The 111,675-nt window shown below is 64.9% G+C and carries 115 protein-coding genes (2 of these 115 only partly in view); 58 read left to right on the forward strand and 57 right to left on the reverse strand.

Annotated features, from left to right (window positions below):
• The 10 genes from CIT40_RS14535 to CIT40_RS14580 all read left to right on the forward strand — a co-directional run.
• On the forward strand, positions 1-179 hold the final stretch of the coding sequence (locus CIT40_RS14535) for a VOC family protein (RefSeq protein ID WP_094896618.1). 190 nt of this gene lie to the left of the window's left edge; 179 of the gene's 369 nt are visible here — the last part of the coding sequence; the start codon falls outside the window, past its left edge; the stop codon is at positions 177-179.
• Positions 180-296: 117 nt separating this feature from the next.
• A complete protein-coding gene (locus CIT40_RS14540; protein WP_018646107.1) occupies positions 297-644 on the forward strand; it encodes a Lin0512 family protein in 348 nt (115 codons plus the stop codon).
• Positions 645-648: 4 nt separating this feature from the next.
• Positions 649-1,341 carry a GNAT family N-acetyltransferase gene (locus CIT40_RS14545; protein WP_094896619.1) on the forward strand — a complete coding sequence of 231 codons (693 nt, stop codon included), beginning with the start codon at positions 649-651 and terminating at the stop codon, positions 1,339-1,341.
• Positions 1,342-1,403: 62 nt separating this feature from the next.
• Positions 1,404-2,588: a serine hydrolase domain-containing protein gene (locus CIT40_RS14550; protein ID WP_094896620.1), complete on the forward strand. Its 1,185-nt coding sequence runs from the start codon at positions 1,404-1,406 to the stop codon at positions 2,586-2,588.
• A 94-nt stretch (positions 2,589-2,682) separates the two neighbouring features.
• The gene (locus CIT40_RS14555) at positions 2,683-2,892 is read left to right on the forward strand and encodes a YgaP family membrane protein (RefSeq protein ID WP_162307493.1); all 210 of its coding nucleotides are present in this window, start codon (positions 2,683-2,685) and stop codon (positions 2,890-2,892) included.
• Positions 2,889-3,410: an RNA polymerase sigma factor gene (locus CIT40_RS14560; RefSeq protein WP_094896621.1), complete on the forward strand. Its 522-nt coding sequence runs from the start codon at positions 2,889-2,891 to the stop codon at positions 3,408-3,410. Before CIT40_RS14555 ends, CIT40_RS14560 begins: the two co-directional genes overlap by 4 nt.
• A 3-nt stretch (positions 3,411-3,413) precedes the next feature.
• Complete coding sequence (locus tag CIT40_RS14565) at positions 3,414-3,758, forward strand: carboxymuconolactone decarboxylase family protein (protein ID WP_094896622.1); 345 nt, start codon at positions 3,414-3,416, stop codon at positions 3,756-3,758.
• Between the two features lie 40 nt (positions 3,759-3,798).
• Positions 3,799-4,464 (forward strand): DUF429 domain-containing protein, encoded by a 666-nt coding sequence (locus CIT40_RS14570; protein ID WP_094896623.1) that lies wholly within the window; start codon positions 3,799-3,801, stop codon positions 4,462-4,464.
• A gap of 113 nt (positions 4,465-4,577) precedes the next feature.
• A complete protein-coding gene (locus CIT40_RS14575; RefSeq protein ID WP_167443345.1) occupies positions 4,578-4,721 on the forward strand; it encodes a hypothetical protein in 144 nt (47 codons plus the stop codon).
• 99 nt (positions 4,722-4,820) lie between these two features.
• Positions 4,821-5,525: a glutathione S-transferase family protein gene (locus tag CIT40_RS14580; RefSeq protein WP_094896624.1), complete on the forward strand. Its 705-nt coding sequence runs from the start codon at positions 4,821-4,823 to the stop codon at positions 5,523-5,525.
• Between the two features lie 2 nt (positions 5,526-5,527).
• On the opposite strand, the gene CIT40_RS14585 is transcribed toward CIT40_RS14580, so the two are convergent.
• The 3 genes from CIT40_RS14585 to CIT40_RS14595 form a co-directional block, all read right to left on the reverse strand.
• Positions 5,528-6,310: a sulfite exporter TauE/SafE family protein gene (locus CIT40_RS14585; protein ID WP_094896625.1), complete on the reverse strand. Its 783-nt coding sequence runs from the start codon at positions 6,308-6,310 to the stop codon at positions 5,528-5,530.
• 3 nt (positions 6,311-6,313) lie between these two features.
• On the reverse strand, positions 6,314-6,946 hold the full coding sequence (locus tag CIT40_RS14590; RefSeq protein ID WP_094896626.1) for a TetR/AcrR family transcriptional regulator: 633 nt from the start codon (positions 6,944-6,946) through the stop codon (positions 6,314-6,316).
• A gap of 179 nt (positions 6,947-7,125) precedes the next feature.
• The gene (locus CIT40_RS14595; protein ID WP_094896775.1) at positions 7,126-7,497 is read right to left on the reverse strand and encodes a tRNA-binding protein; all 372 of its coding nucleotides are present in this window, start codon (positions 7,495-7,497) and stop codon (positions 7,126-7,128) included.
• 104 nt (positions 7,498-7,601) lie between these two features.
• On the opposite strand from CIT40_RS14595, the gene CIT40_RS14600 reads away from it, so the two are divergent.
• Positions 7,602-7,967 carry an ArsC family reductase gene (locus tag CIT40_RS14600; RefSeq protein ID WP_094896627.1) on the forward strand — a complete coding sequence of 122 codons (366 nt, stop codon included), beginning with the start codon at positions 7,602-7,604 and terminating at the stop codon, positions 7,965-7,967.
• Here CIT40_RS14600 and CIT40_RS14605 read toward each other — a convergent pair.
• Positions 7,964-8,644, reverse strand: a complete 681-nt coding sequence (locus tag CIT40_RS14605) for a PAS domain-containing protein (RefSeq protein ID WP_094896628.1) — start codon at positions 8,642-8,644, stop codon at positions 7,964-7,966. The two genes, CIT40_RS14600 and CIT40_RS14605, sit on opposite strands and share 4 nt — an antisense overlap.
• A 322-nt stretch (positions 8,645-8,966) precedes the next feature.
• Here CIT40_RS14605 and CIT40_RS14610 point away from each other — a divergent pair, with 322 nt between their 5' ends.
• From CIT40_RS14610 to CIT40_RS14640, 7 genes are all read left to right on the forward strand, one after another.
• The gene (locus CIT40_RS14610) at positions 8,967-9,722 is read left to right on the forward strand and encodes an ABC transporter ATP-binding protein (RefSeq protein WP_094896629.1); all 756 of its coding nucleotides are present in this window, start codon (positions 8,967-8,969) and stop codon (positions 9,720-9,722) included.
• Entirely contained in the window at positions 9,715-10,473 is a 759-nt protein-coding gene (locus CIT40_RS14615) for an ABC transporter ATP-binding protein (RefSeq protein ID WP_094896630.1), read from the forward strand. Before CIT40_RS14610 ends, CIT40_RS14615 begins: the two co-directional genes overlap by 8 nt.
• A gap of 36 nt (positions 10,474-10,509) precedes the next feature.
• Positions 10,510-11,733, forward strand: coding sequence for an ABC transporter substrate-binding protein (locus CIT40_RS14620; protein ID WP_094896631.1), 1,224 nt, complete (start codon positions 10,510-10,512; stop codon positions 11,731-11,733).
• 72 nt (positions 11,734-11,805) lie between these two features.
• A complete protein-coding gene (locus CIT40_RS14625; protein ID WP_094896632.1) occupies positions 11,806-12,669 on the forward strand; it encodes a branched-chain amino acid ABC transporter permease in 864 nt (287 codons plus the stop codon).
• Between the two features lies 1 nt (position 12,670).
• Complete coding sequence (locus CIT40_RS14630) at positions 12,671-13,639, forward strand: branched-chain amino acid ABC transporter permease (protein WP_094896633.1); 969 nt, start codon at positions 12,671-12,673, stop codon at positions 13,637-13,639.
• A 156-nt stretch (positions 13,640-13,795) separates the two neighbouring features.
• Positions 13,796-14,440 carry a DUF47 domain-containing protein gene (locus tag CIT40_RS14635; RefSeq protein WP_018317614.1) on the forward strand — a complete coding sequence of 215 codons (645 nt, stop codon included), beginning with the start codon at positions 13,796-13,798 and terminating at the stop codon, positions 14,438-14,440.
• Positions 14,441-14,451: 11 nt separating this feature from the next.
• Complete coding sequence (locus CIT40_RS14640; RefSeq protein ID WP_094896634.1) at positions 14,452-15,459, forward strand: inorganic phosphate transporter; 1,008 nt, start codon at positions 14,452-14,454, stop codon at positions 15,457-15,459.
• On the opposite strand, the gene sugE is transcribed toward CIT40_RS14640, so the two are convergent.
• Entirely contained in the window at positions 15,452-15,766 is a 315-nt protein-coding gene (gene sugE / locus CIT40_RS14645; protein WP_094896635.1) for a quaternary ammonium compound efflux SMR transporter SugE, read from the reverse strand. The genes CIT40_RS14640 and sugE overlap by 8 nt on opposite strands.
• Positions 15,767-15,940: 174 nt before the next feature.
• Here sugE and CIT40_RS14650 point away from each other — a divergent pair, with 174 nt between their 5' ends.
• The 8 genes from CIT40_RS14650 (at position 15,941) to CIT40_RS14685 (ending at position 24,793) form a co-directional block, all read left to right on the forward strand.
• Positions 15,941-17,563: a peptide chain release factor 3 gene (locus tag CIT40_RS14650; protein WP_094896636.1), complete on the forward strand. Its 1,623-nt coding sequence runs from the start codon at positions 15,941-15,943 to the stop codon at positions 17,561-17,563.
• 214 nt (positions 17,564-17,777) lie between these two features.
• On the forward strand, positions 17,778-18,353 hold the full coding sequence (locus tag CIT40_RS14655) for a hypothetical protein (protein WP_094896637.1): 576 nt from the start codon (positions 17,778-17,780) through the stop codon (positions 18,351-18,353).
• A gap of 69 nt (positions 18,354-18,422) precedes the next feature.
• Entirely contained in the window at positions 18,423-19,007 is a 585-nt protein-coding gene (locus CIT40_RS14660) for an NnrU family protein (protein ID WP_094896638.1), read from the forward strand.
• Positions 19,008-19,079: 72 nt separating this feature from the next.
• Positions 19,080-20,660, forward strand: a complete 1,581-nt coding sequence (locus tag CIT40_RS14665; protein WP_094896639.1) for a class I adenylate-forming enzyme family protein — start codon at positions 19,080-19,082, stop codon at positions 20,658-20,660.
• A gap of 166 nt (positions 20,661-20,826) precedes the next feature.
• The gene (locus CIT40_RS14670) at positions 20,827-21,480 is read left to right on the forward strand and encodes a tetratricopeptide repeat protein (protein ID WP_094896640.1); all 654 of its coding nucleotides are present in this window, start codon (positions 20,827-20,829) and stop codon (positions 21,478-21,480) included.
• Between the two features lie 73 nt (positions 21,481-21,553).
• A complete protein-coding gene (locus CIT40_RS14675) occupies positions 21,554-22,108 on the forward strand; it encodes a hypothetical protein (protein ID WP_094896641.1) in 555 nt (184 codons plus the stop codon).
• 49 nt (positions 22,109-22,157) lie between these two features.
• Entirely contained in the window at positions 22,158-23,543 is a 1,386-nt protein-coding gene (gene der, locus CIT40_RS14680; RefSeq protein WP_094896642.1) for a ribosome biogenesis GTPase Der, read from the forward strand.
• Positions 23,540-24,793: a TCR/Tet family MFS transporter gene (locus CIT40_RS14685; RefSeq protein WP_094896643.1), complete on the forward strand. Its 1,254-nt coding sequence runs from the start codon at positions 23,540-23,542 to the stop codon at positions 24,791-24,793. The genes der and CIT40_RS14685 overlap by 4 nt, the downstream gene beginning before the upstream one ends.
• Positions 24,794-24,924: 131 nt before the next feature.
• On the opposite strand, the gene CIT40_RS14690 is transcribed toward CIT40_RS14685, so the two are convergent.
• The 6 genes from CIT40_RS14690 to radA all read right to left on the reverse strand — a co-directional run bounded on the left by CIT40_RS14690 (position 24,925) and on the right by radA (position 32,264).
• Complete coding sequence (locus tag CIT40_RS14690) at positions 24,925-26,154, reverse strand: ABC transporter substrate-binding protein (protein WP_094896644.1); 1,230 nt, start codon at positions 26,152-26,154, stop codon at positions 24,925-24,927.
• Between the two features lie 167 nt (positions 26,155-26,321).
• Positions 26,322-27,464, reverse strand: coding sequence for an NHL repeat-containing protein (locus CIT40_RS14695; protein WP_094896645.1), 1,143 nt, complete (start codon positions 27,462-27,464; stop codon positions 26,322-26,324).
• An 89-nt stretch (positions 27,465-27,553) separates the two neighbouring features.
• Positions 27,554-28,294 carry an SDR family NAD(P)-dependent oxidoreductase gene (locus CIT40_RS14700; protein ID WP_094896646.1) on the reverse strand — a complete coding sequence of 247 codons (741 nt, stop codon included), beginning with the start codon at positions 28,292-28,294 and terminating at the stop codon, positions 27,554-27,556.
• Positions 28,295-28,469: 175 nt separating this feature from the next.
• On the reverse strand, positions 28,470-29,993 hold the full coding sequence (gene purF, locus CIT40_RS14705) for an amidophosphoribosyltransferase (RefSeq protein ID WP_094896647.1): 1,524 nt from the start codon (positions 29,991-29,993) through the stop codon (positions 28,470-28,472).
• 28 nt (positions 29,994-30,021) lie between these two features.
• Positions 30,022-30,651 carry a CvpA family protein gene (locus CIT40_RS14710; protein ID WP_094896648.1) on the reverse strand — a complete coding sequence of 210 codons (630 nt, stop codon included), beginning with the start codon at positions 30,649-30,651 and terminating at the stop codon, positions 30,022-30,024.
• A 167-nt stretch (positions 30,652-30,818) separates the two neighbouring features.
• Positions 30,819-32,264, reverse strand: coding sequence for a DNA repair protein RadA (radA, locus tag CIT40_RS14715; protein WP_094896649.1), 1,446 nt, complete (start codon positions 32,262-32,264; stop codon positions 30,819-30,821).
• A gap of 178 nt (positions 32,265-32,442) precedes the next feature.
• Between radA and CIT40_RS14720 the strand changes: the two genes are divergently transcribed.
• On the forward strand, positions 32,443-33,591 hold the full coding sequence (locus CIT40_RS14720) for an ABC transporter substrate-binding protein (RefSeq protein ID WP_094896650.1): 1,149 nt from the start codon (positions 32,443-32,445) through the stop codon (positions 33,589-33,591).
• A 17-nt stretch (positions 33,592-33,608) separates the two neighbouring features.
• A complete protein-coding gene (locus tag CIT40_RS14725) occupies positions 33,609-35,657 on the forward strand; it encodes a putative bifunctional diguanylate cyclase/phosphodiesterase (RefSeq protein WP_414645420.1) in 2,049 nt (682 codons plus the stop codon).
• A gap of 10 nt (positions 35,658-35,667) precedes the next feature.
• Here CIT40_RS14725 and CIT40_RS14730 read toward each other — a convergent pair whose 3' ends face one another.
• The 13 genes from CIT40_RS14730 to glgA all read right to left on the reverse strand — a co-directional run bounded on the left by CIT40_RS14730 (position 35,668) and on the right by glgA (position 47,985).
• A complete protein-coding gene (locus tag CIT40_RS14730) occupies positions 35,668-36,393 on the reverse strand; it encodes a sulfite exporter TauE/SafE family protein (RefSeq protein ID WP_094896652.1) in 726 nt (241 codons plus the stop codon).
• A 43-nt stretch (positions 36,394-36,436) separates the two neighbouring features.
• Entirely contained in the window at positions 36,437-37,354 is a 918-nt protein-coding gene (locus CIT40_RS14735; RefSeq protein WP_094896653.1) for a ribokinase, read from the reverse strand.
• Between the two features lie 12 nt (positions 37,355-37,366).
• Complete coding sequence (gene rpiB, locus CIT40_RS14740; RefSeq protein WP_094896654.1) at positions 37,367-37,813, reverse strand: ribose 5-phosphate isomerase B; 447 nt, start codon at positions 37,811-37,813, stop codon at positions 37,367-37,369.
• 67 nt (positions 37,814-37,880) lie between these two features.
• Positions 37,881-38,675 (reverse strand): transporter substrate-binding domain-containing protein, encoded by a 795-nt coding sequence (locus CIT40_RS14745; RefSeq protein WP_094896655.1) that lies wholly within the window; start codon positions 38,673-38,675, stop codon positions 37,881-37,883.
• 20 nt (positions 38,676-38,695) lie between these two features.
• Positions 38,696-39,454 carry an amino acid ABC transporter ATP-binding protein gene (locus CIT40_RS14750; RefSeq protein ID WP_094896656.1) on the reverse strand — a complete coding sequence of 253 codons (759 nt, stop codon included), beginning with the start codon at positions 39,452-39,454 and terminating at the stop codon, positions 38,696-38,698.
• A 1-nt stretch (position 39,455) separates the two neighbouring features.
• The gene (locus CIT40_RS14755; protein WP_094896776.1) at positions 39,456-40,124 is read right to left on the reverse strand and encodes an amino acid ABC transporter permease; all 669 of its coding nucleotides are present in this window, start codon (positions 40,122-40,124) and stop codon (positions 39,456-39,458) included.
• 7 nt (positions 40,125-40,131) lie between these two features.
• Complete coding sequence (locus CIT40_RS14760; protein WP_094896657.1) at positions 40,132-40,815, reverse strand: amino acid ABC transporter permease; 684 nt, start codon at positions 40,813-40,815, stop codon at positions 40,132-40,134.
• A gap of 10 nt (positions 40,816-40,825) precedes the next feature.
• The gene (locus tag CIT40_RS14765) at positions 40,826-41,725 is read right to left on the reverse strand and encodes an NAD(P)-dependent oxidoreductase (protein ID WP_094896658.1); all 900 of its coding nucleotides are present in this window, start codon (positions 41,723-41,725) and stop codon (positions 40,826-40,828) included.
• Between the two features lie 55 nt (positions 41,726-41,780).
• Entirely contained in the window at positions 41,781-42,521 is a 741-nt protein-coding gene (locus CIT40_RS14770; protein WP_094896659.1) for a FadR/GntR family transcriptional regulator, read from the reverse strand.
• Positions 42,522-42,806: 285 nt separating this feature from the next.
• Positions 42,807-45,044: a glycogen debranching protein GlgX gene (gene glgX, locus CIT40_RS14775; RefSeq protein WP_094896660.1), complete on the reverse strand. Its 2,238-nt coding sequence runs from the start codon at positions 45,042-45,044 to the stop codon at positions 42,807-42,809.
• 24 nt (positions 45,045-45,068) lie between these two features.
• Entirely contained in the window at positions 45,069-45,350 is a 282-nt protein-coding gene (locus CIT40_RS14780) for a DUF3606 domain-containing protein (RefSeq protein WP_094896661.1), read from the reverse strand.
• Between the two features lie 68 nt (positions 45,351-45,418).
• Complete coding sequence (locus tag CIT40_RS14785) at positions 45,419-46,555, reverse strand: glycosyltransferase family 4 protein (RefSeq protein ID WP_094896662.1); 1,137 nt, start codon at positions 46,553-46,555, stop codon at positions 45,419-45,421.
• 20 nt (positions 46,556-46,575) lie between these two features.
• Complete coding sequence (gene glgA / locus CIT40_RS14790) at positions 46,576-47,985, reverse strand: glycogen synthase GlgA (RefSeq protein WP_094896663.1); 1,410 nt, start codon at positions 47,983-47,985, stop codon at positions 46,576-46,578.
• A gap of 334 nt (positions 47,986-48,319) precedes the next feature.
• Here glgA and treZ point away from each other — a divergent pair, with 334 nt between their 5' ends.
• Positions 48,320-50,125 (forward strand): malto-oligosyltrehalose trehalohydrolase, encoded by a 1,806-nt coding sequence (gene treZ, locus CIT40_RS14795; protein ID WP_094896777.1) that lies wholly within the window; start codon positions 48,320-48,322, stop codon positions 50,123-50,125.
• A gap of 64 nt (positions 50,126-50,189) precedes the next feature.
• Positions 50,190-50,966, forward strand: a complete 777-nt coding sequence (locus tag CIT40_RS14800; RefSeq protein WP_094896664.1) for a potassium channel family protein — start codon at positions 50,190-50,192, stop codon at positions 50,964-50,966.
• 156 nt (positions 50,967-51,122) lie between these two features.
• Here the strand turns inward: CIT40_RS14800 and CIT40_RS14805 are convergent, their stop codons facing one another.
• Positions 51,123-51,893 (reverse strand): exodeoxyribonuclease III, encoded by a 771-nt coding sequence (locus CIT40_RS14805; RefSeq protein WP_094896665.1) that lies wholly within the window; start codon positions 51,891-51,893, stop codon positions 51,123-51,125.
• Positions 51,894-51,932: 39 nt separating this feature from the next.
• On the opposite strand from CIT40_RS14805, the gene CIT40_RS14810 reads away from it, so the two are divergent.
• Entirely contained in the window at positions 51,933-52,154 is a 222-nt protein-coding gene (locus CIT40_RS14810; RefSeq protein WP_094896666.1) for a cysteine rich repeat-containing protein, read from the forward strand.
• Between the two features lie 11 nt (positions 52,155-52,165).
• Here the strand turns inward: CIT40_RS14810 and alr are convergent, their stop codons facing one another.
• Positions 52,166-53,449, reverse strand: coding sequence for an alanine racemase (gene alr, locus CIT40_RS14815; protein ID WP_094896667.1), 1,284 nt, complete (start codon positions 53,447-53,449; stop codon positions 52,166-52,168).
• A 40-nt stretch (positions 53,450-53,489) separates the two neighbouring features.
• Positions 53,490-54,998: a replicative DNA helicase gene (locus CIT40_RS14820; RefSeq protein WP_094896668.1), complete on the reverse strand. Its 1,509-nt coding sequence runs from the start codon at positions 54,996-54,998 to the stop codon at positions 53,490-53,492.
• A gap of 1,018 nt (positions 54,999-56,016) precedes the next feature.
• Here CIT40_RS14820 and CIT40_RS14825 point away from each other — a divergent pair.
• From CIT40_RS14825 to CIT40_RS14835, 3 genes are all read left to right on the forward strand, one after another.
• Positions 56,017-56,964, forward strand: a complete 948-nt coding sequence (locus CIT40_RS14825; protein ID WP_162307494.1) for a hypothetical protein — start codon at positions 56,017-56,019, stop codon at positions 56,962-56,964.
• A 108-nt stretch (positions 56,965-57,072) separates the two neighbouring features.
• Positions 57,073-57,666: a TetR/AcrR family transcriptional regulator gene (locus CIT40_RS14830; protein WP_094896669.1), complete on the forward strand. Its 594-nt coding sequence runs from the start codon at positions 57,073-57,075 to the stop codon at positions 57,664-57,666.
• An 11-nt stretch (positions 57,667-57,677) separates the two neighbouring features.
• Positions 57,678-58,145: a PaaI family thioesterase gene (locus tag CIT40_RS14835; protein WP_094896670.1), complete on the forward strand. Its 468-nt coding sequence runs from the start codon at positions 57,678-57,680 to the stop codon at positions 58,143-58,145.
• Between the two features lie 36 nt (positions 58,146-58,181).
• Here the strand turns inward: CIT40_RS14835 and rplI are convergent, their stop codons facing one another.
• From rplI to rpsF, 4 genes are all read right to left on the reverse strand, one after another.
• Positions 58,182-58,781 carry a 50S ribosomal protein L9 gene (rplI, locus tag CIT40_RS14840; protein ID WP_094896671.1) on the reverse strand — a complete coding sequence of 200 codons (600 nt, stop codon included), beginning with the start codon at positions 58,779-58,781 and terminating at the stop codon, positions 58,182-58,184.
• Positions 58,782-58,837: 56 nt separating this feature from the next.
• Positions 58,838-59,809, reverse strand: coding sequence for a hypothetical protein (locus tag CIT40_RS14845; RefSeq protein WP_094896672.1), 972 nt, complete (start codon positions 59,807-59,809; stop codon positions 58,838-58,840).
• Positions 59,810-59,936: 127 nt separating this feature from the next.
• A complete protein-coding gene (gene rpsR, locus CIT40_RS14850; RefSeq protein WP_007592020.1) occupies positions 59,937-60,176 on the reverse strand; it encodes a 30S ribosomal protein S18 in 240 nt (79 codons plus the stop codon).
• Between the two features lie 5 nt (positions 60,177-60,181).
• On the reverse strand, positions 60,182-60,691 hold the full coding sequence (gene rpsF / locus CIT40_RS14855; RefSeq protein ID WP_028145028.1) for a 30S ribosomal protein S6: 510 nt from the start codon (positions 60,689-60,691) through the stop codon (positions 60,182-60,184).
• Between the two features lie 331 nt (positions 60,692-61,022).
• On the opposite strand from rpsF, the gene CIT40_RS14860 reads away from it, so the two are divergent.
• From CIT40_RS14860 to gmk, 9 genes are all read left to right on the forward strand, one after another.
• Positions 61,023-61,721, forward strand: a complete 699-nt coding sequence (locus tag CIT40_RS14860; protein ID WP_094896673.1) for a TetR/AcrR family transcriptional regulator C-terminal domain-containing protein — start codon at positions 61,023-61,025, stop codon at positions 61,719-61,721.
• A 3-nt stretch (positions 61,722-61,724) separates the two neighbouring features.
• Entirely contained in the window at positions 61,725-62,750 is a 1,026-nt protein-coding gene (locus tag CIT40_RS14865) for a fatty acid desaturase family protein (protein WP_094896674.1), read from the forward strand.
• Positions 62,751-62,937: 187 nt separating this feature from the next.
• Complete coding sequence (fabD, locus tag CIT40_RS14870; protein ID WP_094896675.1) at positions 62,938-63,897, forward strand: ACP S-malonyltransferase; 960 nt, start codon at positions 62,938-62,940, stop codon at positions 63,895-63,897.
• Between the two features lie 11 nt (positions 63,898-63,908).
• Positions 63,909-64,646, forward strand: a complete 738-nt coding sequence (gene fabG / locus CIT40_RS14875) for a 3-oxoacyl-[acyl-carrier-protein] reductase (protein ID WP_094896676.1) — start codon at positions 63,909-63,911, stop codon at positions 64,644-64,646.
• Between the two features lie 312 nt (positions 64,647-64,958).
• Complete coding sequence (locus tag CIT40_RS14880) at positions 64,959-65,198, forward strand: acyl carrier protein (protein ID WP_008551805.1); 240 nt, start codon at positions 64,959-64,961, stop codon at positions 65,196-65,198.
• Between the two features lie 108 nt (positions 65,199-65,306).
• Positions 65,307-66,572 carry a beta-ketoacyl-ACP synthase II gene (gene fabF, locus CIT40_RS14885; RefSeq protein WP_094896677.1) on the forward strand — a complete coding sequence of 422 codons (1,266 nt, stop codon included), beginning with the start codon at positions 65,307-65,309 and terminating at the stop codon, positions 66,570-66,572.
• A gap of 126 nt (positions 66,573-66,698) precedes the next feature.
• On the forward strand, positions 66,699-67,967 hold the full coding sequence (gene mltG / locus CIT40_RS14890) for an endolytic transglycosylase MltG (protein ID WP_094896678.1): 1,269 nt from the start codon (positions 66,699-66,701) through the stop codon (positions 67,965-67,967).
• 115 nt (positions 67,968-68,082) lie between these two features.
• Positions 68,083-68,970: a YicC/YloC family endoribonuclease gene (locus CIT40_RS14895; protein ID WP_094896679.1), complete on the forward strand. Its 888-nt coding sequence runs from the start codon at positions 68,083-68,085 to the stop codon at positions 68,968-68,970.
• A 3-nt stretch (positions 68,971-68,973) separates the two neighbouring features.
• Positions 68,974-69,633, forward strand: coding sequence for a guanylate kinase (gene gmk, locus CIT40_RS14900; protein WP_094896680.1), 660 nt, complete (start codon positions 68,974-68,976; stop codon positions 69,631-69,633).
• On the opposite strand, the gene CIT40_RS14905 is transcribed toward gmk, so the two are convergent.
• From CIT40_RS14905 to CIT40_RS14915, 3 genes are all read right to left on the reverse strand, one after another.
• Entirely contained in the window at positions 69,566-70,756 is a 1,191-nt protein-coding gene (locus tag CIT40_RS14905) for a hypothetical protein (RefSeq protein ID WP_162307495.1), read from the reverse strand. The two genes, gmk and CIT40_RS14905, sit on opposite strands and share 68 nt — an antisense overlap.
• Positions 70,757-70,908: 152 nt before the next feature.
• Positions 70,909-71,415, reverse strand: coding sequence for a hypothetical protein (locus tag CIT40_RS14910; protein WP_094896682.1), 507 nt, complete (start codon positions 71,413-71,415; stop codon positions 70,909-70,911).
• 28 nt (positions 71,416-71,443) lie between these two features.
• Positions 71,444-72,784 carry a caspase family protein gene (locus CIT40_RS14915; protein ID WP_094896683.1) on the reverse strand — a complete coding sequence of 447 codons (1,341 nt, stop codon included), beginning with the start codon at positions 72,782-72,784 and terminating at the stop codon, positions 71,444-71,446.
• Between the two features lie 1,250 nt (positions 72,785-74,034).
• Here CIT40_RS14915 and CIT40_RS14920 point away from each other — a divergent pair.
• Positions 74,035-75,315, forward strand: coding sequence for an amidohydrolase family protein (locus tag CIT40_RS14920; protein WP_094896780.1), 1,281 nt, complete (start codon positions 74,035-74,037; stop codon positions 75,313-75,315).
• A 171-nt stretch (positions 75,316-75,486) separates the two neighbouring features.
• On the opposite strand, the gene CIT40_RS14925 is transcribed toward CIT40_RS14920, so the two are convergent.
• Positions 75,487-76,188, reverse strand: a complete 702-nt coding sequence (locus CIT40_RS14925) for a Crp/Fnr family transcriptional regulator (protein WP_094896684.1) — start codon at positions 76,186-76,188, stop codon at positions 75,487-75,489.
• 17 nt (positions 76,189-76,205) lie between these two features.
• Complete coding sequence (locus tag CIT40_RS14930) at positions 76,206-76,445, reverse strand: hypothetical protein (RefSeq protein ID WP_094896685.1); 240 nt, start codon at positions 76,443-76,445, stop codon at positions 76,206-76,208.
• A 155-nt stretch (positions 76,446-76,600) separates the two neighbouring features.
• On the opposite strand from CIT40_RS14930, the gene CIT40_RS14935 reads away from it, so the two are divergent.
• On the forward strand, positions 76,601-77,338 hold the full coding sequence (locus CIT40_RS14935; RefSeq protein WP_094896686.1) for a Crp/Fnr family transcriptional regulator: 738 nt from the start codon (positions 76,601-76,603) through the stop codon (positions 77,336-77,338).
• Between the two features lie 12 nt (positions 77,339-77,350).
• Here the strand turns inward: CIT40_RS14935 and CIT40_RS14940 are convergent, their stop codons facing one another.
• From CIT40_RS14940 to lptF, 9 genes are all read right to left on the reverse strand, one after another.
• Positions 77,351-78,067 carry a Crp/Fnr family transcriptional regulator gene (locus CIT40_RS14940; RefSeq protein WP_094896687.1) on the reverse strand — a complete coding sequence of 239 codons (717 nt, stop codon included), beginning with the start codon at positions 78,065-78,067 and terminating at the stop codon, positions 77,351-77,353.
• Positions 78,068-78,254: 187 nt separating this feature from the next.
• Positions 78,255-78,491, reverse strand: a complete 237-nt coding sequence (locus CIT40_RS14945) for a hypothetical protein (RefSeq protein WP_094896781.1) — start codon at positions 78,489-78,491, stop codon at positions 78,255-78,257.
• A 76-nt stretch (positions 78,492-78,567) separates the two neighbouring features.
• A complete protein-coding gene (locus tag CIT40_RS14950) occupies positions 78,568-79,626 on the reverse strand; it encodes an alcohol dehydrogenase (protein ID WP_094896688.1) in 1,059 nt (352 codons plus the stop codon).
• A 93-nt stretch (positions 79,627-79,719) separates the two neighbouring features.
• Positions 79,720-80,577 (reverse strand): 16S rRNA (adenine(1518)-N(6)/adenine(1519)-N(6))-dimethyltransferase RsmA, encoded by an 858-nt coding sequence (gene rsmA / locus CIT40_RS14955; RefSeq protein ID WP_094896689.1) that lies wholly within the window; start codon positions 80,575-80,577, stop codon positions 79,720-79,722.
• Complete coding sequence (gene pdxA, locus CIT40_RS14960) at positions 80,577-81,596, reverse strand: 4-hydroxythreonine-4-phosphate dehydrogenase PdxA (RefSeq protein ID WP_094896690.1); 1,020 nt, start codon at positions 81,594-81,596, stop codon at positions 80,577-80,579. The genes rsmA and pdxA overlap by 1 nt, the downstream gene beginning before the upstream one ends.
• The gene (locus CIT40_RS14965; protein WP_162307496.1) at positions 81,596-82,531 is read right to left on the reverse strand and encodes a SurA N-terminal domain-containing protein; all 936 of its coding nucleotides are present in this window, start codon (positions 82,529-82,531) and stop codon (positions 81,596-81,598) included. Before CIT40_RS14965 ends, pdxA begins: the two co-directional genes overlap by 1 nt.
• Before the next feature lie 66 nt (positions 82,532-82,597).
• On the reverse strand, positions 82,598-85,036 hold the full coding sequence (locus tag CIT40_RS14970) for an LPS-assembly protein LptD (RefSeq protein ID WP_414645426.1): 2,439 nt from the start codon (positions 85,034-85,036) through the stop codon (positions 82,598-82,600).
• A 50-nt stretch (positions 85,037-85,086) separates the two neighbouring features.
• Positions 85,087-86,184 (reverse strand): LPS export ABC transporter permease LptG, encoded by a 1,098-nt coding sequence (gene lptG / locus CIT40_RS14975; RefSeq protein ID WP_094896693.1) that lies wholly within the window; start codon positions 86,182-86,184, stop codon positions 85,087-85,089.
• Positions 86,181-87,350 (reverse strand): LPS export ABC transporter permease LptF, encoded by a 1,170-nt coding sequence (gene lptF, locus CIT40_RS14980; protein WP_094896694.1) that lies wholly within the window; start codon positions 87,348-87,350, stop codon positions 86,181-86,183. Before lptF ends, lptG begins: the two co-directional genes overlap by 4 nt.
• Positions 87,351-87,688: 338 nt before the next feature.
• Between lptF and CIT40_RS14985 the strand changes: the two genes are divergently transcribed.
• The 3 genes from CIT40_RS14985 to CIT40_RS14995 all read left to right on the forward strand — a co-directional run bounded on the left by CIT40_RS14985 (position 87,689) and on the right by CIT40_RS14995 (position 90,333).
• Complete coding sequence (locus CIT40_RS14985; protein WP_094896695.1) at positions 87,689-89,188, forward strand: leucyl aminopeptidase; 1,500 nt, start codon at positions 87,689-87,691, stop codon at positions 89,186-89,188.
• Positions 89,189-89,194: 6 nt separating this feature from the next.
• Positions 89,195-89,647 (forward strand): DNA polymerase III subunit chi, encoded by a 453-nt coding sequence (locus CIT40_RS14990; protein WP_094896696.1) that lies wholly within the window; start codon positions 89,195-89,197, stop codon positions 89,645-89,647.
• A gap of 191 nt (positions 89,648-89,838) precedes the next feature.
• Positions 89,839-90,333 (forward strand): hypothetical protein, encoded by a 495-nt coding sequence (locus tag CIT40_RS14995; protein ID WP_193550932.1) that lies wholly within the window; start codon positions 89,839-89,841, stop codon positions 90,331-90,333.
• An 11-nt stretch (positions 90,334-90,344) separates the two neighbouring features.
• Here the strand turns inward: CIT40_RS14995 and CIT40_RS15000 are convergent, their stop codons facing one another.
• The 5 genes from CIT40_RS15000 to CIT40_RS15020 form a co-directional block, all read right to left on the reverse strand.
• Complete coding sequence (locus tag CIT40_RS15000) at positions 90,345-91,079, reverse strand: class I SAM-dependent methyltransferase (RefSeq protein ID WP_244611976.1); 735 nt, start codon at positions 91,077-91,079, stop codon at positions 90,345-90,347.
• Between the two features lie 124 nt (positions 91,080-91,203).
• Complete coding sequence (locus CIT40_RS15005; RefSeq protein WP_094896783.1) at positions 91,204-92,547, reverse strand: PAS domain S-box protein; 1,344 nt, start codon at positions 92,545-92,547, stop codon at positions 91,204-91,206.
• Between the two features lie 125 nt (positions 92,548-92,672).
• Positions 92,673-94,538: an ABC-F family ATP-binding cassette domain-containing protein gene (locus CIT40_RS15010; protein WP_094896698.1), complete on the reverse strand. Its 1,866-nt coding sequence runs from the start codon at positions 94,536-94,538 to the stop codon at positions 92,673-92,675.
• A 52-nt stretch (positions 94,539-94,590) separates the two neighbouring features.
• Positions 94,591-94,764: a hypothetical protein gene (locus CIT40_RS15015; RefSeq protein WP_167443346.1), complete on the reverse strand. Its 174-nt coding sequence runs from the start codon at positions 94,762-94,764 to the stop codon at positions 94,591-94,593.
• A 226-nt stretch (positions 94,765-94,990) separates the two neighbouring features.
• Positions 94,991-95,245, reverse strand: coding sequence for a sulfur globule protein precursor (locus CIT40_RS15020; protein ID WP_094896699.1), 255 nt, complete (start codon positions 95,243-95,245; stop codon positions 94,991-94,993).
• A 314-nt stretch (positions 95,246-95,559) separates the two neighbouring features.
• On the opposite strand from CIT40_RS15020, the gene ndk reads away from it, so the two are divergent.
• Entirely contained in the window at positions 95,560-95,982 is a 423-nt protein-coding gene (gene ndk, locus CIT40_RS15025; protein WP_094896700.1) for a nucleoside-diphosphate kinase, read from the forward strand.
• A 41-nt stretch (positions 95,983-96,023) separates the two neighbouring features.
• On the forward strand, positions 96,024-96,884 hold the full coding sequence (locus CIT40_RS15030) for a TerC family protein (protein ID WP_094896701.1): 861 nt from the start codon (positions 96,024-96,026) through the stop codon (positions 96,882-96,884).
• Positions 96,885-96,888: 4 nt separating this feature from the next.
• Here CIT40_RS15030 and ppx read toward each other — a convergent pair whose 3' ends face one another.
• From ppx to CIT40_RS15050, 4 genes are all read right to left on the reverse strand, one after another.
• On the reverse strand, positions 96,889-98,391 hold the full coding sequence (gene ppx, locus CIT40_RS15035; protein ID WP_094896702.1) for an exopolyphosphatase: 1,503 nt from the start codon (positions 98,389-98,391) through the stop codon (positions 96,889-96,891).
• 15 nt (positions 98,392-98,406) lie between these two features.
• Complete coding sequence (locus tag CIT40_RS15040) at positions 98,407-100,599, reverse strand: RNA degradosome polyphosphate kinase (protein ID WP_162307860.1); 2,193 nt, start codon at positions 100,597-100,599, stop codon at positions 98,407-98,409.
• A 148-nt stretch (positions 100,600-100,747) separates the two neighbouring features.
• Positions 100,748-101,425, reverse strand: a complete 678-nt coding sequence (locus CIT40_RS15045; protein ID WP_094896703.1) for a P-loop NTPase family protein — start codon at positions 101,423-101,425, stop codon at positions 100,748-100,750.
• A 105-nt stretch (positions 101,426-101,530) separates the two neighbouring features.
• Positions 101,531-102,073 (reverse strand): CDP-alcohol phosphatidyltransferase family protein, encoded by a 543-nt coding sequence (locus CIT40_RS15050; RefSeq protein ID WP_094896704.1) that lies wholly within the window; start codon positions 102,071-102,073, stop codon positions 101,531-101,533.
• Between the two features lie 155 nt (positions 102,074-102,228).
• Between CIT40_RS15050 and purM the strand changes: the two genes are divergently transcribed.
• Positions 102,229-103,302, forward strand: coding sequence for a phosphoribosylformylglycinamidine cyclo-ligase (gene purM / locus CIT40_RS15055; RefSeq protein WP_094896705.1), 1,074 nt, complete (start codon positions 102,229-102,231; stop codon positions 103,300-103,302).
• The gene (gene purN, locus CIT40_RS15060; protein WP_193550918.1) at positions 103,302-103,970 is read left to right on the forward strand and encodes a phosphoribosylglycinamide formyltransferase; all 669 of its coding nucleotides are present in this window, start codon (positions 103,302-103,304) and stop codon (positions 103,968-103,970) included. The genes purM and purN overlap by 1 nt, the downstream gene beginning before the upstream one ends.
• 193 nt (positions 103,971-104,163) lie before the next feature.
• Here the strand turns inward: purN and CIT40_RS15065 are convergent, their stop codons facing one another.
• Complete coding sequence (locus tag CIT40_RS15065) at positions 104,164-104,370, reverse strand: cold-shock protein (protein ID WP_007591938.1); 207 nt, start codon at positions 104,368-104,370, stop codon at positions 104,164-104,166.
• Positions 104,371-104,741: 371 nt separating this feature from the next.
• On the opposite strand from CIT40_RS15065, the gene CIT40_RS15070 reads away from it, so the two are divergent.
• The gene (locus tag CIT40_RS15070) at positions 104,742-105,878 is read left to right on the forward strand and encodes an autotransporter outer membrane beta-barrel domain-containing protein (protein WP_094896706.1); all 1,137 of its coding nucleotides are present in this window, start codon (positions 104,742-104,744) and stop codon (positions 105,876-105,878) included.
• A gap of 11 nt (positions 105,879-105,889) precedes the next feature.
• Here the strand turns inward: CIT40_RS15070 and CIT40_RS15075 are convergent, their stop codons facing one another.
• A complete protein-coding gene (locus tag CIT40_RS15075; protein ID WP_094896707.1) occupies positions 105,890-106,930 on the reverse strand; it encodes a LysR family transcriptional regulator in 1,041 nt (346 codons plus the stop codon).
• Positions 106,931-107,001: 71 nt separating this feature from the next.
• Here CIT40_RS15075 and CIT40_RS15080 point away from each other — a divergent pair, with 71 nt between their 5' ends.
• The 5 genes from CIT40_RS15080 to CIT40_RS15100 all read left to right on the forward strand — a co-directional run bounded on the left by CIT40_RS15080 (position 107,002) and on the right by CIT40_RS15100 (position 110,630).
• Positions 107,002-107,619, forward strand: a complete 618-nt coding sequence (locus CIT40_RS15080) for a hypothetical protein (RefSeq protein WP_162307498.1) — start codon at positions 107,002-107,004, stop codon at positions 107,617-107,619.
• Entirely contained in the window at positions 107,606-108,226 is a 621-nt protein-coding gene (locus CIT40_RS15085; RefSeq protein ID WP_094896709.1) for a GNAT family N-acetyltransferase, read from the forward strand. Before CIT40_RS15080 ends, CIT40_RS15085 begins: the two co-directional genes overlap by 14 nt.
• A 25-nt stretch (positions 108,227-108,251) precedes the next feature.
• Positions 108,252-108,815 carry an isochorismatase family protein gene (locus CIT40_RS15090; RefSeq protein WP_094896710.1) on the forward strand — a complete coding sequence of 188 codons (564 nt, stop codon included), beginning with the start codon at positions 108,252-108,254 and terminating at the stop codon, positions 108,813-108,815.
• A gap of 29 nt (positions 108,816-108,844) precedes the next feature.
• A complete protein-coding gene (locus CIT40_RS15095) occupies positions 108,845-109,015 on the forward strand; it encodes a hypothetical protein (RefSeq protein WP_167443347.1) in 171 nt (56 codons plus the stop codon).
• A 232-nt stretch (positions 109,016-109,247) separates the two neighbouring features.
• Entirely contained in the window at positions 109,248-110,630 is a 1,383-nt protein-coding gene (locus tag CIT40_RS15100; protein WP_094896712.1) for an aspartate aminotransferase family protein, read from the forward strand.
• A 303-nt stretch (positions 110,631-110,933) separates the two neighbouring features.
• Here the strand turns inward: CIT40_RS15100 and rnd are convergent, their stop codons facing one another.
• Positions 110,934-111,675 carry the 3' portion of a ribonuclease D gene (gene rnd, locus CIT40_RS15105; RefSeq protein WP_094896713.1) on the reverse strand. Its footprint extends 407 nt past the window's final position, so only the last 742 of its 1,149 coding nucleotides appear in the window; the start codon falls outside the window, past its right edge; its stop codon occupies positions 110,934-110,936.

The following is a 111,675-nucleotide window of genomic DNA, read 5'->3' on the forward strand; positions in this document are numbered from 1 at the left end:
GGCTATACCTCTACCGCGAAGATGTCGATCAGCTTGCGAAGGCCTTTGCGGGGGAGATCATCGAACCCGAAGGGCCGACAGATAAACCTTGGGGCATGTACGAGTTCGCGCTCAACGGGCCGGACGAGACACTTGTCAGGATCGGTTGGCCGACGCGGCTCAGACCCGCGTTGGGGTGATCTTCATGTGGGTCATGGGTAGCCCGTGCTCCGTCCTCGTCACATCACGACAACAACTTGTGCCGCGCTCTCCGATCGCCGACACTCTCTCACCTAACCAACCACAGGAATGAAAATATGACCCGGGTTCGTTGTGTCACCGAGATGGGCATGGGCGTCGACGTCCACGGCAGGGACGCCACCAAGGCGGCGAAGCGCGCGGTGTCAGATGCCATCCGGCATTCGAGCCTCGGATTCTTCCGGATGATCGGCAAGACGGCGAACGACATGTTCGTCGATGTCACGATCGGCGTGCCCAATCCGGAAGCCGTCGACAAGGAGGCGGTCGCCAAGGAGCTGCCTTACGGCACGGTGACCGTCACCGCGGTCAAGGGCGGCCTGGAGATTCCCTCGGCCACGGAGGTGGCCAACGACCCCATCCTCATCGCCAACGCCGCCGTCATCGTCAGCTTCGACAAGGACTAGGCCGGTGTCCGACAGCGATGAGACGCTGCTGGATCGTCCGATCTGGAGCGCGCTGACGACCAGCCACAGGCATCTGGCCGAAGGTGGTCCGCTCGCCCGGCGCTATCCCGTCGACATGACGCCGTTCGCCGACATGGTCGACATGTCCGTGGCAAGTTTTGCAGCGCTCGGCGATCTCATGTCGGGCTCGCAGGTCGCTGCTCTGTTCACGCCGGAGCCGGTCGAAATTCCCCCCGGCTTCAAGGTCGTGCTGGCCGAGACCGGCGAGCAGATGATCGGCTCGCCCGCCGACAGTCCGTTGCGCGATGCCGAGATCGTCACGCTGGGAGCGGCCGACGTGCCTGCGATGACGGCACTGGTGGAGCTGACCAAGCCCGGGCCGTTCGCGCCGCGCACCCACGAACTCGGCACGTTCCTGGGCATCCGCGTCGGAGGCGAATTGGTCGCGATGACGGGCGAGCGCATGAAGCCGGGAAAGTTCGTCGAGATGACGGCGGTTTGCGTGCATCCCGACTATCGCGGGCGCGGCTATGCGCAGGCGCTGCTCGCGGCTGTGGCGCGACGGATCGAGGCGCGCGGCGAAATTCCGTTCCTGCACGTGTTTTCGAACAACAATTCGGCGATTGCGCTCTACCAGCGGCAGGGCATGCGGATCCGGCGTCGGCTGTACGTGACGGCGTTCATGAGGGCAGGATAGGCGGCCTTCATTTCCCGCGAAAATTCGCTATATCCGTCCCAACCAGAATTTGGGGGAAACACATGGACGCCAGAACGACCGATTTTTCCGCCGTGCGGACAGCAATGCAGCGCTACGTCGATCAGGAGATCATTCCGGGCGTATCCTGGGCGGTGCTGCGCGGGCGCGAATTGGTCGATCAGCAATGCGTCGGCTTTGCCGATCGCGAGGCGAACACTGCTCTGCGGCCCGACCATATCTTCCGCGCCTTCTCCAACACCAAGATCTTCGTCACCTGCGCCATCATGCTGCTGGTCGAGGAAGGCCGCATCGGGCTCGACGACCGGATCGAGACATTTCTGCCGCAACTCGGCAATCGCACAGTGCTTAAGCAGGGTGCGACTAGCCTCGCAGATGTCGAGCCGGCGAAGAGCCCGATCACGATCCGGCAGCTCCTGACCCACACCTCCGGCCTCAGCTACGGCATCTTCGATCCCGGCACGGTGCTGTTCAAAGGCTACAATGAAGCGCGCGTGCTCAATCCGCTGACGCCGCTCGCCGACATGATCGACAAGCTGGCCGATCTGCCGCTGTCCTATCATCCCGGCACGGCCTGGGAATATTCGGTTGCCACCGACATGCTTGGCCGTATTGTGGAGGTCGTCTCGGGTCAGTCGCTCGATGCCTTCCTCAAGGCGCGCATCTTCGATGTCCTGGGCATGACCGACACCGGCTTCTACGTTCCCGAGGCGCAGCAGGGCAGGCTGGTCGCGCTCTACACCGGGGCCGACGTGCTCGATCCCATGAAGCCGGGCCTCACGCGGGCCGACGATCTGCCGTTTCCGCAAGCCTACCGGCGGCCGTTCCCGCGGCTCTCGGGCGGCGGCGGTCTGGTCTCGACCTTGCCCGACATGCTCGCGCTCGCCCGCGCGCTGCAACCCGGTTCGGATGCGCTGCTGAAGCCGGAGACGCTGCGGCAGATGATGACAAACCAGCTCCCGGCAGGGCAGACCATCCGCTTTGCCAATCTCGGCCCGATCCCCGGCAAGGGTTTTGGGCTCGGCGGCGCGGTCACCTTCGCGCCGACGCCGTTTGATCCGCCGAACTCCACCGGTGAATTCCAGTGGGGCGGCCTGGCCGGCACCCATTGGTGGATCTGCCCGCAGGCCAATACCGCGGGCGTCCTGATGACCCAGCGTTACATGGGCTTCTGGAATCCGTTCTTCTTCGAATTCAAGCGCCTGGCCTATCAGGCCGTCGGAGGCTGATCCGAAAAAATTGCACGCGCCCGCGAATCCTTTTCGGCCGGCGTGCCCTCTTGATGGTCGAGGCATTGGGCCTCGGCTCATCTCGGAGGATACAATGGCGTTTTACAGGAAGAACATCGGCGGCCTGCACCAGGCGGTGCGGATCGCCTTGGGCGCAGCGGTGGTGGCAGCGGCGTTCATTTATCTGGCCGGGGCGACCGCGTGGCTGGTCGCGCTCGGCGGCGCCGGCTTCGCGCTGACCGGCCTCGTCGGTTATTGCCCGATGTGCGCGATGTCAGGAATCGGGCGAGGGGGCGTGTCGTGAGTGCGGCTGCGATCTCACCAAAGCTGTTCGAGTCCGCACGGCTCGGCGATCCCGATGCGATCGTGGCGCTGCTCGAAACCGCGCAGCCCGACATCCGCCGCTATGCGCGCGCGACCTGCCGCAGCTCGGCGGATGCCGAGGATGCGGCGCAGGAAGCGTTGTGGATCCTGTTCCGTCACGTCGGCACCATCCGCTCGTGGCTGGCGTTTTCGGCGTGGCTGTTCAGCGTCGTTCGCCGCGAATGCCTGCGGCTGGCGCGCAGGGCAGGCCTCGCGCCTGATATTGATAACGATGCGGCCGAAGCGCTGCTGTTGACGCGTCCTGAAAACGATCTGCGGCTCGATCTGGCCGCGGCTTTCGAGGCGCTGCCGCCGCACTATCGCGATGTCGCGCTGATGCGCGACGTCAAGGAGATGACCATCGATGAAATAGCCGACGCAATCGGTGCGACCCGGCAAACCGTAAAAGCGCGCCTGCATCGCGCCCGCACCCTGATGCGCGAATATCTGACGAGGTGAGCCATGACCGATTATCAAAGCCCTGACGATCTCAAATCGATCCCGGCGTTCGTAGCCCTTGCGCCGGTCGAGGCCAAGGCGTTCCTGGCCTTCAACCATGCGGTCGAGCGCAAGGACGGATTGATTCCGCCGAAATACCGCGAGTTGATCTCGCTCGCGGTCGCCCTCACCACGCAGTGCGCCTATTGCCTGGACGTGCATATGGCGGCGGCCGCCAACGTCGGCGTGTCGCAGGAAGAAGTTGCAGAAGCTGCAATGATCGCGGCGGCCGTCCGGGCTGGCGGCACGCTCGGCCATGCGTTGCTGGCGCAGCGCCTGTTTGAACGCCATCGCGACAAGACGTCATAGGTATCGGGCGCGAGGACATCGACCATGGCGGACGCCTAACTTGCCAAACTATCTCGGCCTCGACGGATTTCGCCTTGGCTGGGTTGCGGCCTGGATCGACGAGCGCGGCGATCATGGCTTCGACTATTCGCCGGGCCTGACGCGCCTGCTCGCAATGCCGCATGCGCGCGCGATGATCGACATGCCGATCGGATTGAATCCGGCCGGCTATCGCCTGTGCGATCTGCGTGCGCGCGAGCTGATTGGTCCCGCCGTGTTTCTCGGTGCGCGCCGCGATCTCTGGACGTTCCCCGACATGGCCGAGGCCAATTGTTACTACTGGACGCATGAAGGCAAGGGCAGGGGTGTGTCGGCGCAGCTGTGGAATATCAGGGACAAGATCAGGGAAGTCGACGATGTCATGACACCGGCGCGGCAGGCGACGATCGGAGAAGCGCATCCGGAGTTGATTTTCTGGAATCTCGCAGGACGAATACGGCTCGCGAAAAAGACATCGATGCAAGGCCGCGAGCAGCGCGTCGCGCTGCTGAGGGCTCGGGGTTTCACTGAGGTCGAGAGATGGCTGACGCTTCGCCACGGCACCGGTATCGGTCGCGACGATCTCATCGACGCCTGTGCCTGCGCGGTGGCGGCGCGCGACAGCATACAGCGTGTCGGCGGCGAGGAGCTCGATCCGCGCGGGTTGCGGATGGAGATTAATTATTGAGAGCGGCTGGCCGGTTTCGTTCGGGAAAAAGCGGCAATTTATTTGAAGCATGCAGGAACTGGCGCCAGTCGATCCGCGTTCCCGTCCGAACAGATGCCGGAGAAGCTCTTGCGATGAATGATGCCAGTCAGTTCGCGACCGCGATGCTCGCCCTCGTTTTCACCGGAGCCCTGCTCGTCACCGGCCAGCTCTTCATCGAGCAGCGCGCAAAGCGCGACGTCGCCTACGTCAGCGGGCACGTGTTGCGGCCGTTGTGACCGGCTGGCGACGTCGGCGTTGAGCTGACGACCCCGGCCTTGCGCCTCCGGCCGGCTGGCCTAGATTAGGCGGCGTCTCACAACGCAGCCGGAGTGCCGATGTCTGATCTGTCCGCCTTTCCCGTCACCAAGCGCTGGCCGGCCAAACATCCCGAGTTGCTCCAGCTCTATTCGCTGCCGACGCCGAACGGCGTCAAGGTCTCGATCATGCTGGAGGAGATCGGGCTGCCCTACGAAGTCCATCTCGTCGATTTCGGCAAGGACGACCAGAAGACGGCGGAATTCCTCTCGCTCAATCCGAACGGCAAGATCCCGGCGATCCTCGACCCCAACGGTCCCGGCGGCAGGCCGCTGCCGCTGTTCGAGTCCGGGGCGATCCTGCAATACCTCGCGGAAAAGACCGGCAAGCTTCTGCCCGAGGACGCTGCGCGCCGCTACCAGACCATCCAGTGGGTGCACTTTCAGATGGGCGGCATCGGGCCGATGTTCGGCCAGGTCGGCTTCTTCCACAAGTTCGCCGGCAAGGATTTCGAGGACAAACGTCCGCGCGACCGCTACGTCGCCGAAGCCAGGCGCCTGCTCGGTGTAATGGAAGCGCATCTTTCGGGACGGCAATGGTTCATGGATGACGACTACACCATCGCCGACGTCTCGATGCTTGGCTGGGTGCGCAATTTGATCGGCTTCTATGGCGCCGGCGATCTGGTCGAGTTCAACCAGTTCAAATCGGTCGGGGCCTGGCTCGAGCGGGGGCTGGCGCGTCCGGCGGTGCAGCGGGGGCTGAACATTCCGCAGCGGCCGTAGGATCAGGTCAGCGCCTTGTAGGTCATGTAGACCGCCATCAGCGAGACGAGGGTGATCATCGCCCGGCGGAGCACCGATCTGCTCACGCCGTTGGCCATGCGTGCGCCGAGGTCGGTGCCAATCCAGAGGCCGGCGAGAATGCCGATGATGGCCGGCCAGCCGACCACGAGCCCCTTGCTCCAGTAGATCCAGGCCGGCGGAAGATTGGTTGGGATCACCGAGAAGACGAGGCTGACGAGCTGCGCCTGATGTTGCGGCACGCGCAGCGCGGCGGCGAGGCCGACGGTGATCGCAAGGCCGCCGCCGATCCCCATGAAGCCGGAGGAAAATCCGGCAATTGTGCCGATCAGGAGCAGGGGCAGCCGGTGAAGATCTTCACCGGCGCCGGCTTCGTGGCTGCCGTCCTTGCGGTCGCGGCGCAGGATCAACAGCGCGATCAGCGCGACCAGATAGGCGACATAGGTCCATTGCAGAACGGAGTCCGACACCGCTGTTGCGGCATAACCGCCGCCGGCGCCGCCGATCAGGAATCCGAGGCCGATCCAGATGATCCACGGCAGCGGGCTGCGGTTGCCGCTTTGCCAATAGCGGCGGATGCCGGCGAGACCCGTCGGCGGAATTTGAGCGATCAGCGAAGTGCCTTGAGCAACGTGTTGCCCGGCCCCGAGCATCAGCACCGAGAAGATGACGAGGCCACCGCCCGGGCTCGTGCCCGTGAAGCCCGATGCCAGTCCTGCGACCAGGCCGACGCCGCCACCGGCGAGGAGATCGTGAATCCCGGACATCGCCTACGTCCTGGCTCGGCGCCTGACGTCGGACTTCGGCGTGCGAAAGCCCTCGATCACGACGGATACGGTCGCCATGCAAGCCCCGACGTCGATGTCCTCGCCCCAGCATTTTTGCAGCACGAAGCCCTGGAAAATCGCGATCAGCACCCGCGCGACGGCGTCCGCGCCGAGGTCGCGCTTGATGAGGCCGTCATGCTGGCCGCGCTCGACCAGCGCCACGATCAAGGCGCGCGGCATGTCGATGCCCTCGAGCACGCTGTTGCGGATGCGGCGGTTGCGCAAGGCCTCGGCCCAGCCGTGGATGCCGACACGGCGCCGCGCTTCGCCGGCGGGGTCGGTGAGCCATTGGGCGTAGACGCGCACCAGCGCGTGAAGTCCTTCGATCGGGTCGCCCGACCCTTGCGCGACCGAGTTGAGCACGGATTCGCGCCGATGCCGGTCGTCGGCGAGCGCCGCGATCAGATCGTCCTTGCTCTGGAAGTAGAGATAGACCGCGCCGTGGCTGAGGCCGGATCGCTTGACGATGTCGGCCATGCCGGTCTGGTGAAAACCGTCCGCGGCGAAACAGGCGAGGGCGGCCTCGAGGATCTGCTGGCGCCGGCTTTCGCGCTGCTTGTCGCTGATCTTGGGCATCCGTGGCCATCCCAAATAACTGACTGGTCTGTCGTTTTAGAGTTGGAGCATCCAAACGGTATTGTTAGTCAAGACACATAAAAAACGATCAGTCAGTCTTTTTATTCCGGGGCACGACTTTGGTCAAGCCGGCGAGTTCGCCCGCGCCGACGATCGAATGGACCCAAGACCAGGGTGTTTTAGAACAGCCGCCCGCCGTTCGGCACCGGCCTGCTCGGCTGCACCAGCACGACCTTGCCGTCGGCATCAGGGAAGCCGAGCGTCAGCACCTCCGAGATGACGGGTCCGATCTGGCGCGGCGGGAAGTTGACCACGGCGGCGACCTGTTGTCCCACCAGCGTATCGAGCGGATGGTTCTCGGTGATCTGGGCCGAACTCTTGCGCACGCCGATCACCGGACCGAAGTCGATCCACAGCCGAAAGGCCGGCTTGCGCGCCTCCGGGAACGGCTTTGCATCGACGATGGTGCCGACGCGGATATCGACCGCGAGGAAGCTGTTGAAGTCGATGGTCGGCGTGGCGGCGGCTGCGGGATCGTGCTTGACGTGCATGGAATGTCCGTTCGGCGAGCTGGTGTCGTTCGTAATATTGTCGCGCGAGGCGGAGTTTCGTACAACGCTTGCGAACATCACGTACGCCATGCGCGAGGAACATCTTGTCCACCACCATCTACGGCATCAAGAACTGCGACACCATGAAGAAGGCGCGCGCCTGGCTCGACAGCCATGGCGTCGCGTATGAATTCCACGACTACAAGACGGCAGGCGTGGACAAGGACAAGCTCAAGCGGTGGAGCGACAAGGTCGGCTGGGAGACGCTGCTCAACCGCGCCGGCACGACCTTCAAGAAGCTGCCCGATTCCGACAAGGAAGGCGTCACTGAAAAAAAGGCGCTGGCGCTGATGCTAGCGCAACCATCGATGATCAAGCGGCCGGTGCTGGAGATCGGCGGCAAGCTGCTGGTCGGCTTCAAGCCGGACATCTATGTCAGGGAAGTCTGCGCCAAGACACGTCAAGACTAGTTCAGCTCGACGATCTCGGTGGTGATTCCTGGATCCGGCTGGTCCGCGAACTCGACGATTTCGGCCGTCGCGATGCGGCCAGGTGTGCGATGGAAGAGATCGCGATCGATCACGGCACGCAGTTTCGGGCGCGGCAGCGCGTCATTTCCGCGCATCAGATTCTTGATCTCGAAGCCGCCGTCCTCGCAGAAGGTCTTGACCGATGCGATGACGTGGCAGACATGGCCGCCGGTCTGGAAAGGCAGCAGCAGGCGTTCATATGCGACGATGCGCCCGTAGATGTCGTCGACGTCGGCAACGCTGTAGACGGGCAGTCCGCGGGCCACGCATTCCTGATAAACCGGCATCACGAAGGGAGCGAGTCGCGGCCCGAGATAATCGTCGAGCAGAACGCCCTTGCCGGTATGTCCATAGGCGCTGGAGATGCGCGTGCCTTCGCTCTGGATAGTCAGGCGCGGCACCGGCGTCGAAGCGTCAACCGTGTAATAGATGAGATCGGACAGCTCTTCCTCGAGCCGCGCGGGCTGATATTCCCAGACGGCCGGCGCGATCTGCTGGCGCGCATAAAGTCGCAGCCACGTGTTGAGGAGATCACGCTGCCTGATCGACTTGACGACGGAGGGAGCGGCGCTTGCGAAATTCAAAACAATATTCCCGGCAATTCGAAACCCGCGCATGATCCTCCCCGCGGGAAAATTTTCTATGAAGGCTGGCGCGCGGGCCGAAAGACCGTTAACGACGACTTGATGACCGGTGCCTTGCGAACCGGGAGGCCGGGCAGGCGACATCAAAACGGGTCCGACTAAGGGAGCATAAGTCTTCCGGCCGGAGACCTGATCTGCTCAGCTTTCCGCCTTGCCTAACCCCCGTCACCTCCGGCATATTCCGCGCCCGGAGGCGACGTTTCGGGACAGGCTCCAAGGAAAAGCTCCAAGGCCCCCGGAAAGCCGAAGCAACCAAGGGAAGCCACGCGGCTTGCGCGGGCAGGGGGAAATCTGTTTGGCCGATGAGTTTATTCTCGAAACGGAAGGCTTGTCCAAGGAGTTCGCGGGCTTCTTCGCCGTCCGCGACGTTGCGCTCAAGGTTCGCCGTGGCAGCATTCATGCGTTGATCGGTCCGAACGGGGCCGGCAAGACGACCTGTTTCAATCTTCTAACCAAGTTCCTGAAACCGTCTGCCGGAAAAATCCTCTACAAGGGGCAGGACATTACCGCCATGGCGCCCGCCGACGTGGCGCGGCTGGGGCTTGTTCGCTCCTTCCAGATCTCGGCGGTGTTCCCGCATCTGACCGCGCTGGAAAACGTCCGTGTCGCGCTTCAGCGCCAGCACGGCTCTTCGTTCGATTTCTGGCGCTCCAAGTCGGTGCTCAACCGCTTCAACGATCGCGCACGCGATTTGTTGAACGATGTCGGCCTCAGCGAATTCGCCAACACGCCCGCGGTCGAGATGCCCTATGGCCGCAAGCGTGCACTGGAGATCGCAACCACGCTGGCGCTCGACCCGGAGATGATGCTGCTGGACGAGCCGATGGCCGGCATGGGCCACGAGGACATCGACAAGATCGCGGCGCTGATCAAGCGGATCTCGGCGAAATACACCATCCTGATGGTCGAGCATAATCTCAGCGTCGTGGCCAACCTCTCCGACATCATCACCGTGCTGACGCGCGGGCAGGTGCTGGCGCAAGGCCATTACTCGGAGCTCACCAAGGACGAGCGCGTCAAGGAAGCTTATCTGGGAGCCGGTCATGCCTGACACTGCAATCGCCGAGGCCCCAGCCAATTCTCCGGCCAAGGCTGCGACCGGCGGAAATCTCCTCCAAATCCGCAACCTGGAAGCCTGGTACGGCGAATCCCACATCCTGCACGGGATCAATTTCGACGTGAACGCGGGCGAGGTCGTCACCCTGCTCGGGCGCAACGGCGCCGGCAAGACGACCACGCTGAAGTCGATCATGGGCATCATCGGCAAGCGCACCGGCTCGGTGAAGTTCAACAACCAGGAAATCATCCGCGCGACCTCCGACAAGATCGCGCGCATGGGCATCGCATTCTGCCCGGAAGAGCGGGGCATATTCTCCAGTCTCGACGTGCGGGAGAATTTGACGCTGCCGCCGGTGATCCGTGCAGGCGGATTGTCCTTGGAGCAGATCTTCGAGTTGTTCCCGAACCTGAAGGAGCGGCTCAACAGCCAGGGCACCAAGCTGTCCGGCGGCGAGCAGCAGATGTTGGCGATCGCGCGCATCCTGCGTACCGGCGCGAGCTTCCTGATGCTGGACGAGCCGACCGAGGGCCTGGCGCCCGTCATCATCCAGCAGATCGGCCACACCATCGCGCGGCTCAAGAAGGAGGGTTTCACGATCCTCCTGGTCGAGCAGAATTTCCGCTTCGCATCCACCGTCGCCGACCGCTATTACGTCGTCGAGCACGGCAAGATCATTGACGGATTTTCCAATGCGGAGCTTGCCGCCAACATGGACAAGCTCCACACCTATCTTGGTGTCTGATACCGCCAACTAGAAAAATTCAAAAAGGAAAGTTGCATGAAGACGACGTCGATTGCATCGTTGCTGCTGACCACCGCGCTCACCTTCGCTGCGACAGCCGTCGCATCCGCGCAGGACAAGACCGTCAAGATCGGCGCGCTGTCCGATCAGTCCGGCCTCTACGCCGACCTCGGCGGCCCCGGCTCGACGCTGGCCGCACAGATGGCGGTTGAGGATTCCGGCCTGGCGGCGAAGGGCTGGAAGATCGACATCATCTCAGGCGATCACCAGAACAAGCCCGACATCGGCACCGCGATCGCGCGGCAGTGGTTCGACGTCGACAAGGTCGACATCATCGTCGACGTGCCGAATTCCGGCGTGGCACTTGCCGTCAACAACGTCGTCAAGGAAAAGAACGGCGTCTACATCAATTCGGGCGCGGCGACCTCCGACCTCACCAATGCGCAGTGCTCGCCCAACACCGTGCACTGGACCTACGACACCTACATGCTGGCCCACACCACCGGCCAGGCACTGGTGAAGGCCGGCGGCGACAGCTGGTTCTTCCTGACCGCGGACTACGCCTTCGGTGCTGCGCTGGAGCGCGATACCAGTGCGGTCGTGACCGCCAATGGCGGCAAGGTGATCGGCGGCGTCAAGCATCCGCTGAACACGCCGGACTTCTCGTCCTTCCTGCTCCAGGCGCAGTCATCCAAGGCAAAGATCATCGGTCTTGCCAATGCCGGCGGCGACACCACCAACACGATCAAGCAGGCAGCCGAATTCGGCATCGGCAAGGGCGGCCAGAAGCTGGCGGCGCTCTTGCTCTTCCTCACCGACGTCAAGGCGATCGGCCTCGAGACGGCGCAGGGCCTCAACTTCACCGAGACGTTCTACTGGGACATGAACGACCAAACCCGGGCGTTCTCGAAGCGCTTCGGCGAAAAGATGAAGAACGGTGCGATGCCGACCATGGTGCAGGCCGGCGTCTATGCAGGCGTGCGTCACTATCTCAAGGCGCTCGAAGCGCTCGGCGGCAATCCCCATGACGGCGTCAAGATCGTCGAGAAGATGAAGTCGATGCCGACGGAGGACGAGCTGTTCGGCAAGGGCGAGATCCAGCCCAACGGCCGCACCATCCACAACGCCTACCTGTTCGAGGTGAAGAAGCCCTCCGAATCCAAGGGGCCGTGGGACTTCTATAAGCTGGTCGGCACGGTGCCGGGCGACCAGGCTTTCACGCCGCTGTCCGAGAGCAAGTGCGCGCTCTTGAAGAAGTAAGGTAACAGCCCGCGGCGCCGTCGGGCCCGCGGGCGACTTTCAGGGAACGCCGAAGGACCGGGTGCGGGATCGATGCAGGCTCTATACGCTCAGCTACTGGTGGGACTGATCAACGGCTCGTTCTACGCGCTGCTCAGTCTCGGGCTCGCCGTGATCTTCGGCATGCTCAACATCATCAATTTCGCCCATGGCGCGCTCTACATGATGGGCGCCTTCGTTGCCTATTTCCTGTTGAGCCTCGGCGGCATCAACTACTGGTGGGCGCTGCTGATCGCCCCCGTGATCGTCGGCATCTTCGGCATGATCCTGGAGCGGACCATGCTGCAATGGCTGACCGGGCTCGACCATCTCTACGGCCTGCTCCTGACCTTCGGCATCGCACTGATCGTGCAGGGCGTGTTCCAGAACTATTTCGGCTCCTCCGGCCTGCCTTACGCCATTCCGGACCAGCTCAAGGGCGGCATGAATCTCGGCTTCATGTTCCTGCCCGTCTACCGCGGCTGGGTCGTCATCTTCTCGCTGGTGGTGTGCATCGCGACCTGGTTCCTGATCGAGAAGACGCGGCTCGGTGCTTACCTGCGCGCCGCCACTGAAAATCCGACGCTGGTCCGCGCTTTCGGCGTCAACGTGCCGCGCATGATCACGCTCACTTACGGCCTTGGCGTCGGCCTTGCCGCGCTCGCGGGCGTGCTCTCGGCGCCGATCAACCAGGTGCGGCCGCTGATGGGCGCCGACCTCATCATCGTGGTGTTCGCGGTGGTCGTGATCGGCGGCATGGGATCGATCATGGGCTCCATCATCACCGGCTTCGCGCTGGGGGTGATCGAGGGACTGACCAAGTACTTCTACCCCGAGGCCTCCAACACCGTCGTGTTCGTGCTGATGGTGCTGGTGCTCTTGGTGAAGCCAACGGGATTGACGGGAAGGGCAGCCTGATATGACAACCCTGACGGACGACACGCTGCCGGTGACCCCTCGCGCGATGCGCGACGAGATGATCGCTTTCGTACTGATGGCGCTGCTGCTGGCGTCGGTGCCATTCACGGGCGTCTACCCGTTCTTCGTGATGCAGGCGCTGTGCTTTGCGCTGCTCGCCTGCGCCTTCAATCTGCTGATCGGCTATGGCGGCCTGTTGTCGTTCGGGCACGCGATGTTCCTGGGAACCGCGGGCTATTGCTGCGCGCATGCGCTGAAAGTGTGGGCGTTGCCGCCCGAGCTCGGCATCCTCGTCGGCATCGCCGCGGCTTTCGTGCTCTCGCTGATCACCGGCTACATCTCGATCCGCCGTCAGGGCATCTATTTCTCGATGATCACGCTGGCGCTGTCGCAGCTGCTGTACTTCATCTACCTCCAGGCTCCATTCACTCACGGTGAGGACGGCATCCAGGGCATCCCGCAGGGACACATGTTCGGCGTCTTCGATCTGTCCAAGCCCACGGTGCTCTATTACGTCGTGCTGGTCGGGTTCCTCGCCGGCTTCCTGCTGATCTTCCGCATCATCAATTCGCCGTTCGGCGAGGTGCTGAAGGCGATCCGCGAGAACGAGCCGCGCGCGATTTCGCTCGGCTACCGGACCGACCAGTACAAGTTCCTGGCCTTCGTGCTGTCAGGGACGCTGGCCGGTTTTGCCGGTGCGCTGAAGGTGTTCGTGGCGCAGAACGCCTCGCTCACCGACGTGCATTGGTCGATGTCGGGCGAGGTCGTGCTGATGACGCTGGTCGGCGGCCTCGGAACCATCTTCGGCCCCGTGGTCGGTGCCTTCGCGATCATCGCCATGCAGCAATATCTCGCGGGCTTCGGCCAGTGGGTGACGGTGATCCAGGGCTCGATCTTCGTGATCTGCGTGCTCACGTTCCGCCGCGGCGTCATCGGCGAAATCGCGCATTACTTCCGGCGATCGCTCTAACTGGTTGATTCAAGAACGGTTTCCCGGCCATCTGAAAGCGGTGGATGATCCGGCTCCGCGGGCGTGAGATGACACGCGCGCGGATCGAAAATGGTCTATGACAGTTTCATGACGGTCCCACAGGGCCGGGCCATTTCCAACCGGTAGCCTACCCCCATGATGCGATGGTTTCGTGCTTTCCTGCCCAAGGAAGAGCGGTTCTTCGACCTGTTCGACCGGCATGCCCAGACGGTGATCCAGGGCTCCATCGCGCTCCAGGGCATGCTGAACGGAGGCGAGGAGACGCCGGTCTATTGCCAGCGCGTCAACCAGTTCGAGAATGATGCCGACAACATCACCCGAGAGGTGCTGACGGCGGTGCGCCGCACCTTCATCACCCCGTTCGACCGTGGCGACATCAAGAACCTGATCACGTCGATGGACGACGCCATCGACCAGATGCAGCAGACGGCCAAGGCGGTGATGCTGTTCGAGGTTCGCACCTTCGAGCCGCCGATGCGCGAGATCGGCGGGCTTCTGATCGAATGCGCCAATCTGGTCGGCCGCGCGCTGCCGCTGATGCAGTCGATCGGCCCGAACGTCGCCATGCTGACCGCGATCACGGAGGAACTGGGCAAGCTCGAGGGCCGCGTCGACGATCTCCACGACATCGGCCTGAAGGAGCTGTTTCTCAAGCACCGCGACGGCAATGCGATGGACTTCATCGTCGGCGTCGAGATTTACGACCACCTCGAAAAGGTGGCGGATCGCTTCGACGACGTCGCGAACGAGATCAACAGCATCGTCATCGAGCAAGTTTAGGACAGGCCGCTGTGGATGCCGCGTTGGGTCTTCCCGTCCTGGTCGGCTTGATCGCCGTCGCGCTGTTGTTCGACTTCCTGAACGGCCTGCACGACGCCGCCAATTCGATCGCGACCATCGTCTCGACCCGCGTGCTGCGGCCGCAATACGCCGTGTTCTGGGCCGCGTTCTTCAATTTCGTCGCCTTCATGGTGTTCGGCCTCCACGTCGCCCAGACCATTGGCACCGGCATCATCGATCCCGCGATCGTCGATGCCCAGGTGATCTTCGCCGCCCTGGTTGGTGCCATCGTCTGGAACCTCGTCACCTGGGCGCTTGGCATCCCGTCTTCCTCGTCCCACGCGTTGATCGGCGGGCTGTTCGGTGCGGGTGTGGCGAAAGCCGGGCTCTCCGCGGCGGTCTGGAGCGGATTGTCCAAGACCGTGATCGCAATCGTGCTGTCGCCGCTCGTCGGCTTCCTGCTCGCGATGGTGTTGGTTGCGATCGTGTCCTGGGCCTCGGTGCGCTCCACACCCTTTGCGGTCGATCGCGCCTTCCGCATCCTGCAATTCGCCTCCGCCTCGCTCTATTCGCTCGGTCATGGCGGCAATGATGCGCAGAAGACCATGGGCATCATCGCGGTGCTGCTCTATTCGCAGGGCCATCTCGGCGGCGAATTCTTCGTACCATTCTGGGTGGTGCTGTCCTGCCAGGCGGCGATGGCGATGGGCACGCTGATGGGGGGCTGGCGCATCGTCCGCACCATGGGCCTGCGCATCACCAAACTGACCCCGATGCAGGGCTTTTGCGCCGAGACCGGCGGGGCCGCGACCTTGTTCATGGCGACCTATCTCGGGGTTCCCGTCTCCACCACGCACACCATCACCGGCGCCATCGTCGGCGTCGGCGCCGCTCGTCGTCTCTCGGCGGTCCGTTGGAACGTCGCCAGCTCGATCGTCTACGCCTGGGTGATCACGATGCCGGCCTCGGCCATCGTGGCGGCGCTGACCTGGTGGGCGGTCAAGCTCTTCGTCAAGTAACCAGCTTCAGCCCGACAATCCCGGCGACGATCAGCCCGATGCTGGCGAGACGGAGGGCGGTGGCCGGCTCGCCGAACAGGATGATGCCCAGCGTTGCGGTGCCGACCGCGCCGATGCCGGTCCACGCCGCATAGGCGGTTCCAACGGGCAGCGATTTGAGGGCGAAGCCGAGCAGAATGACGCTGCCGGCCATGGCCGCGAGCGTGACGACGGACGGAACGAGCCTGGTAAAGCCCTCGGTGTATTTCAGGCCGATCGCCCAGGTGATCTCGAGAAGGCCCGCGACGAACAGGATGCTCCAGGCCATGGGTGACCCTCCATTCAAGGCAGGGTCGTCCCCGCGGCTGACATGCTGATGGGCGGGGAGGTCGTCCTCCCCCAAGGCCAGTATGGCCAAGGCCGATATGGGGCTGGCCGGAAGGCTCCGCAATCACCAAATGAGGCTTGATCAGGCCCGTTTTCCCTGCCACACGCTGCCGCCATGTCCGACATCGCCACCACCACAGCCGAATCGCCGGCCCGTTCGCCGCTTGCCGCCGAAGTGGCGCGGCGGCGCACCTTTGCGATCATCTCCCATCCCGACGCCGGCAAGACCACGCTGACCGAAAAGCTGCTGCTGTTCGGCGGCGCCATCAATCTGGCCGGCCAGGTCAAGGCCAAGGGTGAGCGGCGCAACACGCGGTCGGACTGGATGAAGATCGAGCGCGAGCGCGGCATCTCGGTCGTGACCTCGGTGATGACCTTCGAGTTCGAGGGCCTCGTCTTCAACCTGCTGGACACGCCGGGCCACGAGGACTTTTCGGAAGATACTTATCGCACGCTCACGGCAGTCGATTCCGCCGTGATGGTCATCGACGCCGCCAAGGGCATCGAGGCGCGCACACGCAAGCTGTTCGAGGTGTGCCGCCTGCGCGACATCCCGATCATCACCTTCATCAACAAGATGGACCGCGAGAGCCGCGACGTGTTCGAGCTGCTCGACGAGATCGAGAAGACGCTGGCGCTCGATACCACGCCGATGACATGGCCGGTCGGCCGTGGCCGCGACTTCCTCGGCACCTATGACGTCGTCAATGGCGGCGTGCGCCTGCTCGAAGGCGGCGGCGCCAAGACCGGCGCGGCCCAGCAGATCAAGATTGAGGAGCTGGCCAAGCTCAACGCCAATCTCGACGTCTCCGCCGTGAAGGAAGAGCTCGAACTCGTCACGGAAGCCTCCAAGCCGTTCGAGCTCGATGCGTTCCGCGAGGGCCATCTGACGCCGGTCTATTTCGGCAGCGCGCTGCGCAATTTCGGCGTCGGCGACCTGCTGGAAGGCCTCGGCAAGTTCGCGCCGGAGCCGCGCGCGCAGGACAGCGACCAGCGCAGGGTCGAGGCCACCGATCCGCGCATGAGCGCCTTCGTTTTCAAGATCCAGGCCAACATGGATCCGAACCACCGCGACCGCATCGCGTTCGCGCGCCTGTGCTCCGGCAAGCTCAGCCGCGGCATGAAGGCCAAGCTGGTGCGCACCGGCAAGAGCATGCCGCTGTCGAGCCCGCAATTCTTCTTCGCGCAGGACCGTTCGGTCGCCGACGAAGCCTTCGCCGGCGACGTCGTCGGCATCCCCAATCACGGCACGTTGCGGATCGGGGATACGCTGACCGAGGGCGAGGATTTCAACTTCGTCGGCGTGCCGAGCTTTGCGCCGGAAATCGTCCGCCGCGTTCGCCTCACCGACGCGATGAAGGCCAAGAAGCTGAAGGAAGCGCTGCAGCAGATGTCGGAAGAGGGCGTGGTGCAGGTGTTTCGCCCGCGCGACGGTGCGCCTGCGCTGGTCGGCGTGGTCGGTGCGCTGCAGCTCGACGTGCTGAAGGCGCGGCTGGAGGCGGAGTATTCTCTGCCGGTCGAGTTCGAGGTCAGCGAATTCCAGCTCGCGCGCTGGGTCTCCTCGGAGGACCGCAAGAAGCTCGACACCTTCATCGCCGCCAACACCTCCAGCATCGCCGACGACGTCGACGGCGATCCCGTCTATCTGGCGCGGAACGAATTCTATCTCGGCTACACCAAGGAGCGCGCCGAGGGCATCGAGTTCACCAACGTCAAGGACGTCAAGAAGAAGGGGTAGGGCGCGCTGTATCCTCCGCTGTCATTCCCCGCGAAGGCGGGGAATCCAGTATTCCAGAGATGCCGAGACTCATCTCAACGGCCGCGGCGTACTGGATCGCCCGGTCGAGCCGGGCGATGACACCGTGCTTGAACGCAAGCAGTGAACGGCCGCTGGCTTGACGCGTTCATGGACGATGCCACGTTTCACCCACGTTATTTGGTGAGCGCAAAACATGTGGCGCGGCATTCTTGTATTTCTTCTGCTGGCAGTCCCGGCGACCGCCCACGCGCGCCCGCGCCAGATCAATCCGATCCCGTTCGCGCACGAGCCCTGCAGCGTGCTCGACGGCCGTCCCTGCACGCCCTCCTATTGCAGCCCGCTCGAACCCGGTCCCTGCATTCCCGAGATCGACTATCCCACCGGCCAGAACCTCCAGCTCACCATCGAGAGCGTGCCGGCGGAAGCCGACCGCGCCAGATATCAAAAGCCTGATCACGATCTCGACACGATCGGCGACCTTTTCGCCGAGCTGCGCAGCTGCTGGTCGCCGCCATCGGACAATGCGCGCGCGGGCATGCAGATGTCGGTGCGTTTCAGCTTCAACAGGGCCGGTGGCCTGATCGGCCCGCCGCGCTTCACCTTCGCGACCCCAGGCGTTCCGGCCGACACCCGCACGACCTATCTGAAGGCGATCAATTCATCGCTGAACGCCTGCCTGCCGCTGAAATTCACCGGCGGACTCGCCGGCGCCCTGGCCGGGCGGCCGATCGCGATCCGCTATGTCGATAATCGCGAGTTGGGCCGGTAGCGCATCAGTTGCGACCTGCGCCCAATCGATGATACGCCATTGGCGGGGGCTGCTTGAGGGGAGGATGTCGTGGGTCTGCTGGTCATGATCCTGGGGCTGGTGCTGTTCTTCGCCGCCCATGTGTTCACCACGAAACGAGAGGCGCGCGCGCAGGCGATCGCAAGGCTGGGTGAGGGGACCTACAAGATCCTCTATGCATTGGTCTCGCTCGCGGGTCTCGCGCTGATCATCTGGGGCTTCGCGCATTATCGTGCGACGGGATGGATCGACGTCTGGTATCCGCCGAAGGCGATGAAGCACATCACGGTCGCGCTGATGCTGCCTGCGGTCATTTTGGTGGTCGCCTCTTATCTGCGCGGCCGGATCTACGCGACGCTGAAGCATCCGATGCTGGCCGGTATCAAGCTGTGGGCTGCGGCGCATCTTCTGGCCAACGGCGATCTCGGCTCCATCATCCTGTTCGGCTCGTTCCTGGGCTGGGCGGTGTTCGACCGCATCTCGCTGAAGCATCGCACCGACGCCGGAGGTCCGCCGATCCCGGTCGGCGGCGTCAGCAACGATCTGATCGCAGTGGCGGTCGGTGTCGTCGCCTATCTCGCGCTGGCCTTCGCGTTTCATCCGGTCGTCATCGGCGTTCCCGTGATTGGGGCTTAACCGGTCGGCATAAGACGTGATCCGGCTATCCATGGGCGGAAGGTGACAAAACAACAAGCCGAGGGCATTCCGATGGACTGGTCGCAATCTCAGATCCCGCCGATGCGGTTCGTGGCGCGTTTTGGCGATCGGGTGGTGCCGGCGTTCGCGGAGCGCCCTAAAAACATATGGGAGATGGTCACGAGCGCTGCGGCGCGAAATCCTGACGGTGATGCACTCATCTGCGGTGAGCGGCGTCTTCGCTGGCGTGATGTTGTGCCCCAGGCGGCGCAAATGTCTGCGGGTTTCCGCGAGAAGGGCCTGCGGCGTGGCGACCGTATCGCGCTCTTGCTCGGCAATCGCATTGAGTTCGTGTTGTCAATGCTCGCTGCGGCTCAGCTTGGGCTCGTGACTGTGCTGCTATCGACGAGACAACAGAAGCCGGAAATCGCCTATGTACTGGCCGATTGTGGCGCGAAGCTCTTGCTTTTCGAAGCGGCACTTGCCGATCGGCTGCCCGATGCCGGCGAGGTGCCAGATCTGAAACATCGGATCGCCGTGGACGACGATATTGCGCTTTCGGACCTTGCCATTCTTGCGGATTTGCCGCCGCTGGAAGAGGCATGCGACGTGGATGAAGAGGACATCGCGATGATCCTCTATACTTCGGGCACCACTGGCAAGCCGAAGGGCGCGATGCTCGCCCATTGCAACATCGTCCATTCATCGATGGTGTTCGTGTCCTGCCTGCAATTGACGGAGGCGGATCGATCGATCGCGGCGGTGCCGCTTGGCCATGTCACCGGTGTGGTCGCCAACATCACGACGATGATCCGCTGCGCCGGCGCGCTGATCATCATGCCCGAGTTCAAGGCGGCCGAGTACCTCAAGCTCGCCGCGCGCGAGCGCGTCACCTACACGGTGATGGTGCCGGCGATGTACAATCTCTGCCTGCTGCAGCCCGATTTCGACAGCTACGACCTGTCGAGCTGGCGCATCGGCGGCTTCGGCGGCGCGCCGATGCCGGTCGCGACCATCGAGAAGCTCAAGGCGACCATTCCCGGCCTGAAGCTGATGAACTGCTACGGCGCGACCGAGACGACGTCGCCCTCGACGATCATGCCGGGCGAGCTGACCGAGAGCCATATCGACAGCGTCGGCCTCCCGTGCCCAGGCGCGCGCATCGTGGCGATGGACCCTGATGGCCGCGAGCTGCCTCCTGGCGGGATCGGCGAGCTCTGGATCCAGAGCGCTTCCGTCATCAAGGGCTATTGGAATAATCCGAAGGCCACCGCCGAGAGCTTCACCAGCGGTTTCTGGCACTCGGGCGATCTCGGCTCGGTCGATGCGGACGGCTTCGTGCGCGTGTTCGACCGGCAGAAGGACATGATCAATCGCGGCGGTCTGAAGATCTATTCGGCCGAGGTGGAATCCGTGCTGGCCGGGCATCCCGCCGCGATCATCGCCAAGGCCTGCCCAGTCCTCGGCGAGCGCGTCCACGCCGTGGTGGTGACGCGTGCGCCGGTCGCCGGCGAGATCTTGCGCGCCTGGTGCGCCGAGCGCCTGTCCGACTACAAGGTTCCCGAGACCATGGCGATCACACCCGAGCCGCTGCCGCGCAACGCCAACGGCAAGGTGCTGAAGCGGCAGCTCCGGGAGCTCTTGGGCGCTTGAGCCCGGCAGGCGCCTGCGGGCTGTCCCGGGTGGTTAACGCCTTGATCGGGCTCGCTTTGCCTTGCCAGCGCCATATCGTTAGGGTACCTCGCCGCCACGTGGGGGACGGGATTCCTGACGCGAACGCTTCGGCGCGCGCACCCGGACGGGCATGGGATTAGCATAAGTGTCTGAATTATTTGACGAAGTCGACGAGGAAGTCCGTCGCGAACAGCTCAAGAAGCTGTGGGATAGATACTCGGTCCACTTCATCGCCCTGATGGTGCTGGTCGTGGCGGCCGTGGGCGGCTGGCGCGGCTATCAGTATCTGGAGGCCAAGAAGGCCGCCGAGGCTGGCGCCGCCTTCGAGAAGGCGGCCGAACTGTCCGACCAGGACAAGCATGCCGAGGCGGAGGCCGCCTTCACCGAGCTCGCCGCCAAGGCGCCGTCGGGCTATCGCACCCTGGCGCGGCTGCGCGCCGCGGCCGAGGCGGCGCCCCGCGACGCCAAGGCTGCCGCCAAGATGTATGACGACATCGCTGCCGACCGCAGCGTCGGTGGTGAGTGGCAGGATCTGGCCAGGATCCGCGCCGCCGGTCTGCTGCTGGACAGCGCGCCCTATGCCGAGATGCAGCAGCGGCTGGAGCCTTCCGCGGCACCCAAATCGACCTTCCGCCACAGCGCCCGCGAGATGCTGGCGCTGTCGGCGTGGCGCAACAACGACATGACCGCGGCCCGCAAATGGCTCGACGCGATCGGTGAAGACGGCGAAACGCCGCCCGGCCTGCGCTCGCGGGCCGAGGCGCTCCAGGCCCTGCTTCCGCCCGTCGCCAAGAGCTGAGCAAGAAGAGCTGAGTACAGAGAGCTGAGCAAGAAGAGCTGAATACGGCTCTCTGACCTAGACGAGATACGATATGCGCCGCACGCCACGCTTGATCGCAGCCGCCGTCCTGATCGCCTTCACGGGCGTCCTGGGCGGCTGCTCCAGCTTCGATCCAAGCGACATGCTCGACTTCCTCGACACCAAGAAGAAGCTGCCGGGCGACCGCAAGCCGGTCTTCCCGGAGGGCGTGCCGGGCCTCGAGCAGGGCGTCCCGAAGGAAATGTACAAGGGCGCGCAGCAGCAACAGCCGGATCCGAACGCGCCTGCCGTCGCGGCTTTGCCTGCGGAGCCGCAGCCCGAGCCCGCCAAGCCGGCGAAGGGAGCCAAGGCGAAGCACACGAGGCAGCCCGCCGCCGCAGCCGTCGCGCCCGCGGAGCCGCCCGCCGGCGAAGTCGACGGCGAGGCCCAGCCGGAGGCGGCGCCGGCCACGGCCGCTCCGCCGCCCAAGCACAAGATCGTCCGCAAGCGCACCACTGCGCCGCCGCCGGACCAGCCGGTCCAGCAGGCGCAGCCGACCCAGACCACGCAGCAGCAATCGCAGGGAGCCTTCCCGGCGCCGCTGCCGAGCGGCAGCTTCTCGCGCTAATTTTTTCCTTTCATTGACAGGCGCGGCTCCGGCAGCGCACGAATGACCGATGTCCTTCACGATCGCCATCATCGGCCGACCCAATGTCGGCAAATCGACGCTGTTCAACCGCCTGGTTGGGCAGAAGCTCGCGCTCGTCGATGACCTGCCCGGGGTCACCCGCGACCGCCGCGAGGGTGAGGCCAGGCTCGGCGATCTCGAATTCACCATCATTGATACCGCCGGCCTCGACGAGGGCGCCAAGGGCTCGCTGACCGCGCGCATGCAGGAGCAGACCGAGACCGCGATCGCGCAGGCCGACGCACTGTTCTTCGTCATCGATGCCCGCGTCGGCCTCACGCCCACCGACCGCGCCTTCGCCGATTTCGCCCGCAAGGCCAACAAGCCGGTGCTGCTGGTCGCCAACAAGAGCGAGGGCAAGCACGGCGATGCCGGCGCGATGGAGTCCTTCGCGCTCGGCCTGGGCGATCCCATCCAGATCTCGGCCGAGCATGGCGAGGGCATGGGCGAGCTCTACGATGCGCTCGCCAAGCTGATGCCGGAGCCTGTCGAAGACGATGAGGCCGAGGACGACGACGCGCCGCTCACCGAGGAAGAGGCCGCGACCCGCCCGATCCGGGTCGCCATCGTCGGCCGGCCCAATGCCGGCAAATCGACGCTGATCAACCATCTGCTCGGCGAGGAACGTCTGCTGACGAGCCCCGAGGCCGGCACCACGCGCGACTCCATCGCGGTCGAGATCAACTGGAAGGGCCGCGAGTTTCGCGTGTTCGATACCGCTGGTCTCCGCCGGCGCTCCCGCATCGAGGAGAAGCTGGAAAAGCTCTCGGTCGCCGACGCCCTGCGCGCGGTCCGTTTTGCCGAAGTCGTCGTGATGATGATGGATTCGCAGAACCGGTTCGAGGAGCAGGATTTGCGCATCGCCGACCTGATCGAGCGCGAGGGCCGCGCGGTCGTGCTCGCCGTCAACAAATGGGATCTGATGGAGAGCAAGGGGGGCGGCGCGATCTCGAACCTGCGCCGCGATGCCGATCATCTGCTGCCGCAGATCAAGGGCGTGCCGATCGTCGCCGTCTCGGGCCTGATGGGCGAGGGCATCGATCGGCTGATGCAGGCGATCCAGGACGCCTATGCGCTCTGGAACAAGCGCGTGTCGACGTCGGCATTGAACCGCTGGTTCGAGCAGGCAGTCCAGGCCAATCCGCCGCCGGCCGTGTCCGGCCGCAGGCTCAAGCTGAATTACATCACCCAGACCAAGGCGCGCCCGCCGAGCTTCGTGTTGTTCTGCTCGCGCGCCGACGCAGTGCCGCAGTCCTATCTGCGCTATCTCATCAATTCCATGCGCGAGACTTTCGAGCTGCCGGGTACGCCGGTGCGTATCACCTTGCGCGAGAAGGCCAATCCCTTCGCCCACAAGCGAAAGCGGCCGTCGTGAGTGACGGCGCCGGCGAGGCGACGGCGCAGGGCGCTGCGCCGGTCCGGCGCGGTGCCGTCGCCTTCATCTTCGTCACCATCCTCCTGGACATGCTCGCGCTCGGCGTGATCATGCCGATCCTGCCGAAGCTGATCGAGAGCTTCGTCGACAACGACACCGCGCACGCAGCCCGCATCTTTGGCCTGTTCGGCACCGCCTGGGCGCTGATGCAGTTCGTGTTCTCGCCGCTGTTAGGGGCGCTGTCGGATCGTTTCGGGCGGCGGCCGGTGGTGCTGCTGTCGAATTTCGGCCTCGCCGCCGATTACGTGCTGATGGCGTTGGCGCCGTCCCTGCTGTGGTTGTTCGTCGGCCGCGTGATCTCCGGCATCACCTCGGCCAGCATCTCGACGGCGTTTGCCTATATCGCCGACATCACGCCGCCGGAGCGGCGCGCGGCGGTGTTCGGCAGGATTGGCGCGGCCTTCGGCGCCGGCTTCATCCTGGGGCCGGCGCTGGGCGGCCTGCTCGGCGATATCGATCCGCGCCTGCCGTTCTGGGCGTCGGCCGCCCTCAGCTTCGCCAATGCGCTCTACGGGCTGTTCGTGCTGCCGGAATCGCTCGCGCCGGACAAGCGCGCGCCGTTCCGCTGGAGGAGCGCCAGTCCGGTCGGTGCGCTCCGCCTGCTGCGCTCCAATGCGATGCTTGCCGCGTTGTCCGTCGTCAATTTCATCGCGCAGGTCGCGCATGTCGTGCTGCCCTCGACCTTCGTGCTCTATGCGACCTATCGCTACGGCTGGGATTCCAAGACCGTGGGATTGACGCTGGCGATGGTCGGCATCTGCGCCATGGTGGTGCAGGGGCTCGCAATCGGCGCCATCGTGCGGGTGCTCGGCGAGCGGAATGCGCTCCTGTTCGGCCTGTGTTGTGGCGCACTCGGCTTTTTGGTGCTCGGCAGTGCACCGACCGGGCCGCTGTCCTGGATCGGGATTCCCATTCTGGCGCTGTGGGGCATCTCGGGTGCAGCCTCGCAAGCGCTGATGACGCGGCTGGTCGCGCCCGATCAGCAGGGCCAGCTCCAGGGCGCGACCGCGAGCGTGCAGAGCGTATCGCAGCTCGTCGGCCCGTTCCTGTTCACGCTCACATTTTCTTATTTCATCGGCGCCAGCGCGCCGCTGCATCTGCCCGGCGCGCCGTTCCTGCTCGCGGCGATGCTGATGGTGGTCTGCGTGGCGATCGCGGTGCGGACGCTGGTTACGAGGACGGTCTCGTAGGATGGGCAAAGGGCCCCAGGCCAGTAGGGCGGATCAGCGAAGCGTAATCCGCCACCGCCCCCTGCGTAAGAAAAGAGGCGGGTTACGCCTTGCGGCTAACCCGCCCTACGATGTGTGCTACGCGTTGCCGCTCACTTCTTCACCAGCGGGCACTCGCTGTCCTTGAGCGGCTTGGCGGCGTCTTCCGCCGAGATCGTGGCGATCTGCTTGTAGTAGTCCCACGGGCCTTTGGACTCCTCGGGCTTCTTCACCTCGAACAGATACGCCGGGATGATGCGACGGCCATCCTCGCGCAGCGGGCCCTTGCCGAACAGCGGATCGTCGGTCGGGATTTCCTTCATCTTGGCGACGACCTTGGCGCCGTCATGCGGGTTGCCGCCGAGGGCTTCGAGAGCCTTCAGGTAGTGCAACACGCCGGCATAGTTGCCGGCCTGTGTCATCGAAGGCATGGCCTTGTTGGCCGTCTTTTCCTGGAAGCGCTTCGACCAGGCGCGCGTCTTGTCGTTGAGATCCCAGTAGAAGGATTCCGTGAAGGTCAGGCCGTGCGCGGTTTTCAGGCCGAGCGAGTGAACGTCGTTGATGAAAAGGAGAAGCGCGGCGAGCTTCTGGCCGCCCTCGACGATGCCGAATTCGGCCGCCTGCTTGATCGAGTTGGTGGTGTCGCCGCCGGCGTTGGCGAGGCCGATGATCTTGGCCTTGGAGTTCTGCGCCTGCAGCAGGAAGGAGGAGAAATCCGAGGTGTTGAGCGGATGCTTGACGCCACCGATGACCTTGCCGCCGTTGGCGGTGACGACCGCGCTGGTGTCACGCTCGAGCGCCGCGCCGAAGGCGTAGTCCGCGGTCAGGAAGAACCAGCTGTCGCCACCGGCCTTGGTCAGCGCCTTGCCGGTGCCGTTGGCGAGCATATAGGTGTCGTAGGTGTAGGAGATGGTGTTGGCGTTGCAGGCCTTGCCCGTGAGGTCGGCGCTGGCGCCGCCATTGTTGACCAGGACGACGTTCTTTTCCTTGGCGATGTTGCTGACGGCCAGTGCCACGCCGGAATTGGGCGTGTCGGTGATCATGTCGACCTTCTGGGTGTCGACCCATTGCCGCGCGATGTTGACGCCGACGTCAGGCTTGTTCTGGTGGTCGCCGCTGACGACCTCGATGGTCCAGCCCTTCGCAGCCAGACCCGAATCTTCCACGGCCATCTTCACGGCAACCACGGAATTGGGGCCGCCGATGTCGGCATAGAGGCTCGACATGTCGTTGAGCACGCCGATCTTGACGGTCTTGTCCTGCGCGTAGGCGGATGTTGCAAAACCGAAGGCGGCACAGGCCAGAAGGGCCGCGGAGCGGCGCGCGAACGTCGTCGTCGTCATAAAAGGTTTCCTCCATTGTCAAATATGCGGACGGCTCTCTTGCGGAGCCCGGTTCCGGCTGATGGCTCTAGCCTGTCCCAGGGCCGGCGGCAATGCGCCTAAAGCCGGATGACGCTGCTTCGCAGCGTCATCCGTCGGTTAACTTTTGGGCAAAATGCGTTGAGACGCTACTTGAGCGCGTCCGACGTCAGCTTGAATTTCTGGATGCGCTTTCCGGTGTCGACCTCGGCGGTATAGACGTTACCCCCGGCGTCGATCGCCATGGCATGGACCCAGTGGAATTGACCGGCGTTGCGGCCGTTGTGCCCGAAGCTGCCGACGACGCTGCCGTCGTCGCGCTTGATCACCCGGATCTCGTTGTTCTCGCCGTCGGCGCTGAGCAAATAGGTCTGCTTCGGATCGGGCCAGATCGCGATGTCCCACACCGCGCCGTTGCCGAGCGTGTTCTTCTCGAAGAAGAACTCCTTTACGAAGCTGCCGTCCTTCTTGAACACCTGGATGCGGTTGTTGATGCGGTCGCAGACGTAGACGAGACCGTCATTGGCGAGCTTCACGCAGTGCACGGGATTGCCGAATTGTTGCGACACTGGGGCCTTGGGATCGTACGGCCCTTGCTTGGTGTCGTCGGGCTTGTTGCCATAGGCGCCCCAATGCCGCTTGTAGGCGAGCGTCGTCGCATCGAACACGATGACGCGGCGATTGCCGTAGCCGTCGGCGACGTAGATCTCGTTGGCCTCCTTGTCGATCGCGGTCTCGGCGGGCTTGCCGAGCTGGGTCGTGTCGTTGCTGCCGAGGCTCGGCGCGATCTTGCCGATCTGGGCGACGAACTTGCCGTCGAGCGTGAACTTCAAAATAGCGTTGTCGTTGTCGGCATTGCCACCGACCCAGACGAAGCCGCGTTCGTCGACCTCGATGCCGTGCTCGCGGCCGACCCATTCGTAGCCCTGGCCGGGACCACCCCATGAGCGCAGCAGATTGCCCTCGGCATCAAACTCGAGCACGGGCGGCGCCGACACGCAGCATTTCGAGCGCGGCGGGCTGAGGCTCGCTCCCTTCTCGTCATCCGTGAGCGAGCGCGGGCGATGGATCACCCAGATATGCCCCTGCTTATCGACGGTGATGCCGCCGACCTGGCCGAGGATCCAGTTGTTGGGCAGCTGCTTCGGCCAGGAGGCATCGACCGCGAAGGTCGGGACGTCGCCGGCGGTCGCCGCACATGGGAGCGCGAAGACGACGGCTGCGATCAGAATGGAGAGAGCGTGACGTACGGGCGCAGACGCAGAGCCTGCGCGATCATGCCATGGCGCCATGGCAACCTCCCTTTTTGGCGTGCGGCTTGCTGCCGCTTGCGCGCGGGCAGTCAATCGCGGGGAGGCAGTCGAGTCAATCAGGCAAGGGACTACGCGGGCGAGCGGAAGCTCATCAGGCTTCGGGTCTTGTAGTCGTAGAACTTGCCGGTCTCGGTCCAGTCGGGCGCGCACATCGGCACGATGAATTCGGAGACCTGCTCTGCGGTGTCGAGCGTCGCCGGGTCTTCGCCCGGCATCAGCGTGGCGCGCATGCGGGTGCGGACCGGGCCGGGGTTGAACAGGTTGACGCGCAGCTTGGTGTTCGCCGTCTCCTGCGCCCAGGCGCGGGCCAGCGTCTCCAGCGCGGCCTTCGACGCCGCGTAGGGGCTGACATAGGCTGTCGCCTTGTTGGCAGCACCCGACGTGACGAACACGGCGCGGCCGGCGTCGGACTGCTTCAGCAGCGGCTCCATGCAGCGGATCAGCTGGAAGTTGGCGGAGACGTTGACGGCCATCACGTCGGTAAAGGTCTTCAGCTCGATATGGCCGATTGGCGAGGAGGGGCCGAGCACGCCGGCATTGCCGACGAGGATGTCGAGCTTGCCGTAGCGCTCGTGCAGCCCGGCGCCGAGCCGCGCGATGCCGTCGGAATCGGTGAGGTTGAGCGGCACCAGCGTGGCGCTACCGCCCAGTTTCCGGATCTCGTCGTCAAGCTCCTCCAGCCCGCCCTGCGTGCGCGCTGTCGCAACGATATGCGCGCCGGCCTTGGCCAGTGCAATTGCAGTGGCATAGCCGATGCCGCGCGAGGCGCCGGTGACGAGAGCGATGCGGTCGGCGAGGGGTTTGGTCATCGTCGAATACTTCCGTCATGCCCGGGCGTAGCCGTCTGAAGGACGGCGTCGCTTCCGCTCGCCTACGTCCCGGCCATCCACGTTCTTTGCGGCGGGTATTACAGACGTGGATGGCCGGGACAAGCCCGGCCATGACGAAAAAGGGCCTCTGTTGAGCCCCCGGGACGATCCTTCGTCAGCTCGCCTCCGCCAGCAGCGACAGCTGCCGGGGCTGCTGCTCGGTCTGGGTCTGGTCGGTGAGGTGGGTCGGATACGCCCCCGTGAAGCAGTGGTCCGAGAACTTCGGATTGGCGGGGTCGCGGCCGGGCTCGCCCATGGCGCGGTACATGCCGTCGATCGACAGGAAGGCGAGCGAGTCGGCGCCGATGATCTCGCGCATCTCTTCCAGCGAATGCGTCGCCGCCAGAAGACCGCCGCGGTCGGGCAGGTCGATGCCGTAATAATCGGGATAGAGGATCGGGGGCGAAGCGAGCCGGAAGTGCACTTCCTTGGCGCCGGCATCGCGCATCATGCGCACGATCTTCTTCGAGGTGGTGCCGCGCACCAGCGAGTCGTCGATCAGGATGATGCGCTTGCCTTCGATCGCGGCGCGGTTGGCCGAATGCTTCATGCGCACGCCGGATTCGCGGATCGCCTGGGTCGGCTGGATGAAGGTGCGGCCGACATAGTGGTTGCGGATGATGCCGAGCTCGAACGGCACGCCGGAATGCTGGCTGTAGCCGATCGCGGCGGGCACGCCGGAATCCGGCACCGGAACGACGACGTCGATCGGCACATGGCTCTCGCGCGCGAGCTGCGCACCGAAGGCCTTGCGCACCTCGTAGACCGAGCGGCCGTGGACGATGGAATCCGGCCGGGAGAAGTAGATGTATTCGAAGATGCAGGGACGCGGCGCCATCGGCGGGAACGGCTTGTGGATGTCCTGGCCCTTCTCGTCGAACACGATGACTTCGCCGGGGTCGATGTCGCGGACGAAGCGCGCGCCGATGATGTCGAGCGCGCAGGTCTCCGACGTCAGGATCGGGCAGCCGTCGAGCTCGCCGAGCACAAGGGGACGGATGCCGCGCGGATCGCGCGCGCCGACCAGCTTCTTGTTGGTCAGCGAGACCAGCGCATAGGCGCCCTCGATCTCGCGCAGCGCGTCGATATAGCGCTCGATGAAGCGGCTGCGCCTGGAGCGCGCGACCAGATGCAGGATCACCTCGGTGTCGGTGGTCGACTGCATCATCGCGCCGCTCTTCACGAGCTCGCGGCGCAGCGTCAGGCCGTTGGTGAGGTTGCCGTTGTGGGCGACCGCGAGACCGCCGGCATTGAGCTCGGCAAACAGCGGCTGCACGTTGCGCAGGATGGTGGCGCCGGTGGTGGAGTAGCGGACATGGCCCACGGCCATATTGCCGGGGAGGCGGTCGATCACCTCGCGGCGGGAGAAGGTGTCGCCGACGAGGCCGAGCCGGCGTTCACTGTGGAAGCGGCTGCCGTCGTAGGAGACGATGCCGGCGGCCTCCTGGCCGCGGTGCTGAAGGGCGTGCAGGCCGAGCGCGGTGATGGCGGCGGCGTCCGGGTGGCCGTAGATGCCGAAGACGCCGCATTCCTCGCGCAGCGTATCTCCTTCCAGATCGTCCTGAACCTCTAGCGCGGCCGGACCCGGGCCGGCGTTTGGATCGAGATCAGATTGGGCGTCCTGGTCAGGGTGTCGCATCTCGTCCGCGCCTCTCTTTGGGGCTAAATCAACGCGCCGCAGGTTTCTCGATCAGCTTTTTCAGGCCGTCACGAGCAGGTTTACTGTATCCGTCGCCACTGCCCGAAGGCTGCTGCTCGGATTCAGCTTGATCATCATCTGGTTTGTTTTTCTTGAATCTCTTCAAGATGGTGTTCTCGGGGTCGTCAGGCAAGAGCGCCATCAGCCAATCCCCGGTTCCCTGCAGCACCACGCGGGATTTGGCCCCCGTGACCCAGTCCGGGCGCTGCTTGTCCGGAACCAGCCAGGTGAAGAACAGGAAGGCGACCACGACGATCAAAAGCCCGCGAGCCAGCCCAAACAGGAAGCCGAGGGTGCGGTCCAGGGCGCCGATCCTGGAATCCAGGATCATGTCGGAGATCCGGACCGTGATCACGGAGACCACGACCAGGGTGCCCACGAACACACCGGCGACGACGACCACGCTCGCGACGGTGTCGTTGTTGAAATAGCTCTTGGCGGTCGGGAGCAGCTTCGAAAAGGAGTACAGCGTCACGATCGCCGCCGCGCCCCAGGCTGCGATCGACAGGATTTCGCGCATGAAGCCGCGGACCATGGCAAGCAGGCCCGAGATCAGCATCACACCGAGCAGGATCAGGTCGAGGAGTGTTACTGGCATCGGCTGGTCTGGTCCGCTCGTACGTCGAAGGTGCTCTCACGAATCGGTGTTTGGCCGCTGCCTTAAAAGAGGGGCAGACGGCGTTCCCGGCAAGGCCGCAACCACGCAATCCCATGCTGCTTTTGTGACGGCTGTATAGCGGCGGGGGCCTCCGGCGTCACCTCCACCTAACCCTCTCCGCGGCGGAATCTTGCCGGTGTGGCATTTTTCTCCGCCGGCGCGTTCGATTCGCCCCGGCGGGAGCCGCGGGCGGCGATCTCGGCCACCAATGTCGTCAGGCTGTTGACCGCATTCATCGTCAATCCGGCGTCGCCGCTGCTCTCGCCCCGGGCCGATTCGGGCAGCACGGCGCGCTGGAAGCCGAGTTTCGCGGCTTCCTTCAGCCGGGCCGGGGTCTGCGCCACCGGGCGCACCACGCCCGACAGCGAGATCTCGCCGAAATAGACCGCATCCGTCGGCAACTGCGCATTAACCAGGGATGACACCAATGCCGCGGCGGCGGCGAGGTCGGCCGCCGGCTCATGGATGCGCAGGCCGCCGGCGACGTTCAGATAGACGTCATGGCCGGACAGCTTGACCCCGCAATGAGCTTCCAGCACCGCCAGCACCATCGACAGCCGGCTCGGGTCCCAGCCGACCACGGCGCGGCGCGGTGTCCCGAGCGAGGTCGGCGCCACCAGCGCCTGCAATTCGACCAGAACGGGCCTTGTGCCCTCGATGCCCGCGAACACGGCGGTGCCTGGCGTGCCGAGGTCGCGCTCGGACAGGAACAGCTCGGAGGGGTTGGTGACTTCGCGCAAGCCCAGGCCCGTCATCTCGAACACGCCGATCTCGTCGGTCGGGCCGAAACGGTTTTTCACGGCGCGCAGGATGCGGAATTGCTGCGAGCCTTCGCCCTCGAACGACAGCACCGCGTCGACCATATGCTCGACCACGCGGGGGCCTGCGATCTGGCCGTCCTTGGTGACGTGACCGACCAGGATGATGGCAGCGCCCGTCTTCTTGGCGAAACGGATCAGCGCCTGCGCCGAGGCCCGTACCTGGGTCACGGTGCCGGGGGCGGATTCCACCGTGTCGGTCCACATGGTCTGGATCGAATCGATCACGATCAGCCGCGGCACCGCGCCTTCCGACAGCGTCGAGACGATGTCCTCGACGGAAGTTTCGGCGGCGAGCTGCACCGGTGCATCCGAGAGCCCAAGCCGTTCGGCGCGCAGCCGCACCTGCGCGACCGCCTCTTCGCCGGAGATGTAGACGATGCGGTGGCCGGCGCGCGCCATCATGCTGGTGGCCTGCGTCAGCAGCGTCGATTTGCCGATGCCGGGATCGCCGCCGACCAGCAGCACCGAGCCGCGGACGAAGCCGCCGCCGGTGACGCGGTCGAGCTCGGTCATGCCCGAGGACAGGCGAGGCGCATCCTGGGTTTTCCCCGACAGGCTCTCCAGCGCGAACGTCCGTCCCTTGCGCTTGGAGCGGATCGAGACGGGGACGCTGCCGGCGACATCCTCCTCGGCGAGCGTATTCCACTCGCCGCAGGATTCGCACTTGCCCTGCCAGCGGTTATAGGCCGCGCCGCAGTTCTGGCAGACGAAGGAAAGCGTGTTCTTGGCCATGGGGAACGGGTGAGTCGCGGTTTTCAGCTTGCTGATAGCACGGAATGACGGGGCGATATCCCGGTCGGGCGCGCCGGATATACCTTTCGTTAGCCTTATGCTGCCGTTAGGGAACCGATTTTGCGAAGTGTTAGCGGACGCGGGTCCAATCTCGGAACCATCGGGGGCGGCAAAGAAAATGACGGGCTTCTTGCGAATATTGCTGGTTGTGGGCACGGCCTGCGGCCTCGTCGCGTCCGCCGGCCACAGCCTTGCCAAGCCGCTCGACATCGTCTTCGTCAATCCCGGCAAGACCGGCGAGGTCTACTGGGACATGGTCGCGCAGACCATGCAGGCCGCCGGCCGCAAGCTCGACGCGCATGTCGAGGTGCTGACCAGCGAGCGCAATTATCGCACCATGCAGGAGCTCGGCTTCGGCGTGCTGGCGCGCCGCGACAAACCCGATTTCCTCATCCTGTCGAACGAGGAGTCCGCGGCCGTCCCGATCATGGAAGCGGCCGAGGCCGCCGGCGTCAGGACGTTGCTGCTCTCGAACACGCTGATCGGCGAGGATGCGGTGCGTCTTGGACCGCCCAGGCAGAAGCTCAAGACCTGGCTCGGCGACATCACGACCGATCTTCAGACCGCGGGCGCACGGATGGCCGATGCCCTGATCCGGACCGCGCGTGACGAGAAATGGCAGAGCCCGGACGGCAAGATTCATTTGCTCGGCATCGGCGGTGACGAGATCACGCCTGCTTCCATCGCGCGCAACGCCGGTCTCAAGCTCGCGGTGGACGCCGCGCCTGATGTGGTGGTGGACCGGCTGCTGTTCGCCAACTGGACGCAGTCGGAGGCCGAGAACGTCACCGCGAATTATCTCAGCTGGGCCTCGCGCAAGCAGATCCGCCCCGCCGGCATCTGGGCCGGCAACGATCCCATGGCGCTCGGTGCGATGCGCGCGGTGATTGCCGCCGGCCTCGTGCCCGGCCGCGACATCCAGCTCGTTGGCCTCAACTGGTCGGAGGAAGCTCTGCGCGAGATCAGGGCAGGCCGCCTGCTGCTGACCGACGGCGGGCATTTCCTGCTCGGCGGCTGGTCGATCGTCCTGTTGCGCGACTATGCCGACGGCTGCGATTTCGCGGCTGTGTCGCCTCGGGTCGAGGTCAAGACGTCCGCGATCACCCGCCAAAATCTCGGATCGGTCGGCGACCTCATCAAGACGCGAGCGTTCGACCGGATCGATTTTGCCCGCTTCAGGGCGAAGGCTGGTCGCTGCGGCCATTATGACTTTTCCCTCGACGCGCTCATTTCGTCCCTGCCGGTTCCCGAAGGCGTTGCCGACTGATGGGCAAGGATGAGGCGATGACCGACCCTGCAAGCAACGAGCCGGCCGCGCCGCGCTTGCGCCCGGTCGTTCGCGCCATGATCTGGGCGACGGTACCCGTGCTGCTGCTGGTGCAATTGCTCGCCTCAACCGGCATCGAGGCTTCGAGCTTCTGGTCCCAGATCAGTCAGCTCGACGCCCACATGGCCCGCGTCGCCGAGAGCCGGGCCGAGCTGATCGCCGAGCCGCTCTGGAAGATGCGCTACGACCAGGTGACGGGCGTGCTCAACGAGATCATGAACGACGAGACCATCGCGGGAGCGACCGTCTATGACGATACGGGCGCAGCGATCGCCCGCGTGGTGGCGCGCTCCGAAGACCATTCGATCGCAGAAATCTCGCGCCCGGTCCATTACAGCAACGGCAACATAGCGGTTCAGGCCGGCCGTATCGTGATCGCCTATTCCCATGCGGGGCTCTACGCGGACGCGGGCAGCCGGATGGTGCGCCTGCTGGTCGTCGGCCTGCTCGCGACGTTCGCGACCCTGATCGCGATGCGGATCTCTGCCAACGTCTTCATCGGCAGGCCGCTGGCGGCCATGATGTCGGCGATCCAGCGCAGCAAGCAGGACGGCCGGGCCTATCCGGCGGACGTCACATCCTCCAACGAGTTCGGCCAGCTCGCGCGCGCCTTCAACGCCATGCAGCACACGACGTCGGGCGCGCTCGACCGGCTCGGGCACATGGCCGGTCACGATCCGCTCACGGGACTGCCCAACCGGCGCTCCCTGACCGAGCGGCTGGCCGTGGCGAGCCGCGATGGAGGCAGGCCGGACGCGTTGGTCGCGTTCTGCTTCATCGATCTCGACGACTTCAAGGGCATCAACGATACCTTCGGCCACGAGGCCGGCGACCAGTTCCTGGTCCATATCGCCGAGCGCCTTCGCGGCGCGGTCGAAGCGGAGGACTGGGTGGCCCGGCTCGGCGGCGACGAATTCGTCGTCATCCGTCCCGAGGTCGATCACGAAAAGGCGGCGCACGCATTCGCCCAGCAGGTGCTGGACGCCATTTCCGAACCGATCCGGCTCCACGACAAGCAGGTCGTGCCGCGCGCCAGCATCGGCCTTGCCGTTCGCCGCGCCGACGATCCGGAGCTGTCGCATCTGCCGACGCTAGCCGACATCGCGCTCTATCACGCCAAGAGCAAGGCGCCCGGCACGGTCGCCGTGCTCGACGAAGCGCTCCAGCGCGACTACCGCCGCCGCAGGGAGCTCGAGCTCGCCATTCCCACCGGCTTTGCCGAGGGACAGTTCGAGGTCTGGTACCAGAGCCAGGTCGACCTCGAAAGCCACGACGTCGTCGGCCTGGAGGCGCTGATCCGCTGGCGCCATCCCGAACATGGCGTGATCGGTCCCGGCGAATTCCTGCCGCTGATCGAACGCAGCGGCAACAATGCGCGGCTGACCCGCTACGTGCTTACCGATGCCTGCTGGGCCTTGCAACGCCTGGCCGCCGCCGCCAGGCCGCAGATCCGGATCGCGATCAATCTGCCGCCATCCGAGCTTGCCGACCACTCGCTCGCCGCCGAGCTGCGCGCGACCTGCGCGCGCTTCGACGTTGCGGCCAGTTCGCTCGAGCTCGAGATCACCGAGGGATCGCTGATCAACAACATTGCCAGCGCCACCGAGACGCTGCATCGCCTGCGCCGCCTGGGTGCCACCATCGCGCTCGACGATTTCGGCACCGGCTACAGCTCGCTTGCTCATCTCAGGCGCTTCCCGCTCGACAAGGTCAAGATCGACAAGGCCTTCATCAGCGAGATTCCCAATAGCGCCGAAGACAAGGCGATCGTCGGCGTGATCGCATCGCTCGCCGGCACGCTGGGGCTCACTCTGGTCGCCGAAGGCATCGAGCGGCCGGAGCAGGCGGCGGCCATGCGCGAGATGGGCGTGAGGTTCGGGCAGGGCTATCTCTACCAGCGGCCGCAGCCGCTCGACGCCGTGCTGGAATGGCTCGAGAAGCGGCCGATGGCCGAGAGCCGCATCGTCGCCGACAGCCCCTCGATCGCGCCCGAATTCGCCGGCTGAGCGCAGGCGATTACGGCTGCGTCGCGTTCCAGAGCATCGAGAGCCCGGCTGCGATCATGATGGCATCCATCACCAGGCGGAACATGTCCGGCTTCAGGTGCAGCACGAAGCGTTTTGCGATGAAGGCGCCCGACATCAGCGAGGAGCCCGCGATCAGGCCCTTCATGAAGACATCGCCGGTCAGCGCGCCGAAGCGCTCGAAGGTCACCGATTTCGCGAAGTAGAGGCCGAGCGAGCTCGCGGCCTCGGTCGCAAGGAAAGCGCCTCTGGACAGGCCATAGAACAGGAATAGCGGCACGCTGAGCGGGCCGGTCGAGACCACGATGCCGGTGAGATAGCCGATCACGGCGCCGCCGATCGCCAGATGCCAGAGATTGGCCTTGAGGTCGTGCCGCGCCAGCCAATGTCGCACCGGCACCATCGCGATCAGGAAGATGCCGATGGCGAGATCGACGGCATGCGAGGGCAGCGCCAGCAGCGTCCTTGCGCCGAGCACGGCGGCCGGAATGCCCGTGACCGAATAGGCCGCGCAGGCCCGCCAGTCGACCTCGCGCCACCAGGCCAGAATCCGCGAAAAATTCGCCATCACGGACGCGACCGCCATGATCGGCACGGCCTCCTTCGGTCCATAGGCATAGACCAGCACCGGCATCAGCATGATCGACGAGCCGGTGCCGACGATGCCCGAGATGGTGCCGGCGACGAGGCCGACAATGAGGACGAAGAGAAAGGCCAAGGGTAGCGCTCCGGGAATCGGAGCACTGTAGCCGCGGACAGCGCTAAGCGAGAGATGGAATCTGTGCCCGCATCGGCATGCCGGCCTGCGCACCCGGTGTGAGGCACTTCCGGGCCGCAGCTTCGCATCCGACCTTGAGGGCGGTTTGCAGCGGAACCCTCTCGTGGATCATCGCCGCAAACGCGCCGGCGAAGGTGTCGCCGGCCCCGGTCGTGTCCACCGGCGTGACGCGCGGGGCGGGGGCGCGTAGGCGGGTCCCGTCGGACGTCACCGCCAGCGCGCCTTGCGCACCGGCGGTGACGATGCAGGTGAGGTTGCCGGTCTTGGCGAGTTCGGCGGCTGCGGTTTCGTAGTCGGACGCGTTGACGCCGATGGCGGCAGCGCCGTCGAGCGCCTCGTGCTCGTTGACGATGAGATAGTCGGTGGCGGCGAGAAGCTCCGTCACCATCTCCCGCGTCATCTTCTCCGGAACCGGCGCGAGATTCCAGATGACGGTGCCGGAGGCGGAACGGGTCCGGCGTGCGGCTGCCAGCGCCTGCGCAAAGGGCACTTCCATCTGAAGCACCAGCACGGTGTCGGCGCCGAAAAGCACAGCGGGCAGGTCGCCCGCATTCGCCGTCATGTTGGCGCCGCTGGCCACTGTGATCGCGTTCTCCCCGGCTTCATCGACGGTGATGAAGGCGCAGCCGGTCGGTTCGTCCGCGCGGACGACGAGTGCGGTGTCGACGTCGTTCGACCGGAGGTTCGCGATCGCGCCGTCGCCAAATGCGTCGCGGCCGACGCGGCCTGCCATTTGGACTTGTCTCGGTCCTGCGATCCGCGCTGCGGCAACAGCCTGGTTGGCGCCCTTGCCGCCGAAATGCGTCTGGTAGGACGGCGCGAGCACCGTCCGGCCGGAGCCGGGAATGATCGGGACCTTTGCGACGAGATCGATGTTGAGCGATCCGAACACCAGGATCATGGCGGAGAGGCCTCAGCCTTGCTCGTCCATGACGCGCAGTTTCTCGACCCGACGGCGGAAATCCTCGTCGGTCGAGAATTCCGCGGAGAGGTAGGACGAGACGAGATCCACGGCGAGCCAGGCGCCGACGATCTGCGCACCGATGCACATGACGTTGACGTCGTCGTGCTCGACGCTCTGATGTGCGGAATGAATGTCGTGGCAGACCGCGGCGCGGATGCCCTTCATCTTGTTGGCTGCGATCGATGCGCCGACGCCGGTGCCGCAGACCATGATGCCCCGCGTGGCTTCGCCCGACGTCACCTTCTGCGCCACGGCCCGCGCGATGTCGGGGAAATCCACCGGCTTGTCGTCATACGAGCCGACATCGACGACGTCGTGGCCGAGCTTGCGGATGTGATCGATGACGGTCTGCTTGAGCGGCCAGCCGGCGTGGTCGGATCCGATGACGAGACGCATATGATGTCCTTCTTGATTTTACATTGACCGTGACAGCCGGAAAGCGGCTGTCACGGCTTCTCTTCGTTCAGCTGCGCATGTCGGGCGGCAGCTCGACCCCGTGGAATTTCTTGTAGATCGCGTTGAGCTTGCCGTTCTTGACGTTGTCGTTGATCCAGCCGTTGAGCTTGTCCATCAGGCGCGGCTCGCCCTTCTTCAGGCCGATGGCGAGGTCGAAGGTTGCGAGCGGAATTCTGGACTCGAACACGCGCGAGGGGTTCTTCACGCCGATCTGGTTGATGATCGTCGCGGAGGAGGCGACGCAATCCACCTGGCCGGAGACGGCCGCCGTCACCATGGTGGCGTCGTCGTCGTAGCGCGCGATCTTGAGGTCCTTGTCCTTCATGTTGGACAAGGTCGTGTCCTGCGTGGTGCCGCGCGAGACGCCGATCGACTTGTCCTTCAGGTCCGGCCAGTCCTTGACGGTCGACGATTTCAGGCAACCGACGTCCGACTGCAGCGTGGCGTAACGCTTGGTGAAATCGATCACCTTGGCGCGATCGGGCGTCACCGACAGGGTCGAGATGATGATGTCGGCCTTGCCGGTCAGGACGTTCGGGATGCGGGTCGCGCCGGTGGTCTGGATCAATTCGAGCTCGAGCCCCCAATCCTTGGCGAGCAGCTGCGCGACTTCAACGTCGGAGCCGGTCGGCTTCATGCTGGAATCCATCATGCCTGAAGGCGGGATGGCGACGTCGGTCGAAATCCGGATCTTCTTGGCCTGCATGATGTCGTCGAGCAAATCGGCCGATGCCGGCGTCGCGGCCATCATGACGAAGCCGACAAGCGCGGCGGCAGTGCCCAGCAGTGTTCTGTTGATCATCTTTGGTTTTCCTCTCCCGGTTATGATTTTAGGTTTCCCGTGCCCACGAATTGCGTGAGTTCGGGCGTGGTCGGCGACATCAGGATCGAGGCGGGTCCGGTTTCGTGGACCTTGCCGCGATGCATGAAGACGATCCGGTCGGCGATGCCTTTCGCAAAGCCCATCTCGTGTGTGACCATCACCATGGTCATGCCGTCCGCCGCCAGTTGCTCGATCACCTTCAGCACTTCGGCGGTCAGTTCGGGGTCGAGCGCCGAGGTGACTTCGTCGAACAGCATGACCTTCGGCTGCATGGCGAGCGAGCGGGCGATTGCGGCGCGCTGCTGCTGGCCGCCCGACAATTGTTCGGGATAGGCGTGGACCTTCTCTTCGAGCCCGACTTGCGCCAGAACTTTTCGCGCGAGGTCCTTTGCCTGCGAACTTGCAAGGCCCTTCACGGCGCGAGGCGCCAGCGTGATGTTCTGTTCGATCGTCAGGTGTGGAAACAGATTATAGCTCTGGAACACGATGCCGACGTCCTGGCGCAGCGCGCGCAGGTCGACGTCGGGACGGTCGACCCGATGCCCGCACACGACGATCTCGCCGCCGTCGACCTTCTCGAAACGGTCGATGCAGCGCAGCGCCGTGCTCTTGCCGGAGCCTGAACGGCCGATCAGTGCCAGCACCTCGCCGCGCTCGACCGCGAAGCTGACGCCGTCGAGGACCCGGAGCGGGCCAAAGCTCTTTTGCACGTCGCGAAGCGACACGACCGGTTCCGGGGAGGGGGCGTTTTGTTGCATGTCAGGCCGGTGCAAGGTTGGATCTGCCACGTCCCATCCGCCGTTCCAGCCTCTGGCTGAACAGCGACAGCGGATAGCACATGGCGAAATAGGTGACGGCGATGATGGCGTAGATTGCAAACGGTTCGAACAGCGAATTGTTGACGATCTGGCCGGAGCGCATCAATTCGACGAAGCCGACGACGGAGGCGAGCGAGGTGTTCTTGACGATCTGCACCATGAAGCCGACGGTGGGCGGCGTCGCGATGCGAACGGCCTGCGGCAGGATGACCTTGGTCATGCGCTGGGTCCGGCTCAGCGCCAGCCCTTCGGCGGCCTCCCATTGTGGTTTCGGTACGGACTGGATGCAGCCGCGCCAGATCTCGCCGAGATAGGCGGCGACATAGAGCGTCAGCGAGGCGCCGGCGGCCACGAGCGGCGAGACCTTGAGGCCGATCGCGGCGAGGCCGAAATAACCGAGGAACAGGATCACGAGCAGGGGCGTGCCCTGGACGAGCTGGACGTAGACGGCGCTGGCGAACCGCACCGATTTCAACGGCGAGATCCGTGCGAGCGCGATCACGAAACCGACGATGCCGCCGCCGATCAGCGCGATCACCGACAAGCCGATGGTCCACAGCGCGCCCTGGCCGAGGAATATCAGATGATTGACGTTGAGATGTCCGGACATGATCATCTCACAACGGCGTGCCGAGCCGGCGACGGCGCGGAAACAGCACGAGGCCAAGGCCCCAGAAGCCCGCGCGCATCACCAGCGACAGGATGACGTAGAGCACGGCGACGATGATGTAGGTCTCGAAGGCGCGATAGGTGTCCGACTGGATGTAGTTTGCGACGGCGGTGAGTTCCTCGGCCGAGATCTGCGAGCAGACGGAAGAGGCCAGCATCAGCAGCACGAACTGGCTGGTCAGCGCCGGATAGACCTTCTCGATCGCCGGCAGCAGGATGATGTGCCAGTAGATCTGCAGGCGCGAGAGCGCCAGGCCCTCGGCCGCCTCGATCTGTCCGCGCGGGATCGCCTCGAAGCCGGCGCGCATGATCTCGGCGGTGTAGGCGCCGACATTGATCGTCAGCGCGGCCACGGCCACGGTGAAGGCGGAGAGTTTCAGGCCGAGGCTGGCAAGGCCGAAATAGACCAGGAAGATCTGCACCAGCAGCGGTGTATTGCGGATCGCCTCGACATAGACTTTGCAAGCGCCTGCGATCAGCGCGCTCCGTGAGCCGCGACCGACGGCTGCGAGTGTGCCGATCAGGGCGCCAAGCACGGTCGCGAAAAACGCCAACTCGAGCGTCAGCGCCGCGCCGGCCAAAAAGCTAGGCCAACGCTCCAGCACTGCGGGAAAGTCGAGTTGAAGGCTCATCGTATCAGGTTCAGCCGGTGGTCTGGTTGGTCATGCGGTCATAGACGCGGAACAGGGCCTGGTTGCCGTTGCTTCCTTCGCCATGCGCGCGCGCATCGACATACTGGCTGGTGACGAGCGCAGTGCCGGGGAGCGGCACGCTAAGCGCCTGCGCATGCTCCTGGACCAGACGAAGGTCCTTGAGCTGGAGATCGATCCGGAAGCCGGCGGAGACGTCGCCCGCGATCATGGCGGGGCCGAGCTTGTCGAGCATCCAGGAGGCGGCGGAGCCACCGAGCAGCACCCGGCGCAGCAGGTTGAGGTCAAGGCCCGAAGCGCGGCCAAGCGCCAGCGCTTCGCAGATCGCCTGGATGTTGATTCCGCAGATCAGCTGGTTGCAGAGCTTGACGGTCTGGCCGGCGCCGGCCGCGCCGACATGCGTGATGGTGGTGCCCATGGCACGAAAGAACGGCTCGGCCTTGGCAAAGTCGCCTTCATCGCCGCCGGCCATGATCGAGAGCGCGGCGTTCTTGGCGCCCACGGGTCCCCCCGAAACCGGCGCGTCGAGAAAGCCGACGCCGATCTTATGCAAATCGGCATGAATGCGGCGGACGGCGACCGGAGAGATCGTGCTCATGTCGACAATGAGCTTGCCTGAAGGCGGCGACTTCAGCAGGCCGTGCTCGCCGTAAATGGTTGCCTCGACATGGGGCGTGTCGGGCAGCATGGTGATGACGATGTCGGCGCCTTGCGCGGCCTCGGCCGGGCTCCTGGCGCGAGCCGCGCCGTCGCTGGCGCTGTCGGCCAGTGCGGCCTCGTTGAGATCGAACACGCGAACTGCGTGGCCGGCCTTCAGCAAGTTGCGCACCATCTCCCGGCCCATCGTGCCGATGCCGATGAAGCCGACATTGCCCTTGTCGTTCCGTCCCATGTCAATCAATCCGTTTCTTGGTTGATAGGCTTCCCGGTCGACCGCGCTGCCGCGATCATCCCGAGGCACTCGTCTTGTCGATGTCGCCGACGATGGCGCGCCGCCGGTACTCGTCGCCGATGGCAAAGTGCTTGCGCAGCGTCGCGTCCGCGCGCTCCGGGTCGCGTGCAATCACGGCCTCGAAGATGCGGCGGTGGTCGTCGATCAGATAGGTCTTCATCGACGGAAAGGCCTGCACCAGCTCACGGCGGCTGCGGTGCGAATGCGTGAGCAGGCCGGCCAGCGAACCATGCAGCACCGTCAGCGTTTCCGAATGCGAGGCGACGACGATGGCGCGGTGGAAGTCGAAGTCGGCCATGCCGCCGGCATCGGCTTCGTCGATCGTCTCCCCGATCCTCGCCAGGGCGCGCTGCAGGCGCTCGAAATCGGCAATGTTGGCGCGCTCGCAGGCGAGGCGGATCGCCTGGCATTCGATCGCGACGCGCGCCTGCATGACGTCGTCGAGCATGTCCGCCTGCTGGGCGAGCGCGAAGGTGAAGAAGTCGTTCAGCACCGACACGTCCGGCCGGGTCACCACGGTGCCGATGCGATCGCGGATCTCGACGATGCCGAGCACGGTCAGGGCACGCAGCGCCTCGCGCACGATCGGCCGGCTGACACCGAGAAGAGTTGCCAGCTCGCGCTCCGAAATCAGGCGGTCGCCGGGCTTGAGCGAGCCCGCGAGCAGGCGTTCGCGCAGGAAGGCAAATACCTTCTCGAACCCCTTTTCGCCTTCGGCGGTCCGCTTGAGCTCCATCTCCGTCCCTGTTGGTCTGATCTTGGTCAGACCAGTATGCTAACCAGAGCGCGAAGGTCAAGAGGGTCAGATCGCCGTCGGGATAGCGCCGCGGCGGCTCTTTCGATGCCTGGCTAAGGCATTGAAACAACTAGGGTCGGCTACTGTGCATGGGGTTGTTTTCGGATTTCAGGTCGTCCATCGCTGAAATGGCCAACCTCTGCGCTCCCCGAGAGGGGACCGGATTCATCCTGACGACATGAGCGGGGCCGCGTGCCCCGCTGTGCTTGTGCGGGAGGCTGGCCGCTAGCTCGGCAGCGGCGCTTCCACGATATCCAGCAGGGCGCCGAGACCTTGTCGCAGGCGACGGGTGGCCGCGTTCTCGGTGGCAAGGCCGAAGACAACGAGCGATCGTCCCGTCACCGCGTAAGCGTGTCCGAGCTCGAATGCAGGCATCTGGATCTCCGGCTGATTGGTATCGATCAGCCCCTGCCAGCGGCTGCCGTCGATGACGGGCGGAAGCGTGAAGTTCACGACGTCGTAATGGGCGTTGTAGACCAGCAGCATCGTCGCGTCCGAGCCGCGCCGCTTGATGCCGGTCTCCTGGGCGCGTCCGTCGAGCAGCATGCCGAAGCATTTGGCGTTGCCGTCCTGCCATTGCGCGTTGGTCATTTCCTCGCCGGAAGGCGACAGCCAGGTAACGTCCTTGACGTCGAGCTCTTCATTGTGGGAGCCGACCAGAAACCGGCTGCGATAGAGGATCGGGAAGGCCTTGCGCGTCGCGATCAGCTTGCGCGTGAATTCACGAAGGCCGCGGCCGTTGGCCGTGATGCCCATCCAATTGAGCCAGGTGGTCTCGTTGTCCTGGGCATAGGCATTGTTGTTGCCGTTCTGGGTATGCCCGAACTCGTCGCCGGCGAGCAGCATCGGCGTGCCGTGAGACAGCAGCATCGTCGCCAGCAAGTTGCGCTTCTGGCGTTCGCGCAGCGCGATGATCTCGGGATCGTCCGTCGGTCCTTCGGCTCCGCAATTCCAGGAATGGTTGTTGCTGTGACCGTCGCGATTGTCCTCGCCGTTGGCCTCGTTGTGCTTGTCGTTGTACGAGACGAGATCGTTGAGGTTGAAGCCGTCATGCGCCGTGACGAAGTTGACGCTGGCCCAGGGCCGCCGTCCGCGCTTGTTGAAGAGATCGCCGGACCCCGACACCCGCTTGGCGAAGTCCGCGAGCGTGCCTGCGTCGCCTTTCCAGAACGCGCGCGCGGTGTCCCTGAACTTGTCGTTCCACTCGGCCCAGCCCGGCGGAAACTGGCCGACCTGGTACCCGCCGGGGCCTATGTCCCAGGGCTCTGCGAACAGCTTGACGCTGGACAGCACGGGATCCTGACGGCAGGCGTCGAGGAAGCCGCCGCCTTCGTCGAAGCCGTAGGGCTCGCGCGCCAGAATCGTGGCGAGGTCGAAGCGGAAGCCGTCGACCCGCATGTCGGTTGCCCAATAGCGCAGGGAATCCGCCACCAGCTGCAGCACCCGCGGGTGCGACAGGTTCACGGTGTTGCCGGTGCCGGTATCGTTGATGTAGTAGCGCTTCTGGTCCGGCAGCAAACGGTAATAGCTGGCGTTGTCGATGCCCTTGAACGACAGCGTCGGTCCGAGCTCGTTGCCTTCGGCCGTGTGATTGTAGACGACGTCCAGGATGATCTCGATGCCATGGGCGTGGAACTGGTTGACCATTTCCTTGAATTCGTTCGCGAACGGCGTCTTCAGGTAGCGCGGCTCCGGCGCGAAGAAGGCGAGGGAGTTGTAGCCCCAGTAATTGCGCAGGCCCTTCTCGACCAGATAGCTGTCGTCGACGAAGGCATGGATCGGCAGCAGCTCGGCGCTCGTGATGCCGAGCGAGCGCAGATAGGCGGGGACTTCCGAATGCGCGAGGCCCGAAAAGGTGCCGCGGTCCGCCTCCGGCACCAGCGGATGCAGCTGCGTAAAACCCTTGACGTGCATCTCGTAGACGATCGTGCGCTCCCACGGCACTTCGGGCTTGCGGGCCGCGCCCCAGGTGAAGGCGGGGTCGATGACGCGGCACTTCTGCACGAGCCTTGCGCTGTCCCGCTCGTCGAAGGAGAGGTCCTTGTCGGCGTGATCGAGCTGGTACCCGAACAGCTCGGGTCCCCAGCGCAACTGTCCGATGAGCTGCTTGGCATAGGGGTCGAGCAGGAGCTTGTTGGGATTGAAGCGGTGTCCGACGTCAGGCTCATAGGGCCCATGGACGCGATAGCCGTAGACGGTGCCGGGCCGCGCAGCGGGCAGATAGCCGTGCCAGACTTCATCGGTGTATTCCGGAAGCTCGATCCGCTCGAGTTCGGTCTCACCGTCGTCGTCGAACAGGCAGAGCTCGACCTTGGTGGCATGGGCCGAGAACAATGCGAAATTGACGCCAAGGCCGTCCCAGGTGGCGCCGAGCGGGAACGGCTTGCCCTCGGTGATCCGTGATCGGCGCAGGCTCGATGCCGCCCGCGTCAGGGCGTCGTCCGGATGCGTCTTTTGGTCCATGTCTGCCCCCCAATGACAATCCGGTCAGGATGTCGGCGCTGTTACAGGTATGTCAGTTGCGGCCTGTTCGGTGGCCGTGACCGAGGCGATCACTGCCGCGGGCGGCACGTCGGCCGGCTTTGGCAGCGCGGTGGCACGCTGCTTGGCGGCTTCCTTGCTGATCGCAGAGATCGAATTGCCGGTCCGCTCGACGATTGCGGCCAGCTCGGCGTCGGACAGGCTCAACCGTTTTCTGACGAGGCGCGTCTGAGCGCGGTCGGTCAGGTCGAGCTTGTTGCGGATGGGTTTCGGTATCGAGCGGCGCATGGCGGCAACTCCTGTGTGTGGTCGTAACCGTTGCCCGATGATTCCGTTCCTGCACCCGGCCAACGGCGTCAGCCTGGGCTTACTCCGCCCAACTCCAGGCCGACGGAAGGTATCGGCATCCGGATCGTATCTTCGATTGCAGGCATTGCGCGCACATCGAGCTGGGATGACTGCCGGAGCGCCGGTAAGCGGCGATAGGCGGCGAGATAGTCCTTCGCCATCCGCTCGGCGGTAAAGCGTTGCTCGAACTGCGCGCGGATCGCATGGCGGTTCAGCGTGCCAACCGCATTCGCTGCCGCGACGGCCTCGTCCACGGAGTTGACGACGAATCCGCTGATGCCATGGTCGATGACCTCCGGGACCGAGCCATGGGCGAAAGCGATCACAGGCGTCCCGCAAGCCATCGCTTCGATCATGACCAGGCCGAACGGCTCCGGCCAGCAGATCGGAAACAGCAGCGCACGGGCATTGCCGAGGAAATCGGCCTTCTGGACTTCGTTGATTTCGCCGATGAACTCGACATTTGGATGAGCCGCGACCATCGGTCCGATGACTTGATCCCAATAGCGTTGATCGGCAGCGTCGATCTTGGCCGCCATCTTGAGCGGGACGCCGGCCCTGGCCGCGATCTCGATCGCTTTGTCCGGGCCCTTTTCCGGCGAGATCCGTCCCAGGAACGCAAGATAGTCGCCGGAAGGCACTTGCCGATAGGGCAGGACGTTCTCGGGCAGTCCATGAAGCACGGTGTCCAGCCAGTTAACCGGCGGCATTGGCCGACGCTGCGCATTCGAGATCGAGACCAGCGCAGGCTCGGGGAAGGCGGAGTAGAACGGCAAAAGATCGGGAAGGTCGAGCCGCCCATGCAACGTCGTGAGAATCCGATCGCGGTGGGGCCGCATCAGCGGATAGTGCAGGTGGTCGATGTGAAAATGAAGGACGTCGAACTCGTCCGCACGCCGCGCGACCTGATCGAGCATCATGACGTGATGCGGCGTCATGTCCCTGACTCCGGGATCGAGACGCAGGGCCATCTTCGAGCACGGCACCAACTTGGCGGACGTGATCGAATCTCCGCTCGCGAACAGCGTGACCTCGTGCCCCTGCCGCACCAGTTCTTCGGTCAGATGGGAGACGATCCGTTCGGTCCCGCCGTAAAGCCGCGGAGGGCAGCTTTCCGCCAGCGGAGCGATTTGTGCGATCTTCATTGTCGTCCCCCAATGCGGGCTTAGATCGATGATCTGTAGAGCGCGGCGTAGGATTTTGCCGACTGGTTCCAGCTGAAGGCCTGGGCCATGGCGGCTCTGCGCATGTGATCGAGGCGATCCTTCATGCCGAACGTCGAGAAGGCCCGGCAGAGGCTGCCCAGGAATCCCGGCGCCGAGACATGATCGAACAGGAAGCCGGTCTCGCCGTCGACGATGGTCTCGGCGAGGCCGCCGGTGCGGTGGCCGATCGGCAGCGACCCGAAACGCTGGGCATACATCTGGCTCAGTCCGCACGGCTCGAAGCGCGAGGGCATCAAGGTAAAATCGCTGCCCGCGAAGATCTTCCGCGCCTCGACGTCGTCGAAGCCGATCTTGACGGCAATGGATCGCGGCGATCGTGTCTGCGCCTCGAGCAGGGCCTCTTCGAACCGCGGCTCGCCCTTGCCGGTGACGACGATCTGGCCGCCGGCATCGACGATGGCCTGTGCGCTTTCGATCACGAGATCGACGCCCTTTTGGTGAACAAGGCGCGCCACGAGCGCGAACAGAGGGCCGCGCGAAACCGCCAGCCCGAACTGGTCCCTGACATCGTCCGCGTTCAGCGCGCGCTCGGCCCAGTCGCCCGCCCCGAACGGCTGGAGCAGCGACGAGCAGGTCCTCGGGTCCCAGGTTTCGTCGATGCCGTTGAGAATGCCGGAAAGCTGGTTGCGGTTGGCCCTTTGCTGCAGGACACCTTCGAGGCCACAGCCGAACTCGGCAGTCGTGATCTCCCGTGCATAGGTCTGGCTGACCGTCGTCAGGTGCGAGGCATAAACGAGCCCTGCCTTGATGAAGGACAGCCGGTTGTAGAATTCGACACCGTCGATGTTGAAGCTCGCCTCGGGGATACCGAGCGGGGCCAGCGAGCTGCGGTCGAACACGCCCTGATAGGCCAGGTTGTGGATCGTGAAGACGGTCGGGATGTGCGCGTAATGCCATTCCAGATAGCCGGGGATCAGCGCGCATTGCCAGTCGTTGGCATGGACGAGATCGGCCGCCCATTCTTTGTCGACCAATCCCATGGCGAGCTGAGCGGCGGCATAGGAGAAGGTCGCGAACCTGACATTGTTGTCGGACCAGTCCGCCCCGCGGCTGTCGCCATAGGGCGTGCCGTCTCGCTCGTAGAGTTCCGGGCAGCGGACGACATAGTAGGTCAGGCCGTCCACGGTATGGCCGAGATTGATCTCGAATGCCGGCAGGGCAGCAAAGGGCTGGCATCGACCCACGGTCTTGAGATCGCTCAAGCCGCGCAGGACCGCCGGATAGCCTGGGATGATGACGCGTACGTCAGCAAAATCACGCAAAGCGCGCGGCAGGGCCGCTGAGACGGCGGCAAGGCCGCCCACTTGAATAAAGTCTGAGACTTCGGGTGTCGCGAACAGTATCCGCATTCGCTAGGCTCGCCCGGCGAAGGGACAATAGTGGTCTTTGCCAACCATCTTTGCATTCCAAACGCGCTTCATCAGCGAAACGCTGCTGCTCAAATTCTGCGGCGCAGCAAAAGTTCCTAAGCTCTGTTCGATGCTGAGCTTTTTGATGGGTTGGTACAAAACTGTACACAAGCGAGCCTTGGCGGCGCGTGTCCTGGTTCTTGAGCTGATCCGATAGGGACGCCGTGACGCAATCCCGCCCGCTGCAAGGAACGAATGCAGGCACGCCCGCTTACTCGTCCGCGGGCGTCCTAAACGCGAACCAAGGCGGACGGATTTGATACAGAGACTGGGAATAGCCGGCCAGGTGCGGCGCCACGGTGCTCACATCGCCGACCATGGGGTCAGCTTCAATTTGTGGGCACCGACGGCTCGCTCGGTGGAACTGCTCGAGGCCAACCGACCGCCGCAGCGTATGCCGCGCGATGATGATGGCTGGTACCAACTCCTCAGCCCGACCGCGCATGCCGGCACGCGCTATCAGTTCAGGATCAACGAGGACCTGGTCGTCCCCGATCCCGCCTCGTTCTTCCAGCCTGATGATGTCGGTGAGCCGAGCGAGGTGATCAACACGGCGGCGCTACGCGATGCCGCGCTTTATCCGGGTCGCCCGTGGGCGGACGCGGTGATCTACGAGTTGCATGTCGGCGCCTTCAGCGAAGACGGGACGTATGAGGGTGTCGAGAAGCGCTTGCCCTATCTGCGCGATCTCGGCATCACCGCCATTGAGTTGATGCCGATCAACGATGTCCCCGGCCGACATAATTGGGGCTATGACGGCGTGCTGCTGAATGCGCCGAATGCGCGCTACGGCCGGCCGCAGGATCTGAAGAGGCTGTTGCGGGCAGCTCACGCCCTGGACATCATGGTCTATCTCGACGTGGTCTATAACCACTTCGGGCCGCAGTTGAATTATCTGCACAGCTATGCCGAGAGCTTTTTCACCAAGCGCCATACCACCGGCTGGGGGCCTGCCGTCAATCTTGAGGGACGCGACGGTGCCTTCGTGCGCCAATTCCTGATCGAGAACGCGCTGATGTGGCTGCGCGACTACGGCTTCGACGGGTTGCGCTTCGATGCCGTTCACGCGCTGAAGGACGATTCCGATCAGCATTTTCTCGCCGAGCTCGCCGAGACCATCCGCCACAAATTGCCTGATCGTCGCGTGCATCTGATGCTGGAGAATGAGGCCAATCAGGCGGACCTACTGGATCGTACGAAGGGACGCTCGAGACATTACGACGCCCAGTGGGGTGACGACTTCCACAATGCGCTTCATGTCCTGCTGACGGGCGAAGACGAAGGATATTACCACGCGTTTGCGGACAAGCCGCTCGAGCATCTTGCGCGATCGCTCACCGAAGGATTTGCTTATCAAGGGGAGGTCTTCGCGCTTCACAACGGGCCTCGCGGCGAGCCGAGCGCCCATCTGCCGCCGGAAGCCACCATCTTCTTCGCACAGAACCACGACCAGATCGGCAACCGGGCCTTGGGTGAGCGACTTTCGAAACTGGTCAGCCCGGAGAAGCTTCGCCAGGCGATGGCGCTGGTCCTGCTCAATCCGCACATTCCCATGCTGTTCATGGGCGAGGAAGCGGCTGTCGAATCGCCGTTCCTGTTCTTCGCAGACTGGACGGGAGAAGCGGCCGAGTCGACCCGGGAGGGCCGGCGCAAGGAGTTTTCGCACTTCAAGGCATTCTCGACACCTGAAACGCGCAGCAGCATTCCGGATCCGTGCGACGAGAGGACTTTTCAGGCATCGAAGCTTGACTGGAACGAGATCGATCGTTCTCCCGTCTGCGCGCAGTTTCGAGATTTGACGTCGCGGTTGCTGACGATCCGGCGCGAGAAGATCGTGCCGCTGATCGAACAGGGTTTCGTTTCGGCGCAGCGTGAGTTGCTCGGCGGTGATCCGCGTCAGGGCGGACTCAATGTTCGCTGGCAGACAAAGAGGGGACAAACGTTGCAGATTGTCGCCAATTTTGCCGATCACGCGCTGCCGCTGCCTGAGCTGGTGGCAGGCGAATGCCTTTGGCGGGCAGGGCCGGTGGAAGCAGGAGACCTTTCCCCGGGTAACATCATCGTCCGGCTCGGTCGATAGCGGCGCCGAGCGAGGTACGCGCTCCGCAGTTGCAATCGCCCGTGCAAACCGCGATCATGATGCCGTGACCCTCACGTCTCTGAGAAGCGATGTCCGCAGCCTGTACGAGGGCGCAACGCCGAGCGGCGTGCGCTTCCGCTATGCGTTGCTCGCCTTCGATATCGTGACGGTGCTGTTCATCATCGCCACCTCCTTCCTGCACCCTAGCGAGATCATCGAGACGCTCGACGTTTTGTTCGGCATGATTCTGCTTGCCGACTTCTCGGCGCGACTGCTGGTCGGCCGGCATCCCTTTCGGAAGTTCCGTCAGGTCGCGACCTGGGCTGACATGGTGGCGATCGTATCTTTCCTGGCACCGCTTGCCGGCGAGGCGGGCGGCTTTCTCCGGATCCTGCGGACGTTGGGGTTGCTTCGCGACTATCAGATGCTGGCGAGGCTCCGCCTCGATTCTTCGTTCTTTCGTCGCAACGAAGAGGTCATCTTCGCCGTCACCAACCTTGCGGTTTTCATCTTCGTCATGACCGGTATCGTCTACGAGACGCAGAAGTTTCGGAACGATCAGATTCATAATTATGCAGATGCGCTGTACTTCACGGTCACGGCGCTGACGACCACCGGCTTCGGCGACATCACCCTGCCAGGCACGCTTGGCCGTCTCATCACCGTCGTGATCATGATCTTCGGCGTCACCCTGTTCTTCAATCTTGCCCGCGCCCTCCTCAGCCCCAACAAGGTGCGATTTCCGTGTCCGGCTTGCGGGCTGCAGAGGCACGATGCCGACGCCGTGCATTGCAAGGCGTGTGGCACCCTTCTCAATATTCCCGACGAAGGATCGGCCTGAAGGGCTCGCCCGCGACCATCGCACCTGGAGGCCAGATTCGATGGGGGCTAAGTCATTGAATCGATTGAGGGCGGCTACTGTGCATGGGGTTGTTTTTCACGTTTCTCTTCCGCAAGCAGGCGCACGACAAAGGCTGGATGCCGGTCGGCACCTGGCTTATTTCAACACGACCCAGGCCGGCGCATGATCGCTCGCGCCTTCTTCGCCGCGGACCTTCTTGTCCACCCCCGCCTTCGTCAGCCGTGAGACCAGGGCAGGGCTCAGCAGGAGATGATCGAGCCGCAGTCCCGCATCGCGCGGCCAGCGGTTCCGCTTGTAGTCCCAGAATGTGTAGATGCGCTGCTCCGGATGCAGTTCGCGGATCGCATCGCACCAGCCTTGCTCGACCAGCGAGGCATAGGCCGCGCGGCTCTTCGGCTGGACCAGCGCGTCCTTGTCCCATGAGCGCGTCGGATAGATGTCGATCCCGGTTGGCGCGACGTTGTAGTCGCCGGCGAGCACCACGGGCAGATCTTGCTTGATGAAGCTCTTGGCGTGGCGCTTCAGTCGCGCGAACCAGTCGAGCTTGTAGTCGAATTTCGGTCCCGGCTGCGGATTGCCGTTCGGCAGATAGATGCTGGTGACGATGATTCCGCGCACGGCGGCCTCGATGTAACGGGCTTCAAGATCGCCGGGCTTTCCAGGCAAGCGGTCGTGGGTGAGAATGGGCTCCGCATTGCGGGCGAGGATGGCGACGCCGTTCCATGTCCTCTGTCCGCGCCACACTGCGCCATAACCGGCCTTTTCGATCGCGGCCGCCGGAAATTCGCCATCACTTGCCTTCAATTCCTGAAGCGCGACGACATCGGGCTTCGCCGTGCGCAGCCATGCCAACAGATTGGGCAGGCGGCGGTTGACGTTGTTGATGTTGAATGTCGCGATCTTCATGTAGAGCTAGCGCTTCTGCCTTCCGACACCGGAGATACAATGTCCAAGTTGAACTTTGCTGCTTTCGTCGTCGTTGCCGCGATCTCCGGAGCGGCTTCGGCACAATCCTCCGATCCGCGCGGTGCGTGCAAGGCGGACTATGACAAATTCTGCGCCGGCATCGCGCCGGGCGGCGGCAAGGTCATCGCCTGCCTCGACGCCAAGCGCGACCAGCTCAGCGTGTCCTGCAAGACGGCGCTCGACGGCCGGAAGAAGAAGTAAGCGGCTGACGACTAGGTGGGCAGCGGCGGCGGCGCCGCGGGCTGCTCGATCGGTGGCGGCGAGGGCGGTGGCTCCGCCGTGCTCGCCGGAACCGGCTTCGTCAGCGGCTCCTCCACATTGCCGCCCTTGTAGAGGCGGGCGTAGCGGTGGCCGAGGCTGGTCAGCACCTCATAGCCGATCGTGCCGAAATGATGCGCGAGCTCGTCGACGGTGATGCCCTCGCCGAGCAGCGTCACCATATGACCGCGCCGCGCCGCGTTCGGCGGCAGATCGGTGATGTCGATCGCGATCAGATCCATCGAGACGCGGCCGGCGACCGGGCAGCGCTTGCCGGCGACGATGACTTCGGCACCGCGGGTGCCGTCATTGGAGCTGGCGGCGCGGAAATAGCCGTCGGCATAACCGACCGCGATGATCGCGAGCTTGGTCGGCCGCCGCGCGGTCCAGGTGCCGCCATAGCCGACGCTCTCGCCGCGCTCGATGGTGCGGATCTGGACGATGCGCGCCTTCAGGTCGACCACCGGCTGCATCGGATTGTCGGCCTCCGGCGTCGGGTTGACGCCGTAGAGCGCCGCGCCCGGCCGCACCAGGTCGAACTGGAAGGGCGCGCCGAGGAAGATGCCGGAGGAGTTGGCGAGCGCCGCCGGCACGCCGGAGAATTCGCTGGCGATGCCGCGGAAGGCAGCGAGCTGCCTGGCGTTCACCGGGTTGTTGAGCTGCTCGGCCGAGACCAGATGGCTCATCACCAGCGTGATGCCGTGATCGCCGGCATTGATGCGGGGGATGATGGCCTGCGCTTCCGATAAGGTCAGGCCGAGCCGGTTCATGCCGGTGTCGATATGGATCGCCGCGCCCCCGGTCCAGCCGGTGCGGCGGCAGAACACGTCCCATTCGGCGAGCTCGTTGAGGTCGCCGATGACGGGACGGCAATTGATCTTGGCGTAGTGCTCGCCGGTGTTCTGGAAATAGCCGCCGAGCACGTAGATCGTGGGTTCCGGGACGGCCGCGCGCACCTTGCGCGCTTCCTCGATGGTGGCGACGAAAAAGGTCTTGCAGCCGGCCTTGCTCAGCGCACGCGCAACCTCGGCGGCGCCGCAGCCATAGGCGTCGGCCTTGATCACCGCCGAGCATTCGGCCGGCACCGCGGTCTTCTCGAGCTTGCGCCAATTGGCGATGATGGCGTCGAGATCGACGGTCAGCACGCCACCATAGGCAGCGAGCGCGGCAGCCTGATTGGCCTCCGCGGAGAGAAGGCCGGATTGCGGGATGGTTTTCGGATCGGACGCCAGTGTCATGGCGTCGTTTTACGCAAGAGGCAGGCCCTGTTCAAGGAACTCAGTAGTCGTTGCCGCTGCGAACCGGGAGCTGACTGTCAGGGGCGAGGTCGCCGAACCGCGTGACCGAGGCTTCGAAGGCCAGGTCGACGGTGCCCGTCGGGCCGTGACGCTGCTTGCCGATGATGACCTCGGCCTTTCCGTGCGCAAGACTCATGTCGAGCTGCCACTTCTCGTGTTCAGGCGTGCCCGGGCGCGGCTCCTTCATGGCGAGGTAATATTCCTCGCGATACACGAACAGCACGACGTCGGCGTCCTGCTCGATCGAGCCGGATTCACGCAAGTCGGAGAGCTGCGGCCGCTTGTCGTCGCGGGATTCGACCTGTCGTGACAGCTGCGACAACGCGATCACGGGAACGTTGAGTTCCTTCGCCAGCGCCTTCAGGCTGGTCGTGATCTCGGTGATTTCCTGGACGCGGTTGTCGCTCCGCTTGCCCGAGCCCGACAGCAGCTGGATGTAGTCGATCACCAGCAGGTCGAGGCCCTTCTGCCGCTTCAGCCGGCGCGCGCGCGCCATCAGCTGCGCGATCGACAAGCCGCCGGTCGCGTCGACATAGAACGGCAGCGATTGCAACTCGATCGAGACCTCGCGGATCTTTTCGAAATCGGCTTCCGAGATGCCGCCGCGGCGGATGTGGGAGGAGGGCACGCCGGTGCGTTCGGCCACGATACGCGTGGCGAGCTGGTCGGCCGACATTTCGCAGGAGAAGAAGCCGATCACGCCGCCATTGGCGGCCTTCGTGGTGCCGTCGGCCTGGAGTTCCGGAACATAGGCTTGCGCGACGTTGTAGGCGATGTTGGTCGCCAGCGACGTCTTGCCCATGCCGGGACGGCCCGCGACGATGATGAGATCGGAGTGTTGCAGGCCACCCATCTTGGTGTCGAGGTCGCGCATGCCCGTCGAGATGCCGGACAGCTTGCCGTCGCGCTGGAACGCCTTTGCGGCGAGATCGACCGCGACCGCCAGCGCCTGCGAGAATTTCTGGAAGCCGCCGTCATAGCGGCCGGATTCGGCGAGTTCGTAGAGGCGGCGCTCGGCGTCCTCGATCTGCGCCCGCGGCGCGAAATCGACCGGGGCGTCATAGGCGACATTGACCATGTCCTCACCGATGCCGATCAGGTCGCGGCGCAGCGCCAGGTCGTAGATGGTGCGACCGTAGTCCTGGGCGTTGATGATGGTGGTCGCTTCGGCGGCGAGGCGCGCAAGATATTGCCCGATGGTCATGCCGCCGACGTCGGTGTCGGCGGGCAGGAACGTCTTCAGCGTCACGGGCGTGGCGATCTTGCCCATCCGGATCAGGCTGGAGGCCGTCTCGTAGATGGTCTGGTGCAGCGGCTCGAAATAATGCTTCGGCTCGAGGAAGTCGGAGACACGGTAGAACGCATCATTGTTGACCAGGATCGCGCCCAGAAGGCTCTGTTCCGCCTCGATATTGTGCGGCGCGCTCCGATAGGCGGGCGTGCCGGGCTCGGGCGCGAGTTTGAGGACGTTCGAATCAGTCAGGGCCATGGTCGGACGTGCTTAGCAATTTTGTTGGGCGGATGCGGGGCCGGGATAAAGCGCCGCCCGGGTGCAAAGCGGAAGCGAAAGCTGACCGCTATCAACCGCTCAGTTAAAATGGTGGATGATTAACGCCCGCAGCACGCGCCGCGCTTGACGGACTTTTGCGGAACTCGCCCGGGCCAGGAAGCGGCCGCGACCGCGCCATGGAAAAATCTGAAACCCTGGGCCTTATGGCCTGAGCCCTCATGGCATGAACCTTATGGATCGGCGCGCAGACGAATCCAGAAGTGCGCGAAATGACGCACGCTGGCGGCTTTGGGCTCGCCTTCAGACCAGCAGGAGGTAGACCAGCGCAACCAGGGCCGCCCCGACGCCGGTAACGATCAGGGCGTAATCGGTGCGGAGGTCGTCCTGCACGTCGAATGAGGTTTGGGTCTCTTTGCTCATGGCGACGGTCTAAGCTAGGCCCGACCAGACTTATGTGAATTGGATCACATCTCCCCGGATTCTTTCGGGGGGTATGAACGGAACAGGCAGGCGGAGAAGGGAATTGTCCCCCGCGATCCGCCAACAGGGAACGAGGCAGGCGATGCGGCCAGAACCGCGGCACCAGATATGGCGGAGCGAAGCAGGCAGCCGGCTTTGGCTGTCGGGGCTGATTGCGGCCATGGAGCACGCGGAACGGCCCGAAATCCGTCGCCAGCCTGTCGCCCCCGAAATCCTGGTCGAGCTGAGGGCGCAACTGGCGTTAACGGCCCTTTTCCGCTCCTGCCGGATTTCGACCCTGCGGCACTAGAATCCATTCACCAGCCAATTTGAGCCTCGGCCCGGCCGCGCCTTCAAATCTGTGGAGGGGGGATCGGCTACGCTAATGAGCTGAGTTCACAGCCGATATTCGCAAACCGCTTAATCACATCCTTGCGCGTGGTGCCTGCTTCCATTCGTGGCTCAATCGGATAAAAGGTGACCCGCCGCCGCGCCCGAGGCCGGCTGCACCTCTCGGAATTCAATGGAGATGATGGGAATGTCGAGCCGAGCGCTCAGCCTCGCGACGGTGTTGCTTCTGATCGGCTTCGGCGCGGCCGATACCGTTTTTGCGCAGGCGACCAACCTCGAGGCCGGCAAAACCCCGTCCCAGATTTTTGCGCAGACCTGCAATGCCTGTCACAAGAGCCCGCGCGGACTTCTGAAGTCCGTTGCGCCGGGCTCGCTGCCGGGCTTCCTGCGCCAGCACTACACCACGAGCTCGGACATGGCGGGCGTCCTTGCCTCCTATCTCGTCTCCAACGGCGCGGCCGACACGCGCTATCAGGCCAAGGACGGCAAGGACAAGAAGGACGGCGCCAAGGACAAGGACGCCAGCTCCAACCCCGAGCATCAGGGCCGCCGCCCGCGCGCCCAGGACGCCGCCAAGCCGGACGGCGAGGCTGCTCCCGCTGCGGAAGGTGCGCGCCAGAAGCGCGCCGCACGTCCGGCCGAGGAGGGCACGAAGCCCGAGGGTCAGGTTGCGCCCGAAGGACGCAAGGGCAAGCGCCGCGCGAAGCACGGCACCGAAGAAGCCCCGAAGGTCGATGCCGCCACGTCGGCCACTGAAGAGAAGAAGAGCGAGCCCAAGCTGGAGTCCAAGCCCGAGCCGAAGCCCGACGAGGCCAAGCCCGACAGCAGCAAGGCATCGGAGAAGCCCGCCGAGACCAAGCCCGAGAGCGCCAAGGTCGAGCCCCGCAGCAGCGAGGCTCCGGCGCTGCGGCCCGATCCGGTCCCGGCGGTGACGCCGGCTGCACCGGCCGCCGCGAAGCCTGCCGAGCCGGCCGCACCCAAACCGGCGGAAGAGGCTGCTCCCAAGCCGGCCGCGCCTGCGGCCAGCTCCGAACCGGCGGCCAAGCCGCAGCCGGCTCCGCCCGCGACCGCCGCAGCCCCGCCTGCCGCGCCGGCCGAGTCCTCCGGTCCGCCGGCGCCGCCGATCTCGCGCTAAGCCAGCTGGTTTTCTGATCGACATTCGGAGGCCGCGTTCATCGCGGCCTCCGCATCATGTTGACCACCACTGGAGCAGTACTCTAGAGTAGCGCTCCAGGAGGCGTCGATGACGGTGAGCGTGCGGGACGACCTGTTGGCAGCCGGGCTGATCGTGTTCGACCGCGTCGGCTTCGAAGCGGCGACGGTGGCCGCGATCCGCACGCGGGCGCGCGCCTCCAATGGCAGCTTCTTCCACGTCTTCGGCTCGAAGAAGGAGCTCGCCGGTGCGTTGTTCCTGGAGGTGTTGCGGCACTATCACGCCGCGGTGCTGGCCGCGCTCGATCCCGTGCCCGATGCGGAGCAGGGCATCGATCGGCTGATCCGGGCGCATCTCGACTGGGTCGTGACCAGCCGGCGCGAGGCGCGCTATTTGTTCGAGATTTCGCGGAGCGAGTGGGGCGAGGACGTTCGCGAGGCCCAGCGCGCACAGAATGCACGGCTCGCCGAGGGCATCGAGCGCTGGCGCGCGCCGCTGGTTGCAAACGGCGAGCTGTTGCCGATGACGCCGGTGATGTTCATGAGCCAGCTCATCGGTCCCGCGCAGATCTTCTGCCGCGCTTTCCTGTCGGGACGCGACCGCGCCGATCCACGCGCCGAAGCCGACACGCTGATCGCCTGCGCCGGCCGTGCGTTGCGGCCGCAACGCATCAACAAGACATAAGGAGAGGCCTCATGCATGCCGCAACAGATCCCGAATTCGCCGTCGTCGCCGAACGCATCCACGCCAATGTCGGCCGGCAGGGCTTCATGAGCCTGGTCGGCGCCGAGCTTTCGGATTTGTCGCGCGGCACCTGCACGATTGCCGTGGATCGCCGCCCGGAGCTGCTGCAGCAGCACGGCTTCTTCCACGGCGGCGTCACCGCCTTCCTGGTCGACAACGCCACGACGATCGCGGCCGCGACCTCGCGGGGCCAGCCGGCGCTGACGGCGGAATACAAGCTCAATCTGCTGTCGCCCGCGGTCGGCGAGAGGCTGATCTGCCGCGCGAGGGTGATCAAGCCGGGCCGCCAGGTGTCGGTGGTTGCGGCCGACGTGTTCTGCGTCAGCGGCGGTGTCGAGAAGCACACGGCAACGGCGCTGGCCTCGATCGCGATGTTGAGCGAGGACGTCGCCGGGAAAACGAAAAACCCGGCCGCCTGAGGCGACCGGGTTTCGCTTCGCATACGAATGCGAGGCTTACTTCTCTTCCGCAGCCGGCGCCGGCTCGGCTTCGTCCTGCTGGGCTTCCGGATCGAAGAACTCGCCGGCGGCGGCGATCGCCTCGGCGGCCGCGTCGCGGTCCTCGTTGCGGGTCGAGATGTCCTCGCCGCGGTTGATGCGCTCAGCCTCGTCCTGGCTGCGCGCGACCGTGACGGTGATCTCGATCTCGACCTCGGGGTGGATGGCGACGGTGATGGAGCGCTTGCCGATGGTCTTGATCGGCGCGTCGAGCTGGACCTGCGGGCGAGCCAGCGAGATGCCGTCGGCTTCGAACGCGACCACGATGTCACGCACGTTGACCGAACCGAACAGCTGGCCGGCTTCGGAGGCCTGGCGGATCACGATGATGTTCTTGCCCGCGATCTTCTCGGCGACCTTGGATGCTTCGCCCTTCGAGGCGAGGTTGCGGGCCTCGAGATCGGCCTTCATGCCGTCGTACTTGGCCTTGTTGTCGGCGGTGGCGCGCAGCGCCTTGCCGCGCTTGAGCAGGAAATTGCGGGCATAGCCGTCGCGAACCTTCACGACTTCGCCCATATGGCCGAGCTTGTTGACGCGTTCCAGCAAAATGACTTCCATATTCGTTCTCCTTTTGAAGTGCTCTATCGGGTTTCAGTTTCGGTTTCGGGTTGAACTCAGGGGGTCGGCAGCGGCGGCGGTTGCCGGCTGCGCAGGAAGCGTTCGCGGAAGCCGAACATTGCATCCGCAAGGCCGAGGATCACCATCGCGATCACGGGCCATCCGAACACGACCACCACGGCATAGGTCGAGCCGAGCCAGAACGTGCGGCTCTTCAGCGCCAGCGTGAGCGTATGCAGCACGGCAAAGCCGGTCAGCGCGTAGCTCATCATCAGCGCGGCCGCGGCGATCTGTGCGGCGATCGCGAGCAATCCGCCCGTGAAGCAGAAGGCAAGCGCGACGCATAGCGCCACCAGCGTCATCGGCGGCAGCTCCGCCGTCTTCATGTCCGGCCACGGGCGCCGCAGCCGGCCCGAGGTCGCCGTGATCTTGGCGCTGAGCCAGAGGTTGAGGGTCAGCGTCATCATCGCGATGATGGTGGCCCCGGCCGGTGCGATCCGCACCAGCGCATCGACGAACTGACCGGCCTCGCCGGAGCTTTGCGGGTCGGCGGCCCGGAGCATGCGCATCAAGCCACGCCGCAGCGTGCCGATGATGGTATCGGCGTCGGTCCCGAGCGTGAGCAGGGCGGCCATCGTGGTCAGCGTGGCGAAGCCCGCGAGCCACAGCAGGATGCGACCGACCGGATACCATTCGAGCTCGGGCTCGGCGGGCGCGACGGCGTCCGGCGCGGCCTGTCCCACCGGTCGGCTGAGCAGGACGAGATGGCCGAGCCACCATGCCGGCAGCGCGACGGTGACGGCGAAGGCGATGCAATAGGGCAGGCCGAACAGCGCACCGAGGCCGATCGCGGCAGCGATGCCGCCGAGGCTCGCGCAAAGCGGTCCCCAGCCGATCGCGGCGACCATCAGCGGCAGTGGCGCGAGATAGAACAGGACGAGCGAGATCAGCGCGCCCGAAATGATCGAGGCGAACATCAGGGCCGACGCAGCGCCGGCGATCAGGGCTATCAGCACAAAGGCCATCATCAGCTGTCCCGCTCCCTTCGAGCGGTTAGAGGCGTCTTGCCCCAACCATCGGCGACCGGACGACCCGGAAGCCTTATGAGATCAAAGAGTGCAGCCGGCGGCGATGACGCCGCCGGCTGAATTCGTCTTAGCGAATGACGTAGGGCAGCAGGCCCAGGAACCGCGCGCGCTTGATGGCGCGGGCGAGCTCACGCTGCTTCTTCGCGGACACCGCGGTGATGCGGCTCGGCACGATCTTGCCGCGCTCGGAGACGTAGCGCATCAAGAGCTTGGAGTCCTTGTAGTCGATCTTGGGAGCATTGGCGCCCGTGAACGGGCAGCTCTTGCGACGACGGAAAAACGGGCGGCGTGCACCAGCTTCAGCCATTGTTCTTACTCCCCATCCGTCGTGGTGGTGGTTTCAGCTTCTTCGCGCGGACGGCGCGGGCCGCGGTCACCGCGGAATCCTCCACCGTCACGATCGCCGCCACGGAAACCACCCTCGCGGTCGCCACGGAAGCCACCGCCTTCACGGTCGCCACGGAAGCCGCCGCCACGGTCGTCGCGCTCGCGGTCACGGTCGGCCTTGCGCATCATCGCGGACGGGCCTTCCTCGAGTTCCTCGACGCGGACGCTGAGATAGCGGATCACGTCTTCGCTGATGCGCTCCTGGCGCTCGATCTCGGCGATCGCCGCGGACGGCGCGTCGATGTTGAGCAGCACGAAGTGCGCCTTGCGGTTCTTGTTCATGCGGTAGGTGAGGGAGCGTACGCCCCAATTCTCGGTCTTGGTGACCTTGCCGCCGAGACCTTCGACGATACCGGTCATCTGTGCAGTCAGTTCTTCGACCTGCTGCGTGCTCGCGTCCTGACGCGCGAGAAAGACATGCTCATAAAGAGCCATGGTGGTCCTTTCCTCATGTTGGCATCGCCCGGCGTCAAGCCCTTAAGAGACCTTCGGAAAGGACTCTGGGATGAAGCTCAGAAGGCGGAAACACGGGACGACGGGCCGACTGGCCCTGCCACACCAAAATCACGAATGATTTGCTGAGACCGTCCGTTCAGCTCCCGGCCGGGGTCTGCGGATGCGCGCCTTATACGGATTTTGGCTGACTTGGCAAGGTTTGAACGCCTCGTTTTCGGTCGGACGGTGCCGCGAGGTCGCCAAACCCACCCCCATACCGGCTTGATTTATTTGTTTGTATATCATACAAATAATTGATCGGGAGGTTCTGATGGCGGGTGAATCGGTCCAGGCTCCGTTCGAGGCGTCGGCGGGCGATCCCAAGCACGCTGCGCGGGCCACACGGTCGGCCGGCCGCAAGATGCGCTCGCTGCTGCTGGATGCGGCGCGTCCGCTGTTCCGGGAGCGCGGCCTTTCGGGCACGGCGATCGCCGACATCGCGGCCGCGGCGGACGCATTCCCGAGCCAGATCACCTACTATTTCCGCACCAAGGAGGCGTTGTTCGTGGAATGCGCCTGCCGCGAGCTGTTGTATCTGGCGCGTGCGACGGAGCAGGCGGCGCTGAAGGCGCGCACCCCACGGGACTACACGCATGCGCTGGCGCAGACCGTGACGGCGAGCGATTCCGTGGCGTTCTTCGCCGAAGCGCTGACATTGACGCGGCGCCGGCAGGACCTCGCACCGCTGGTCGAGCGTACGATCGAGCGTCTGCACGGCGAAGGCGCGCGCGCCTATGCGAGCCAGGTGGCGCGGCACGGCTGGCGCTCGCTGCGTGCGCCCGACGAAAGCTCGCGGCGGTTCTGGGCCGTTGCGATCGGAATCATTCTCGAAGGCTATGCAATGGGCCGCTCGCCCGAGGCGCTCTGCGCCGAGATGCTGCGCGTGCTCGGCGAGCAGGCGAAATCCACCGGCGACGCTGCCCGCCTGCGTCTCGTCGAAGACGCATCAAATTCGGATGAGGAGAGCTAGGCCATGACCGCGCTTCGCATGCGTGCCCGCGATTTCCTGACCGACGACCAGCTTGCCGACGTGCGCCAGCGTGTAACCTGGAAAGGCATTGCGCTGATCGCGCACGCCTGGGCGCTGATCATCGGCGCAATTGCCCTGGTCGCGTGGTGGCCGAATCCCATCACTTATGTTCTCGCGGTCGCGATCATCGGCTCGCGCCAGCTCGGCCTTGCGATCCTGATGCACGACGGCGCGCATGGCTGTCTATCCAGTGACGAGAAAGCCAATCTGGCCCTGAGCCAGTGGTTCTGCGCCTATCCGTTGTTTGCGGAGACGCGTAGTTACCGGCGTTACCACCTTCAACATCATGCGCGCACCCAGCAGGAGGATGATCCCGATCTCGTGCTGTCGGCGCCGTTCCCGATTACGAAGCTGAGCTATCGCCGCAAGTTCATTCGCGACATCACCGGACAGACCGGTTACCAGCAGCGCAAGGCGCAATTGCTCAACGCGCTCGGTCCGACGGACTGGCCGTGGCGCCAGCGCGCGGCGCATTTTTGGGAGAAGCTCGGCCCGCAATGCATCGTCAACGCCGCGATGTTCGCAGCACTCGCGGTGGCAGGCGTGTGGTGGGCCTATCCGCTGCTGTGGCTGGTGCCGCTCCTGACCTGGATGATGGTCATCACTCGCATCCGCAACATCGCCGAGCACGCCGTCGTCCCCGACAGCGGCGATCCCCTGCGAAACACCCGCACCACGCATGCCAATTTTCTCGAGCGCCTGTTCATCGCGCCTTACTACGTGAACTATCACCTCGAGCATCATCTGCTGTTCTACGTGCCCTGCTATAATCTGCCGAAGGTCCATTGCCTGTTGAGCGAGAGCCGGCACGCCGGCCGCATGGAGGTGCAGCCGAACTACGCAGCGGTGCTGCGGCTCGCGACGGCAAAGCCTGACAGGGAGGATCGGCCGGGCCAGCTGGCGAGCAGCGCGCGCCGGGCGCAGGCTGGAGCGGAGGTCGATGCCAACCAGACCGCCGGTGGATTTTGACGGGGCGTATCCCCAGTTGAATGCCAGCCAGGATTTCCATCGCGGCTTGACAGTCCGGCCTCTGACAGTGTCTACGGCCCCCTTTGGAGCATGATCCGGAACCATGGCCCAGGGCCGTGCGTAAAGGCCGCGTGCAATCGGCTGCCGGTTCCCAAGAGGGATCGTGCCCGACAAGCAGGGAGCGCCGATGACGGCTGCATTCACATTTCCTGGGCAGGGTTCCCAGGCGGTCGGCATGGGCAAGGCCCTGGCCGACGCCTTTCCGGCGGCGCGCGCCGTGTTCGACGAGGTCGATGCCGCGCTCGGAGAGAAGCTGACGGCGATCATCTGGGATGGTCCGGCCGAAACCCTTCAGCTCACCCAGAACGCCCAGCCGGCGCTGATGGCGGTTTCGATCGCCACCTTGCGAGTGTTGGAAGCTGAAGCGGGTTTTTCCGTGGGGCGGGATGCCGCCTTCGTCGCCGGCCACTCGCTCGGTGAATATTCGGCGCTGGCTGCGGCCGGCAGCCTGACGATTTCGGATACCGCCCGTCTGCTTCGCACCCGCGGTCTCGCAATGCAAAAGGCCGTCCCGGTCGGCGCCGGCGCGATGGCTGCGCTGCTCGGCCTCGATTACGAGGCTGCCATCGCGGTCGCGGACGAGGCGGCGCAGGGGCAGGTCTGCCAGGCCGCCAACGACAATGGCGGCGGGCAGGTGGTCGTCTCCGGCGACAAGGCTGCGGTCGATCGCGCCGTCGAGATTGCCAAGACCAAGGGCGCCAAGCGCGCGATGTTGCTGCCGGTCTCCGCCCCGTTCCACTGCAAGCTGATGCAGCCCGCCGCCGACGCCATGGCGGAAGCGCTCTCGAAGGTCACGATCAAGGCGCCGGCTGCGCCGCTGGTGTCGAACGTGCTGGCGAGCGCCATCACCGATCCCGACGAGATCCGCCGCCGCCTGGTCGAGCAGGTCACCGGCACCGTGCGCTGGCGCGAGTCGGTTGCCTATATGGCAGGGCAGGGCGTTACGCGTTTCTTCGAGATCGGCGCCGGCAAGGTGCTGACGGGACTCGTCAAGCGTATTGCCGACGGCGCTGTCGGCGTTGCCGTGGGCGGCCCCAACGACATTGCTGCCGCCAAGGATGCATTGGCCGCTGCGAAGCAGGGCTAGAGGAGTTATCGATGTTCGATCTGACTGGCAAAAAGGCGCTCGTCACCGGCGCGACCGGCGGCATCGGCGGCGCGATCGCGCAGGCGCTGCATGCGCAGGGCGCGACCGTTGCGATCTCGGGAACGCGCAAGGAAGTGCTGGATGAGCTGGCCGGCAAGCTCGGCGAGCGCACCTTTGTCCTGCCTTGCAATCTCTCCAAGGCCGACGAGGTCGAGGCGCTGGTGCCCGCTGCGGAAGCGGCCATGGGCCAGGTCGACATCCTCGTCGCCAATGCCGGCATCACCCGCGACAATCTCTTCGTGCAGCTCCGTGACGAGGATTGGGAGGAGGTCATCAACATCAACCTGACCTCGACTTTCCGCCTGGCGCGTGCCGCCACCAAGCTGATGATGCGCAAGCGCTTCGGCCGCATCATCGCCATCACGTCGGTGGTCGGCGTCACCGGCAATCCCGGGCAGGGCAATTATACTGCATCGAAGGCGGGCCTGATCGGCATGATCAAGACGCTGGGGGCCGAATACGCCAAGCGCGGCGTCACCGCCAACTGCATCGCGCCGGGCTTCATCAAGACGCCAATGACCGATGCGCTGAACGACAAGCAGCGCGAAACGATTCTGACCAGGGTTCCGGCCGCCCGCCTGGGGACGCCCGAGGACATCGCCGCGGCTGCCGTCTACCTGAGTTCAAACGAAGCAGCCTACGTGACCGGGCAGACGATCCACGTCAACGGCGGTATGGCCATGATCTGACGTCTCGCTCCGCACTGCCCCTCGGGGCGGCCGGGATGCGGCAAACGGCCGTTTCCGGAGCGAAATGAGGCTTGTAGTCAAGGCAATTGAAGTATGATAACCGGACCTTCAACGGATGGGCAAAGAACGCCATTGCAGGTTTTTGAAACCCTGTATATTGGCGATGCGGAGCCTTGGCCGACGTTCGCCGGGTCCTGTATCGGTTAGCATGGGGCCAAATCAAAGTTCGTAAGCGAAGGCAAGTAACGCGACCACGACGGCTCGTATCGTCCCGGGGGGTCGGGTCTACAGGGAACAACACGAGGTTATGCAATGAGTGACATTGGCGAACGGGTTAAGAAGATCGTGGTCGAACACCTTGGTGTTGAACCCGAGAAGGTTGTCGACAACGCGAGCTTCATCGACGACCTCGGCGCCGACAGTCTGGACACCGTCGAGCTGGTGATGGCGTTCGAAGAAGAATTCGGTTGCGAGATTCCGGACGACGCCGCGGAAACGATTCTCACCGTCGGCGACGCCACGAAATTTCTCGAGAAGAACGCGAAGAGCTAAGGCTCTTCATTTTCGCGGGGACAACATTGAAACCGGACGGGCCGCTTCCCAGCGGTCAGCCGGTTTCTTGCTATTGGCCGTGAATCTTTCGATGCGGAGTTTTCGGATATGAGGCGGGTCGTCGTCACGGGTCTCGGCATGGTCTCGCCACTCGGCTGTGGCGTCGAGCCGACCTGGAAGCGCATCCTCAACGGCGAAAGCGGTGCACGCAGGATCGAGAGCTTCGACACCTCCGATCTGCAGACCAGATACGCCTGCACCGTCGTGCGCGGCGACGGCACCAACGACAGCTTCAATCCCGATATCTGGATGGAGCCGAAAGACCAGCGCAAGGTCGACGACTTCATCATCTTCGGCATGGCGGCTGCGGGCCAGGCGCTCGACGATGCCAATTGGCATCCCGAATCCGAAGAGGACAAATGCGCGACCGGAACCATGATCGGGTCCGGCATCGGTGGCCTCAGCGGTATCGCCGAGACCGCGATCCTCCTGAAGGAACGCGGGCCTCGCCGGGTGTCGCCGTTCTTCATTCCGGGCCGCCTGATCAATCTCGCCTCCGGCTACGTCTCGATCAAGCACGGGCTGAAGGGACCGAACCATTCGGTGGTCACGGCCTGTTCGACCGGCGCACATGCCGTCGGCGATGCCGCCCGCCTGATCGCGTTGGGCGATGCCGACGTGATGGTCGCAGGCGGCGCCGAATCGCCCATCAGCCGCATCGGCATTGCCGGCTTCAACGCTGCGCGTGCGCTCTCGACCGGATTCAACGACACACCCGAGAACGCCTCGCGACCCTACGACAAGGACCGCGACGGTTTCGTGATGGGCGAGGGCGCTGGCGTCCTCGTGCTGGAAGAGCTCGAGCACGCCCGGCGCCGCGGCGCCAGGATCTATGCCGAGGTGATTGGCTATGGCCTGTCGGGTGATGCCTATCACATCACGTCGCCGTCGCCCGACGGCGATGGCGGATTCCGCAGCATGTCAGCCGCGCTCAAGCGCGCCGGCCTGACCGCCTCCGATCTCGACTATATCAACGCGCACGGCACCTCGACGCCGCTCGGCGACGAAATCGAGCTCGGTGCCGTCGAGCGCCTGCTCGGCAATGCCGCCTCCAAGGTTGCGATGTCCTCGACCAAATCGTCGACGGGGCATCTGCTCGGCGCGGCCGGTGCGATCGAAGCAATCTTCGCCATTCTCGCGATTCGCGATAATGTCGTGCCGCCGACCATCAATCTCGACAATCCGTCGGTGGAGACCGCGATCGATCTCGTGCCGCACACGGCGAAGCAGCGAGAGGTCAACGTCGCCTTGTCGAACTCGTTTGGTTTTGGCGGTACCAATGCGTCGGTGATCCTCCGGCGCTTGGTCAGTTAGATTGAGTTTGAGACGAATCCACCGTTTTGCCGTATTCGGCGATAGTCATGGAAGTGGGCGCGTGCATTTGTCAGGGCAAGCGATTGTCGGGCCGCGGTTTGAACCGGCAGGATTCAGGTTGTTTCGATGAGTGAAAGGCCGCCCATTTCGCCCCGGAGTCCGCGGGCAGCGCTCGAGCCCGAGCAGCTCCCGCCGCCGCCGAAGCGGTCGGAGCGTGCGCGCAATCCTTTCGTGGTCGTCGGCAACGCCATCATCACCCTTCTGCTGGTCGCCATGCTCGGCGCCGGCGGTCTCTATTATTACGGCCGGCAGGTGCTCGAGGCGCCCGGGCCGCTGAAGGACGACAAGATCGTCAACATCCCGCAGCGCGCGGGCAAGCGCGACATCGCCGAGACGCTGAACCGCGAAGGCGTCACGGACGTCAATCCGTGGGTGTTCATCGCCAGCGTCGCCGCATTGAAGGCGAGTTCGGACCTCAAGCCGGGCGAGTATTCGTTCCAGAAGAACGCTTCGCTCCGCGACGTCATCGCCACCATCGTCGAGGGCAAGGTGGTGCAGCATGCCGTCACGATTCCGGAAGGGCTCACCTCCGAGCAGATCGTGGCACGTCTGTCCGACAACGACATCTTCACCGGCAGCGTGCGCGAGCTGCCGCGCGAAGGTACGCTGCTGCCGGAGACGTACAAGTTCCCGCGCGGCACTCCGCGCGAGCAGGTGATCCAGCGCATGCAGCAGGCGCACAAGCGTGTGCTCGCCGAGATCTGGGAACGTCGCAATCAGGACATTCCGGTCAAGACGCCGGAGCAGCTGGTGACGCTGGCCTCGATCGTCGAGAAGGAAACCGGCAAGCCCGACGAGCGCAGCCGGGTCGCCGCGGTGTTCACCAACCGGCTGAAGCAGCGCATCAAGCTGCAGTCCGATCCGACCATCATCTACGGCATCGTCGGCGGCAAGGGCACCCTGGGCCGGCCGATCAAGCGCAGCGAGATCACGCAGCCGTCGCCCTACAACACCTATGTGATCGAGGGCCTGCCGCCGGGTCCGATCGCCAATCCCGGCCGCGCCTCGCTTGAGGCCGCCGCCAATCCGGCGCGCACCCGCGACCTCTTCTTCGTCGCCGACGGCACTGGCGGGCACGCCTTTACCGAGACCTACGACGCGCACCAGAAGAACGTCGCCAAGCTCCGCGCGATGGAGAAGCAGATCCAGAACGACACGGTGGAGCCGGCCGAGGATGCGCCGCCGCCCGCCGTCGCCGCGCCCGGAGCTGCCGATACGCCGACGGCGACCACGCCGGTGCGCCCCAATCAGCAGAAGAGGCCGCCGGCGGCGCGCCCCGCGGCGCCGGCGCGGCAGGGCGCGGTGCAACCCTCGCCACCGGTGGTCCAGCGCTAGGCGCGCTGCAGACCTGCCGGCGGACTTTGCGGATTCCCCTTTCCTGCAAAATAGTCTTAAGTTTCGCGTGGCTTGATGCCCCGCGAATCCCGCGTTTTTTGGAGAATTTGACCTGATGGCGCTGTCGTCCATGACCGGCTTTGCCCGAAGCCACGGCGCAAGCGGGCCGTACACGTTCGAATGGGAATTGAAGTCGGTCAACGCCAAGGGCTTTGACCTCCGGGTGCGGCTGCCGCAGGGGTTCGACGAGCTCGAGGCGCACGCCAAGAAGCGCGCCGGCGAGCTTCTGTCGCGCGGCACCGTCTACGCCAATCTCACCGTCAAGCGCGCCAACGCCGCTGCGAGCGTCCGCGTCAACGAGGACGTGCTCAATGCCGTCCTGAAGGCCGCCTCCGCCATCGCCGGCAAGGTCGATGCGGTGGCGCCGAGCGTCGATGGCCTGCTGGCCATCAAGGGCGTGATCGAGGTCGCCGAGCCCGAGGGTGACGAGGAGGAGGACAAGGCCGCGCGCGCGGCTGCCGCCGAAGCCTTCGACAAGGCGCTGGCCGAACTCGTCGAGATGCGCAAGCGCGAGGGCACCTCGCTCGGGCAGATCCTGACCCAGCGGGTCGACGAGGTCGAGCAACTCGCGAAGAAGGCGGAAAGCTCGCCCGGCCGCAAGCCGGAGGCGATCAAGGCGAGGCTCGCCGAGCAGATCGCAAGCCTGCTCGACACCTCCGACCGTTTCGATTCCGACCGCCTGATGCAGGAGGCGATCCTGATCGCCACCAGGGCCGACATCCGCGAGGAACTCGACCGCATCGCCTCCCACATCGCGCAGGCGCGCGAGCTGATCGGCAAGGGCGGCCCGATCGGCCGCAAGCTCGACTTCCTGGCGCAGGAGTTTCATCGCGAGGTCAACACCTGCTGCTCGAAGTCGAACGACATCGAGCTGACCAATACGGGGCTCGCCATGAAGAACGTGGTCGAGCAGTTCCGCGAGCAGGTCCAGAATCTGGAGTGATCGATGACGAGCGGGGCTCACGGAACTGACGGTGTCGAGCGGCGCGGCTTGATGTTCGTGCTGTCCTCGCCCTCGGGCGCGGGCAAGACGACGCTGTCGCGTCTCCTGATGGACCGGATGTCCGGCCTGAGAATGTCGGTCTCCGCCACCACGCGCGCGAAGCGGCCGGGCGAGGTCGACGGCAAGGACTATCTGTTCGTCGACAAGCCGCGCTTCGAGGCGATGGTGAAGGGCGACGAACTGCTGGAATGGGCCACCGTGTTCGACAACAGCTACGGCACGCCGCGTGGCCCGGTCGAAGCCGCGCTGTCCGCCGGGCAGGACGTGCTGTTCGACATCGACTGGCAGGGCACGCAGCAGCTGCGCGAAAAGGCGCGCGCCGACGTCGTCAGCGTCTTCATCCTGCCGCCGTCGGCGGCCGATCTGGAGAAGCGGCTGCATTCGCGTGCGCAAGATTCCGACGAGGTGATCCGCAAGCGGATGAGCCGCGCCAGCCACGAGATGAGCCACTGGGCCGAGTACGACTACATCGTCATCAACCACGACGTCGACGAGGCCTTCGCCGAGGTGCAGTCGATCCTGAAGGCCGAACGGCTCAAGCGCGAGCGGCGGACTGGCCTCGTTGGTTTCGTGCGAGGTTTGCAAGGGCAGCTTCAGGCCTAGGCTGCGGCCGCTGCGGCCCTTGCGTCGCCAGGCGTTCCAGCATCGCGGTGATCACGTCGACGTCGACGGCATCCTCGATCTGCACATCTTCGTCGCGATGGTCTTCGTCGCGAGCGACCGGCTTTTCGGCGTCGGTCTTCCGGGCTGCCAGCCGAGGCGCGGCTTCGATCTCGAAGACGCCGTTGAAGATGTCGGCCTCGTCGAGTTCGGCGGCCTCGCTGCGCACGGCGGCGGATTGCGCCGCGATCCTGCCGATCTCCCGGGTGAAGGCCGCGAGTTGCGCGGTCTGCTGCGGCCGCGCTTCATCGAAGTCGACCGGGCGCGGTCGCGCGTCCGGCGTCGCAGCGAGCCAGGGTGCGTGGCTTACGTCCTGGTCCTGCGTGCCCCAATCGTCCCAATGCCCGCGGCGCTCGGCGGCCTGGACGCGAATGCGACCGCCGGCGAAGCGGTAGATGACGCTGGCGAGCAGGCCGGCGAGCGCCAGCGCGCCGCCGATCACCAGCAGCAGCATCTGCAGCGAGCCGGCCGGTCTTTCGATGGTGCTGTCTGCAGCGGCCTGGGCCAACGGCGCGGGAGGCTTTGCCGGCTTCGCGCTCGGCGGCGCAGCGGTTGCGACGGGAGCAGGCTGCGGCGTCGGCGGTGCGACTGCGGTCGAGACATCGGGCCAGGGCGTGGCGACGGCAGGTTGCTGCGGGCCGCTGTCGGTGGCCTGGTCCGGCGTCTGTTGCGCCGGCGTCGAGGCTGCGGCTTGCGCGACGGCATTCGACGTCTTGGAGGTGACACCGCTCCGCGGCGTCAGATATTCGGCTCGCGCGTCCTGCACCATATGCTGCTGCGGCGGCGCTGGATCCGTCGCGGGTGTGTCGGTCGTCGCCTGCGCGGCCTGCGTGACCTTGCCGCCTTCGGCGCGCAGATACCAGCATTGCCGCTTGGTCGTGCGCTCGAGACGATAGTGCCAGTGTTGCCCCTGCGGTGCTGTGCCCTTCGGCGAGGCAAGGCAGTCGGCGGCTGCATTCGCCGTGGCGGGCGCGCTCGGCGCGGTCTGCGACACGGCGGCCAGTGGCGCGCCGGCAACGATACTGCCGATCAGCGCGGAAACGAATTTTGCGGTGCGGTTGCCCATCCTGGTCTCCCGGTTACGCATGACGCAACTCTCAACCAGCCCGTTGTCATCAAAGACTTGGGTGGCAATGAGCCGCAAATCCGGAGAGGATGTGGCTTGAATTGGGCCTGAGGGGCGTCCGTTCTGCTGCGAAATCGGACGTCTTTCCGGCGTTACTGCTTCGCCGAGCTCCAGGTTCCGCCGCAGCCATCGGAGCGGCGCCAGGTTCCGGACCCGCTGCGCGCGCCGAGGCGTCCGGAGCCGGTGAAGGTCACGCCGTCGCCTTGGCCTACCGTGCTGACCGAACCGCTGGGGCTGACGGTGCCAGTGACACCTTGGCCGATCACCTTGCCCGACGAGACCACGACCGCGCCCGACGTGGTGCCGCCGCAGCCGACGCTGGTCACAATCCAGGCGCCGTCGAAGCCGCCGCCACCTCCGCCACTTCCGCCGCCGCCGCTTCGCCGTGACGACGAGCGCGGCTCGTCAGCCGCCGGCTTGCTCCGCCGCGCGGGTGCGGCTGGCTCCGCCGAGCGATCCTGACGCGAGCCGGACATCGACTTCTCGTCGTTGCCGATCGAGCCGCCGGCGCTGCCGGACTGGGCGACGACCGGTGATGAGGCGATGGCGGCGGTGAGGAGGACGGCGAAGGCAATCGTACGGATCACGACAACAGGCATGAGCAAACATCCAAATTCAAAAATGGTATCAGCGGCCGGAGCCGTCGGCGCAGACGGATCCGATAATGCGGCAAGCTTTGCCAGCCTTGCCGCATTCGTCAAGCGCGGCGTCCCTGGCGCGCTGCACGCCCTCGCGCTGGACCAGCGACCAGGACTTGTCGGAGATCGCAAACGCACCGCAGCTTCTGCCGTAGAAGGACAGCTCGATCGGGCATTTGGCGCCGGCGCAATTGCCGCGCGCATCCGCCACCGCCGCGCGCCGCGAGGCGTGGTTCCACGAGATGCCCCATTTGCTGTTGTCCGGACCGTAAACGATCGAGCCCCAGGGCTTGAGATCCTCCATCTTGCGCATGCGCAGCAGCAAGCCTTCGGTAGCTTCACCCGTCGGCGTCATCGAGATCCGCTGTTGCAGCTTGGTGACGGCGCGCGTCAGGCCGTCGGGCGTATCAGGGTCGAAATTGAGCTCGTAGAGCCGCTCGCTGAGCTCACTGAGCAGGGCGGCATCGCGCAAGGGGACGCGATCGGGATCGGCACGCAGGCGCTCCGCCGGCAGGGGATCGGGCTGCATCGCCGCGATTTTGGGCGGGCCGGTTTCGGTCGGAGCGACGAAATAGAAGGTGCCGTCGATCGGCGAGGACGACACCCAGGGCTGCTGCGCGCCCGCGGTGGCGCGCTTCACGGCGAGGCCGACCTGGTTGAAGGTCTGGAACACGTCGAGGCCAGCGGTCCGGATCGTCGTCGCCAGCGCCTTCGTATAAGGGCTGTGACCGTCGGCGCCGTCCTGCGCGACATTGCCGGGCTGCGTCGCGTAGGAGATCAGCGTGCCCTCGGGCGCGCGCATCTGCGCAAGGCCGCCGTCCGTGGCGCGCAAGCCGCGCGAGCCGAACGGATTGTTGCGGCAGGCGTCCAGGATCACGAGGTTGAGCCGCGTGCCCGAGCCCTGCATCTGGCGCAGCACGAGGTTGACGTCGGTCATCTGGAAATCGACGTCCGCCTCGCGCGTCGGATTGGCGCCGACGGGCACGAGAAAGTTGGAGCCGGCGATCTGCACGCCGTGGCCGGCGTAGTAGAACAGCGCGACGTCGGCGCCCTGGACCTGGCGGCCGAAGTTCTGCACCGCGATGTCCATCGCGCCCTTGTCGAGATCGAGCTGGGCGCGGCCACCGACCAGCGTGAAGCCGAGCAGGCCCAGCGTCTCCGCCATCAGGCTCGCATCCTTGGAGGGATTGTCCAGCGGCGTGATGTTCTTGTAGGCGGAGTTGCCGACCACCAGCGCGATGCGCTTCTCGGCCGATGCCGGGTGTGCGGTGACGACCAGCAAGGCCAGCGCTGCCAGCCCTAAGACGCGATTTAAAATCCTCGCGCGCATCGAAATTCCCCAAAATAATGGCGCCAGTCTAGCAGCCCGCCGCGCGGGCGAAAAGTGGTGTGAGAGAGGGGAGCGGGCTCGTGTCCCGGACAAGCTGCAACGCGCATGCGTTGCGGCGCAGAGCCGGGACCCAGCGCTTAGGATTTCGCTGCGACATGGGCCCCGGCTCAGCAGCGCACCGCACCGGACGATGCTTCGCATCGCCGGGGGCGTTGCGCTGCGTCCGGGGCACGAGAGCGGAGTGTGACGCTCGCTCGGAGCAAAGTTCACTGTCCGCGTCCTCCAATGTTCAGCTCAACTTGCAGACACGTCATCGCGATCTCGCGGCGCATTCGCCCGAGGCCTGCTGTCGTTTCGCGCTCTTTGAAAGGCCAAAGGGCGCAGGGAAGGCCGGGCGCCGGCGGCACCCGCAATCCGTGCGCAACAAAAATGCACACGGGGTGGACCACAGGTGTTGCCGGTCGCCCGGCCTTCCCTGCGCGGATGGTTTTAACGGTGTCCTTCGCGCTCTCCTCGGGGAGCGATGCACTATTGCCCCCGTCGCCTTGCGGATGGCTGATGCGCGTGCCCGGTCGGGCCGCCGCATCACCGCTAAGGCTTGACGCCAGAACCTCGGGCGTCAGGACCACACGACTTCTCCGTCCGCGGACGATCCCATCGACAGATCCGGAGGCTTGCGTGTGCTCACCCTCGGGCATCAACGAGGTCGCTGTGACCGCGCCGTGTCGTATGCGCGTTGTGTCGGGACTCAACGGTCGCCCGTCCCCGTCCCCACGCAATCGCGCCGGCGCTACCGCGTCCACCGCACCCCGGCCCGCATCTCGTGACGATCGCGAAGCGCCCCTCTGGCAGGGGCCGGGATGGCGCCTCTATGCCACAAATCCGAAATTCGGGAAAGTGGAATATTTTTGACGCAAGGGCTTGACCGGGTGTTTTGCCCGACGCCTCTCCGGGCCGCCGTCAGTTCTGTTTGCGTTGCTGCATGGCGGAAACGCGCCCCATCGACGCGAATGACCCGGCGCCCCGGCGAGCGTGCTCGCTTAGTCAGTGCTCGTCCGGGAAGGTTCACGCGATTCCGGAAAATTTCGCGGCTCCTCAGGGCCCGTATACGGTCATAGGATCGGATCATCCGCGCGAAGATGCGTCAATTCCAATCCCGTTCATTCCGATCTCGGACGTTGGCGGCGGAAGCGCATCTGCTCGTCGAAGCGGGGCTTGGCCAAGAACAAAAAGCGCAAGGGGGGACCATCATGTCCGTGTTGTCACGCCGCGATTTCCTGGCACTTTCGACGTCCGCCGCGATTGCCGGCCTCGCCGCGCCCGCGCGCGCCGCGATGGGACCGAACGACAAGTACGATCTGGTAATCCGGGGCGGCGAGGTGCTCGACCCCAGCCAGTCGCTGCGAGCCAGACGCGATATCGGCATCCGCTGGGGCATGATCGAAACGGTGCAGGAGGCGATCCCCGCCGAGCGCGCGCTGAAGAGCATCGACGCGTCGGGCAAGCTGGTGATGCCCGGTCTGATCGATCTGCATTCTCACGTCTATCCCTACGGCTCCGCCATCGGCATTCCCGCCGACGAGCTGGTGCAATTCCAGGGCACGACGACCGTCGTCTCCGCGGGCGACGCCGGGGTCAACAATCTGGCGGCGTTGCGTCGCTTCATCGTCGCCCAGACGCGGGCGCGAATTTACGCCTTCGTCCATATCGCCAATAACGGCCTGTCGGCGTTTCCGGTCGCCGAGCTTTACAACATCGACAATGCGCAGACCGAAGCCTGCGCCATGGCGCTGGCCGAGAACCCGGACTTCCTTCTCGGCGTCAAAGTGCGGATGTCGGAGAACGTGATCTACAAGCACGGGCTCGAGCCACTGAAGCGCGGCATCCAAGCTTGCGAGATGTGCGGCTGGCCGGCCAAGATGATGGTGCATATCGGCGGCGTCGAATCCAAGGAGCTGATGTCGCAGATTCTCGACCTGCTGCGCCCGGGCGACGTGCTGACCCATGCCTATTCGGGCGCGCCCAACATGTCCAACGCCTTCACCAATATCGTCCAGGAGGGCAAGCTGCTGCCTGCAGCCCTGGCGGCCAAGCAGCGTGGCGTCATCTTCGACGTCGGTCATGGCGGCGGCAGCTTCGATTTCACCGTGGCGGAAGTCGCGATCCCCGGGGGATGCACACCGGACACGATCTCCTCCGATATCCACGTCTTCTCCGGCAATTCGCCGGGCATTCCGTTCCTGCCGAATGTGATGAGCAAGTTCATGACGCTGGGCTTCACGCTGGAGCAGGTGGTTGCGATGGCCACCACGGCGCCGGCGAGGATCATCAACCGCGCGCCGAATATCGGCACGCTGCAAGTCGGCGCGCCCGGCGACGTCGCCATCATGGAACTGGTGGAGGGGCCGGTCAGCTTCGTCGACACCCGCAACAACAAGAGGGACGGCAAGGCCCAGCTCAAGCCGATCCAGACCGTCATCAACGGTGTGCCGTTCGGCCGGCCCTATCAGGCGCCGTTCGCAGTGAGATAGAGAACACTCCCGCTCCCGCTTGAACAAGCGGGAGAGGCGGAGCGTGATGCAGTTGCTAGGCATCGCCCGAGAGGTGGTCCGCTGCTCACGGCATGGCGGACGGCGCGGCTGCGATCGCGGCCCGACGGGTAGCGCTTCCGCTCGCCCATCCTCCGCGCTCATGCATCGCGCTCAGGTCAGATAGTCGGGCGTGAAATCGGCGAGCCTGCGCAACTCGTCAGGCTGCAGCAGCTCGATCTCGCTGCCCTCCCATGCGATCAATCGGCGATGCCGCAATTCCTGGATGGTGCGGTTGACGTGCACGATCGACAGGCCGCAGGCATCGGCGACGTGGCGCTGCGTCATCGGCATCTGGAAGCAGCCGTCCTTGAGAAGGCCGACGATCTCCAGCCGTGCTGCGAGCTCGCAGATCAGATGCGCGACCTTCGGCAGGGCCGGCTGCGCGCCGAGGCGGGCGATCCATTGCCGCGAGATCGCCGCGTCGATCAGGGTCTCGCGCCAGAACGCGCGGGTCAGATGGATCGAGCCGTCGAGCAGCTGGCGGAGCTGGCTGTGTCCGACGTAGCCGACGACGGTCGGGCCGAGGCCGACGAGGTCGGCATCCATCGGCGAGACCAACAGCGTGTGCAGGCAGGGCATGTCGCCGGGAACGTGGAACGCCAGGATCTGGCTGCGGTCGCCGACGATGCGGGCCTGGTAGAGGAAGCCGCTGACGACGAAGACGCTGCGCGAGGCGGCCTCGCCTTGGCGCAGCACGATCTCGCCGTCCGCGACCTGACGCAGCGTGGAGGGGAGGTCCGCGATCTGCCGGCGTTCGTCCTCGGACAGGCCTTCGACGGCCTGAAGACGCGCGATGAACTTCGGATGCGGCATGGGCCTCGGGTCGTGCTTCAGCCGTCTCGCGGCGTTGATTCTTCGACGAAGCGCCGCGAGAGCTTTGCAAGGCTCCCGTCGGAGACCGGCGCAGAGCGGAACTCGCGGATGGCGCGGGCGAGTTCCTGATCGGACATCGGCCAAGCCGGATCCTTCAGCGTGCCGTTCTCGAAGGCATCGTTGATGCAGTCGAGGTGCGCGCTCGGATCCGATGCGAACAGATCGCGGATGCGGTCCAAAATCGTTGCAGGGCTCATGCCGGGCTCGGTTCGCAGTCAAGGGTGACGGGTTGGACGCGACGAGGTCAGGCCGTAAGCCGGTTAGCAACCTGTGGCTCCGTCTCGCGTTCTAGTCCGCTGAACCCAAGCCCGGCGTATCATTTGATAGAGCCGGTGCGATTTTTGGTGGTGCCATGGACAAAGCTCACGACGTGCTGATCCGGAACCTTTCCGAGCACACCGCGCTGGACGCGGAGGATCTTGCCGAGATCCGCGCGCTCACCTTCACGCAGCGCGATTTCGAGCCGAATGAGGATTTCATCCGTCAGGGCGAAGAGCCGGAACATTCGGCGCTGGTCGTTTCAGGCATGGTCGCGCGCTACCACCTGCTCGGCACCGGGGGGCGGCAATATCTGTCCTTCCACCTGACAGGCGACCTGCCGGATTCCCAGGCGCTGTTCATCGACCAGATGGATCACGGTCTGAGCGCTCTGGGACCGGCTACGGTGGCCTTCATCCCGCATCGCGAATTGTTCAGGGCTTTCCGGCGCCGCCCCACATTCGCGCACTCGGTCTGGCGCGAGACGCTGCGCGACGCCGCGATCTTTCGCGAGGCCATCACCAACAACAGCGCCCGGCCGATGCAGGCCCGCATGGCGCATCTGTTCTGCGAGCTGTTCTACCGCGCCCGCGCCGCGCAGCTCGTCCGCGGCAATCGCTTTCGCGTGCCGATCAGCCTGGCGCAGCTCGGCGAGACGCTGGGCATGGCGATCGCGACCGTGAACCGGACGCTCGCTGACCTCAGGCGGAGCGGCACGATGGATCTGCGCGACGGGGAGCTCATCGTCCTGAAATGGCGCGAGCTGCAGCGGCTCGGCGATTTCAACCCGGCCTATCTGCATCTGAAGCGCCAGTCGGCGCCCCAGGCCTGAGGCGATCGGGCGCTAGCCGCCGGCCGTTGCCGCGCCAAGCACCTCGTCGAAATGCTTCCTCACCCAATCGTTGCAGCAGCAGGCTCTGGCTTCGAGCGCGGTGCCGTCGAGGATCAGGATCGCGCCGCGGCGGGTCGCGAGGATGCGCCTGGCCTTGAACATCTGGATGACGCGGCTGGCATAGCTGCGGGAGACGCCGAGCATGCCGGCGAGCTGCTCGTGCGTGAGGGGGATCTCGGCCCCGCCGACACTCGCTTTCGCCGAGATGATCCACTTGGCGGCGCGCTGCTCGATCGAGTGGGCGGCGTTGCAGGCCGCGGTCTGCAGCAGCTGCGCGAACTGGCAGTCGGCGTAGCGTGAGAAGACCTCCTGGAGCGTCGCCGATCTCTGCTGCGCCTGCTCCAGCGCGCGCAGCGGCAGCCTGACCAGGGTGCCGCCCAGCTTCACGACGATGCGCGAATAAGCGAGCGAAGGGCTGCGGCCGGCGGCAAGGCCGACCGCACCCTCACGTCCCACCAGCAGGCTTTCGACCTCGCGATCGTCCTCGACCGGCACGGCGAACGATACCAGCGCGGGACCGCAGGGAAAATGCACCGCCGCAACCTCGTCGCCGGCGTGATGAAGGACGTGGCTCGCCGCGAGTTCGACCGGCTGGAGGTGAGGCGCGAGCAGTTCGAAATCCTGGGGGGTGAGCTGCCGGAGCAGATCGTTCGGGGGCCGACCGGTCACAGTTTCTTCTCTTGGCTGGCCGGGAATCGGCGCCAGCCAGAACCCTACGTTTCCGTGGCGGGACCGACGGTTCCAAAGTGCACACAAGGGCTCTTCAGCGGTCGAGAAGTTGGCGCGCGGGCGGTGCGAAGTCCGTCAGTTCGGCCGGCGGCCGCCGGGGGCAGTGACGATCATCACCCGAAGCGCATCATCCGAAGCGTGTTTGGCGATCCCACGCGGAGCGGTGCAGCACCGCGTGCGCGCGATAGGCGTCAATCGCCTTGTTGGCGAGCATCAGCTGCCGGCGTTCGCCGATCTTGAGCTGGGCTTCGATGGCGTCGAGAAGGACGTTGGCGCTCTCGTCGGGCGGGCCGAGCTCGCCGCTCTGCTCGAGGCAGCTCCAGGCGATGAAGAATGCGCTTTCGACGGTGCAACGAATGGTCATGCGCTGCCAACGCGGCGGGGCCGCAGGCGTTCCGCGCGGCAAGCGCGACTTGCGCCGGGCCCGCCGCAGCGACAAGTCAGTTCTTCAGGACGATGCGGCCGACGACCTTGCCGGCGCGCAGCTCGTCGATCCATTTCTGGACGTCGCCCATCGGCTCCTCGCGCATCGGCGTCGGCTTGATCTTGCCGGCGCGCGCCAGTGCCATCAGCTCCTGGGCCTCGGCGAGCGTGCCGACCATGAAGCCTTCGATGGTCATGCGCTTGTAGACCCATTGCACCATCGGCAGCGTGAATTGGCCGCCCATCAGGCCGGAGACCACGATCTTGCCGCCGCGCGCGGCGACCGCGACCGCAAAGGCCATCGACTTCTCGTTGCCGGCGAAATCGACGATCTCGTCGAAGCCGCCTTCGGTCTCCTTCAGGATGCGCTTGATCACGTCGGGCTCGGACGGGTCGTAGGCGACGGCGGCACCGTTGTTCAGCGCGGTATCGCGCGCGGCCGGCGAGAGGTCGGCGACCGTGATCGGCTGCTTGAACATCGCCTGCGCGAACGACAGGCCCATCATGCCGACGCCGCCGAGACCGATCAGCAAGAGGTTGCGCTGGCGGGGACGGTCGACCAGGCGCTTGAGCGCGCCATAGGCGGTGACGCCCGAGCACATCAAGGTCGCGGCCTGGTTGACGGGCAGGGGATCGTAGTCGAGCAGGTATTTCGCGTCGGGCACCAGCACGTGGGTGGCGAAGCCGCCGTCGATGGAGACGCCGAGGAAGCGCTGCTTGACGCAGAGATTCTCGTCGCCATTGGCGCAGTCGCGGCACTGGCCGCAGCCGATCCAGGGGAAGACGGCCTTCTTGGTGCCGACGAGGCCGGCCGGAACGTCCGGGCCGACTTCGTCGACGACACCTGCGATCTCGTGGCCGAGGGTAAAGGGCAGCGTCATGCCGCGCGTGGTGTCGAGCTTCTTGCCGCCGCCGAGATCGGCGTAGCCGTCCTGGATGTGCAGGTCGGAATGGCAGAGGCCGCAGCGCTCGATGCGCACCAGCACTTCGGCGCCTTTCGGCTTCGGCGTGTCGACGATGGTCTCGCACAAGGGCGCATCGAACTTGACCAGGGACTGCCGACGCATCAACGCCATATTTCTTCCTCCGAAATTATCTCATGGTTTGAGCATGATCACGTCCGGAAAACCGCTTCACACTTTGCGCTCGCGCGGCCCTTCGGGTCCGGATCATGCCTCTTCGGTTCTTATATTGGCCAATTCACGGGCCATGGCAACAAAGCCTGAAATGGGAATCGTCTCGGCGCGCCGCGTCGCATCGACACCGGCGGCAGCAGCGAGCCGCGCCGGATCGACGCCGAGCGATTTCAGGCTCTGGCGCAGCATCTTGCGGCGCTGGCCGAAGGCGGCGGCTGCGACCTGTTCGAGCATCCTGCGATCGCAGGCAAGCGGCTCAGCGCGCGGCACCAGGCGCACGACGGAGGAGGTGACCTTCGGCGGCGGCACGAAGGCGGACGGCGCAATGTCGAACAGGATCTTGGTCTCGCAGCGCCAATTGGCGAGCACGCCGAGCCGGCCATAGGCCTCCTCGTCCTCGCGCGCGACGATGCGTTCGCCGACCTCGCGCTGGAACATCAACACCATCATGTCGTACCAGGGCGGCCAGGGCTCGGTGGTGAGCCAGCCGATCAGGAGCGGGGTCGCGATGTTGTAGGGCAGGTTGGCGACGATCTTCGCGCGTTCGCCATCGAGCAGCGGGCGGGGATCGAAGGTCATGGCATCGCCATGCACGATTTCGAGCCTGCCGGGATAACGCGCGGAAATATCCTGCAAGGCCGGGATCGCGCGCTCGTCATGCTCGATGGCGATGACGCGCCGCGCGCCGAGCGCGAGCAGCGCACGTGTCAGCCCACCCGGGCCGGGGCCGATCTCGACGATCGTGGACTCTTCGAGCGGCACTGCTGCGCGCGCGATGCGGGCGGTGAGATTGAGGTCGAGCAAAAAATTCTGGCCGAGCGATTTGCGCGCCGACAGCGCATGCTGGCGAATGACCTCGCGGAGCGGCGGGAGGTCGTCGATCGCGCTCATCAGCTTTGCGAAGCCGCCATGCGGCTTGCCAGCCTCAAGGCCGCGATCAGGCTGGCCGGATTGGCTCTGCCGGTGCCGGCGATGTCGAAGGCGGTGCCGTGATCGGGCGAGGTGCGGATGAAGGGCAGGCCGAGCGTGACGTTGACGGCGTCGTCGAAGGCGACGGTCTTGATCGGGATCAACGCCTGGTCGTGATACATGCAGATCGCGCAATCATAGGTGCTGCGCGCGGCCTCGTGGAACATGGTGTCGGCGGGCAGCGGGCCCCTGGTTTCGATGCCCTCGCTGCGCAATATCCTCAGCGCGGGGGCGATGATGGTCTGCTCCTCGTGACCGAGCGAGCCCTCCTCGCCGGCATGCGGATTGAGACCGGAGACCGCGATGCGCGGCTGCGCGATGCCGAAGCGCGATGTCAGCTCGGCTGCGACGATGCGCACGGTCGAGACGATGAGCTCACTCGTGAGCTCCGCCAGCGCATCGCGGATCGAGACGTGGATGGTCACGGGCACCACGGCGAGCCGCGGCGACCACAGCATCATCACCGGCTGCGGCACGCGTCCGCCGTCCGCGGCGAGCTCGGCGAGGAATTCGGTGTGGCCGGGATGACGGAAGCCGGCGCGGTAGAGCACGCTCTTGGCGATCGGATTGGTGACGACGGCGCCGGCGCGGCCCTCGCGAACGTCTGCGACCGCCTGCCGGATCGAGGCGAGCGCGGCCGGCGCGCTCGATGCGTCGGGCTTGCCCGGCTCGGCGGTCGCGCGCTCGCCGGTGGAGACCACGGGGAGGGCTTCAGTGAAGGCGACCGCGGCCTCGCCGGGGCTCACCGGAGCGATCTCGATGTCGGCACCGAGCGCCTTGGCGCGCCGCGCGATCAGCGCCTCGTCGCCGAGCAGATAGAAGGCCGGCAGGTTCAGCTCTCGGCGCCGGAGCCAGGCTGCGATCGTGATGTCGGGGCCGATACCGGCGGGCTCTCCCAGGGTCAGGGCAAGGGGAAGCGGTTTGGCTGCGCGGTCGGCCATCAGCGGTTGCGATATTCGATCATCGCCGCCTTGCGGAGCTCGTCGAGATAGGCCTTTTGGGTCTTCTCGTACTTCTCCTGATACATCTTCTCGCGGACCTCGCGCTTCTTCGGCGTGTCGATCATGGTCGGCTTGCGCGAGCACAGCACCACCATCTCGATGCCGTTCTTGGTCATCTCGGGCGCGGTCAAATGGCCGATCGGGGTGTCGTCGAGCACCTTGCGCAGCGCCTCCGGCAGCTCCGCGGTGGTCTTGGTGACGCTGTCGCGGATGGTGGCGTTCGGCGTCGAGCGGAACAGCGAGTTGGCTTCCTCGCAGCTGCCGACGCGCGCGCGATAGTTCTCGGCTTCCTTCTTGCGCGTCTCCAGGAACGCCGCGGACGAGCCGCGCGGCACGATCAGCACGATCGGCTGCATCTTGTATTCGGTGCCCTCGATCTGCAGCTTGTCGCCGGTCTGGGCCTGCACGGCCTGCGCGACGTCGCGCTCGCCGACGAGCAGCTTCTCCTTGAAGCGGCCGCGCACCAGGCTGGTCCAGACCATCTCAGCCTTCATGCGGCCCTTCAGCGTCTCGGGGCGCACGCCCTTGGATTCGAGCGACTTGGTCAGCTGGTCCGGCGTGATGCGCATGCGCTGCGCCATGCCGTCGTAGGACTGGTTGATGTCGGAGATACCAGGGTCGACCCCGTACTTCTTGCCCTCCTTCATCTTCACCTTGTCGTCGATCAGCTCGTTGATGACCTCCTGCCGGGGCGGGGTCTTCTGCGTCGTCAGCTGGTCGAGCTTGGAGCGCTGCTCGATGTCGAAATCGGTGATCGGGTCGCCGTTGACCATCACGACGATGTTCTGCGCGCGCGACGGCGAGGGCAGGCCGGTCAGGATCAGTCCGGCAGCGATGGCGATGAGGAGGCGGAAGATAGGCAATGGGGTCGTCATGATTGTCGCTCGCATGTCAGCCGCGTCGAGCCTGTGATGGGGCAACGCGCCGGCACTTCAAACCGTTCACTGGAGGCCGGCGGAACTGCTGGTCGTCGACGAGGTCGCCAGCGTGCGCAGGCCGATCTGGAACATGAACGCATGGCTCAGCACGGGCGGCGCGGTGCCCGCCGAATAGCTATACGAAGTTACGTAGTTCGCCGCCAGCACGAAGCAATCGTCGACATAGCCGGCACCGAGCACATACTGGTTGATCTTGTTGGCTTCGAGGTCCCACCGCGCCGAGCCCGACACCACCCAGTTGGTCGCGATCTTCAGCGAGCCCGAGGTCAGGATGCCCTCGCGGCGGGTCAGATAACCGAGTTCCGGCTGCGGCGCGTAATTGCCGTACAGCACGCTGACCGCCCAGCGGTTGAAGTTGGCGCGGCCCTCCGCCTCGAAGCGCTGCACGTTCCAGGTCTGCTCGTCCATGCGGGAGCGGACGCTGAACGTGTAGGTGCTGTTGGGCGAATAGCTGGCGCTCGCGACGTAATCGGAGCGCGGCTTGTCCAGGCCGGAATCGAGGCCGGTATTGATGGAGTCCTGGACCGCGAAGGAGTTCATGCCGAACAGCTGGTAGGACTGGCCGAACAGCACCTTGACGGCGCCGCCCTTGTCGAACTGCGTGGTGGACTGCACGCCGACATTGGCGCGGCCGCCGCCCTCGACGCGGTCGTAGCCGGAGAACTTGTCGACGCTGAACAGGTTCGAGGCGTCGAACACCATGCTCTGGGCGTCCTCGTTCGGGAGCTTGCCGGCATAGGTCTCGTTCGGCCGGATGACGATCTGGGCGATCGGCTCGACGGTGGTCGAACCCCAGGGCTGAACGCTGATGAAGGGATAGCGGTATTCCAGGCCCACGGTCGGCATCAGGCGGAACGCCTGGGTGTCGCCGACGGGAAGATAGTTCGATACGCCCGGCTGGTTGGAGACCGAGGAGTTGATCGCGTCGGCGCGCAGGCTGGCGAACGGCGTCCAGATCTGGCCGAACGGATCGGTGAAGGATTTGCGCCACTGCGCCTCGGCCGTGAGGCGGGTGTAGGTGCCGGGGAAGCCGCGCAGCAGGCACTGCGACGGCGTGCGGGCCAGCGGATCGGCCGACGCCGTCGTGCACAGGCTGTTGGTGTTGGCGATCGTGGTGATCGGATCGAACACAGCCTGGTCGCGCGACAGGTTCACGAAATTGGTCTTGTAGCTGAACTCGCCGCCGAAGACCGGATAGTTGAGCACGTTGTTGTAGTCGATCACCGGATAGACGATCGGCACCTGGCTCTGGTTACCCGAATAGCTCAGCCAGTACATCGTGCGCGCGTCGAAGAAGCTGCGGTTGCCGACGCCGGTCAGATAGAGCTGCGACAGCGCTTCCGTCGGCAGCAGCAGGAACGAGCCGAGCGGATCGCGGTACTGGTAGAGCCGGTAGTCCGAGAAGAAATAGTAGTCGGACATCAGGACGCCGTCCCAACCCCAGACCCATTTGTCGTTCAGCGCGAACTGACCCTTGGTGTCGACGGCACCGCGGAACTGCTTGTCGCCGGGCTGCCCGGAAAACGCGCCGGGATCGAGCTGGTCGATGCCATAGGCGCGGATCTGGTAGGCGCCGTCGATCAGGCGCTGGCGGAATTCACCCTGCAGCAGCACGCCCTGCCGCGACATGAAGCGGGGGGTGATGGTTGCGTCCATGTCGGGCGCGATCGCCCAATAATACGGAACCTCGGCGCCGAAGCCGGTGTTCGTCGTGCCCGGGAAATAGCCCGGCATCAGGAAGCCGCTCTTGCGCTTCACGGTCGGGTCGGGCGTCGAGAAATAGGGCATGTAGGCGATCGGCACGCCGAAGAATTCGAGCGACGCCGTTTCGAAATACAGCATCTTCTCCTGCTGGTCGTGGATGATGCGCGCACCCTTGACCTGCCAGAGCGGCGGCTTCTTCGGATCGTCCTTACACGGCGCGCAGGCCGTGTAGACGCCGTTCTCGAACACCGTGTAATTGCCGTCGGAGCGGTCGGAGCGGCTCGCAGCCATGCGGGTCTGGTCGGCGGTGTCCACACGCAGCGAATCGACGAAACCGTCGCGGTAATCGTCGGAGAGATCCAGGATCTCGGCATAGGTGATCTTGCCGTCGGCATCCGTCATGCGGATGTTGCCTTCGGCATGCAGCCGCTTGGTCTTCTGGTCGTAGATGACCTTGTCGGCCTCGACGCTGGTGCCGTTGTAGAACAACTGGACGTTACCGACCGCGGAGACGCGCGAATTGTTGTAGTCGTAATCGACCTCGGTCGCCTGAACCAGCATCTGGTTGTCGTTGGCGGCCTTCGGCGGCTTCGGGCGCGGCGGCAGCGGATTGTAGGTGAAGCTCTGGGCCGAGGCGGGGGCCATTGCGGCAACATCGATCAGCGCGCCGAGCGATGCCACGGCAGCGACAGCCATCACGAGCCTGCGAAGAGACAAGCCAAACCCGTTCGCGCGCATCACGATGCGGCGCGTCAAACCAGACACGGGTCCTCGATGGACGGCAGTCACTAACCGTCCTCCTGGTACAACAAGGCCAAAAAGCCGGTGAGGCCGCCCACCACCGCGGGCAACCACGCCGCAGCGATCGGATGCATCAACTCAGCCTTGCTCAAGTCTTCAGTCACTTTCGACAGAACGTAGAGCAGAAAGCCTGCGCCCACGCCACTCAAAACCATCTTCTGCACGCCGCCCATCCGGAAGAAGCGCAACGACACCGAGGCCGCGAGCATCACCATGGCGGCCAGCAAAAACGGCTGTGCCAGAAGCTTCTGATACTGGAGTCGGTATCCGGCTGTCGCGAAGCCCGAGCTTTCGGAGGAGCGGATGTAGCTCGGTAGTTGCCAAAAGGACACAGTCTCGGGGGTGGAAAAACTGTTGCGGACCTGCGCCTCGGTCAGCGTCGTCGGAATCTCCAGGGTGGCCTGGTCGATCGGCGGGGAATCCAGCGAGAAGCGGCGAACGGATTTGAACAGCCAACGGCCCGCCTCCAATGTCGCCTCGCGCGCCTCGACCCGCTCCTTGAAATGGCTGTCTGTGTCAAAGCGGAACAGCGTCAGGCCGGTGAGTCGGACGCCCTGCTGCTCGCTGCGCGCGGCGTTGATGATGGTCTGGCCGTCGCTGGTCAGCTGATTGAGCCAGAAACCGGAGGCGTCCTGGACGCCGCCGCCGGGCGCCGAGCCGAACAGCTCGGCTTCCATGCGCTTGGAGAGTTCGCGCAGATTCGCCGACATCGGATTGTAGGCGATCGTCGCGATCACCCCGATCAGGAGCGCGCTGCCGAGCGCCGGCGAAATGAATTGCCATGCGGAGATGCCGGCGGCGCGCGCAACCACGAGCTCGAGGCGGCGTGAGAGGGCGAGATAGCAGGTCATGGCGCCGATCAGCATGCAGAACGGCGTCAGCTTCTCCAGCAGCTGCGGCACCCGGAACAGCGACGTCTCGGCCACCATCAGCGCCGAGGCGGATGCCAGCCCCGAGGTCTTGCGCACCATCTCGATGTAGTCGACCAGCACGAGCAGCAGGAAAATGCCCAGGAACACGCCTAGCGCCGCGACCACGAAGCGGCCGGCGAAATAGCGTCCGAGCGTGTTGGTGAGCATGCTCATGCGGTGGCCGGCCGTCCGAACAGCCGCGCGATGCGCGCGTTCGACCTGTTGATGGCTTCCATGAGGCCAGGGGGCGGCTCGACCACGACGCCGCCGATGATCATCCAAAGCCCGACGCCGATGGCGCCAAAGACCATCGCGTATTGGACCAGCACCGGGCTCGGTGACTTCACCGCCATCACCGAGCAGGCGAAGCCGGCCATGCGCAGGCCGAACACCGCGACGACCGAACCGCCGATCGAGAAATTGCGGCTCTGGCGGGTGGTGCGGGGCGCACCGAGGAAGGCGAAGGTCAGCACGGCGAAGGCGAAGGGATAGATCGGCGCGAGCAGGCTGTCATGCAGGGCCGAGCGGAACTGGCCGGGAATCTGCTTGTAGACGGGGTCGTTGTCGGCCGGCGAGAGCAGCTCCCAGAGATAGCGTTCGCGGATGCCGAGGGTGACGTCGCGGCCCTGATTGGAGAATTTCGACATGTCGAAGCCGTAGCGGCCGAAGGCCACCAGCGCGGGATCGCGCTTGCCCGCCTCGAAGCGCTGGAGATTGCCGGTCTCCAGCACCAGGAACGAGCCGGTCTCGTTCTTCACGACTTCGCCGTGCTCGGCGACGATCGAGACGCGCTCGTTCGGATCGCGGCGGTCGTCGATGAAGATGCCGGCAAGGATGCCGCCGGGCTGGCGTTCGCGAATCCGGATCGTGAGATTCTGGTCGAGCTGGGCGAAGCGGCCGGGTTGCAGGATGTTGGTGAGCACGTCCGCGGTGATCTCGGCATCCCACTGCTTGATCCGCCGCATGCCGTCGGGGGCGAGATAGGCGGCGATGAAGGCCACCAGCAGCGCCACCACGCAGGTGGCGTAGAAGAACGGAAGGAACAGCCGGATCGGCGACAGGCCGGCGGCATTCATCACGATGATCTCGGAATCGGTCGCGAGCTTGTTCAGCGTGTGCGAGATCGCGATCATCAGCGCGATCGGCGAGATGATCAGGACAAGCGCCGGCACGACGAGGCTGGTGATGCCGAGGAAGGTGAGGATGGTCTGACCCTGGCTCGTCATCAGGTCGATGCCGCGCAACGCCTGCGTAATCCAGATCACGCCGGTGAGGCTGACCAGGATCAGCGCAAACGACGCCAGCGTCGTGCGGAAGATATACCTATCGATCGACCCCATGCGCTACCGCACGAATCCCACCAAGTCCCCAATGTCGGCCGAAATTCCGCTGCCCAACCAATCCCCGATCAGGGGATCCCCAAGGTTGGCCAGCGCCTCTTCCGCCAGCTCACTCTCTCACTACCATCCCTTTGATCCGTCAACAAAATGGCTGCCCCGTGGCACCCTCATTATATGGTTAATATTTCCCTCGTTGTGGCCTTGCGGCCACGGGGGTGCTTGGCATCTGCCCGGGCGCTGGCCCATAGTACGCGCGGCTCAATGAATCGCCGTTCAGATCCGGCTCTCGCCTGGGACTCTGAACAGCAAAAAGACCAAGATTTTTGAAGGAGTTACCCATGTCCGATGCCATCAAGGTCGGCTTCGTCCCGCTGTCTGCTGCCGCCCGTGGCATTCTGGTCGTGTTCTGCGACGACAATCTGAAGGTCGGTCCGGCGACGGCCAAGGCGCTGGGCGGCGCTGTCGAACTCGTGAAGCGTGCGGCCGCCGCCGCAGCCTTCAAGGGCAAGACCGGGGCCGCGCTCGATATCCTGGCGCCGGAAGGGGTGAAGGCCACCCGTTTGCTCGTGATCGGCGCCGGCAAGGCGGCCGGACTGAAGGCGAACGATTTCCTCAAATTCGGCGGCGTGGCGGCGGGCAAGCTTGCCGCGGGGGCGGCCGCCATGACCGTCATGGCGGAACTGCCTGATGGTGCGATGACGAGTGAGCAGGCGGTTGCGGTCGCCTCGGGCCTGCGCCTGCGCGCCTACAAATTCGACCGCTACAAGACCAAGAAGAAGGACGGCGAGGAGGGCGGCTCGCGCGCCGAGATCGCGCTTGCGGTCGGTGATCCCGCTGCCGCGAAAAAGGCGTTTGCCGCGGCCGGTCACGTCGTCGACGGCGTGATCATCGCGCGCGACCTCGTCAACGAGCCGCCGAACGTGCTTTTTCCCGAGGAATTCGCGCGCCGCGCCAGTCAGCTCCGCAAGCTCGGCGTCAAGGTCGAGGTGCTCGACGTCAAGGCGATGCAGAAGCTCGGCATGGGCGCGCTGCTCGGCGTCGGCCAGGGCTCGGCGCGGCCGAGCCGCACCGTGATCATGCGCTGGGACGGCGGCAAGAAGGGCGAGGCGCCGGTGAGTTTCATCGGCAAGGGCGTCTGCTTCGACACCGGCGGCATTTCGATCAAGCCGGCCGGCAGCATGGAGGACATGAAGGGCGACATGGGGGGCGCGGCCTGCGTCGTCGGCCTGATGCACGCGCTTGCGGCGCGTAAAGCGCGGGCCAACGTGGTCGGCGCCATCGGTCTCGTCGAGAACATGCCCGACGGCAATGCGCAGCGGCCGGGCGACATCGTCACCTCGATGTCGGGCCAGACCATCGAGATCATCAACACCGACGCGGAGGGCCGGCTCGTGCTGGCCGACGTGCTCTGGTACGTCGCCAAGAAGGTGAAGCCGAAATTCATGGTGGATCTGGCGACGCTGACCGGTGCGATCGTGGTTGCGCTCGGCACCGAGCATGCCGGCATGTTCGCCAACAATGACGAGCTTGCCGCACGCCTGCTGGCGGCCGGCATCGAGACCGGGGACAAGGTCTGGCGCATGCCGCTCGGTCCCGAATACGACAAGCTGATCGATTCCCAGTTCGCCGACATGAAGAACACCGGCGGCCGCCACGGCGGCTCGATCACCGCGGCGCAGTTCCTGCAGCGCTTCGTCGATGGCACGCCCTGGGCCCATCTCGACATCGCCGGCACCGCCATGGGGGCGCCGAAGACCGACATCAACCAGAGCTGGGCAAGCGGCTATGGCGTCCGCCTGCTCGACCGGCTGGTCGCCGACCATTACGAGCGCAAATGACCTGAGATGACGGAAGTCCTGTTCTATCATCTGCAAAACATGACGGTGGAGAGCGTGTTGCCGCCGCTTCTCGAGAAATCGCTCGAGCGCGGCTGGCGCGTCGTGGTGCAGTCCACCTCGGAAGAACGCGCCGACGCGCTCGACGCGCATTTGTGGACCTATCGCGACGATTCTTTCCTGCCGCACGCGACATGGCGTGTGAACGATGCCGCCGATCAGCCGATCGTGCTGGCGATCGAGGAGGGCAATCCCAACGGCGCCCATGTCCGATTCCTGGTCGACAACGCCGCCCTGCCGCAGGACGCGCAGGGCTATGCGCGCATGGTGCTGCTGTTCAACGGCGACGATCCGGATGCCCTCGCGCTCGCCCGCAGCGCCTGGACGGATTGCAAGGAACGGGGATTTGATGTCACCTATTGGCAGGCCGACGAGCGGGGCCGATGGCAGCGTCGGAATTAGCGGGCCTTGGCAATGATCCTTGGCAACGATCCTTGGCAATTAATGATAATTTGGACTTTTCGGGCGATGCTGGCTTTTGTCACCTTCGTGCCGCAAAGTGATGTTGGGACAATCGCTTAGGGCTGGTCCTTCACACGGGGAATTTGGTTATCGTGCGACATCAAAAGCTTCCCAGGTCGCTCATGATTGCTTTGGCTGCCGCAGCGCCGCTGCTCGCCGGCTGCTCGGGCGCGTCCGACCTGCTGTCCAAGGACACACAATGGTTCAGCACGCCGAGCCGTCTCTTCATCAAGAACATCTCGATCGAATCCCCGCCGCTGACCCCGGACAAGCCGGTGGCAGCCGAGGATCTCGTCAGCGCCGACGGCGCATGTCCCGGCATGGCGCCACCTCCCGGGCCGGCGGATGCCAACGCCTCGACGACGGCGCCGACCTCGTATGGCGGCACGGTCGCGCTTGGCCACACCGAATGCGACGTGGTGCGCGGCATCGGCGCGCCCTCGAACGTCAACCTCTCCAATGACGCAGCCGGCCGTCGCGTCGCCGTGGTGACGTGGTCCACGGGCCCACGCGCCGGCATCTATACTTTCACGGCGGGTCGCCTGTCGTCGATCGAGGGCAATCCCGATCCGCAGCCGGTGCCGAAGGCGGTGAAGCCGAGGGCCAAGAAGAAGGCGGCGACGTAGCGGCCGCAGTATCAAGCGGCCTTGTGTCCCTTGATAGCCGTCGACCATGCGTGAACCGTAATCGCTCCGCTCGCACTGGCCGGCAATCTGGCCTGGAGCCGGCGTTTCAGCTCCGCACTTTCCGCATCCGACAGTTTACCGATCACCCCGCTCGGACTGCTCACGACCATGGACAGCCAATAATCGTCGAAGTCCGCGAAGGTGCGTTCGACGACGAGTTCGCGGGTCTCGACATCGCAAATGCCGAGTTCCTCCCAAAGCGATTTCAGCGCGGCGAAACGCGAGATCTCCGCGCTCGGCGGACGCGCGGCCGGCTTGCCCATGGCGTCCAATTCCTCCCAGACATGTTGGGTCGGTGTGCCGCCTCGCATGACGTCCCAGGTGTAGGATGCGACGATGCCGCCAGGCTTGGTGACACGGAGCATTTCCGAGGCGCCCTTGCGCGGATCGGGAACGAAGAACAGCACCAGAGCCATGACCGCGACATCGAAACGGTTGGCGTCGTAGGGGAGGACCATCGCATCGCCAATCGACAGCTCGACCTGTTTTGCCGGAAGCTTCTGGCGTGCCACCTCGATTTGTGCGTCGGAGGGATCGATCGCGCAGATGGATGAGGGCGCGGACTTCGCCAGAATGAGCTCTGTGAACGCCCCGTTGCCGGCACCGATATCAACCCAGGACTGTCCGGCCTCCGGTGCCAGCCAGTCGAGAAAAAGAGCCCCGGCCGATCGGCTCCAGGGCGCCATGAAGCGCTCATACGCCGCGCCGTCGGTGAATTTGATCGGCTCAGGTGACGCCAATTGAGACCTCCCTCGGACATTCCAGATTCGAAAAATCGTCTGGGTCGCGATCTGCTTTCGCGATGCGCGTTCACTGAGCAGGACGGACAGTTTCGACCGGCGCGACCAGCTTCCAGAAGAATCCGCTCTGTGGAAAACCAATTTGTACGTCCGCTCCAAGGGCGGCGCGCGGGTTGCGATCGATCATCACCGTTCCGAAGCCGGTTCGTGCGGGTGGGGAAACGGCGGGCCCGTCCAGTTCGTCCCAGTCGATACGAAGCATCTTCCTGCCGGCTTCATCGACGACCGAACACGAGATGGAGATCCTGCCCGTCGGCTGAGAAAGGGCGCCGTATTTGGTCGCATTGGTCGCCAGTTCGTGAATGGCAAGGCCGATCGCCTCGCTGGCCGAGGGTGAGAGGGTGAACTCCAGTTCGCCTTTCAAAACGATCCGATCCCCTATCAGGTCTGCGGCGACCGCGAGCTGGGAGCGGATCAGTTCACCGATCGGCGCTCCGCGCCATTCCCGCTTCGTCAGGATATCCTGATTGCGGCTCAAGGCCAGCAAACGACCGGTCAGCGCGGTTGAGAATGGCCGGTCGGCCGTGCGGGCCACCATGGCCTGAACCACGGTGACCATGTTCTTTGCGCGATGGTTGACCTCGTCCATCAACAGTCGGATCGTCTCTTCGTTCTGGCGCTGCTCCGTGATGTCGGTATTGGTGCCGAACCATCTCCAGATCTTGCCATTGTCGTCGAGGAAAGGCTTGGCGCGGGACAGGAACCAGCGGTAGCTGCCATCCCGGCCCCTCAGTGGGAACGTATCCTCCCATTCGATGCCGGTGTCCCAGCTCTGCTGAATGCGGTTCTTTACGCGCTCGACATGGTCCGGATGATGAACCTTGGTCCAGCCCCAGCCGAACATTTGATCGAGCGTCGTGCCCGTGTATTCGTACCAGCGATCATTGTACCAGAAGATCGTGCCATCGGGCTGTGCGATCCATGCCAATTGGGCGATGTTGTTGGCGAGCATTCGAAACTGAAGCTCGCTGTCCGCGATCCTGGTCCTCAGCTCGACGGTTTCGCTGATGTCACCCGCGATCTTCGAGGCCCCCACCACATTGCCGAGACTGTCGCGGATCGGGGATAGCGTGATCTCGATCGGAACGAGCCGTCCGTCTTTGTGCAGGCGTTTGGTCTCGAAGCGGGATACGATGGCGCCCGACTTGATCCGCTCCAGGATCTGGTCCTCTTCGTGATGAAGCTCGGCCGGAATGATCCTGCGGATCGGGCTGCCAATCATCTCCTCGGCCGACCAACCGAAGATACGTTCTGCGGCGGGATTCCAACTCGTCACGGTGCCATGGAGATCTTTCGATACGATCGCGTCGAACGAGTTTTGAACGATCGCAGCAAAATGGGTTTCGAGTTGCATGCCATTCATCGCGCGAGCTGGTGTGGTTGAAATATACCGACATGCACGAGCGGAGCAATTGAGACTGATCGGTGGACGTCGCCCGCGGCGTGCATCGGTAGCCAGATACTGAAATGAGTATCCGACTACCCCGTCGCCTCGTCCAACCCAGTGCTCGCCGCGAGCCATTGCTCCTCCGCACGCGCCAGCGCGTCTGCTGCGTTCGCGCGTGCCTTTGACAATTGCGCGGCTTGCTTCGGATCGCGCGAAAAGATGTCGGGCAAGGCGAGGGCGGTGTCGATCTTGGTGATGATCTCGCTGACGCGCGCGATCTCGGCTTCGGCGTCGGTGATGCGCTTCTTCAGCGAGCCGCGATTGTCCGACCTGGCGCGCTGCGGCTTTTCGCTCGCCGTGCTGCGCTCGCGCGGGGCGGGCTCGCCGTTGCGCGTGGACAGCACCAGGCGGCGGTACTCGTCGAGGTCGCCGTCGTAGTTCGTGACGGTGCGGTCGGCGACAATCCAGAGCTGGTCGGCGCAGGCCTCGATCAGATAGCGGTCATGCGAGACCATGATGACGGCGCCGGGGAATTCGTTGATGGCTTCGGCCAACGCAGCACGGCTGTCGATGTCGAGATGGTTGGTCGGCTCGTCCAGGATGATCATGTTGGGGCCGAAGAAGGTCGCAAGGCCCAGCAGCAGCCGCGCCTTCTCGCCGCCCGACAGTTTTGCGACCTTGGTGTCGGCCGCCTTGCCTGAAAAACCGATCGCGCCGGCGCGGGCGCGGACCTTGGCCTCCGGCGCATCGCCACCCATCAGCTTGCGGACGTGGTCGTAGGTGGAGGCGTCTTCGTTCAGCTCGTCGAGCTGATGCTGGGCGAAGTACGCGATCGACAGCTTGTCCGCGCGCGTCACCTTGCCGGAAAACGGCGCGAGGCGGCCTGCGAGCAGTTTGACGAGTGTCGACTTGCCGTTGCCGTTGGAGCCGAGCAGGGCGATGCGGTCGTCATTGTCGATGCGCAAGGTGACGCGATTGAGAACCGGCGTTGCCGGATCGTAACCGACGGATGCGTTGTCGACCGCGATGATCGGCGGCGACAGCAGTTTCTCCGGCGCGGGAAAGCTGATCTCGCGCACGTCCTGGGTGACCAGCGCCGTGATCGGCTTCAGCCGCTCCAGCATCTTGACCCGAGACTGCGCCTGGCGGGCTTTGGAAGCCTTGGCCTTGAAGCGGTCGACGAAGGCCTGCAGGCGGGCGCGCTCGGCCTCCTGGCGCTTGACCGCCTTGGCATCGAGCATCTCGCGCATGGCGCGCTGCTCCTCGAACGAGGAGTAGGTGCCCTTGTAGAGCGTGAGCTTGCCGCGCTCCAGATGCAGGATCTGGTCGACCGAGCTTTCGAGCAGATCGCGGTCATGGCTGATCACGATCACCGTGCGCGGATAATGCGCGAGATGATCCTCCAGCCACAGCGTGCCCTCGAGATCGAGATAGTTGGTGGGCTCGTCGAGCAGCAACAGGTCGGGGGCGGCAAACAGCGTGGCCGCGAGCGCGACGCGCATGCGCCAGCCGCCGGAGAATTCGGCGCAGGGACGGAGCTGGTCGGCGGCGGAGAAGCCGAGGCCGGAGAGGATCGCGGCGGCGCGGCTCGGGGCGGAATGCGCGTCGATGTCGACCAGCCGGGTCTGGATCTCGGCGATGCGGTGCGGGTCGGTCGCGCTCTCGGCCTCGGCGAGCAGGGCGTCGCGTTCGAGGTCGGCCTTGAGCACGACGGAGATCAGGCTCTCGGGTCCGTTCGGGGCTTCCTGGGCGAGGCTGCCGACGCTCCAGCGCGGCGGCAGGCTCACCGAGCCGTGCTCGGCCGCGAGCTCGCCGCGGATCACCTTGAACAGCGTCGACTTGCCGGTGCCGTTGCGACCGACCAGGCCGACGCGCGATCCCGGCGTGATCTGCACGGAACTCTGGTCAATCAGAAGGCGTCCGGCGAGGCGGATGGAGAGGTCGGTGATCCCAAGCATGCGGCCTTGTCACCGCAAGGCGCGTCGAACGCAACCCGTTTTTCGCACCCGCTTAATGCTGGTCGCGGTCGCGCTGCCTCAGCTCGTTCATGAGCTGCTCGAGATGGGTCGGGAGCTGGGGTTCGGGACGCAGGCGCTGTTGGAGCCGTTCAGCCACGGCATCGCGGATCGAGCGACTGGTGCCGCGGTCGATCTGTTCGCTGTCATTGGCAAAAAGGACGGCCATCGCGTGGGTTCCGTGTGCTCGTAGTAAGGACACGGTACCAAGTCATTGACCCCGAAAATGGTTTCGCCGTTTTTGGGCAATGCCGGCATTCTCGTCAAAATTGCATGATTCTCGCCATGTCCGCCCAAAATGCGAAGCCCCGGCGGGGGGATCGCCGGGGCTCCTCTTGGAAGGTACCTGTGGGGGGCGCAGATACCTGTCAGCCTTTGGGAAGGTGCTGTCGGGCTCAGTAGCAGCGGTTGACCATCCGCCAGCGGGGGCCCCAGGGGGTCGGGACCAGCCGGCGCACATAGCAGCCGCCATAACCGTAGGAGACGGGGGCATAGAAGCGCGGTCCGCCCCAACGGTAGCCGCCGTGCCAGCCGCCACCGCCATGCCAGCCCGGGCCGCCGCCATGCCAATGGGCGGAAGCCGAGGTCGGCGCCAGCGCGGCACCCAGCGCAACCGCGGCGACAGCGGCCAGCGAAAGTTTCCTCAACATGGTGATCTCCTCAAAACTGCCGGCGCGGGGCTATCGCGTCCGATGGAAAGGCCTCCGAAACGGTCCGCCCGGTGATCGGGCTTCGGTTTCGATGGGCCCAACCCTATGCCGGCGAAGCTGAACCGAATCCTGACGGAGCCTTCAGATTGGGTTCATCTGGGTGAAATCGTCGTAATCCATGTTGAAACCGCACCCTTCGGTCCTGCGGCGAAGCGCCTGTGACGTCACCACGGCGGTCGCTTGCCGGATGACAAAGGCGCCGATATAAGCCCGGCAACTCGACAACCACCGCTTTTCTTCCCAAGGACAAGATTATGGCCATCGAACGCACTTTCTCGATCATCAAGCCCGACGCGACCGCCCGTAACCTGACCGGCGCCGTCAACGCCGTGATCGAAAAGGCGGGCCTGCGCATCGTCGCGCAGAAGCGCATCCGCATGACCAAGGAACAGGCCGAGACCTTCTATGCCGTTCACAAGGCGCGGCCGTTCTTCGGCGAGCTCGTCGAGTTCATGACCTCGGGCCCCGTGGTCGTGCAGGTGCTGGAAGGCGAGAACGCCGTCGCCAAATACCGCGACGCGATGGGCGCGACCGACCCGTCCAAGGCCGCCGACGGCACCATCCGCAAGCTTTACGCCAAGTCGATCGGCGAGAATTCCGCCCACGGCTCGGATGCGCCGGAGACCGCCGCGATCGAGATCGCGCAGTTCTTTTCGGGCAACGAGATCGTCGGCTGATCGACCAGCCGTAATCTAGAGACCGGGCGAAAGGATCTATTGTGAACTGGCTCTGGCAGATCTTCGATCCCGCCACGATCGGGGCATTCTTCACCCAGTTTCGCAACGAGATGGCCGAACCGACCTTCTGGATTGCGGTCGGCAAGATCATCTGGATCAACATCCTCTTGTCCGGTGACAACGCGCTGGTGATCGCGCTCGCCTGCCGCGGCCTGTCGCCGCGACACCGCCTGTGGGGCATGATCTTCGGTGCCGGCGCCGCGGTGCTGCTGCGGATCATCTTCACCGGCATCGTCGCAACCCTGATGGAGCTGCCGTATCTCAAGCTGATCGGCGGTCTCGCGCTGATCGTGATAGCAGCCAAGCTGCTGGTGCCGGAACACGAGGACGACGACGACGTCGACGCTGCCTCGCATCTGTGGCAGGCCGTGCAGATCGTCGTGGTCGCCGACATCGTCATGTCGCTCGACAACGTCATTGCGGTGGCCGCGGCCGCCAATGGCAGCGTACCGCTCCTGATCCTCGGCCTTGCCATCAGCGTGCCGCTGATCGTGGCCGGCGCGGCGCTGATCATGGCGCTGCTCGAAAAGCTGCCGGTGCTGGTCTGGGCCGGTGCGGCATTGCTCGGCTGGATCGCCGGCGAGGTGATCGCGACCGATCCCGGCATTGCGCCCAGGATGCACGCGCTGTTCGAAGGTCCGTTCGGAACCTCGCTGGACAGCATGCTCGGCGCCTTGCGCATCCCGCCGCAGTTCGGCCATGGCGGTGCCGGCGGCGAATATTTCTGCGCGGCGCTCGGCGTCGTCGTCGTGCTGGTGGTCGGCAGCATCTGGCGCCGGCGCAAGCTGACCGCTGCAGCGCTGGAATTGTCCGAGCGGCACGCCAGGGCTTCGGCTGAGTAATTCCTCAGCGCCGCACGATCGAGCCGGCGCGGTTGATCAGGCGGGCGAGCTGCTTGAAGCGGCTGCCGACGCGGTCGGCGACGAGGTCGCCGAGGCGGTGTTCGAACATGAGCATCAGCTTGCGGCCCTCGCTTCGGAAATGCGTGGCCGGCAGCACGCCCGGACGCGCCGCCGAGATCAGATGCGCGACACGGAACGCAGCGCCGAGAAGGCGCGCGCGTTCGAGCTGCGACGGCGTCAGCAGCTCCTGCATGGTCAGCGGCGGCTGGTTTTCCTCGCTCAGGCCCGCATAGCGATAGAACACCGACAGGCCGACGAAGGCGCGCTCGGTGTGGGTGATCGCGCCGAAATTGCCGTTGACGACGAGGCTCAGCGTCTGCTCGCCGCGGTGATCGGGATGCACGCGCCAGCCGATGTCGGACAGCAGGCACGCGGCGTGGCGCAAGCGGCGGTCCTCCTCGGTCTCGCGCAGCTTCACCACGCGCGCGAGGCGGTCGGTCCAGGCAATCAGCTCGTGGGCGTGCTTCGCCGAGCGAGACAGCAGCCGGTTGAGCTCTTCCGCGGCGCAGATCAGGCCGTCCTTGGTGCGTTCCGCCTCCGACAGCTTCTCGTGCAGCAGACCCTCGCGCACGCCGAAGGTCGAGAACACGATCGTCTTCGGCTTCGCCACCCGGATGATGTGCTCGAGAACCAGCGCCGCATAGGTGAGGAGCGGGCGGCGTGCATCGGCGACGCTCTCGATGTCGGCGAGCATGTCCGCGGCCGCAAGACGACGCAGACGACGCGAGAAGTCGAGCGCCTCGGCGGCCGAAATCGAATAGCCGTGCATCACCTGGAGCGGATAGCCGCTCTGGATGATGTGAATGCGCGCGAGCGCGCGCCAGGTGCCGCCGACCGCGTAGAAGGTGCGGCCGCGGCCCGCGGTGAGCAGCTCGACCTCGTCGATCTCCTCGCGCACGATGCGGTCGGCGCGCTTGAGCGATTTATGCGCGAGGTCCTGCAGCGCCAGCCCGCCGAGCGGCAGCGTCACGCCGCTGCGCACGCTGTTTCTGCGCACGTCGATCAATTCGAGCGAGCCGCCGCCGAGATCGCCGACGATGCCGTCGGGATGATGGATGCCGGAGATCACGCCGAGCGCCGACAGCCGCGCCTCGCGCGGGCCCGACAGGATCTCGATCTTCACGGCGCAGATGCGCTCGGCCCTGGCGATGAAATCGGGGCCGTTGGAGGCGTCACGGCAGGCCGCAGTCGCGATCGCGAACACGCGTCCGACCTGCATCACGCGGCACAATGCGCGGAAGCGCCTCAGCGAGGTCAGCGCCTTGTCGACGGCGTCGGGCGCGAGCAGGCCCGTGCTCTGCACCTCGCGTCCGAGGCCGCACAGTGTCTTCTCGTTGAAGATCGGAATCAGGCTCCGCGTCAGCCCCTCGTAGACGACGAGACGGACCGAATTGGAGCCGATATCGATGACCGCGACGCTCGAGCCGCGCTTGCGCGGCCGCTTCACGTCGGAAATCCGCGATCAGGATTGATGGCGTTCGTTCCGGCGCGTGAGACGACGCGGCGAGGATTCCTTGAGCGACTTTCCACGGCCAGACAGACTCGGATTTGTCATGAAGTAGTTGTGCACGTTGAAAGGCTCTTCGCCCTTCGCGGTCTTCATACGCGTTGAGGACCCGTCCGGCAACAATTGCCAGCTTTGCTCATTGTCCTTCAGGTTCGCGACCATGATCTGTTCGAGAACCTGCTGATGCACCGTGGGATTCTGCAGCGGACACAGCACCTCGACGCGGCGGTCGAGGTTGCGCGGCATCATGTCGGCTGACGAGATATACACAGCCGCTTTGGCGCTCGGCAGACCCTGGCCCATGCCAAAGCAGTAGATTCGGCCGTGTTCCAGAAAGCGTCCGATGATCGACTTGACGCGGATGTTCTCGGACAGGCCAGGAATGCCGGGCCGCAGGCAACAGATACCGCGCACCACGAGCTCGACCTGCACGCCGGCCTGGGAGGCCTCGTACAGCGCATCGATGATATCAGGGTCGACCAGCGCGTTCATCTTCATCCAGACCGCGCCCGGACGGCCGTGCTTGGCGTGCGCGGTTTCGCCCTGGATGTGTTCGATGATGCGTTTGCGCAGGGTCAGCGGCGACACCGCCATCTTTTCCAGATCGCTCGGCGCGGCATAGCCGGTGATGAAATTGAACACCCGCGCGGCATCGCGGCCGATGGTTGGATCCGAGGTGAAGTAGGAGAGGTCGGTGTAGATGCGCGCGGTGACCGGGTGATAGTTGCCGGTGCCGGTATGCACGTAGGTGGTGAGGCTGCCGCCCTCGCGGCGCACCACCATCGAGAGTTTTGCGTGCGTTTTCAGTTCGAGGAAGCCGTAGACGACCTGTACGCCGGCGCGTTCGAGGTCGCGCGCCCAGCGGATGTTGGCTTCCTCGTCGAAGCGCGCTTTCAGCTCGATCAGCGCGGTGACGGATTTGCCGGCTTCGGCAGCTTCCACGAGCGCGCGCACGATCGGCGAGTTGCTCGAGGTGCGGTAGAGCGTCTGCTTGATGGCGACCACGTCGGGGTCGCGCGTCGCCTGCTGCAGAAACTGCACGACGACGTCGAAGGATTCGTAGGGATGATGGACGACGAGGTCCTTCTGCCGGATCGCAGCGAAGATGTCGCCGCCTTGCTCGCGCACCCGCTCGGGATGCCGGGGCACGTAAGGGGTGAATTCCAGATCGGGCCGGTCGAGGCGGGTGAGTTGCGAGAGCTCGTTCATGGCGAGCACGCCGTCGACCAGGAACACCTCGTCGTCGGCGGTCGACAGCGCGTGCTGGACGAAGCTGCGCAGCTGCTCCGGCATCTTGGCGTCGATCTCGAGCCGGATCACCGAGCCGCGGCGGCGGCGCTTCAGCGCAGTCTCGAACAGGCGGACGAGATCCTCGGCCTCTTCCTCGATTTCGAGCTCGGAATCGCGGATGACGCGGAAGGCGCCCTGGCCGTGCAGATTGTAGCCGGGGAACAGGCGGTTGATGAACAGGGCGGTCGCCTGTTCCAGCGAGATCAGCCGGACCACCTTGCCCTCGGTCGGCAGGCGGATGAAGCGGTCGATCTTGCCGGGCATGCGGATCAGCGCGTTCATCTGCTTGCCGTCGGCGGCGCGCGTGAGCTGGAGCGCGATGGTGAAGCCGAGGCTTGGAATGAACGGGAAGGGGTGGGCGGGGTCGATCGCAAGCGGCGTCAGCAGCGGGAACACGTTGTTGAGGAAATAGTCCTCGATCCAGGTCCGTTCCGCCTTGGTGACGTCCTTGCCGTCGACCAGCACGATGCCGACGTCGGCCAGCGTGCCGCGCAGGTCGCGCCAGATCGCCTGCTGGTCGGAGGCAAGCTCGGAGACGGTGCGATTGATCAGCGCGAGCTGCTCGGACGGGGTCAGGCCGTCGGGGCTACGTTCGGCAATGCCCTCGCGCACCTGGGCCTTGATGCCGGCAACGCGGACCATGAAGAACTCGTCAAGGTTATTCGCCGAAATCGACAGGAATCGCACCCGCTCCAGCATGGGGTGGCTGGGATTGACCGATTCCTCCAGGACGCGGCGGTTGAAATGCAGCCAGGAGAGCTCGCGGTTGATAAATCGTTCGGGACTCGACGCGATCGCCGGCAGGCTCTCGGGCTCCTGGACTTTTTCTTTAGTTTCAACAGCTTGTGCAGAGTCCATCAGAAGTCGGTCCATCCAGTTCGCCCCAATTTGCGACTTACGCGCAAAACCGGCGGGAGCATGTGTTAGAGCGATGACGTTTCGATGACATTGATGTTCCGCCGCTTCGCCGCGTCAAGCGGGCTTCGCTTGGCCTGGCAGGTGCAGGTCAGGCGTCCCGCAACAGCTCGGCGGCCAGCGCCCGGGTGACGGGGCGGCCGAGCCGCAGGGCCTCGCTGTCGAGCAATTCCACGGCCTGGCGGGCGGCGGCCGAGGACCGCTCCAGGCGCGTGGCGAGGTAGCTGACCACGCTCTCGTCCACGGCGAGCTGGCGGTCGGCGCAGAATTTGACGATCAGGCCGCGGAACAGCTGGTCGTCGGGCGGCAGCAGCGCGACGACGGGGACGGCGCGCAGACGCGAGCGCAGGTCGCGAAGCTCGATCTCGAGCGCGGCCGGCACCTCGCGTCCGGTCAGCAGGACATAAGCGCCATCCTCGCGGGCGAGGTTCATCAGATGGAAGAGGGCGCGTTCGTCAAATTCCCTGGCCTTGAGATCCTCGACCACCAGCGCGCCGGTGGCGAGCGCGCCCGGAACGCCTGCCGCGGTCAGCGCCCCGGCCATGGTGGAGCGGGCGCCGGCCTCCTCGGCCCAGATCGCGGCGAGATGGCTCTTGCCGCTTCCTTCCGGGCCGGCCAGCCACATGATCCGGTTCGGCCATTCCGGCCAGCTGTCGATCAGGCCGAGACCGGCCGCGTTGGCGGGGCCTTCGAGGAAATTGTCCCGGCTGAGGCTTTCCGCGTGCGGAAGCGAAAACGCCAATTGTCGGGGATGAACGCGGCCTGGCACGCTTGCTTTGCTCCATGCCGGCGGGCCGGCGCGATGTGAAGAGATCGAACGTATCGAGCGGGACTTGTCAGCAGGACTTGGCCTTTTGCGGGGCCGCATCGCCTCTCATTTGGCCTCGATCGTACTCATGTGCCGCAGCCACTCGACCAGATAGAGCGACACGGAGGAGAGCGTGAAGACCGTGACCAGGCTCATCAGGATGATATCATAGGGGGTCGGCTTGAAGCCGAAGGCAAGCGCCGCCAGCACGAGGGCCGCGAACGCCACCTGGGCCACGGTGTTCAGCTTGGACACTTTCGACGGCTTCATCTCGACCGGCCGGTCGAACAGCCAGGATACGATCACGGCGGCGACGATCATGATGTCGCGCGAGACCACAAGGATCACGATCCAGCGCGGAATCGCGCCCCAGATCCCGAGCGCCATGTAGATCGAGACCAGCAGGGCCTTGTCCGCGAGCGGATCGAGCAGGGCGCCGAGCTCGCTCGTCATGTTGAAGCGCTTGGCCAGGAAGCCGTCCACGGCATCGCTGATACCGGCGATCAAAAAGACGGCGAACGCCACCTCCATTTGGCTCGACACGATGGCCCAGACGATGATCGGGACCAGCATGATGCGGCCCAGGGTGATGATATTCGGAATACTCACGAAAGCGCTTCCCGGCACCCGGTCTGACCTCGAATCCCGCCCCTCGGGAGGCTGAACCGGTTGATATCTACATAGTATAGGGAGGAGCGCCACGCTTGCCATTGCGCGTCCCCGGAATTCGACGTAACCAGCCGCAAACCCACTGGAAATCGGGCATGACCGACCGCAAAAACGGCCTCACTTACGCCGATTCAGGCGTCGATATCGACGCGGGCAACCGCTTGGTCGATTTGATCAAGCCGATGGTGCGCGCCACCGCACGGCCCGGCGCCGACGCCGAGATCGGCGGCTTCGGCGGCTTGTTCGACCTCAAGGCGGCGGGCTTCAAGGACCCGGTCCTGGTGGCCGCGACCGACGGCGTCGGCACCAAGGTCAAGATCGCCATCGAGACCGGACTGCACGGCGGGATCGGCATCGACCTCGTCGCCATGAGCGTCAACGATCTCGTGGTGCAGGGCGCCGAGCCGCTGTTCTTCCTCGACTATTTCGCCTGCGGCAAGCTCGATCCCGACGCCACCGCATCGATCGTTGCGGGCGTCGCGGAGGGCTGCCGTGAATCCGGCTGCGCCCTGATCGGCGGCGAGACCGCGGAGATGCCCGGCCTGTACAAGGACGGCGACTACGACCTCGGCGGCTTTGCGGTCGGTGCCGCGGAGCGGGGCACGCTGCTGCCGCGCAAGGACATCGCCGCGGGCGACGCCGTGATCGGCCTCGCCTCGTCGGGCGTGCATTCCAATGGCTTCTCGCTGGTGCGCAAGATCGTCGAGCAATCGGGCCTCGGCTTCGAAGCCCAGGCGCCGTTCGCGCCTGTGATGACGCTGGGCGGCGCGCTGCTGACGCCGACCAGGCTCTACGTCAAATCCTGCCTGCGCGCGATCCGCGAGACCGGCGCGGTGAAGGGCCTCGCCCACATCACCGGCGGCGGCTTCACCGACAACATTCCGCGGGTGCTGCCGAAGGAGCTCGGCGTCGGCATCGATCTGGCACGCCTGCCGGTGCTGCCGGTGTTCAAATGGCTGGCCGCGCAGGGCGGCATCGCCGAACTCGAACTGCTGCGCACCTTCAACTGCGGTATCGGCATGATCGCGATCGTCGAGCCCGACAAGGTCGACGAGGTTGTGCAGGTCTTCACCGACGCGGGCGAGACCGTGGCGCAGCTCGGCACCGTGATCCCGGCCGAGGGCGAGCACCGCGTCGTCTACAACGGCCATCTCGACATGGCGCTATAATGACTGGCGCTATAATCAAGCGCCGCGTCGCGATCCTGATCTCCGGCCGCGGCTCCAACATGGCCGCGCTGATCAAGGCCGCTGCGGCTGCGGACTTCCCGGCCGAGATATCGCTCGTCATCTCGAACAAGGCCGATGCGCTCGGGCTGGAGCGGGCCAAGGCGAGCGGCGTGAACACGCTGGTGATCGAGAGCAAGCCGTTCGGCAAGGACCGCGCCGGCTTCGAGAAGGTGCTGCAGGCAGCCCTCGACCAGCACGGTATCGAGCTGATTTGTCTTGGCGGATTCATGCGCCTGTTCACGGCCGAGTTCACCCGAAACTGGTACGGGCGGATGCTCAACATCCATCCGTCGCTGCTGCCGTCCTTCCCCGGCCTCGACCCGCACGGCCAGGCCCTGCGCGCCGGCGTCAAACTGTCTGGCGCGACGGTGCACTTCGTGATCCCCGAGACCGACGCGGGGCCGATCGTGATGCAGGGCGCGGTGCCCGTCGGCGATCATGATACCGGCGATACGCTGTCGGAACGCATCCTCGAGGTCGAGCACCGCATCTATCCAGAGGCGCTGCGCTTGCTCGCGACCGGCAAAGTCCGGATCGAGGGCGATGTGTGCAGGACGGCCGGGAGTGCTGCGTCGGAAAATTTCCTGGTGGCGCCGGTCGTGAACTGAAACCCGCCCGTCATTGCGACGAGTTCTTGCAACGAAGCAATCCAGAATCGTTTCCGCGGATAGATTCTGGATTGCTTCGCTGCGCTCGCAACGACGGAATATGTCGTGAGCGCGTGCGCTGCGACGGACACAAACAAAATCCCCCGGCAGAGCCGGGGGCAACGTCATGATCTCTCGTGTATCGTGAGAGAGGTCAGGAGACCTTGAGGTTCTCCGCGGATGCCTTGCCGCGGTTCTCCACGAGGTCGTATTCAACCACTTGGTTTTCGTTGAGGGTCGAGAGTCCGGCGCGCTCGACGGCGGAGATATGGACGAACACGTCCTTGTCGCTGCCGTTCGGCTTGATGAACCCATAGCCCTTGGTCGGGTTGAACCATTTGACGGTGCCCTTTTGCGGCATCGCTAGTCTCCTCCACTAGATAAAAAAGACGCGGCCGCTTTTCGCGTGCCACGCCACAAACGGGCTTCCGGAAGTCTGTTCAGTCTCGAGGCTCAATGTCTTGAAACGTACAGCTGAGCGGCCAATTCCGATTGTGGCCAACATTGCAACATGAAAATCGCCGGTTAGCAAGCCGTGCGCGGATTTCAAGGGCGGGCCGTTTGTGCCGATCTGCAATGTCCGACCTGTGGCCGCGGAACCACAATCGAGGGCAATAGCCCCGGCGACAGCGGGCCAAGCGGTTGACCCTCCGTAGCAGTTCGGCGCTAATCGCGACGTGCGCCGCGCCTGTTGCATTTTTGCGCGCCGCCATTTGCTTCGGGATTTTCGTCATGTGCTGCACATCGCAGCCCTCCGGGACACGGCAGACGATCGGACCGGACCGCGCTCGCGAAATCGCGGCGCCGGTCGCGACGGCTGTCGCGCTGGTGCTCGTCGTGACGATGTCGGCAACGACGCCGGGGTTCGCTCAGCTTGCTCCGCCGCCGCCACCCACGCCGTCGGTCATCTCGACCAATTACGACCAGTCGGCCCGCAACAGCACGCTCGATCTCGGCTCAAACTTCCTGGAGTCGCTCGGCAACCGGGCATCGAACGGTTTCGACCGGACATTCCGGACCAATCCCGGCGGCGGCGGCGCGGCTGCCAGCACCGAAGATCCGCGCTACCGTACCTGGTTCGAGGGCTACGGCATCTCGGTCCGAACCGATCCGCAAGGCGACTTCGTCGGCGACAAGCGGAAGACGGTCGGTGGCGTCGCCGGCTTTGGCGCGCGCGTGGCCCCCGGCGTCAATCTCGGCTTCTCCGTCGACCAGAGCCACACCGACGTCGACGTGCCGCTGGCGCTGCAATCGGCGACGCTCGACCTGACGCAAATCGGCTTCAACGGCTCGGTCGACAAGGGGCCGTGGACCTGGGCCTTTGCCGTGGTGCACGGCTTCGGCAAGGTCCGTTCCAGCCGCGACACCGGCCTTGGCTTTGCGACCGCGGGCTATCGCGCCGCGATCGACGGCGCGCTGACCGAGATCAGCTATTACTGGACCAAGGACCAGATGCGGATCGTGCCCAAGGGCGCGCTGGAATATGTGCGTGCCACCAGCGCCGCGTTCCAGGAGGCCGGCGGCCTCGATCCACTCAACGTCGGTTCGACCACGCTCTCGCGCGCACGCATCATGATCGGGGCCGAGATCGGCCGCTACTTCATCATCGAGCAGAAGATCCTGGACCTGTCGGCCTACGGCAAGCTCGTCGACAATTTCCATCAGGATCTGGGATCGATCCAGGTCAGCCTCGGCACCCAGAACATCGTGGTGCCCGGCATCGGCGAGAGCCGTTACGGCATGGATGCAGGTGCTTCCGCTTCGTTCAGCCTGACCAGCGTGGCGCGGCTCTACGTCAATTACGACGGCAAGTTCCGCAACGAACTGACGTCACACCAGGGCACGGTCGGCTTCGAATATCGCTGGTAGGCGCAGACCTCCTAAGTCGGCGTCGCCGCGACATATCCCGTCAATCCAAAGCCCTCGCGCGCGGCCGTCATCATCGGCACCAGCGCGTTCGGATGGATGAACTCGTCGCGGAAGCAGGGATAGGTCTTGGGATCGAAGATCTTCTTCAGCCAGTCGATCACGATCTTGTGGCGCTCGGAGGTCCGGAACTCCTTGTGATAAGTGAGCCAGAGATCGGCGTGGTGGCTGACGCCGAGATCGACGGCGATCAACGGCACCCCGAGCGCGATCGAGACCGTCGGCAGGAAGCCGATGCCGGCGCCGCGCTCGACGGCATAGAGCGCGCCGACCGAGGAATTGGTCTTGATCCCGACGATGCCCTCGAGCGACTTCAGTCCAAGCACGCGGGCGTAGGCGCCGTCGTCGACCTGCGGCGCGCTCTGCTTGATGATGCGGTGGTTATTCAGTTCGGCGAGCGTCGTCGGCAGGCCGTAGAGGCTCTCGTACTCCTTGGAGACGAACGGGTAGATGTGCAGACGGCCGAGCTTGGCGACGATCAGGTCGGGATTGGTCGGAGGCTCGAGCTGGATCGCGATGTCCGATTCAAGCCGCGCGACGTCGGCCTGCTCCATCGCGCAGCGCAAATCGACGGTGATCTTGCGGTAGGTCTTCTGGAAGTCGATCAGTCGCGGCAGGATCCAGAAATTGCCGGGGCCTTCGGTCACCGCGACGCGCACGGTGCCGGAAGTGTCGTTCGACGACCGCGAGGCGCGCCGAAAGACGTTGAACGCATGACGCTCCATATGCGCAACGTCGGCGATCATCGCGGTGCCTTCATCGCTGAGCGTGAGCCCGCTCTGGTCGCGGAGGAACAACTTGCAGCCGATGCTCTCTTCGAGCCGGTCGATCCGGCGCATCAGCGTGGTCGAGGTCAGCCCGAGTTCCTCGGCGGCATTGCGAAAACTTTTATATTTTGCGCACGCTAAAAACAGTTTCAAATCGTCCCAGGACGCATCCAGGGCTTCTTCACGGTGCTGCATCATCGCAGCACCCCGGTGCAATAACTGCTGCATACTCCTGATCCCCAGCCGCTAAGCTCATTGGCATAGCGGGGCACGAAAGCCCCGGACGATAGAGGCGTGATATGGCTATGGAAAGGGGCTCGTTTGCCGCAAGGCATGATTTCGATGCCTTGCCGCTGAGCGAGAATGTGGACGTCCGCTGCGCACAATTTTCCGAAATTGCCGCGCTTTCGCAGATGGCGCACCGGCTGGTGCCGGGCGTGCGGATCGGGACGGCCGAGCTTGCGCATTACTTCTCGTTCGATCCCGAGAGCATCCTGACCTTCAGCCGGAACGGCGATCTCGTCGGTGGCATGGCTTTCCTGTTTCTCAATGACCGCGGGCACGATGCTCTGCTGCTCGACGAGATCTGCCTCACCGCGCCCGAGACGCACTATCTCGCTTCCGCGAACGAAGAGGTCGCTGCCATCTACATCTGGGCGATCGCGGCGACAGGACGCGGTATCGCCGGTCTCGGCAAGGCTGCAGCGCATCTGCGAAAGCTAAGGTTTCGCAACGCCGATTGCTATGCGCAGCCGTCAACGGTGGCCGGACGCGACATCATGAAGGCGACCGGCTTTGCGCCGGTCCCGAGCTTCCAGCCCGACCTCTGGTGCTACGAGCGGCCCTGGCATCGCCAGCCGCTGCGCATGCCGGGCGCAATCATCCAGGCAAGGAGTTTTGCAGATGCACGGTACTAGGATTCCGCTCGCCAAGCCCAGTTCTCGCGCCATCACCGTCCGCCTTGCGCGTGATCCGAACGATCTCATGCTGGTCACCGCCATTCGCTCGGCGGTCTATCTCGCCGAGCAGGATTGTCCGTTCGAGGAGGAGTTCGACGGCAACGACATGGTCGCGGCGCATTTCATCGGTTTCGTCGGCAACGAGCCCGCAGGCTGCCTGCGCGTGCGCTTCTTCGGCGATTTCGCCAAGGTGGAGCGGCTCGCGGTGCGTCACCAATACCGGCGTTCGCGCGTCTCGTTCAAGCTGGTGCAGGCCAGCGTCGACTACGTGAAGCGCAAGGGCTTTCGCAAGATCTATGGCCAGGCACAGGACCGGCTGGTCGATTTCTGGGCCCATTTCGGCGCCAAGCCGCTTGGCCACAATCGCAAGGTCACCTTCTCGGACTTTTCCTACACGGAAATGCTGCTGGAGATCGAGCCGGGCCCGGACGCGATCACGCTGGACAGCGATCCCTACGTGATCATCCGTCCCGAGGGCGATTGGGACCGGCCGGGCGTGCTCGACGCCTCGGCGGGGCGGGCCGTGACCTCACCGCTGCGGGACCTCGCGCTCGCCGACCGTTGAAACTGGTGCAGTTCTGCGCAAGACAATGCTGGCTTCCATCCATGATGATCCGCCCATCCTGGTCTGCGCGGATCTCCAGGTCGAATATCTGACCCCCGGACGTCGCCACGTCATCCTCGACGGCGACGCCGTCACGTCGCGCTGTCTGGAACTCCTGACATTGTGGCGCGGCAATCTCTGGCCGGTGATGCACCTGAAGCGCATCGCGCAGGCGGCCTGGTTCAATCCGGCATCGAGGCTGACCGATTGGATCGCGGCGACCAAGCCGCGGCCGGGAGAGCTGACTTTCGAGCATCCGCTGCCGTCGGCCTACAGCTCGTCGCGGTTTGTGGACTACATGTCCAATATCCGCACTGTGCGCTGCATTCTGATCGGTTTTTCCCTGGATGAGACCATCCTGGCCACCGTCGCCGAGGGGTTTCACCGCAGTCACCGCTACCAAGTGGTCGCCGACGCGGTGGCTTGCCGGCAGCCCGGTACGGGCGATGCCGCCGCCTATAAGCATGCGGTAGTGAATGTCATCGGGAATTTTGCTACGATCCAGCCCAGCGCCGAACTGCTCGGAACCAGCGGCGCCGTTGCGGTGTAGGCGGCTGCGACCGGTCGATGGGGTGGAGATTGTCGCGGGGAGACGAGCTCAAGGAGCTAGCGAGCGATCTGTCGCGTGCGGCCGTTCGGGCGCGCGGGCTTGGTTTGCCGACCACGGTCTATCTGCTCTCGATGGCGCTGGTGGAGGTGAGAGAAGCCGCTGCCGGTGCTGACGACGGGCATGACGACGACGCGACGTGAGAGCGGCTCCAGTTGCTGCTTGGTCAGGTGCCGCTTCGTAGGTGCCACTTCTTGATGGGCGGATTTGTCACGTGCAGCGTTGTCGCGTGCATCTTTGTGCATCGCTGCCGAGCGCTTGCTGCCGACGAATTGGCGTTGCAAGTTCCGCGCTGTCGCAATAGCCAAGGGACTTGATCATCGGGTGATGACGCCGGCCCTGCCTGCGACGTGACGCTTTCAAGGATCTCTAGCAATGTCCATGCTGCCCAATTCGCAAGAAGCCCGCGATGTGGCTTACCAGCTGCATTCCTACACCAACGCGCGCGCGCATCAGCAGGCCGGTCCGCTGGTGATCGAGCGCGGCGAGGGGCCCTACGTGTTCGACGCGTCGGGCAAGCGCTATTTCGAGGCGATGGCGGGCCTGTGGAGCGTCGGGCTCGGCTTCAACGAGAAGCGGCTGGTCGAGGCTGCGCACAAGCAGATGCTGGCGCTGCCGTTCTACCATACCTTCTCCGCCAAATCGCACGGGCCCTCGATCGACCTTGCCGAGAAGCTGGTCGCGCTCGCGCCGGTGCCGATGAGCAAGGTGTTCTTCACCAATTCCGGCTCGGAAGCCAATGACACCGTCCTCAAGCTGATCGCCTACCGCTCCAATTCGCTCGGCCAGCCGCAGCGCAAGAAGATCATCAGCCGCATGCGCGGCTATCACGGCGTCACAATTGCCTCGGCAAGCCTCACCGGCCTGCCGAACAACCACCGCTCGTTCGACCTGCCGCTGCCGAACATCCTGCACACGGGCTCGCCGCATTTCTACAAGGACGGCGCCCCCGGGGAGAGCGAGGAGGCCTTTGCGACCCGACGGGCCGAGGAACTCGAAGCGCTGATCCAGAAGGAGGGGCCTGAGACGATCGCGGCCTTCTTCGGAGAGCCCGTGATGGGCGCGGGCGGCGTCGTCGTGCCGCCGGCGACCTATTGGGAGAAGATCCAGGCGGTCCTGAAGAAGTACGACATCCTGCTGGTCGCCGACGAGGTGATCTGCGGCTTCGGCCGCACCGGCAAGATGTTCGGCTGCGAGACCTACGGCATCAAGCCGGACGTGATGGTCGTCTCCAAGCAGATCACGTCGAGCTATTTCCCGCTGTCGGCGATCATCATGAACGACCGCATGTTCGAGCCGATCGCGGACGAGAGCAACAGGATCGGCGTGCTCGGTCACGGCTTCACCGCGGGCGGCCATCCGGTCGGCTCGGCGATCGCGCTCGAAAACCTCAAGATCATCGAGGAGCGTGGCCTGGTCGCGCATGCCGCCGAGCTTGGTGCCTACATGCAGGGCAAGCTGCGCGAGCTCACCAGCCATCCGCTGGTCGGCGAGGTCCGCGGCGTCGGCATGATCGCGGCGATCGAGCTCGTGCTCGACAAGGGGCGCAAGACCGCCGCAGCGACACCCGGTGCGGTCGGCGGCATGGCCAGCCGCATGCTCCAGGAACGCGGCGTGATCTCGCGCAACATGCTGGACGCCATCGCCATCTGCCCGCCGCTGATCGTCACCAAGGCCCAGATCGACGAGCTCGTCGCGGCGATCTCGGGCGTGCTGAATGACATGAAGGCGGAAGTCGCCAAGCTGACGCCGGCGTAGGATCTCGCTTTCTCCTCGTCGTTGCGAGGAGCAAAGCGACGAAGCAATCCAGACTGCCTCCTCGCAAAGACTCTGGATTGCTTCGCTGCGCTCGCAATGACGATGTGGAGGTCGCGAGCTCCAACCCATTCCCGTCACCCTGAGGTGCTCGCCTCTTCAGCGAGCCTCGAAGGGCGACGGCCCGGCTGGCGCAGCGGTGCGCCCATCCTTCGAGGCTCCCCATGAGACGCTTCGCGTCCCATGCCTCGCACCTCAGGATGACGAGCTGACAGTTGGGACGCGGGGATCGTCGGCGAGCAATTGCTACGCCCGCTGAACCCCGATCACGCGGCCTTTCTCGACCGCCAGCGCCAGCTCGCCGCGCTTGAGCTTCAGGGCGGCATCGCCGAACAGCTCGCGGCGCCAGCCGCGCAAGGCGGGGACGTCGGCCTCGTCGTCGGCTGCGATCTCTTCGAGATCGTCGACGGTTGCGATCACCTTGCTGGCGACCGCATGCTTCTCCGCGGTCATGCGCAGCAGGACCTTCAACAGCTCGACGATGGCGGCGCCGTTATTGTTGTTGCGCGGCTTCTCCAGCTTCGGCAGCGTGGCAGGATCGCGCGCCAGTCCGCGCGTGACCGCGGCGACGATGTCCGCGCCCCATTTGGACTTCTCGAAGCCCTTCGGTACCGAGCGCAAGTTTGCGAGCTTCTCCAGCGTGTTCGGCGCATGGGTGGCGATATCGCTGATGGCCTCGTCGCGCAGCACGCGGCCGCGCGGTACGTCACGGCTCTGCGCTTCCTGTTCGCGCCAGGCCGCGACCTCCATCAGCACCGCGAGATCCTTCGGCTTGCGCACCCGCGTCTTCAGCCGCTCCCAGGCGCGCTCGGGGTGGAAGTCGTAGGTCCTGGGCGAGGTCAGGACCTCCATCTCGATCGAGACCCATTCGCTGCGGCGGCGCTTCTTCAAATCGGCGTCGAGCGCTGCAAACACGTCGCGCAGGTGCGTGACGTCGGACACCGCGTAATGCATCTGCTCCTTGGTCAGCGGCCGGCGCGACCAGTCG

The sequence above is a fragment of the Bradyrhizobium amphicarpaeae genome (genome assembly GCF_002266435.3).
Lineage (GTDB): Bacteria > Pseudomonadota > Alphaproteobacteria > Rhizobiales > Xanthobacteraceae > Bradyrhizobium > Bradyrhizobium amphicarpaeae.

What these genes read in the sequence shown, in the direction of transcription:
- CIT40_RS14540 (WP_018646107.1), top strand. Translation starts at nt 297, where the DNA reads ATGACCCGGGTTCGTTGTGTCACCGAGATGGGCATGGGCGTCGACGTC.
- CIT40_RS14550 (WP_094896620.1), top strand. Translation starts at nt 1,404, where the DNA reads ATGGACGCCAGAACGACCGATTTTTCCGCCGTGCGGACAGCAATGCAG.
- CIT40_RS14555 (WP_162307493.1), top strand. Translation starts at nt 2,683, where the DNA reads ATGGCGTTTTACAGGAAGAACATCGGCGGCCTGCACCAGGCGGTGCGG.
- CIT40_RS14565 (WP_094896622.1), top strand. Translation starts at nt 3,414, where the DNA reads ATGACCGATTATCAAAGCCCTGACGATCTCAAATCGATCCCGGCGTTC.
- CIT40_RS14575 (WP_167443345.1), top strand. Translation starts at nt 4,578, where the DNA reads ATGAATGATGCCAGTCAGTTCGCGACCGCGATGCTCGCCCTCGTTTTC.
- CIT40_RS14580 (WP_094896624.1), top strand. Translation starts at nt 4,821, where the DNA reads ATGTCTGATCTGTCCGCCTTTCCCGTCACCAAGCGCTGGCCGGCCAAA.
- CIT40_RS14585 (WP_094896625.1), bottom strand. Translation starts at nt 6,310, where the DNA reads ATGTCCGGGATTCACGATCTCCTCGCCGGTGGCGGCGTCGGCCTGGTC.
- CIT40_RS14590 (WP_094896626.1), bottom strand. Translation starts at nt 6,946, where the DNA reads ATGCCCAAGATCAGCGACAAGCAGCGCGAAAGCCGGCGCCAGCAGATC.
- CIT40_RS14595 (WP_094896775.1), bottom strand. Translation starts at nt 7,497, where the DNA reads ATGCACGTCAAGCACGATCCCGCAGCCGCCGCCACGCCGACCATCGAC.
- CIT40_RS14605 (WP_094896628.1), bottom strand. Translation starts at nt 8,644, where the DNA reads ATGCGCGGGTTTCGAATTGCCGGGAATATTGTTTTGAATTTCGCAAGC.
- CIT40_RS14615 (WP_094896630.1), top strand. Translation starts at nt 9,715, where the DNA reads ATGCCTGACACTGCAATCGCCGAGGCCCCAGCCAATTCTCCGGCCAAG.
- CIT40_RS14620 (WP_094896631.1), top strand. Translation starts at nt 10,510, where the DNA reads ATGAAGACGACGTCGATTGCATCGTTGCTGCTGACCACCGCGCTCACC.
- CIT40_RS14625 (WP_094896632.1), top strand. Translation starts at nt 11,806, where the DNA reads ATGCAGGCTCTATACGCTCAGCTACTGGTGGGACTGATCAACGGCTCG.
- CIT40_RS14630 (WP_094896633.1), top strand. Translation starts at nt 12,671, where the DNA reads ATGACAACCCTGACGGACGACACGCTGCCGGTGACCCCTCGCGCGATG.
- CIT40_RS14635 (WP_018317614.1), top strand. Translation starts at nt 13,796, where the DNA reads ATGATGCGATGGTTTCGTGCTTTCCTGCCCAAGGAAGAGCGGTTCTTC.
- sugE (WP_094896635.1), bottom strand. Translation starts at nt 15,766, where the DNA reads ATGGCCTGGAGCATCCTGTTCGTCGCGGGCCTTCTCGAGATCACCTGG.
- CIT40_RS14650 (WP_094896636.1), top strand. Translation starts at nt 15,941, where the DNA reads ATGTCCGACATCGCCACCACCACAGCCGAATCGCCGGCCCGTTCGCCG.
- CIT40_RS14655 (WP_094896637.1), top strand. Translation starts at nt 17,778, where the DNA reads ATGTGGCGCGGCATTCTTGTATTTCTTCTGCTGGCAGTCCCGGCGACC.
- CIT40_RS14665 (WP_094896639.1), top strand. Translation starts at nt 19,080, where the DNA reads ATGGACTGGTCGCAATCTCAGATCCCGCCGATGCGGTTCGTGGCGCGT.
- CIT40_RS14675 (WP_094896641.1), top strand. Translation starts at nt 21,554, where the DNA reads ATGCGCCGCACGCCACGCTTGATCGCAGCCGCCGTCCTGATCGCCTTC.
- der (WP_094896642.1), top strand. Translation starts at nt 22,158, where the DNA reads ATGTCCTTCACGATCGCCATCATCGGCCGACCCAATGTCGGCAAATCG.
- CIT40_RS14690 (WP_094896644.1), bottom strand. Translation starts at nt 26,154, where the DNA reads ATGACGACGACGACGTTCGCGCGCCGCTCCGCGGCCCTTCTGGCCTGT.
- CIT40_RS14695 (WP_094896645.1), bottom strand. Translation starts at nt 27,464, where the DNA reads ATGGCGCCATGGCATGATCGCGCAGGCTCTGCGTCTGCGCCCGTACGT.
- CIT40_RS14700 (WP_094896646.1), bottom strand. Translation starts at nt 28,294, where the DNA reads ATGACCAAACCCCTCGCCGACCGCATCGCTCTCGTCACCGGCGCCTCG.
- purF (WP_094896647.1), bottom strand. Translation starts at nt 29,993, where the DNA reads ATGCGACACCCTGACCAGGACGCCCAATCTGATCTCGATCCAAACGCC.
- CIT40_RS14710 (WP_094896648.1), bottom strand. Translation starts at nt 30,651, where the DNA reads ATGCCAGTAACACTCCTCGACCTGATCCTGCTCGGTGTGATGCTGATC.
- radA (WP_094896649.1), bottom strand. Translation starts at nt 32,264, where the DNA reads ATGGCCAAGAACACGCTTTCCTTCGTCTGCCAGAACTGCGGCGCGGCC.
- CIT40_RS14720 (WP_094896650.1), top strand. Translation starts at nt 32,443, where the DNA reads ATGACGGGCTTCTTGCGAATATTGCTGGTTGTGGGCACGGCCTGCGGC.
- CIT40_RS14725 (WP_414645420.1), top strand. Translation starts at nt 33,609, where the DNA reads ATGACCGACCCTGCAAGCAACGAGCCGGCCGCGCCGCGCTTGCGCCCG.
- CIT40_RS14735 (WP_094896653.1), bottom strand. Translation starts at nt 37,354, where the DNA reads ATGATCCTGGTGTTCGGATCGCTCAACATCGATCTCGTCGCAAAGGTC.
- rpiB (WP_094896654.1), bottom strand. Translation starts at nt 37,813, where the DNA reads ATGCGTCTCGTCATCGGATCCGACCACGCCGGCTGGCCGCTCAAGCAG.
- CIT40_RS14745 (WP_094896655.1), bottom strand. Translation starts at nt 38,675, where the DNA reads ATGATCAACAGAACACTGCTGGGCACTGCCGCCGCGCTTGTCGGCTTC.
- CIT40_RS14750 (WP_094896656.1), bottom strand. Translation starts at nt 39,454, where the DNA reads ATGCAACAAAACGCCCCCTCCCCGGAACCGGTCGTGTCGCTTCGCGAC.
- CIT40_RS14755 (WP_094896776.1), bottom strand. Translation starts at nt 40,124, where the DNA reads ATGTCCGGACATCTCAACGTCAATCATCTGATATTCCTCGGCCAGGGC.
- CIT40_RS14760 (WP_094896657.1), bottom strand. Translation starts at nt 40,815, where the DNA reads ATGAGCCTTCAACTCGACTTTCCCGCAGTGCTGGAGCGTTGGCCTAGC.
- CIT40_RS14765 (WP_094896658.1), bottom strand. Translation starts at nt 41,725, where the DNA reads ATGGGACGGAACGACAAGGGCAATGTCGGCTTCATCGGCATCGGCACG.
- CIT40_RS14770 (WP_094896659.1), bottom strand. Translation starts at nt 42,521, where the DNA reads ATGGAGCTCAAGCGGACCGCCGAAGGCGAAAAGGGGTTCGAGAAGGTA.
- glgX (WP_094896660.1), bottom strand. Translation starts at nt 45,044, where the DNA reads ATGGACCAAAAGACGCATCCGGACGACGCCCTGACGCGGGCGGCATCG.
- CIT40_RS14780 (WP_094896661.1), bottom strand. Translation starts at nt 45,350, where the DNA reads ATGCGCCGCTCGATACCGAAACCCATCCGCAACAAGCTCGACCTGACC.
- CIT40_RS14785 (WP_094896662.1), bottom strand. Translation starts at nt 46,555, where the DNA reads ATGAAGATCGCACAAATCGCTCCGCTGGCGGAAAGCTGCCCTCCGCGG.
- glgA (WP_094896663.1), bottom strand. Translation starts at nt 47,985, where the DNA reads ATGCGGATACTGTTCGCGACACCCGAAGTCTCAGACTTTATTCAAGTG.
- CIT40_RS14805 (WP_094896665.1), bottom strand. Translation starts at nt 51,893, where the DNA reads ATGAAGATCGCGACATTCAACATCAACAACGTCAACCGCCGCCTGCCC.
- CIT40_RS14810 (WP_094896666.1), top strand. Translation starts at nt 51,933, where the DNA reads ATGTCCAAGTTGAACTTTGCTGCTTTCGTCGTCGTTGCCGCGATCTCC.
- alr (WP_094896667.1), bottom strand. Translation starts at nt 53,449, where the DNA reads ATGACACTGGCGTCCGATCCGAAAACCATCCCGCAATCCGGCCTTCTC.
- CIT40_RS14820 (WP_094896668.1), bottom strand. Translation starts at nt 54,998, where the DNA reads ATGGCCCTGACTGATTCGAACGTCCTCAAACTCGCGCCCGAGCCCGGC.
- CIT40_RS14825 (WP_162307494.1), top strand. Translation starts at nt 56,017, where the DNA reads ATGTCGAGCCGAGCGCTCAGCCTCGCGACGGTGTTGCTTCTGATCGGC.
- CIT40_RS14830 (WP_094896669.1), top strand. Translation starts at nt 57,073, where the DNA reads ATGACGGTGAGCGTGCGGGACGACCTGTTGGCAGCCGGGCTGATCGTG.
- CIT40_RS14835 (WP_094896670.1), top strand. Translation starts at nt 57,678, where the DNA reads ATGCATGCCGCAACAGATCCCGAATTCGCCGTCGTCGCCGAACGCATC.
- rplI (WP_094896671.1), bottom strand. Translation starts at nt 58,781, where the DNA reads ATGGAAGTCATTTTGCTGGAACGCGTCAACAAGCTCGGCCATATGGGC.
- CIT40_RS14845 (WP_094896672.1), bottom strand. Translation starts at nt 59,809, where the DNA reads ATGATGGCCTTTGTGCTGATAGCCCTGATCGCCGGCGCTGCGTCGGCC.
- rpsR (WP_007592020.1), bottom strand. Translation starts at nt 60,176, where the DNA reads ATGGCTGAAGCTGGTGCACGCCGCCCGTTTTTCCGTCGTCGCAAGAGC.
- rpsF (WP_028145028.1), bottom strand. Translation starts at nt 60,691, where the DNA reads ATGGCTCTTTATGAGCATGTCTTTCTCGCGCGTCAGGACGCGAGCACG.
- CIT40_RS14860 (WP_094896673.1), top strand. Translation starts at nt 61,023, where the DNA reads ATGGCGGGTGAATCGGTCCAGGCTCCGTTCGAGGCGTCGGCGGGCGAT.
- CIT40_RS14865 (WP_094896674.1), top strand. Translation starts at nt 61,725, where the DNA reads ATGACCGCGCTTCGCATGCGTGCCCGCGATTTCCTGACCGACGACCAG.
- fabD (WP_094896675.1), top strand. Translation starts at nt 62,938, where the DNA reads ATGACGGCTGCATTCACATTTCCTGGGCAGGGTTCCCAGGCGGTCGGC.
- fabG (WP_094896676.1), top strand. Translation starts at nt 63,909, where the DNA reads ATGTTCGATCTGACTGGCAAAAAGGCGCTCGTCACCGGCGCGACCGGC.
- CIT40_RS14880 (WP_008551805.1), top strand. Translation starts at nt 64,959, where the DNA reads ATGAGTGACATTGGCGAACGGGTTAAGAAGATCGTGGTCGAACACCTT.
- fabF (WP_094896677.1), top strand. Translation starts at nt 65,307, where the DNA reads ATGAGGCGGGTCGTCGTCACGGGTCTCGGCATGGTCTCGCCACTCGGC.
- mltG (WP_094896678.1), top strand. Translation starts at nt 66,699, where the DNA reads ATGAGTGAAAGGCCGCCCATTTCGCCCCGGAGTCCGCGGGCAGCGCTC.
- CIT40_RS14895 (WP_094896679.1), top strand. Translation starts at nt 68,083, where the DNA reads ATGGCGCTGTCGTCCATGACCGGCTTTGCCCGAAGCCACGGCGCAAGC.
- gmk (WP_094896680.1), top strand. Translation starts at nt 68,974, where the DNA reads ATGACGAGCGGGGCTCACGGAACTGACGGTGTCGAGCGGCGCGGCTTG.
- CIT40_RS14905 (WP_162307495.1), bottom strand. Translation starts at nt 70,756, where the DNA reads ATGGGCAACCGCACCGCAAAATTCGTTTCCGCGCTGATCGGCAGTATC.
- CIT40_RS14910 (WP_094896682.1), bottom strand. Translation starts at nt 71,415, where the DNA reads ATGCCTGTTGTCGTGATCCGTACGATTGCCTTCGCCGTCCTCCTCACC.
- CIT40_RS14915 (WP_094896683.1), bottom strand. Translation starts at nt 72,784, where the DNA reads ATGCGCGCGAGGATTTTAAATCGCGTCTTAGGGCTGGCAGCGCTGGCC.
- CIT40_RS14920 (WP_094896780.1), top strand. Translation starts at nt 74,035, where the DNA reads ATGTCCGTGTTGTCACGCCGCGATTTCCTGGCACTTTCGACGTCCGCC.
- CIT40_RS14925 (WP_094896684.1), bottom strand. Translation starts at nt 76,188, where the DNA reads ATGCCGCATCCGAAGTTCATCGCGCGTCTTCAGGCCGTCGAAGGCCTG.
- CIT40_RS14930 (WP_094896685.1), bottom strand. Translation starts at nt 76,445, where the DNA reads ATGAGCCCTGCAACGATTTTGGACCGCATCCGCGATCTGTTCGCATCG.
- CIT40_RS14935 (WP_094896686.1), top strand. Translation starts at nt 76,601, where the DNA reads ATGGACAAAGCTCACGACGTGCTGATCCGGAACCTTTCCGAGCACACC.
- CIT40_RS14945 (WP_094896781.1), bottom strand. Translation starts at nt 78,491, where the DNA reads ATGACCATTCGTTGCACCGTCGAAAGCGCATTCTTCATCGCCTGGAGC.
- CIT40_RS14950 (WP_094896688.1), bottom strand. Translation starts at nt 79,626, where the DNA reads ATGGCGTTGATGCGTCGGCAGTCCCTGGTCAAGTTCGATGCGCCCTTG.
- rsmA (WP_094896689.1), bottom strand. Translation starts at nt 80,577, where the DNA reads ATGAGCGCGATCGACGACCTCCCGCCGCTCCGCGAGGTCATTCGCCAG.
- pdxA (WP_094896690.1), bottom strand. Translation starts at nt 81,596, where the DNA reads ATGGCCGACCGCGCAGCCAAACCGCTTCCCCTTGCCCTGACCCTGGGA.
- CIT40_RS14965 (WP_162307496.1), bottom strand. Translation starts at nt 82,531, where the DNA reads ATGACGACCCCATTGCCTATCTTCCGCCTCCTCATCGCCATCGCTGCC.
- CIT40_RS14970 (WP_414645426.1), bottom strand. Translation starts at nt 85,036, where the DNA reads ATGCGCGCGAACGGGTTTGGCTTGTCTCTTCGCAGGCTCGTGATGGCT.
- lptG (WP_094896693.1), bottom strand. Translation starts at nt 86,184, where the DNA reads ATGAGCATGCTCACCAACACGCTCGGACGCTATTTCGCCGGCCGCTTC.
- lptF (WP_094896694.1), bottom strand. Translation starts at nt 87,350, where the DNA reads ATGGGGTCGATCGATAGGTATATCTTCCGCACGACGCTGGCGTCGTTT.
- CIT40_RS14985 (WP_094896695.1), top strand. Translation starts at nt 87,689, where the DNA reads ATGTCCGATGCCATCAAGGTCGGCTTCGTCCCGCTGTCTGCTGCCGCC.
- CIT40_RS14990 (WP_094896696.1), top strand. Translation starts at nt 89,195, where the DNA reads ATGACGGAAGTCCTGTTCTATCATCTGCAAAACATGACGGTGGAGAGC.
- CIT40_RS15000 (WP_244611976.1), bottom strand. Translation starts at nt 91,079, where the DNA reads ATGGCGCCCTGGAGCCGATCGGCCGGGGCTCTTTTTCTCGACTGGCTG.
- CIT40_RS15005 (WP_094896783.1), bottom strand. Translation starts at nt 92,547, where the DNA reads ATGCAACTCGAAACCCATTTTGCTGCGATCGTTCAAAACTCGTTCGAC.
- CIT40_RS15010 (WP_094896698.1), bottom strand. Translation starts at nt 94,538, where the DNA reads ATGCTTGGGATCACCGACCTCTCCATCCGCCTCGCCGGACGCCTTCTG.
- CIT40_RS15015 (WP_167443346.1), bottom strand. Translation starts at nt 94,764, where the DNA reads ATGGCCGTCCTTTTTGCCAATGACAGCGAACAGATCGACCGCGGCACC.
- CIT40_RS15020 (WP_094896699.1), bottom strand. Translation starts at nt 95,245, where the DNA reads ATGTTGAGGAAACTTTCGCTGGCCGCTGTCGCCGCGGTTGCGCTGGGT.
- ndk (WP_094896700.1), top strand. Translation starts at nt 95,560, where the DNA reads ATGGCCATCGAACGCACTTTCTCGATCATCAAGCCCGACGCGACCGCC.
- CIT40_RS15040 (WP_162307860.1), bottom strand. Translation starts at nt 100,599, where the DNA reads ATGGACTCTGCACAAGCTGTTGAAACTAAAGAAAAAGTCCAGGAGCCC.
- purM (WP_094896705.1), top strand. Translation starts at nt 102,229, where the DNA reads ATGACCGACCGCAAAAACGGCCTCACTTACGCCGATTCAGGCGTCGAT.
- purN (WP_193550918.1), top strand. Translation starts at nt 103,302, where the DNA reads ATGACTGGCGCTATAATCAAGCGCCGCGTCGCGATCCTGATCTCCGGC.
- CIT40_RS15065 (WP_007591938.1), bottom strand. Translation starts at nt 104,370, where the DNA reads ATGCCGCAAAAGGGCACCGTCAAATGGTTCAACCCGACCAAGGGCTAT.
- CIT40_RS15070 (WP_094896706.1), top strand. Translation starts at nt 104,742, where the DNA reads ATGTGCTGCACATCGCAGCCCTCCGGGACACGGCAGACGATCGGACCG.
- CIT40_RS15075 (WP_094896707.1), bottom strand. Translation starts at nt 106,930, where the DNA reads ATGCAGCAGTTATTGCACCGGGGTGCTGCGATGATGCAGCACCGTGAA.
- CIT40_RS15080 (WP_162307498.1), top strand. Translation starts at nt 107,002, where the DNA reads ATGGCTATGGAAAGGGGCTCGTTTGCCGCAAGGCATGATTTCGATGCC.
- CIT40_RS15085 (WP_094896709.1), top strand. Translation starts at nt 107,606, where the DNA reads ATGCACGGTACTAGGATTCCGCTCGCCAAGCCCAGTTCTCGCGCCATC.
- CIT40_RS15090 (WP_094896710.1), top strand. Translation starts at nt 108,252, where the DNA reads ATGCTGGCTTCCATCCATGATGATCCGCCCATCCTGGTCTGCGCGGAT.
- CIT40_RS15100 (WP_094896712.1), top strand. Translation starts at nt 109,248, where the DNA reads ATGTCCATGCTGCCCAATTCGCAAGAAGCCCGCGATGTGGCTTACCAG.